The organism is Pseudomonas vlassakiae (assembly GCF_014269035.2).
In the GTDB taxonomy this organism is placed as follows: Bacteria; Pseudomonadota; Gammaproteobacteria; order Pseudomonadales; family Pseudomonadaceae; genus Aquipseudomonas; species Aquipseudomonas vlassakiae.
The window spans coordinates 1-113735 of record NZ_JABWRP020000015.1 but is presented as its reverse complement, the minus strand read 5'-3'; the positions used below and the strand labels follow the sequence as shown (position 1 = coordinate 113735).

The following is a 113735-nucleotide window of genomic DNA, read 5'->3' as shown; positions in this document are numbered from 1 at the left end:
ATCGCCGGGCCAGACCCAGACAAAGCCATAACGCTCGACCGTGGCATAGGCCTTGTTGCAGGGGAAGCCCCGTACCCGCTGGCCTGGCATCTCGACGGCCTTGCCATCGCCGCCCATGACCAGGCCATGGTAACCGCAGACGAGGTTGCCATGCTCGACATAGCCCAGGGACAACGGTGCCCCACGGTGCGGGCAGAAATCCTCGACGGCGCGGATCAGGTTCTGCTGACCGCGGTAGAACACCATCTTTTCCCCGCAGATCTGCCGGCCCAGGGGCTTTTCGGTGATTTCGTCAGGGGTGCAGGCGACGTACCAGGCGTTTTTCGGGAACATCCGATTCTCCGATTGATTGTTTTTGTGGATCCATTAACAACCAGAAACCGGAAATCAGTCAACAAAAAAGTGGCTTATGGATATTTATGGATCCACAAGCCACTTAAAACGCGTGGCTACTTGCTGGCGATCGACGGGTTGGCCAGCGGGCAGCTCTGGGCGTTGAGAAACCGCGACTTCTTCAGCCACTCCTGCTGCGGGTAGTAGGCAAACACGTAGCTGCCGCGTTGCAGCGTGTCGATCAGCTTGCCGGCGATTGCCGGCCGCACGGCGGGGCAGCCCTGGCTGCGCCCCAGCCGACCGAGGCCGGGTACGACCTTGGGGTCGGCATAGGCGGCTGCGTGCATGACAATCGCCCGCGACATGCTGTTGTCGTTGAACCCAGGCTCGAGCCCCTGAAGACGCAGCGAGCGGCCGTGCTTGCCGCTGTAGGTCTGACCGGTTTCATACAGGCCGAGGGAGGACTGGTAGCTGTTGGGGGCGTTGGAGAACGTCGTCGGCACATCGGCGCCGCTGTTCTTGCCGTGGGCCACCCACTCCTCGAACAACAGCTTGCGCGCGCGCAAGTCGAACACCCACAGGCGCTTGTCTCGCGATGCCTTGGAGTAATCGATCACGGTCAGCAACTTGTCCCCCTCGCTGTGGCTGGCACAGGCATAGGCGGTGAGTGCCAGGTCCAGGGTCGACAGGCTCGCATTGGGCGCCAGTTGCTGCAGTTCGGCGGCGCTGGGCAGGGGTTGCGCATGGGCAGCTTGCCAGGCGCTGAGGAAAAACAGGCCAAGACTGGCCAAAGAGAGCCGTACGGCTCCCCGCAAGGGATCGAACATCGACATGGTTACCCCGGTAAAGGCCGCTCAGCAAGCGGAGCTGGCTTGCGGCCAAAAGCCACCACTTTGCTTGAATTCTTTGGGCTTGCCGATCATTTCTTGACCAATGGCTTGAGTTTTTCACCGTCATCGGTGCTGATCACCGTGAATTTGCCGTCGCTGCGGGTATCCCGGGTCGACGCCCAATCCGTGATCACCAGCATCGTGCCGACATCCATCGCCGCGCGCAGGTGATGGCGGAACTCCGGGTTGATGTCCAGTTGCCCCAACTGCTCATAGGGGGTATCGCCGTACTCCGGGTTGCTCAAGCCCACCACTGACCAACGCAAGGGTAGCGCACCGTCGAGCGCCAGGGCGGACGGTTTTTGCAGCAGCGAATACACCGCCATGCCACTGCGGTGCTGGCTGTTGGCAAGCGAGAGTGCAGGCGCCGAGCCGATCAGCTGGCCACCGCGATAGACGTAGGCGCGCAGGTCGGCGCGGCTGATCAGGATCGACAGCGGCCCCGAGGTCGGGTCCGGGTCGTTCCAGAACTGTTGGTTACTCAACACCAGCGGGCCCTGGGCCTTGCCTGCGCTGACCGTGGGCGCCAGCACGCCAGGGTGGTTGACCTCCACCGGAGCACTGTGGGTATCGGAGACGATGACGGTGGTCGAGCTGAAGCCGGTGACCTCGTACAGCTTCTTGGCAAACTCCAGCGGCAGGCGCACGCAGCCATGGGAAGCCGGGTAGCCCGGCAGATGGCCGGCGTGCAAGGCGATACCGTCCCAGGTCAGCCGCTCCATGTACGGCATCGGTGCGCTGTTGTAGAGGCTGGATTTGTGCTCGACCTTCTTCTGCAGAATGCTGAACACCCCGGTAGGGGTTTCCCGCCCCGCCTTGCCGGTGCTCACAGTGCTGACGCCAATGGCAATGCCATTGCGATAGACGTAGGCGCGTTGCTCGGTGAGGCTGACCACTACGGTCACCGGCCCTGCCGGCGAGACCTGCGGGAACCAGAGAAACTGGCCGGGCTTGAGGCTTTCGAGCTGGCTCCTGAGTGCAGCCGGGGTCGGTACCTGGAGCGGCGCCGCCTCGACCACGGTGGCGGCAAGCAACAGACCCAGCGCGAGCGGTACATGCAACATCGAACTGATCCTCATGGCATCCTGCGGTAACAACGGTGCACGAAAACGTGCACAAATTTCCCACTTCAAAGCGTAATCCACAACGCAAATAACGGCGAGAACCCGCAGAGGGCTTGTAATCCAGCACGTTCATGGTTGGTACGAATCTTGTTTGTATACAAATACAAACAATAAAAGTACACAACCATCATGGAGTCCCGATGGCGTCGATTTCCCGTTCCGATGTTGGCCAGCTTGCCGATCTCCCCGCCGAAACGGCCGGCTCCAGTGCGTCGCAGCTGAGCCCGCGGCTGTACAGTAACGACCTTGCACCGACCCGGGCGGCCAATCGCACCTGGGGGCGCTACAGCCTGTTCGCGCTGTGGACCAATGACGTGCACAACATCGCCAACTACTCCTTCGCCATCGGCCTGTTCGCCTTGGGCATGAGCGGCGCGCAGATCCTCGCCGCCTTCGCGCTCGGTGCGCTGGTGATCTACGGCCTGATGAACCTGTCCGGTTACATGGGGCAGAAGACCGGCCTGCCCTACCCCGTCATGTGCCGGATCAGCTTCGGCATCCATGGCGCGCAGATCCCGGCCCTGATCCGTGCAGTGATCGCCATCGCCTGGTTCGGCATCCAGACCTACCTCGCCTCGGTCGTCCTGCGCGTGCTGCTCACCGCCATCGCGCCGGACCTCAGGCCCTACGACCAGAATTCGATCCTCGGCCTGTCGACCCTGGGCTGGGTCACCTTCGTGGCCATCTGGTGCGTGCAGGTCGCAATCTTCGCCTATGGCATGGAGATGGTGCGCCGGTTCGAATCGCTCGCCGGGCCGATCATCCTGGTCGCCTTCAGCGCCCTGGCGGCCTGGATGTACTGGCGCAGCGGCCTGTCGATCGCCTGGTCCAGTGGTAACGCGCCGACCGGCGCCGGCATGTGGCTGAAGGTGTTCGGTGCTGCCGCGCTATGGGTATCGCTGTACGGCACCATGATTCTCAACTTCTGCGATTTCACGCGTAACTGCCCAGACCGGCGAACCATCAGCGTTGGCAACTTCTGGGGCCTGCCAGTCAACATGCTGGGGTTCGCGCTGATCGCCGTGGTGCTTGCCGGTGCGCAATTCAGCATCGACGGCAAGCTGGTGCAAAGCCCCAGCGAAATCGTCGCCGCCATCCCCAACACCGCCGGCCTGGTGCTGGCCTGCCTGGCCTTCCTGCTGGTCACCGTGGCGGTGAACATCATGGCCAACTTCGTCGCCCCGGCCTTCGTCCTCACCAACCTGGCGCCAAAGGTATTGAACTTCCGCCGCGCAGGCTTGCTCAGCGCCACCATCGCGGTGGTGATCCTGCCATGGCACCTGTACAACAGCCCGGCGGTGATCGTGTACTTCCTAGGCGGCCTGGGCGCCCTGCTCGGCCCGCTGTACGGCATCATGGTCACTGACTACTACCTGGTGCGCCGTAGCCGGGTGAACCTGCCGCAGCTCTACAGTGAAAGCCCTGCGGGCGACTATCACTACCGCGGTGGGGTCAACCTGCGCGCCGTGGCAGCGTTCATCCCGGCCGCGCTGATCGCCATCCTGCTGGCGCTGGTGCCGGCGTTCGAGACGCTTTCGCAGTTCTCCTGGTTCTTCGGCGCCGGGCTGGGTGGGCTGATCCACTACGCCATCGCCAACCGCGGTGTCCGGTATCTGGAAGTGTCTGGCGAAGCCATCGCAGTGGACGCCGCACAGCACTGATCAGGGCTGGAAAAGCAGGCGCCTGCCTTGAGTTCAGAGGTGAGGCATAGCTCGAGCGCCGCCCGCGCGGCGCTCGATCGTATAGGCGCTACAAATTCAACGGCGAAAGAGACGCTCAGGAAGCCAGCGCTTGCTCACGCCGCCGCACCGGTGCCGCAAACCGCTGCGGTTGCTGCCAGGCCAGCTGGGCCTGCACCTGCTCAGCCGCATCCATCACCTTCTGCGCCCAATTGCCGTCTTGCGGGTCGACCACGACCACCCGGAAACCGTGGTCGAAGCCCTCGATCCCGACCCCTTCGGAATCGTCGACGTGCAAGTCGATATCGAACGCCGGCGGGTACTTCGAAGGGGCATTCTCAAGCCGGTGCTGCGCCAGCACATGCTGATGGCGATCACTGTTGACCACGCCGTCGACGTGAATACCGTACAGCATCAGCCAGCGGCGGATATAGGCCGGTGTGCGGCCCGACGAGGTGTAGATCCAGATGCTGCAGCCTTGGCGGCGCAGGTCGCGGATCAACGACCGTGTGCCGCGGCGCAGCGGCTCGCCCAACCAGCGGTGGACGAACGCCGGCAGCTTGCTGTGTTCTTCATCGGCGTGGTGTGGCAGGCAGGCGAGCGTGTCATCGATATCGAAGGATATGCGCATCTGCGGGCGCCTGAATGTGCGCCCGATGGCTTGCCACGCGCGTCGGCCACCGGCCTTGCCTTGCTCCAGCATCGAATACCTTTCCATCATCGGCTCCCCTGGCGGGCCGGCACACCGGTGCCGGGCAGGAAGAACTGTTCGGGTTCAGGCGCCTGCGCTTCGAGGAAGGCGGCGTACTTTTTCTTGATCTTGGGCAATTCGTACAACGCTTTCACACCATGCTTGGCGGAGTTGCGAATGACCGAGGACGGGTTGAAGTAACCCTCGGCGTTGTCCAGCGTCAGCACGAACGGCGGCAGCCCGGCCCGCATCAGCAGATAGCTGACGATGAGCGACCCGGTGCGATTGTTACCTTCGATGAACAATTGCGGCTTGCTGAGGATGCGCACATAGACACCGGCAGCGCGCTTCCAGATCGACTCGCTGCGGTACGCCCAATACCAGTTGTACAGGTCCTTGATGCCACCTTCCACGTTGTTGAAAAAGCGTGCCTCGGTGGCCGCGAGGTGCGGGGCGAACTCGCGGCGGCGCGCCGGGTCGCTGCCGCACAGCACGGTGGCGTTGATCTCCAGCATCAGGTTCAGCTGCTGCAGGTCGAACAGGTCAACGCCCCGTGCGACATAGTCGTCAATCAAGGCATAGCCTTCAAGCACATTCAGCAGCACCTCGTCGGTGAACGGATCACGCGGTTCGGTGAAGTGCTGGCTGAGTTCGCCAAAGCGGGCCTGCACTTCACGCAGTGCGCGCTCTACCGCTGGCAGGTGAAGACGACAGGTCGCATCCATTTCAGCTGAACTTGCCGCTGATGTAGTCACTGGTCAGTTGCTCACGCGGATTCTGGAAGATCTGCGTGGTCGGGCCCATCTCCACCAGGTAACCGGTGCGGGTGCCCTGGGAGATGTCGACCGAGAAGAACGCCGTGGTGTCGGCGACACGGATCGCCTGCTGCATGTTGTGCGTCACCAGGGCGATGGTGTAGTCCTTCTTCAGCTCGACCATCAGCTCTTCCACGCGGCGGGTGGCGATCGGGTCCAGTGCCGAGCAGGGCTCATCGAGCAGCAGTACTTCCGGCTCGGTGGCGATGGCACGGGCGATGCACAGGCGCTGCTGCTGGCCGCCGGACAACGACAGGCCGCTGACCTTGAGCTTGTCCTTGACCTCGTCCCACAGCGCGGCGCCTTGCAGGGCGTGCTTGACGCGGTCGCCGATGTCACCCTTGTAGCGGTTCAGGCGCAGGCCGAAGGCGACGTTGTCGAAGATGCTCATGGAGAACGGGTTCGGCTGCTGGAACACCATGCCGATGTAACGGCGCACCACCACCGGGTCCACGCCCTTGCCATAGACATCCTGGCCAAGGAAGTGTACATGGCCTTCGAAGCGGAAGCCTTTGACCAAGTCATTCATGCGGTTGAGGCTACGCAGCACGGTACTCTTGCCGCAGCCCGACGGGCCGATGAAGCCGGTGATCTGGTTCTTGCGGATCGGTACATGGCTGTCACGCACCGCCATGAAGTTGCCGTAGAAAATCTTGTCCAGCTTGCAGTCCATGACGATTGGCGCTTCGCTGACCATGGGAGCGGCTCTCTGTGCAGTTGATACGTTCACGGTCGAATGCTCCCTTTCAATACTTTGGCTTGCCGAAGATTCGGCTAAGAATGTTGACTACCAGCACGATCATCACCAACACCAGCGAGGCCGCCCAGGCGAGCTCCAGCTGGTTGTCGAACGGCATGCCGGAGAAGTTGTAGATCAGTACGGCAAGCGAGGCCGTGGGGTTCATGACGGCCAGGCTGCCGTCGTGGTAGATCCAGTAGTTGCTGAACAGCGCGGTGAACAGCAGCGGCGCGGTTTCGCCTGCGGCGCGGGCCACGGCCAGCATGACGCCGGTAAGGATGGCCGGCATGCCGGTCGGCAGGACGATCTTCCAGATCACCTGGGCGCGGGTGCAACCCATGCCGTAGGCGGCGTCCTTCATGATCTTGGGCACCATCTTCATGGCTTCTTCAGCGGTCAGCACGACGATCGGCAGCATCAGCACCGCCAGCGCCACACCACCGGCCGGGGCCGAATAGGTACCGGTGGTCATCACCACCAGGGCATAGGCGAATACACCGGCAAGGATCGACGGCAGGCCGGTGAGCATCTTCGCGGCGAAGCGCGAGGCGTTGGCCAGCTTGCTCTCAGGCCCAAGTTCGGCGAGGAAGACCGCCGCCAGGATACCGACCGGTACCGCAATGGCGGCGGCGATGCCGACCATGACGAAGGTACCGGCCAGGGCGTTACCGAACCCCCCGCCCATCTCGAAACCGGTGGGCGGCAGTTCGGTGAACACTTCCAGGCTCAGGCGCGCACCGCCCCGGGTGATCAGCATGTACAGCACGGAAATCAGCGGCACGCTGGCCAACAGGGCCACGCACCAGACCATGCTGGTCAGCACCAGGCTGCGCAGGGCGCGGCCTTCGAAGCGGCGCTGCAGGCTGGGCAAGGCGGTAGTTGCTGCAGAGAGGTCAGTCATTATTTGTTACCCCGCTGGGCGTAGAGCATGATCAGCGACCCGAACACGTTCACCAGCAAGGTGATGAACATCAGGACCAGTGCGGCGTACATCAGTACTTCGATCTCGTTCGGCCCGGCTTCCGGGAAGTTCAGCGCCAGCAAGGCTGCCAGCGTGTTGGCCGGGGCAAACAGGGACAGGGTGATGGTGTTGGCGTTACCCACCAGCATCGCCAGGGCCATGGTTTCGCCCAGTGCACGGCCAAGGCCCAGCACCAGGGAGCCGAAGATGCCGGTGGCGGCCGACGGTACCATGACCTTGAGGATGGCCTCCCAGTGGGTGGTGCCCATGCCGTAGGCAGCCTGCTTGGTCTTCATCGGTACGCTGGTCAGCGCATCCTGGGAAACCGCGGCGATGGTCGGCAGGATCATGATCGCCAGCACCAACGCCGCCGGCAGCAGGCCGGGGCCACTCAGGGAGGTGCCGAAGAACGGGATCCAGCCCAGCTCGCTGTTCAGCCAGGCGGTCAGCGGCCGGATGGCCGGAATCACCACGTAGATGCCCCACAGGCCGTAAACGACGCTGGGGATGGCGGCGAGCAGCTCGACGATGGTGCGAAACACCGCGGCGAGCCTCGCCGGCAAGAAATCCTGGGTAAGGAATATGGCCATGCTGACGCCGAAGAAGCCAGCGATCAACAAGGCGATCAGGGCGCTGTAAAGCGTGCCCCAGATGGCGGGCAGAATGCCGTATTTGCCCTGGTTGACGTCCCACACACTGCCGAACAGCACGTCGAAACCGTGCTTTTCCATGCCTGGAAGTGCTTTGCGTCCTACTTCGTATACCAATGCGAATACCAGCGCGAGAATCAGCACCACACCGATGCGCGCAAGGGCACGGAAGGTGCGATCGACCAGGAAGTCCTTGGTGGACGGCGGCTGGCACGCGGAGTCTGGGTTATCCGGTATGGCAAAAGGTGTGTTCATTTAGCGGGTTCCGGGACTAAGGGCAAACACCCCCGGCACGGCTGTCACACCGCGCCGGGAGCGCCTGAAGGTATTACTGGATGCTTTGCGAGGCTTTGCGCACTTCCTCGACCACCGACGGCGGCAGCGGGATGTAGCCCATCGAGTCGGCGATCTGCTGGCCCTTGGTCAGGCCGTACTCGACCATGTCACGCATGGCCTTGGCCTTTTCCGGGCTGCCGTTGTCCTTGCGGAAGATCATCCAGGTGTAGGACGTGATCGGGTAGGACTTGGCACCTTCCGGGTCTGGCAGGTGAGCGATCAGGTTTTCCGGCATCTTCACTGCAGCCAGCGCTTCGGCACCGCTTTCGGCGTTCGGCACGACGTATTGGCCAGCCTTGTTCTGCAGCGAGGCGAAATCGACCTTGGCCAGCTTGGCGAAGCCGTATTCGATGTAGCCGATGGCGCCCGGGGTCTGGCGAACGGTGGCGGTCACGCCGTCGTTCTTCGGCGACTTGATGAACTTGTCGGTGGCCGGCCAGTTGACGGTGTTGCCTTCGCCCAGGTCTTTCTTGAAGTCGGCATTGATGGCCGACAGGTGCTTGGTGAAGACCGCGTTGGTGCCGCTGGAATCGGCACGCACGACCACGGTGATCGGCATGTCAGGCAGCTTCAGCTCTGGGTTGGCCTTGACGATCTGCGGGTCGTTCCACTGGGTGATCTTGCCGAGGAAGATGTTGGAGTACACATCGCGTGGCAGCTTCAGGCCTTTCGGGTTGCCTGGCAGGTTGTAGGCCAGGACGATTTCACCGGCGGTCATCGGCAGCAGCTGCACGCCTTCGCCGACCTTGGCAATGTCTGCTTCGCTCATGGCCGAGTCGCTGGCGGCGAAGTCGACGGTCTTGTTCAGGAAGTCCTGGACACCTGCGCCGCTGCCCTTGGACTGGTAGTCGACGGTGACGCCAGCAGTGTTCTTGCTGAAGTCCTTGAACCAGGTCAGGTAGATCGGTGCAGGGAAACTGGCACCGGAACCGGTCAGGCGAACGTTGTCTGCGGCAAAGGCCGAAGTGGCGCTGAGCGAGACGGCAACGGCGAGTGCAGCAGACTTCATCAGGCGTATCATGGAAAAAGCGCTCCGTGTGATGGCCGACACACTTTGCAGCAGCTGTGTTACAGCTTTGTGACTGTTGAATGGCAGTGAACCCTTCAATCCCCTCTGGAACGGGGCACACAGTCAGCAGGCTGTCATTGCTTGGTAACCAAATGTGACTCGATACCTTGCCATCAGCTGCCTGCGCTGATCATGAAGCACTGCACCTGGCCGAGGTCAGAGCGCCATGACCATTTCATGCCAGGCCATGCCACCGTGGTCCGAGGGCGAAGGCCGCACATACTGGTAGCCCATCTTGCGGTACAGCTCGACGTGCTGTTCCTTGCACATCAGGTGGATGGTCTGCTTGCCCTGGGCCTGCATGCGGCTGATGAACTCGCGCATGAGCCGCTTGGCGTAGCCCTTGCCCTGGTGGGCCGTGTCCACCACCACCGACATGATCACCACGTTCGGCGCCTGCGGGTCGTGGCCGACCAGTTCCTTGAATGCCTCGTCGGACATCACCACCTCGTGGGCGCAGCCACTGTTGATGAAGCCGACGATGCCGTGGGGGTCCTGGAGCAGCAGGAAGCCTTCGGGGTATTGGCTGATGCGCGTGCGGATCTTCTCCAGCGTGGCCGCTTCGTCGCCCTCGTAGGCACCGATTTCGATCGCGTAGCAGCGCTCGGCGTCAGCGATGACGGGCTGGCGGAATGAGGTGTTGCTCATGGGTAGGCATCCATCAATGAAATGATCGTGCCACTAGGGTAATAGAGCTGAGCGGCAAACCGCGCATTCTTTTCGAGGGCTATGATGGAACGCCTGCTGCGCCCTGCCCTCCCATGATCATGCAGGACGAACGGCGCACTGCCCATTTACCCCTGGAGGACTGGCTCGCATGAAAAAGATCCTGATGGTACTGACCTCGCACGACCAGCTGGGCGACACCGGCAGGAAGACCGGCTTCTGGCTGGAAGAGTTCGCCGCGCCCTATTACGTGTTCGTCGACGCCAATGCCGACGTCACCCTCGCCTCGCCCAAAGGTGGCCAGCCACCGCTGGACCCGAAAAGCGACGAAGCCGATGCCCAGACCGACGCCACCCGGCGCTTCGCCAGCGACACCGAGGGGCAGATGGCCCTGGCCGACACCGTGCCGCTGGGCGAGGTCGACCCTTATCACTTCGATGCGGTGTTCTACCCCGGTGGCCACGGACCGCTGTGGGACCTGGCCGAGGATACCGATTCGAAGACCTTGCTCGAAGCGTTCTATGCCGCCAACAAGCCGATTGCGACGGTATGCCATGCCCCAGGTGTTCTGAAGAACGTGAACACGCCAGACGGCCACCCGGTGGTCAAAGGCAAGCGGGTCACGGGCTTCGCCAACAGTGAGGAAGAGGCCGTCGGGCTGACCCACGTGGTGCCCTTCCTCGTGGAAGACATGCTCAAGGCCAAAGGTGGCGAGTACTCCAAGGCAGCGGACTGGGCAAGCCATGTGGTCGAGGACGGCCATCTGATCACCGGGCAGAACCCTGCCTCATCCGAGGCGGTGGCCAAGGCATTGCTCAAGCGCTTGGCCAGCTGACAGTGCAACGCCCCAGGCGGCCAGGCATGCTGGCTGCTTGGGGCGCAGGCCAGAGTTGGCGAGGCGGTTGATCTGGCTTCAACCTCCAGAGCGCCTAGAACTCCACCTTCCCCCGCCCCGCCTTGACAGTACTGCGCCTGGCTTTTCCTTCCAGCCGTCGGGTCTTCGAGCCGAGGGTCGGCTTGGTAGGCCGGCGTTTCTTCTCGACCTTGCCGGCAGCGACGATCAACTCGGCAAGGCGCGCCAAAGCGTCAGCGCGGTTCTGTTCCTGGGTGCGGTATTGCTGGGCCTTGATGATCAACACGCCATCGCCAGTGATGCGGCTGTCACGCAGCGCCAGCAGTCGCTCCTTGTAGAACGCAGGCAGCGACGAGGCGCGAATGTCGAAGCGCAGGTGCACGGCGCTGGACACCTTGTTGACATTCTGCCCACCCGCGCCTTGCGCGCGGATGTAGGTCAGTTCGATGTCGGCATCTGGCAGATGCACGTTATTGGAAATGGTCAGCATGGCATGGCCCTTGAAATGGCCCTCCATTATCAACGCCTACACCGCTCGCCCAAAGCACAAACCACGCTGCACGTCAGGCTCAGTGCCGGGCTTTCTCATCGACCTCAGCCAAGCGCTTCCTGGTCTCGCGGGTCAGCGCTTCCTGCTCCTTGACCGATGTCGGCGTAATCACCTTGTCCACGGCCTCGGTATCGGGGTCCGGGTTTTCAAGCACCGGGTCCGGCGCCTTCTCGCCGCGCTGCGCCTCCTCAGAAGAAATCGGCCGGGGGACTTTGTCGCCGGTCTTGCCATCGGTGTGCTTCATGAGTTGCTCCTCGTGACAGTGGTGTCTTTTAAGAAGAGCCCTGCGGCACGCAAAAGTTTGATCCATTCGCGCCCGGGCAAACGCCCTGGCAGCCACTGGCGAATCGGATTGAACAGCAACGCCCCTGCGCGCCCTAACGGGAGGTAACCATGCTTTCAGGAGACAGGCCATGATCGACCCCAACCACCCTGACCCGTATGTCGACGAGGTGCCGCACAATCCAGGCGAGCCCGTACCCAAGCCGCGACCCGAACCGCAACAGGAGGCGCCAGACTGGCCTGAGGGGCAGGTGCCGCCAGAAGAGCAATCGGACGGCTGAGTGACGGCATTGCAGTGACGAGCCAAGCCTTGCAGGAGCGCGGTGCTGCCCCCGTGTACAGCACCGACATCCCCGCCCGCCTCGACCGCCTGCCGTGGACGCGCTTTCATACCTTGCTGGTGCTGGCGCTGGGCATCACCTGGCTGCTTGATGGCCTGGAAGTCACCCTGGCGGGCTCGGTGGCGGGCGCGCTCAAGGACAGCCCTGCGCTGCACCTGAGCAACACCGACATCGGCCTGGCAGGCGCCACGTACATCGCCGGCGCGGTCATCGGTGCGCTGTTCTTCGGCTGGCTGACCGACCGCCTGGGGCGGCGCAGGCTGTTCTTCATCACCTTGTTCCTGTACATCGGCGCCACGGCAGCCACGGCGTTGTCTTGGAGCCTGTGGAGCTTCCTGCTGTTCCGCTTTCTCACCGGTGCCGGTATCGGCGGCGAGTACACGGCCATCAACTCGACCATCCAGGAATTCACCCCGGCGCGCTACCGCGGCTGGGTCGACCTGACCATCAACGGCACTTTCTGGATCGGCGCAGCGCTCGGCGCGGCCGGTGCGGTGTTGCTGCTCGACCCGGCGATTGCCGGTGGTGACCTGGGTTGGCGCCTGTGTTTCGGCATCGGCGCAGTGCTGGGCATGCTGATCATGCTGATGCGCCTGTGGGTCCCGGAAAGCCCGCGCTGGCTGATGATCCACAACCAGCCGCAACACGCCGAGCGCATCGTCGCCGACATCGAACGGCATTACCACGATCGCGGGATCGCGATCCCACCGCTTCAAGACCCTCCGCTGAAACTGCGCGCGCGCGACCATACGCCTTTGCGCGAGGTGTTCCAGAGCTTGTTCGTCGAGCATCGGCGTCGTGCCCTGGTAGGCCTGACCTTGCTCAGCGCACAAGCATTCCTCTACAACGCGATCTTCTTCACCTATGCGCTGGTGCTGACCGACTTCTACCAGGTGCCGACGGCCAAGGTGGGCTGGTACATCCTGCCGTTCGCGCTGGGCAACTTCTGCGGCCCGCTGTTGCTGGGCAGGCTGTTCGACGTGGTCGGCAGGCGCATCATGATCAGTTCGACCTATCTGGTCTCGGGGGTGCTGCTGGCCATCAGCGGCTACCTGTTCCAGCGAGAGCTGCTCGACGTGACCCAGCAGACCCTGGCCTGGATGGTGATTTTCTTCTTCGCTTCGGCGGCGGCCAGTTCCGCCTACCTCACCGTGGCGGAAACCTTCCCGCTGGAAATCCGTGCCCTGGCCATTGCGGTGTTCTATGCCTTCGGCACCGGCCTGGGAGGCCTGGTCGGGCCGACCCTGTTCGGCGCGCTGATCGAAACCGGTGAACGCGCCTACGTGCTGTACGGCTACCTGATCGGCGCGGCGCTGATGATCATTGCCGCGCTGACCCAGGCGCTGTGGGGCGTGGCGGCCGAGCGGTGTTCGCTCGAACAGGTGGCCAGGCCGCTGTCGCAGATGAGCGAACCCTGAGCGCACCGTCCGTCCATTCAATGGCACTCCGGGCGCCCCAGGCCTTCAACCCTTCAGGTACACCACGCAGGAGTGAATGCCATGCCACGCGGCGACAAGGACAAATACACCGACAAGCAGAAGCGCAAGGCCGAGCATATCGAAGAGAGCTACGAGCACAAGGGCGTGTCGAAGGATGAAGCCGAGGCGCGCGCCTGGGCCACCGTCAACAAGCAGTCCGGGGGCGGCGAGAAGTCAGGCGGTTCAGGCAGCAAGACCTCCGCCGGCGAGAAGAAGACGGCCCGTTCGGACTCGGCCAGGCGTGCAGCGAAGTCACGCGAAGGGCACGCCCGCTCATCCGGCAGCTCGCTGGAAAGCCAGACCAAGGCAAGCCTGCTCAAGGAGGCGCGCAGCAAGGACATCAAAGGTCGCTCGACCATGACCAAGGCCGAACTGGTGGCAGCCCTGCGCAAAAGCGCCTGACACTGTTGCACAGGCAACAGCCGGCCAACAGTTGGCGGCGATCCACACACGGACGCTCGCCCCCGGCTGGCTGCAAGGCCCTGGTTTGCGGCACTTCCGGGGCTGGCACAACAGCTGCAATGTGAAGTCGTCCGACTACACATCGAGTTGTCCATGCCTAGCGAAATCCTCTCTGCAGCCTACGAAATCCGCCGCCCTGCAGCCCACATCATCAAAGACGACGGCGAGGCGATCGCCGTCGCCCACCAAGTCGCTGCACTGTTGCGCGAAGGCGCGGCCGAACGCGATCGACAGCGGCATGTACCGGCAGACATTGTCGACGCCTTCTCCAACAGCGGGCTGTGGGGCATCACCGTGCCACGGGCCCATGGCGGTGCCGAGGTCTCGTACGCCACGCTCGCGCGCGTCATCGCCATCGTCTCGGCCGCCGACCCCTCGTTGGGGCAGATTCCGCAGAATCACTACTGCCTGCTCGAAGACATCCGCCTGCAAGGCACCGCCGAACAACAGCGCCACTTCTTCGGCCTGGTGCTGCAGGGCCATCGCTTTGCCAATGCCTTGTCGGAAACCGGCGGCAAGACCGTCCAGGACATCCGTACACGCCTGGTGGCCGAAGGCGACGGCTTTCGCATCGATGGGCGCAAAGGCTACTGCACCGGCTCGTTGTATGCCCACTGGATCGGGGTACTGGCGCTGGATGAGCAGGACCGTGCGCAATTGGCATTCGTCGAACGCGGCACGCCTGGCCTGGTGATCGTCGACGACTGGAGCAGTATCGGCCAGCGCACCACCTCCAGCGGTACCGTGCTGCTCGATGGCCTGCGGGTACCGGCGTTCAACCTGTTCCCCAGCTACCGCTCCTACGAGAGCCCGACCCTGGCCGGCCCCTTCGCCCAGCTGACCACCGCCGCCATCGATGCCGGCATCGGCCGTGCGGCGCTGGACGACACCATCGCCTTCGTGCGCCAGCACGCCCGCCCGTGGATCGACGCCAAGGTCGAAAAGGCCAGCGAAGACCCGCTGACCATCATCCAGGTCGGCTCACTGGAAATCCGCCAGGAAGCGGCCGAGGCGCTGCTGGAGCGCGCCGGCCTGGCGCTGGACGCGGCCAGACCGGCACCGGATGAAGACAACGTGGCCCTGGCCTCGGTGGCCGTGGCCAAGGCCAAGGTGCTCACCACCGAGGTGGCCATCGAGGCCAGCAACCGCCTGTTCGAACTGGGCGGCACGCGCTCGTCGCTGACGCAGCACAACTTCGACCGCCACTGGCGCAACGCCCGGGTGCATACCCTGCACGACCCGGTGCGCTGGAAATATCACCTGGTCGGCAACTGGGCCTTGAACGGCGTCAAGCCTGCCCGCCATGACTGGAACTGAGGCCGCGCGACCATGACCAAGCAGATCCGCCTCAATGCCTTTGCCATGAACACCGTCGGCCATCTTTCGCCAGGGCTCTGGCGCCACCCGCGGGACCAGGCCACCCGCTATACCGACATCCACTATTGGGTTGAGCTTGCCAAGACCCTGGAGCGGGGCTGCATCGACGGGTTGTTCATCGCCGACGTGCTGGGCGTCTATGACGTGTATGGCGGCAATGCCGACGCGGCCTTGCGCAGCGCTGCCCAAGTACCGGTCAACGACCCGTTGCAGCTGGTACCGGCCATGGCCGCTGCCACCCGCCACCTGGGTTTCGGCGTGACCGCATCGGTGTCGTTCGAGCACCCCTACCCGTTCGCCCGGCGCATGAGCACCCTCGATCACCTGACCCAGGGGCGCGCCGGCTGGAACATCGTCACCTCTTACCTGGCCAGCGGCGCACGCAACCTGGGGCAACCGCCACTCAGCCACGATCAGCGTTATGCACTGGCCGAGGAATACCTGCAGGTCTGCTACAAGCTCTGGGAAACCAGCTGGGAAGACGATGCGGTCCAGGCCGACCGGGCGACCGGGGTGTATGCCGACCCGCGCAAGGTCCACGGCATCGACCACCAGGGCACCTGGTTCAAGGTGCCGGGTTTTCACTTGAGCGAGCCCTCGCCGCAACGCTCGCCGGTGATCTACCAGGCCGGCGCCTCGAGCCGCGGCCGAGCCTTCGCCGCCGCCCATGCCGAGTGCGTGTTCGTCGCCGCCCCCAGCAAGGCGGTGCTGCGCAAGCAGGTGGCCGAACTGCGGGCGGCAGTGGCTGCCGCCGGCCGCGCGGCCGATGAGGTACAGATCCTCGAACAACTGACGGTCATCGTCGCGCCGACCGACCAGCAGGCGCTGGCCCTGCTCGACGAGTATCGCCAGTACGCCAGCGCCAGCGGCGCCTTGACGCTGATGGCCGGCTGGACCGGTATCGACTTCGCCGAATACGCCCCCGACCAGGTGCTGCGCGACGTGCCCAGCGACGCCATCCAGTCCGCCGTGGAGGCCTTCACCCGCGCCGACCCGACACGCACCTGGACCACCGCCGAAATTGCCGAATATTGCGCCATCGGTGGCGACGGCCCGGTGCTGGTAGGCTCGGCACAGACCGTGGCCGATCAATTGCAGGAATGGGTGGAGGAAACCGGCGTCGATGGCTTCAACCTGGCCAGCGTGGTCGCGCCGGAAACCTTTGCAGCGGTGGTCGACCTGCTGGTGCCGGAGCTGCAGGCCCGCGGGTTGTTCAAGCGTGCCTACCCACCTGGCACGTTGCGCAACAAGCTGTTCGGCCGCGGTGACCGCCTGGGCGGATCGCACCCGGTCGCCGCGCTGCGCCGTGAGGCTCGCCGATGAACGAACTGCTGAGCAACCTCGATTGGGGTGAAATCGCCCAGGCCTGCCTCGACACCCTGAGCATGCTGGGCGCGGCACTGGGCTTCACGGTGCTGTTCGGCCTGCCCCTGGGGGTATTGCTGTACCTCACCGGGCAACGCCAACTGCTCGCCAACGGGCCGCTCTACCGCAGCCTCTCCGTGGTGGTCAACGTGCTGCGTTCGCTGCCGTTCATCATCCTGCTGATCGTGCTGATCCCGTTGACCACGCTGCTGACCGGCACCTCCCTCGGGGTCAAGGGCACCATCCCGCCGCTGGTGGTCGGTTGCACGCCGTTCTTCGCCCGCCTGGTGGAAACCGCCCTGCGCGAAGTCGACCGCGGCCTGGTAGAGGCCAGCCAGGCCATGGGCGGCAGCATCGCCCAGATCATCCGCTACACCCTGCTGCCCGAAGCGCGCACCGGGCTGATCGCGGCCGTCACGGTCACCGCCATCGTGCTGGTCGACTACACCGCCATGGCCGGCGTGATCGGCGGCGGCGGCCTCGGCGACCTGGCGATCCGCTTCGGCTACCAGCGCTTCCAGACCGATGTGATGGTGGTCACCGTGCTGCTGCTGATCCTGCTGGTGCAGGTGTTGCAGATGAGCGGTGACCGCCTGGTAAGACATTTCACCCGACGCTGAATCCCTTCAAGGTATCCCCATCATGAGAAAGACCCTCACTGCCCTCGCCGCCTTCATCGCCTTCAGCGCACAGGCCGCCGAACATCTGGTGGTCGGCGCCACGCCGGTGCCCCACGCCGAGATCCTCGAATTCGTCAAGCCAGCCCTGGCCAAGGAGGGCGTGGACCTTGACATCAAGGTGTTCAACGACTTCATCCAGCCCAACCTGCAACTGGCGCAAAAGCACCTGGATGCCAACTACTACCAGTACCGGCCGTTCCTCAACGACTTCAACCAGACCCGGCATACCGACCTGGTCCCGGTGGTCGGTGTGCACATCGAGCCGTTCGGCGCCTACTCGGCCAAGTACAAGACTTTGGCCGAGCTGCCCGATGGCGCTAGCGTGGCCATCCCCAACGACCCGGTGAACACCGGCCGCGCCCTGGTGCTGCTGGCCGAGGCCGGATTGCTCAAGCTCAAGGACCCGGCCAACCCGCAATCCACCCAGCGTGACATCACCGACAACCCGCGCCATCTGAAGATCCGCGAACTGGAAGGCGCCATGCTGGCCCGTTCGGTCAAGCAGGTGGACCTGGCCTTCGTTTTCGCCAACTACGCACTGGAGGCGGGTATCGACACCAACAGCGCGCTGATCGTCGAGAAAGGCAAGGACCTGTATGTCGAGTACCTGGTCGCCCGCCCCGACAACCTGCAGGACCCCGGTATCCAGAAACTGGCCAAGGCACTCAACTCGCCCGAAGTGCGCAATTTCATCCTGACCCGCTACAAGGGCCAGATCGCCCCGGGGTTCTGAGCCATGAGCCGCTTTCAGCAGCAGCTCCAGCCAGCCCTGGCCCACGTACAGCTGCAGGGCATCCACAAGCGCTACGGCGGGGTCAGCGCGCTGGATGCCATCGACCTGGAGATACGCCGCGGCGAGGTGTTCGGCATCATCGGCCGCAGTGGCGCAGGCAAGTCCTCGCTGCTGCGCCTGCTCAATCGCCTGGAGGCGCCCAGCGCTGGCCAGGTGCTGATCGACGGCCAGGACATTGCCGGCCTGCAGGGCAAGCCCCTGCAGAGCCTGCGGCGCAAGGTGGCGATGATCTTCCAGCACTTCAACCTGCTGGCCAACAGCAGCGTCTGGGAGAATGTCGAGCTGCCGCTGCGCATGGCCGGTGTGCCTCACGCGCAGCGCGCCGCCCGGGTGCGGGAATTGTTGCAGCTGGTGGGCCTGGCAGAACGCGCCGGGACCTACCCGGCGCAACTGTCAGGCGGCCAGAAGCAGCGCGTCGGCATTGCCCGGGCGCTGGTGTTGCAACCGCAGATCCTGCTGTGCGACGAGGCCACCTCGGCACTCGACCCGCAAAGTACCGAGTCGGTGCTTGAGCTGTTGCGCGACATCAACCAGCGGCTGGGCCTGACCATCGTCCTGATCACCCACGAAATGCAGGTGATACGTGACCTGTGCGACCGCGTGGCAGTGCTGGAACAAGGCCGTATCGTCGAGGCCGGCGAGGTGTGGCAAGTGTTTGGCAATCCCCAACACCCTGTCAGCCGCATCCTCCTGAGCGACGCCGCCCTGCCGCGCCAGGCCAGCCACCCCGGTCAGCGTTATATCGACCTGCACTACACCGGAAACCAGCACTTGCAGCCTGACCTGCCGGCTATCAGCGCAGCACTGGGCGAAGGTGTGAACCTGCATTCGGCTTCCATCGAGCCTATTCAAGGCCGCTACCTCGGGCGCTTGCGCCTGGCGATAAGCAACGCGACCCCGGCCGACGTGCTGATGCAACGGGCCAGCCGGCTGGCCGACCGGGTCGAGTGGGTTTGACAGCCCAGGGCCACAGCGTCCAGGCCGCGCAGGCTACAGGGCCATGCGCGCCCTCAGTCGTTCGAGGTTCGGTTATGCCAGTGGGTCATCTGCATGCCGGTGGCCGGATCCTGCGCGGGGACGGGGACGGCAGCGATGCGCGCCAACGCCTGTTGGTGCCTTGCCCGATCGGGACGCTGGATGTCGTACTGCTCCTGCCCGTGCGGATAGGCGCCGACCACCAGAAAGTCATCGCTGGCTTCTACGCAGCGATGACCGGTACCCGCCGGCAACACCAGCACATCCCCCACTTTGACACTCAGCGTCTGCCCCGCTTCGCCGCCAAGGGTGACCTGGGCATGCCCCCTGGCGACGCCCAGGGCCTCGTGGGCGTTGGGGTGAAAATGGTGGTAGTCGAAGATGCCGGCACGCCATAGCGGTGCCCACTGGTGGGCCGAGAACAGCGCCTCGAACGCACTGGCATTGTCCTCTGCAGGGGCAAGCTGAAACCGGTACAGCAGTACCGGAAGTCGGTTGTTGGGTGTGGCCCCGTCATCGTCGAAAAGCAGGGTCTGCAAGTTGCCGCTGGTGGTGTCGATAGCGCTCATCTGCATGGGTCCTGATCAGTGGGTCGATGTGCCTGGGAAGCCTGCGAGGACGACGAGGTTCCGGTCAGCCGACAGACGTGAACACGGGTGAAACTTTCCCGAAGCCGGCCAAGTCCAGACCCCTATCGAGCACATTCTGGGAGAAGACGATGACTGGCACGGTAGGCGACTTTCTGGTGGAGCGCTTGTATCAATGGGGCGTGCGGCGCATCTTTGGCTACCCTGGCGATGGCATCAATGGCGTGTTCGGCGCCCTGAACCGGGCCAAGGGCAAGATCGAGTTCATCCAGGCCCGCCACGAAGAAATGGCCGCGTTCATGGCCAGCGCCCACGCCAAGTTCACCGGCGAACTGGGCGTGTGCATCGCCACCTCCGGCCCCGGCGCCTCGCACCTGCTCACCGGCCTGTACGATGCACGCATGGACCACCAACCGGTGCTGGCCATCGTCGGTCAGCAGGCGCGCGCCGCGCTTGGCGGGCACTACCAGCAAGAGCTCGACCTGCTGTCGATGTTCAAGGACGTGGCCGGTGCCTTCGTCCAGCAAGCGTCCACGCCGGAACAGGTCCGCCACCTGCTCGACCGCGCGGTGCGCACCGCGGTCGGTGAGCGCCGGGTCACCGCCATCATCCTGCCCAACGATCTGCAGGACCTGCCCTACAACGAGCCGCCCAAAGCCCATGGCACGGTGCATTCCGGCATCGGCTACAGCAAGCCCAAGGTAGTCCCCTTCGACGAGGACCTGCAGCGCGCCGCCGACGTGCTCAACGCTGGGCGCAAGGTGGCGATACTGGTTGGGGCCGGCGCGCTGCAGGCCACCGAGCAGGTCATTGCGGCCGCGGAAAAGCTCGGCGCAGGCGTGGCCAAGGCGCTGCTGGGCAAGGCTGTGCTGCCCGACGACCTGCCGTGGGTCACCGGTTCCATCGGCCTGCTCGGCACCGAACCCAGCTACCGGCTGATGAGCGAGTGCGACACCCTGCTGATGATCGGCTCGGGCTTCCCGTATTCCGAATTCCTGCCCAATGAAGGCCAGGCCCGTGGCGTGCAGATCGACCTGCAACCCGACATGCTCAGCCTGCGCTACCCGATGGAGGTGAACCTGGTCGGCGACGCCGCGCAAACCCTGCACGCGCTGCTGCCACTGCTGGAGCACAAGGCGGACCGGCGCTGGCGTGAAAAGGTCGAAAGCTGGCGGGCGCACTGGGACAAGACCCTGGAAAAACGCGCGCTGGTCAAAGCCGAGCCGATCAACCCGCAACGCGTGGTGCACGAGCTTTCCCCACGCCTGCCCGACAACGCCATCATCACCAGCGATTCCGGCTCCTGCGCCAACTGGTTCGCCCGCGACCTGCAAATCCGCCAGGGCATGCAGTGCTCGTTGTCCGGCGGCCTGGCCAGCATGGGCGCGGCCGTGCCCTACGCGATCGCCGCCAAGTTCGCTCAGCCAGAGCGTGCCGTGGTCGCCCTGGTCGGTGATGGCGCCATGCAGATGAGCAACCTGGCCGAGCTGATCACCGTGGCCAAGTACTGGCAGCAGTGGGGCAACCCGCAATGGATCTGCGCCGTGTTCAACAACGAAGACCTCAACCAGGTCACCTGGGAGCAGCGGGTGATGGAAGGCGACCCGAAGTTCGAGGCGTCGCAATCGATACCCGATGTGCCCTACCACCTGTTCGCCATCTCCATCGGCCTGCAAGGCATCTACGTCGAGCGCGAAGAAGACATCGCCGGCGCCTGGGAGCGGGCCCTGGCCGCCGACCGGCCGGTATTGATCGAGTTCAAGACCGACCCCGACGTGCCGCCCCTGCCGCCGCATATCAAGCTGGAACAAGCGAAGAAGTTCGCCAGCACCCTGCTGCAAGGCGACCCGGACCAGGCCGGCGTCATCGTGCAGACGGCCAAACAAGTGCTCAGCTCGGTATTGCCGGGCAAGAAATGACCCACCGTGAGGACCTCCCATGCGTGCAATCACCCCCGAAGACGCCCAGGCGCACCCCATCAGCCTGACACTGAACGGGCAGGCCCGCTCGCTGCAGGTCCTGCCATGGACGACGCTGCTGGATCTGCTGCGTGAGCAGCTCGACCTGACCGGCACCAAGAAAGGCTGTGACCACGGCCAGTGCGGCGCCTGCACCGTGTTGCGTGACGGCCGGCGGGTGAATGCCTGCCTGACCCTGGCGGTCATGTGCGACGGCGCCGAACTGGTCACCATCGAAGGGCTGGCCGCTGGTGACCAGTTGCACCCCATGCAGCGCGCGTTCATCACCCATGACGCTTTCCAGTGCGGCTATTGCACCCCAGGGCAGATTTGCTCGGCTGTCGGCCTCGCCCGCGAAGGGCGGGCTGACAGCCGCGAAGCCATACGCGAGCAGATGAGCGGCAATCTGTGCCGTTGCGGCGCCTACAGCAACATTGTCGCGGCCGTTGAAGAAGCCCTGCCGCTGATGCAGGAGGCAGGCAAATGAACCCGTTCAGCTACCACAAACCCGCCTCCGTCAACGAAGCCATCCACCTCGCCAGCCTGTCGTCACGGTTCATTGCCGGCGGCACCAACCTGGTCGACCTGATGAAGGAAAACGTCATACGACCTGAGCGCCTGATCGACATCTCGGGCCTGCCGCTCAGGGACATCGAAGCCACTGCAAACGGTGGCTTGCGCATCGGCGCACTGGTCAGCAATGCCGAACTGGCCTGGGACCCACGGGTCGAGCAAGGCTATCCACTGCTGTCCCAGGCCATCCTGGCAGGCGCCTCGCCGCAGTTGCGAAACATGGCGACCACCGGTGGCAACCTGCTGCAACGCACACGCTGCGCTTACTTCTACGACACCGGCACGCCGTGCAACAAACGCGAGCCTGGCAGCGGCTGCCCGGCGCGCAGCGGGCTGAACCGGATGCATGCGATCCTCGGTGCCAGCGCCGCCTGTGTCGCCACCCATCCCTCTGACATGTGCGTCGCCCTGGCCGCCCTGGACGCGGTGGTACATGTGCAGGGTACGGGCGGTGAGCGCCAGATCGCCTTTGCGGAGTTCCACCGCCTGCCGGGGAACGCACCCGAGCGCGACCATCACCTGAGCGACGATGAACTGGTCGTCGCCATCGAGCTGCCCCCGCCACACTTCGCGGCGCATTGCAGCTACCTGAAGATCCGCGACCGGGCATCGTATGCCTTCGCCCTGGTATCGGTGGCAGCGGGCCTGACTATCAAGGGGGGGCTCATTGAGCAGGCCCGCCTGGCGCTCGGCGGTGTAGCGCACAAGCCTTGGCGCGAAGCCACCGCTGAACAGGCATTGCTGGGCCAGGCGCCTTCCGAGGCACTGTTCAAGCAAGCCGCCGACCTGTTGCTGCAAGGTGCCAGGCCGCTGAACCACAACGGCTTCAAGGTGCCCCTGGCACAGCGGGCCATCGTCCGTGCGCTGAGTGAAGCCGCCTTTGGCAAAACCTACCCAGGAGCCACCCCATGAATGGCATCACCCCCGTTGTCGGCCAGCCCATAGACCGTGTCGATGGCCTGGCAAAGGTCACCGGGCAGGCTCGCTATGCCGGCGAATACCCTGACACCGTCCTGCTGCATGGCAGCGTCGTCTGCAGCACCATCGCCCGTGGCCGGGTGCTTCGCATCGACAGCAGCGAGGCGCTCAAGGTACCCGGCGTCGTCGCCGTGCTGGACCATGCCCACCGTCCTCGGGTTTCCAGTTACGACGATGACTACAGCGACGCAGACTCGGCCGAAGGCGCGCCCTTTCGCCCATTGTTCAATGACCGCGTGCTGTACAGCGGGCAGCCGCTGGCACTGGTGGTGGCGGAAAACCTCGAGCTGGCCCGCTACGCAGGCTCGCTGATCACCATCGAGTACAGCCAGGAGGCGCACCAGACCGACTTGCTGGCCGCCCTCGATCACAGCCACCCGGCCCCGGCCGAGACACCCGCGCCGCGTGGCGACTTCGCCGGGCAGTTCGCCCAGGCGCCGGTCAAGGTCGATGCGACCTACCAGACCGCCAACGAGCATCACAACCCCATGGAACCGCATGCCTCGACGGTTTTCTACAAACCCGGCGATCAGCTCGAGATCCACGACAAGACCCAAGGCACGCAGAACTGCCAGGACTACCTGCACAAGGTGTTCGGGCTGCCCAAGGACAACGTCCGGGTGCTGGCCGCGTATGTCGGCGGGGCGTTCGGCTCAGGGTTGCGTCCGCAGTACCAGTTACCGCTTGCGGTCATGGCCGCACTGCAACTGAAACGCTCGGTCAGGGTCACCCTCACCCGCCAGCAGATGTTCACCTTTGGCTACCGGCCTCGCACGCTGCAGCGCCTGCGCCTGGGCGCCAATACCGACGGCCGGTTGCTGGCGGTTGCCCATGACGCGATCGGCCAGACGTCTCGCTTCGAAGACTTCACCGAGCACCTGGTGGAATGGAGCGGCATGCTGTACCGCTGCGATAACGTTGCCCTGAGCTATCGCCTGACCCCGCTCGACGTGTACACCCCACTGGACATGCGGGCGCCCGGTGCAGGCTCTGGTGTACTTGCCTTGGAATGTGCGATGGACGAACTCGCCTGTGCGCTCGACATCGACCCGGTGCAATTGCGGCGGGTCAATTTCGCCGACCATAACGGCAACGAAGGCAAGCCGTACTCCAGCAAGGCATTGCTGGCCTGCTACGACCAAGGCGCAAGGCGCTTCGGCTGGAGCGGCCGTACTGCCATACCACGTAGTATGCGAGAAGGTCGGCAACTGATCGGTTGGGGCATGGCGGGTGGCGTGTGGGAAGCCATGCAGATGAAGGCCAGCGCCAAGGCGCGGCTGGACGCACAAGGCCACTTGACGGTCAGCAGCGCGACCACCGATATCGGTACCGGTACCTACACGGTCATGACCCAGATTGCCGCCGACGCGGTGGGAATGCCGGTCGCGGACGTGACCTTCATGCTGGGTGACTCCTCACTGCCCACCGCGCCCTTGCAGGGCGGCTCGTTCACCGTCTCGTCCGTCGGTGCAGCAGTCCTGCAAGCCTGCCAGGTCCTGCGCAGCAAGGTGCTGGAGCACGCACGCGCGACCTACCCTGCCCTCGCCAGCCTGCCCGTGGAAGCGATCCGCTTTGCCGATGGCCACCTGCATTTCGGCCACCAGCGCATCGCGCTCGCGGACATTGCCGCCACTGCGGAAAAAGGCTGCTTCGAGGTACAGATCGATGCAGAGCCGGGTGCGAAGCGTGAGGCGTTTTCCACCGCAACGCACTCGGCGGTGTTCGTTGAAGTCCAGGTGGATGAGGCACTGGGCACGATCAAGGTCACCCGCGTGGTCAGCGCCATCGCGGCCGGGCGTGTGGTCAACCCGAAAACCGCTCGCAGCCAGATCCTGGGCGGTGTCGTGTGGGGGCTTGGCATGGCCCTGCAGGAACAGAGCCAGACTGACCACGCGCTGGGCCGGATACTCAACCACAACCTGGCCGAGTATCACATTCCGGTCAACGCCGACGTCGCCGATGTCGAGGTGATATTCGTCGACGAGCAGGACGATATCGTCAACGAGCTGGGTTCCAAAGGCGTGGGTGAAATCGGCGTGGTCGGGGTGGCGGCGGCAGTCGCCAATGCGGTCTACCACGCCACCGGCAAGCGCATCAGGGCGTTTCCGATCACCCTGGACACGCTGCTGTGAGCTACTGCTTGCGCCCACCCACCTCGATCCACACCGGCGCGTGGTCACTGGCCTTGGCTTCGTTACGCACCCAGGCGTCGACGCCGGCCCGTTTCAGGTAAGGCGCAAGCTCCGGGTTGAGCAGCAGATGGTCGATGCGCAGCCCGGCGTTGCGTGCCCAGTGATTACGGAAGTAATCCCAGAAGGTGTACACGCGCTCGTCGGGGTGCAGGTGGCGAATGGCATCGACCCAGCCCTGGTCCAGCAACTGCTGGTAGCACGCGCGCGACTCGGGCTGCAGCAGCGCATCCTTGAGCCATGAGCGGGGGTTGTAGATGTCCATGTCGGTCGGCACCACGTTGAAATCGCCGGCCAGCAGCGTCGGGTGGCCGCTTGCGTACAGCCCTTGGGCGTGCTTGATCAGGCATTCGAACCAGCGCAGCTTGTAGTCGAACTTCGGCCCCGGCTGCGGGTTGCCGTTGGGCAGGTACAGGCACGCGACCAGCACGCCATGCACCGCTGCCTCCAGATAGCGGCTCTGGCTGTCATCCTCCATGCCAGGCAAGCCGCGGCGGACCTCCAGCGGTTCGCTGCCACGGGCCAGGATCGCCACGCCGTTCCAGGACGGCTGCCCCTGGTAAAGGCAGCCGTACCCTGCTGCCTCCAGGTCCTGACGAGGGAACTGCGCATCCGGCGCCTTGAGTTCCTGCAGGCAGGCGATATCCGGCTGCTCCCGTTCCAGCCAGGCCAGCAGCGCCGGCAAGCGGCTGCGGATGCCGTTGATGTTGAAGGTGGCAATCTTCAGCGCTTTCATGCGTCCGGGTCGCTCACGTGGGCCTGCACGGCATCTTCCAGGGCATGGACATGGGCGTCATCGGCCAGCGCTTTGAGTGCCAGCCAGTCATCCCAGTCGATGGCACCATCGTCGCGCAAGGCCTCCGCCGTGCGAACCAGTTCATGATAGTAGGCATCCGGCGACTCGCGGCGGTAGCTGATGTCATCGTACTGGGCGTACCAGGCCTCAAGCTCGGGGATGCTGCGTTCGATGCTCATGGGTGACACTCCTCGCTGTGCCCTTTGCATGTATGAGCCCTGCACCCTGGCAACGTTCAACCGCGACGTGGTCGGCGGCCTCTTCATCGTCCTGCGCCATGCTCAGGCGTGAGGGCTCGTGCAGCATCAGCGGGAATCGTGCTCGATCCACCCATAGCTGCGGTTGAGCAGCGGGTGGTGCAGCAGCAAAGCGGCGAGGAAAGTGTGGCTACGGGCGCAGCAACGCCAGGATCGTTGATATCAATCAGCTTGCGCCGGGGTGGCGAAGCTGCCTTGGCGCCTCAGGTTTCGGCGGCACACCACCCCGAATGCCCCCCGCAGGCGTCTTCATCCGGCACGCTCAGCAGGCCGTTACGGCAGGCACACGCGTAATCCGCTTCAGCCCGATAAGGGAAATTCAGCGGCAGCCTGAGCTTGTCGCGCGTGTCGTAGAGGTCGTAGCCCCTGCCCAATGCCTTGGGGAAACCGGCCCCCCTCGGCAGGTATTCCTTTTCCAGCGGTAGCGCGGGTACCACAACGAAGCGCGTCTGCATGACCATCCCTCTTCTCGGCAGCTCTTTAGTATTAGTCGCATTATGTGAATGCATCAAGGCAGCTCATGCTTGAATTTCGCCCCACTTTGGCGCCCGCAACGCCCCAAAACCACACACCCCGCCTACCGCTGCACCGGCCCGGCACCCCGCCCTGACTGGCCGTAGCCCTGTCTGCAACGGCCGTCGAACGGGAATCTGACCACCTGGCCATGTTTTTGCTTTGCAAGCTGCTCACCTCCAGCACATCGAGCAGCCCATGTCCGAAACCCCTGCGCACCTGCGCCTCGAGCTACGCGCCATCAGCAAGCGCTACCCAGGCACGCTGGCCAACGACCGCGTCGACCTGCGCATCGCCGCCGGTGAGATCCATGCCCTGCTGGGCGAGAACGGCGCGGGCAAGAGCACCCTGATGAAGATCATCTACGGCGTCACCCGGCCGGACGCCGGCCAGCTGTGGTGGGAAGGTCGGCCGGTGCAAGTGGATGAGCCGGGCCAGGCCCGCAGGCTGGGAATCGGCATGGTGTTCCAGCATTTTTCGCTGTTCGAGACCCTGACCGTGGCGCAGAACATCGCCTTGGCCCTGGGCCGCGAGGCGGGCTCGCCGAAGCAGCTGGCGCCGCGCATCCGCGAGGTCTCGCAGCGCTATGGCTTGGCGCTGGAGCCGGAGCGCCTGGTGCACAGCCTGTCGATCGGCGAGCGCCAGCGGGTGGAGATCGTGCGCTGCCTGATGCAGGACATCAAATTGCTGATCCTCGATGAACCGACCTCGGTGCTGACGCCCCATGAGGTCGAGCAACTGTTCGTCACCCTGCGCACGCTGGCCAGCGAAGGCTGCAGCATCCTGTTCATCAGCCACAAGCTCAATGAAGTGCGCGCCCTTTGCCACAGCGCCACCGTGCTGCGTGCGGGCCGGGTTGCCGGCGCCTGCGTACCTGCCGACTGCAGCGACCTGCAGCTGGCGCGGCTGATGGTCGGCGATGCCGAAGGGCTCGAAGCCAGCTACCCGAAGCGCGCCGGCGGCCTGCCACGCCTGCGGATAGACGACCTCAGCTGGCGCAACCAGGACCCGTTCGGCACCTCGTTCGAGCACCTGCGCCTGGAAGTACGCTGCGGTGAAATCGTCGGTATCGCCGGAGTTGCCGGCAACGGCCAGGACGAATTGCTGGCCTTGCTCAGCGGCGAAACCCGCCTGCACGCCAGCGAGCGTGAACGCATCAGCCTCGACAACCAGCCCATGGCCAACCTGCATCCGGATGCCCGTCGCGCCCTGGGCCTGGCGTTCGTCCCGGCCGAGCGCCTGGGCCACGGCGCGGTGCCGGACATGAGCCTGGCCGACAATGCCCTGCTCACCGCCTTCCAGCAAGGCCTGGTCGAACGTGGCCTGGTCCGCTCGGGCAAGGTGCAGGCGCTGGCCGAGCAGATCATCCAGCGCTTCGCAGTCAAGGCGCCGGATGCCCAGGCCACGGCACGCAGCCTGTCTGGCGGCAACCTGCAGAAGTTCATCCTTGGCCGGGAAATCCTGCAGAACCCCAGGCTGCTGGTCGCCGCCCACCCGACCTGGGGCGTCGACGTCGGGGCCGCCGCAGCCATCCACCGCGCCCTGATCGCCCTGCGCGATGCCGGCGCGGCGATCCTGGTGATTTCCGAAGACCTCGATGAGCTGTTGCAGATCAGCGACCGCATCGGCGCCCTGTGCAGCGGGCGCCTGTCGCCGCTCAAGGCCACTGCCGACACCCACAGCGTGGAGGTCGGCAGCTGGATGGCCGGCCAGTTCGATACCGCGCACGCCGCCACCTGACGAGAACCCGCCATGTTGCCATCCCTCGAACCCCGTACCCAGCAGTCGCGTGCCATGCTGGCCCTGTCACCGCTGCTCGCCGGCCTGCTGACCCTGGTCAGCGGGGCGATCCTGTTCAGCGCCCTGGGGCATGACCCGCTGCTGACCTTGCACACCTTGCTGATCGCCCCGGTCAGCGACCTCTACGGCCTCAGCGAGCTGCTGCTCAAGGCCCTGCCGATTTTGCTCTGCGCCCTGGGCCTGGCGGTGGCCTACCAGGCGCGCATCTGGAACATCGGCGCCGAAGGCCAGCTGCTGATCGGTGCCCTGGCCGGCAGTGCCGTGGCGATCCACATCATCGACTGGGAAAGCCGCTGGGCCCTGCTCTGGGTGCTGCTGGCCGGCACCCTCGCCGGCGCACTGTGGGGCGCATTGGCGGCGTGGCTGCGCACGCACTTCAATGCCAACGAGATCCTCACCACCATCATGCTCAACTACATCGCCCTGGACCTGTTGCTGTATTGCGTGCACGGCCCGCTCAAGGACCCCGAAGGCTTCAGCTTCCCGCAGTCGGCGATGTTCGGCGATGCCAGCCGCCTGCCAGCGCTGTTCGAGGATGGCCGCCTGCATGTCGGCCTGTACTTCGTGCTGCTGGCGCTGGTGGCGGTGTGGGTGCTGCTGCACAAGAGCTTCCTGGGCTTCCAGATCAAAGTGCTCGGCCTCGACCAACGCGCCGCCGGTTTTGTCGGCTTTCGCGAAAAGCGCCTGGTGTGGCTGGCGTTGCTGATCAGCGGCGGCCTGGCGGGCTTGGCCGGGGTGACTGAAGTCAGCGGGCCAATCGGCCAGCTGGTACCACAAGTGTCGCCGGGCTACGGCTATGCGGCGATCACCGTGGCCTTTCTTGGCCGGCTCAACCCGCTCGGCATTCTGGTTGCCGGCCTGCTGATGGCCCTGCTCTACCTGGGTGGCGAGAGCGCGCAGATGACCCTCAACCTGCCGCAGGCGCTGACCGGGCTGTTCCAGGGACTGATGCTGTTCTACCTGCTTGCCTGCGACGTGCTGATCCTCTACCGGCCGCGGCTGACGCTGAATTGGCGGCGTACGCCGGTGGCCGAAACGGCCAGTGCCTGACCTCCCCGACCTGAGGCTTCGACTATGGATCTCGATCTGCTTGGCAACATTCTCTACGCCATGGTGCGTTGCGGTACCCCGCTGCTGCTGGTGGCCCTGGGCGAACTGGTGTGCGAGAAGAGCGGCGTGCTCAACCTCGGCCAGGAAGGCATGATGCTGTTCGGCGCGGTGGTGGGCTTCATCGCCGCCTTCACCACCGGCAGCCTGTGGCTTGGCGTGCTGATGGCGTGCCTGGCCGGCATGCTGCTGGCCTCGCTGTTCGCCTTGGTCGCCCTGGGCTGCCAGGCCAACCAGGTGGCGACCGGCCTGGCCCTGACCATCTTCGGCGTCGGCCTGTCGGCGTTCGTCGGCAGCGCCTGGGTCGGCAAGCCGTTGAGCGGCTTCGAACCGCTGGCGATTCCGCTGTTGGCCGACCTGCCGATCATCGGCCACATGCTGTTCAACCAGGACGTGCTGGTCTACCTGTCCTTCGCCCTGTTCGCCCTGGTCGCCTGGGTGCTGCTGAAAAGCCGGACCGGCCTGATCCTCCAGGCCGTCGGCGAAAGCCCCGACGCGGCCAGCGCCATGGGCCTGCCGGTGCTGCGCGTGCGCACCCTGGCGGTGCTGTTCGGCGGCGCAATGGCGGGCCTTGCCGGCGCCTACCTGTCACTGGCCTACACCCCGATGTGGGCAGAAAACATGACCGCCGGCCGCGGCTGGATCGCCCTGGCGCTGGTGGTGTTCGCCAGCTGGCGGGTGCAGCGGGTGCTGCTCGGCGCCTACCTGTTCGGCCTGGCCAGCATCCTGCACCTGGTAGCCCAGGGCATCGGTGTGAGCGTCCCGGCCAACCTGCTGGCGATGCTGCCCTATGTGGCGACGATCCTGGTGCTGGTGGTGCTGTCACGCGACGCGATCAAGACCCGGCTGTACGCACCGGTTTCGCTCGGCCAGCCCTGGAAAGCAGGTCACTGACGACACGGCGCAAACAAGAAAACAACACAAGACCCACAGGAGTGAACCCTCGATGCATCAGAAGAAAAGCAACAAGCTGCTGCGCACCCTGGCCGCCGCTATCGGCCTGAGCACGGTACTGTCGGCCTCCGCCGCCGACCCGCTTAAGGTGGGCTTCGTGTACATCGGCCCGATCGGCGACCACGGCTGGACCTACCAGCACGAACAGGGCCGCCAGGCGCTGATCAAGCAGTTTGGCGACAAGGTCGACACCAGTTTCGTCGAGAACGTGCCGGAGGGTGCAGACGCCGAGCGGGTCATCCGCAACATGGCCAAGGGCGGCTACGATCTGGTGTTCGCCACCTCGTTCGGCTACATGAACCCGACCGCCAAGGTCGCCAGGCAGTTCCCCAAGGTCACCTTCGAACACGCCACCGGCTACAAGCAGGACAAGAACCTCGGCACCTACCTGGCCACCTCCTATGAAGGCCGCTACGTCGGCGGTTACCTTGCCGCGAAGATGACCAAGAGCAAGAAGGTCGGCTACGTCGCCTCCTTCCCGATCCCGGAAGTGCTGCGTGACATCAACGCCATCCAGCTGGCGCTGGACAAGTACAACCCCGGCACCGAGATCAAGGTGGTGTGGGTCAACTCCTGGTTCGACCCGGGCAAGGAAGCTGATGCGGCCAACGCCCTGATCGACCAGGGCGTCGATGTGCTGTTCCAGCACACCGACAGCCCGGCGCCGATCCAGACCGCCGAGCGCCGTGGCATCTACGCGGTGGGCTACGCCTCGGACATGGCCCACTTCGGGCCCAAGGCGGTGCTGACCTCGATCGTCAACAACTGGGGCCCGCATTACATCAAGAGCACCCAGGCGGTCATGGACGGCAACTGGAAGCCGCAGGACTACTGGGGTGGCCTGGCCGACGGCACCGTCGAGCTGCCGATCAGCGACCTGGTGCCGGCCGACGTGAAAAGTGGCGCCGAGCAGATCATCGCCAGCATCAAGGATGGCTCGTTCCACCCGTTCACCGGGCCTATCTTCGACCAGAGCGGTGCACTGAAGATTGCCGAGGGCGCCGTGGCCAGCAATGCCGAACTGGCGGGGATGAACTACTACGTCAAGGGCATCACTGCACAGCTGCCCAAGTAAGGCCAGCGCTGTCTCTGTGGGAGCGGCCTTGCGTCGCGAAAGGGCCGCAACGCGGCCCCAGAGAATCAGCACAGATGCACAGATTGCCGGGGCTGCTTTGCAGCCCTTTCGCGACGCAAGGCCGCTCCCACAAGAGCCGGCTGCAACTCACTTTACCGGAGGCCGGATGAACACACTGCCCATCATCGACATCGCCCCGCTGTACCAGCACGACCCCGCCGCCCGCCAGGCGGTGGCCCGGCAGATCGACGCCGCTTGCCGGCAATGGGGCTTCTACTACATCAAGGGGCACCCGATCCCGGCTGCGCGCATTGCCGAACTGAAAGCCGCCGCCGAAGACTTCTTCGCCCGCCCGGCCGAGGAAAAGCTGCGCATCGACATCACCCGCAGCGCCCACCACCGCGGTTATGGCGCCATCGCCACCGAGCAGCTCGACCCGAGCCGGCCGAGTGACCTGAAGGAAACCTTCGACATGGGTTTCCACATGAGCGCCGAGCACCCCGACGTGCTCGCGGCAAAACCACTGCGCGGCCCCAATCGCCACCCCGCCATCCCCGGCTGGGAAGCGCTGCTGCAACAGCACTACCAGGACATGCATGCGCTTTCCCTGACGCTGCTCAGGGCCATGGCCACGGCACTGGGCATCGAAGAGGACTTCTTCGACCAGCGCTTCGCCGAGCCGATCAGCGTGTTCCGCATGATCCATTACCCGCCACGCCAGACCGCCAGCAGCGCCGACCAGCAAGGCGCCGGCGCACACACCGACTACGGCTGCGTGACTTTGCTGTATCAGGATGCCGCTGGCGGCTTGCAGGTGCAGAACGTGAATGGCGAATGGATCGACGCGCCACCCATCGAAGGCACCTATGTGGTGAACATCGGCGACATGATGGCGCGCTGGAGCAACGACCGTTACACGTCCACACCGCACCGGGTGATCAGCCCGCTGGGCGTGGACCGCTACTCGATGCCGTTCTTCGCCGAACCGCACCCGGACACCGAGATCAGCTGCCTGCCCAACTGCTCCAGCGCGGACAACCCGGCCAGATACCCGGCCGTGTCGTGCAGCGCCTACATGCTGTCGCGCTTTGCCGAGACCTATGCCTATCGTCGCGAAGCGGCCGAGGCCTGAGCGGCCTCAGTCGGGCACGTCCATCAGCGGCGTGCTCGACAGCTTCACCGCGCCGTCTGCGGTGATCAGCAACTGCTCCTCCAGCTTGACGCCCTCGGCGCCGCCTTGTTCGCCGATGTAGCTCTCGACCGAGATCACCATGTTCTCCTGGAACACCCCGTCGTAGCCCCACGCTTCGAAGTCGACGGCATAGGCCACGCTGGGGTATTCATCGGCCAGGCCACAGCCGTGGACCATCATCATGTAGCGGTTGTGCTCGTACTGCCTGGGTACCGGCCAGCAGCGCTCGGCGAACTCGCGGAAGGTCAGGCCCGGGCGGATCAGGTCGATGTTGTGGCACAGCTGGTCGGATGCCGTGCGCAGCAGGTCGCGCTGGTAGGCGGTCGGTGCCTTGCCCGGGCAGATGAAGCTGCGCGAGATGTCCGAGAGGTAACCGCCCGGCCCGATCATGTCGGTGTCGAAGCCGACCATCTCGCCCGGCTGGATCACCTTGTCGGTGGCGTCCTGGAACCAGGGGTTGGTCCGTTGTCCCGACGTCAGCAGGCGCGCCTCGGCCCACTCGCCGCCGTGGGCCACGTTGGTCGAGTGCATGATGCTCCACAACTGGTTTTCGCTGATGCCCGGCACCAGGTTCTGGCGCATGCGCGCCACGCCCAGGTCGCACACCGCCATGGACACGCGATGGCTGGCGATTTCCTCGGCGGACTTGATCAGCCGCGCCTGCTCCATCAACGGCTGGGCGTCGAACAGCGTGATGCCCTGGGCCTTGAGCCTATCGGCGCCCCACGGGTCGCAGCGGTCGACCGCCAGGCGGGTATTGGTGCCGCCATGGGTCTTGATCAGGTCGGCCATCTCCCGCGCCCACAGCTCGGCCTTTTCATCGACCCGGGGGCCGGCCAGGAAGTAGATCCACGGCGTGGTCGGGCGAATCTCGTCGATGGTCTCGACATGCTCGCTGTTGTGCTTGCTGCTGGTGAAGTCGAACAGCACCACCGGCCCGTCCGTGGCGATGTACACATAGCGGCTGGGGGCATGCATCACCCAGACGCCCAGGCTCAGGGTATCGGTGGCGTAGCGGATGTTCAGCGGGTCGGCCAGCAGGATGCCGGCGTAGTCATGCTGGCGCAGCTGCTCGCGGATGCGGGCCAGGCGATAAGCCCGCAGGGCCTTGCGGTCGATGGCCGCATAGGCCTGGATGATACTGTCGTCCACCGGTACCAGCGGGTGGGCGCGCACGGCCTCGTCGACCCTGTAGTTGAGATGGACCTCATCATCGAGCCGGAATTTCTGCATCGGTGCTTGCTGTGTGGCTACTTTCGCACTCGCCATGACGGTTCCTCGAATGGCTTGCTGTTATGAACGAAGCAGTGAACGAAGACAAACCTCGCAACACCCTCAACCCAGTACGGCCTTGACCTCCAGATACGCCTCGAAGCCGAACTCGCCGCACTCGCGGCCGTTGCCCGATTGCTTGTAACCGCCGAACGGCGCACTGGCGACCCAGGCCGGCTGGTTGATCTGCACCTGCCCCACGCGCAACTCGCCGGCCATGCGCAGCAGCGCCTGGCGGTCGCTGCCTTGCAGGTAGGCAGCCAGGCCATAGGGGGTGTCGTTGGCCATGGCCACGGCGTGCTCAGGCGTCTGGTATGGGATCAGGCATACCACCGGGGCGAAGATCTCTTCGCGGGCAATGCGCATGTGCTCGGTAACGTTGGCCAGCACCGTGGGTTTTATGAAGAAGCCGTGCCCCACGCCGTCGGGCAAGCCCAGGCCGCCACTGACCAGCAGGGCACCGTCGGCCAGCGCTTCGGCGATCAACGCCTGGGCGCGGTCATGCTGGGCCTTGTTCATCACCGGGCCGAGGGTGGTACGCGCATCGAATACATCGCCGACCACCACGCTTTGCGCCGCCTCGCGTGCAATCGCCACGGCCTGATCGTGCAGGTGCGCCGGCACCAGCATGCGCCCTGGCGCCGTGCAGGACTGCCCGGCGTTGCGGTAGGCGGCGTGCACGCCGTTGGCCACCGCGCTCGCCAGGTCTGCATCCGCCAGCAGGATATTGGCCGAGTTGCCGCCCAGCTCCTGGTGCACGCGCTTGACCGTCGGCGCTGCCAGTTGCGCGACGCTGACCCCGGCCCGGGTGGAGCCCGTGAAAGAGACCATGTCGATATCGGGATGGCTGGACAGCGCCTGCCCCACTCCGGCACCGTCGCCATTGACCAGGTTGAACACCCCGGCGGGCAGTTCGGCCTGGTGCAGCAGCTCGGCCAGCAGCATCGTGCTCAGGGGTGAGTATTCGCTGGGCTTGAGGACCACGGTGCAGCCGGTGGCCAGCGCCGGAATCAGCTTGGTGATGACTTGCAGCACCGGGAAGTTCCACGGCGTGATCAGCCCGCACACGCCGACCGGCTCGAAGCGTAGCTGCACGCCGTCGGACTCGCGCTCGAAGGCAAAGCCCTCGAGAATTTCGATGCCGTTGCGGATATGCGCCAGCGAGCCGGCCACCTGGGCCTGGCGCGAGAAGCTGATCGGCGTGCCCATTTCCAGGGTCATGCGCTGGGCGAGCGCTTCCTGGTGCTCGATGCACAAGGCCTCGAAGCGCTTGAGCACGGCCAGGCGCTGTTCGCGCGGGGTGCGCGACCATGGGCCGAAGGCACGCCGGGCGGCGGCGACCGCCGCGTCCACATCCTCAGCGTTGCCCAGGGCGATGCTGCCCACCGCCTTGAGGGTGGCGGGGTTGATGACCGGGCGCCGGGTCCGGCCGCCGGCTTCGACGAAACGGCCATCGATGTAGAAGTGATCGAGGTAGTTCAAAGTCTGGCTCCTGGTTACGCTTGGTGAATGTTGAGCCCTGCACGGCAGGCCGCTGCAGGTGGCTGTAGCGCAGGTTTGACGGCCTGGCCCGGGAGGATCGCCCGGATCACGTCGCGCAGGTGCAGGACCCCTGCCGGGTGGCCCTCGCGCATCACCGCAAAGGCCCGGTCCGGGTCGCCTTCGGCCTGGGCCAGGGCGTGCTCCAGGGTCTGTGTCGCGTCGATGCGCTCGAGGCGGCGCAATTCCTCGACAGATGCCGGCTGCGCCAGGCTTTCCACACGCAGCAGGCGGGCGCGGTTGATGTCGTTGACGAAGCGCTCGACGTACTCGTTGGCCGGGTGCAGTACGATGCTCTGCGGGTCACCCTGCTGCACCACCTCGCCATCCTTGAGCATCACGATGTGGTCGGCGATGCGCAGCGCCTCGTCGAGGTCGTGGGTGATGAACACGATGGTCTTGAACAGCTCGCGCTGGAGTTCCAGCAGCAGGTCCTGCATGTCCTTGCGGGTCAGCGGGTCGAGCGCCGAGAACGCCTCATCCATCAGCAGCACGTCGGCATCGGACGACAGCGCGCGGGCGATGCCCACCCGTTGTTGCATGCCGCCGGAGAGCTGGTGCGGGTAGCGGTCCTCGAAACCGGCCAGGCCCAGCCGCGCCAGCCAGCGCCGGGCATCGGCCTCCACCTGCGCAGCCGGCTCGCCACGCACGCGCTTGGCCAGGCCGACGTTCTGCAGCACGGTCTGGTGCGGCATCAGCGCGAAGTTCTGGAACACCATCGAGATGCTCGACCGGCGCACTTCGCGCAGTTCATTCGCCGACAGCGCCGTGAGGTCGACGCCATCGAGCAGAATTTCCCCTGCGGTCGGCGCGATCAGGCCATTGAGGTGACGGATCAGCGTGGACTTGCCAGACCCGGACAGGCCCATGATCACGGTGATCTGCCCGGCACGCATGTCGACGTTGATGTCGCGCAGCCCGCACACATGGGCGTGTTGCTGCAGCAGCTCGGTCTTGCTCATGCCGGCACGCACCCGTTCGACCATCTGCTCTGGTGCGCTGCCGAAGATCTTGTAGCAGCCGCGCACGGCCATCTTTATTGCCTGGTTCATGGGTTGTACCCCTTGCTCTGTGCGCTCAGCCGAGCCATGGAGGCCTTGGTCACGCGATCGAAGGCAATCGCCAGCAGGACGATGGCGAGGCCAGCCACCAGGCCGACGCCCAATTCGAGGTTGTTGATCCCGCGCAGCACCAGCACGCCCAGCCCCGGCGCCGACACCAGCGAGGCGATCACCACCATCGACAGCGCCATCATGATGGTCTGGTTGACCCCGGCCATGATGCTCGGCAACGCCAGCGGCAGCTCGACGCTGGTCAGGCGCTGCCAGCCGCTCATGCCGAACGACTCGGCGGCTTCGCCGACGCTGCCATCGACCTGGCGGATGCCCAGGTCGGTCAGGCGCACCACCGGGACGATGGCGTAGAGGATGATGGCGATCCCGTACAGCTTCGGCTCGGTGACGCTGAACAGGAAGATCAGCGGGATCAGGTAAACGAACGATGGCAAGGTCTGCAGCATGTCCAGCACCGGCAAGGCGGCGCTCTTGAAGCGCTCGCTCCTGGACATGAGGATGCCGATGGGCAGCCCGGCGAGTATGCAGATCAAGGTGCAGGTGAACACGATGGCCATGGTCTGCAGCGCGTAATGCAGGTGATCGACCAGGCCCAGGGCCAGCAGGATCGAGCCCGCCAGCGCGGTGATGCGCAACGACCGCGACAACCACCAGGTCAGCGCCAGCAGCGCCAGGATCATCAGCCACCAGGGCACCAGGTCGACGACTTTCAGCGACAACTCCAGCAGCCACGACAGCGGCTGGGTCAGGGGGTCGAGCACCACCTTCAGGCCGTCACGCACCGTCAGGAAGCCATGCTCGATGGCTGACGTCATGTCGCGTGTGCGGGGGATGGCCGGGCAGGCGCTGTTCAGCGCATCCAGCGACGGGAACGGCAGGCTGGCCTCCCCCGCGCCTGCCTGGTTGGCCTTGGCCTTGGCCAGCAGTTGCGCCAGCGTCACCGGCCCGCCCTGCGTGCCTGCACTGCACCAGCCCTGCAGGCCGAGGCTCTCGAATACGGCGTTGTATCCACTCATGGCAATGTCCTCGGCGAAGGCCCGCGCACAGGCGGGGCGCTTCGCCACACAGCGGGTTACTGAATGATGGCGTCCAGCTTGCGGCCGGCCTCGTCTGAGACCCAGGCTTGCCAGACGCTCTTGTGCTGGGTCAGGAAGTAGGCTGCGGTTTCATCCGCGGTGGCCTTGTTGCTCTCCTGCCAGGCCAGCAGCTCGCCCATCTGCGTGTTGGTGAAACTGACCTTGCTCATCAAGGCGACAATGTCCGGATGGCTATCGTGGAAGGCACGGGACATGGTGGTCAGCACGGTCGCTGTCGGCCAGCTGGTCTTGCCCGGGGCTGCACAGTCGATGCGCGCATTGCACTTGGCCTTGTCGGCATCCAGCGGCCCCATGTCGACGCTGACCATCGGGTACTTGCCCAGCAGCCCGGTGGGTGCCCAGTAGTAGCCGAACCAGGGCTTCTTGCTTTCGTAGGCCGAGGCCAACGACGCGGCAAGGGTCTCGCCCGAACCATGGTTGAACACCTTGATGCCATGCTGTTCAAGCTCGAAGGCCTTGATCAGGTTGTCGCTGGACACGCGCCCGCCCCAGCCGCTGGGGCCGTTGTTGAACTGTCCGCCCACCCATTCCGGATGGGCCATGATGCCCGCCAGGGTGGCGGCCTCGGGGTGCTGTTCGACCAGGTACTTCGGCACCCACCAGCCATCCTGGCCGCCGTCGGACAGCACATTGCCGACCCTGACCAGCTTGCCCTGCTTTTCCAGGGTGAAGTAGACGTCCGCCACCGCCGGCCAGATTTCCGTGAGGATGTCGGGTTTGCCGGTTTCGGCCAGAGAGGTCAAGGCCGGCACCGTGGAGGTCGGCACCTTCTGTACCTGGCAGCCGTAGCCCTGCTCGAGCAGGAAGCTGGACACCGCGGTGACCACTGCGCCAGAAGCCCAGTTCATCTCGGTAATGGTGACCTGGCCGCAGTCTGCCTGGGCCGAAGCGTTCAGCGATATCAATGCAGCGGTAACAGCGCCAGCAAGGGACACACGCAATCTCATGAGGTTATTCCTTCTTATGACAACGGGTCAGTGAGTCGAATCGGCAGCGAAAAGCGCGTAATGCCAGGATCACCTCCCGGTCCTTCAGCGGTCATTGCGGCGCCTTGCGGCAACCTCGACTCTAGTTGTAACGCACACGCAAGTGTGGGCAATCGCCCGGTACCGCTACTTTGCAGGTGCGACCTCGGCACGCTTGGCCGGCGCCTGGTGCACCGCCCGCGACACGCCCTGGGCGCGCTGGGCATGGCTGGTGAGGATCATTTCGGCGCCTTTCTCGCCGATGGCCAGGCTGATCGCGTTGAGGTTGCCGCTAGGGATCTGCGGAATGATCGACGAGTCCACCACCCGCAGGCGCTGCACGCCGATAACCTGCAGCTGCGGGGTCACCACGGCGGCGGCGTCGACGCCCATCTTGCAGGTGCCGCAGGGGTGGTAACTCTGGCTGGCGTTCTCCTTGAGGTAGGCATGCCACTCATCATCGCTCTGCACGTCCTTGCCGGGTTTGCACTCGCCCAGCACATAGGGCGCGAACGCCTTCGACTGCAAGGCCCGACGCGCCATGCGCCCGCCACGGATCAGGGTGGCGACGTCGTAAGGGTCGCTGAGCATGTTGAACTGGATGCGCGGCGGCGCCAGCGGGTCAGCCGAGCGCAATTGCAGGTAACCGCGGCTGCGCGACTGGTTGACGTTGGGTTGCAGGTTGATCGAAGCCTCGTCGAGCAGGCTGATGCCCTGCGGGGTGTAGGCCGACGAGAAGGCGCCGAAGTGGTACTGGATGTCCGGGTACTCAAGCTCGGGCAGCGTGCGCACCAGGCCGAGGCCGCAGTAGGTGAAGGTGGCCTGGCCGGTACGCGTGAGCAGGAACTGCAGGCCATGCTTGAGCATGCCCGGCAGGTTGAACTCCTGATTGGCAGTGCGCACATTGACGAACGCCTTGACCTGGCAACTGGGGTGCTCCTGCAAGTTACGCCCCACGCCAGGGCTGTCCTTGACCACCGGGATTCCCATGGCCTGCAGGTGTTCGGCCGGGCCGATGCCCGACAGCATCAACAGTTTTGGCGAGTTGATGGCGCTGGCACTGAGGATCACCTCACCGTGGCAGCGTTCGCTGCGGGTGACGCCGCGGTGGTCGAATTCCACGCCCACGGCTGTATCGCCTTCGAACAGCACGCGGCGCACCAGGGCCCCGGTGAGGATGGTCAGGTTGCGGCGCTTCTTTATCGGGTCCAGATAACCCTTGGCGGCGCTGAAGCGCAGCCCGCGGTGTTGGGTGGAGTGGAAGATCGCCGCCCCTTCGGTGTCCTCGGCGTTGTAGGAGGGGTTGCGCGGGACGCCGATCTCCTCCATCGCCTCGAGGTAGACGTGGGCCAGTTTCGGCACACCACGGATCTCGGTGATGATGATGGCGCCGTCCTTGCCGTAGGTGTCTGACACGCCATCACGGTTGCTTTCGACCTTGCGAAAGTACGGCAGCAGTTCGTCGTACGACCAGCCGACGTTGCCCAGTTCCGCCCAGTGGTCGTAGTCGCCGCGGTTACCGCGCACGTACCAGGTGGCATTGATCGAACTCGAACCACCGAGCAAGCGGCCACGAGGCACCACTTCGGCGCGGTTGTTGCGGGTCGGGTCGGGCTCGGCCTGGAACATCCAGTCGGTCTTCGGGTTGCTCATGGCCTTCATCGCCAAGGCCGGGATCTGGATCACCGGGTGCTTGTCGCTGCCGCCGGCCTCCAGCAGCAATACCGTGTGCCGCGGGTTGGCGCTTAGCCGGTTGGCCAGCACGCAGCCCGCCGATCCCGCGCCGATGATGATGAAATCCCAACTCATGCTCCGACCTCTCTTGTCATACGGCCATCTCGCGCAAGGCTTGCCTGTTGTCACGCCATTCGATCATGCATGGGCCACGCCAGCTACTGCCTGGCGGCCGAGCAAGCGGTCCAGGGTGGCCAGGGTGATCTTCAGCTCATGGGCCGAGGTGCCGGCCAGCTGGGCCTTCTGAAAGGCATGCCAGCGGTCGCGGATGGCGATGCGTGAACGCTCGCCCAACGCGGTCAGGCGCAAGCCGCCGTCGCTGTCGCGCAACAGCATGGCCCTGCGCTGCAACTCGGCCAGGGCATCCTCGACATCGCGCTGGCCCAGGTAGGTTTCCCTGGCCAGTGCCTCGACGCCGATCCCGGGGCGGGCATACAGCGAGGCCAGCACGCGCGCGACCGCGACGCTCACGCCTTCGGCCCGGCGATGCTCCTCGAAGGCTTCCGACAGCGCATGGTGGGCATCGAAGATCGACGACAGCAGGTTGTGTTCGGGGCGTGGCTGGCTTCCCGCCGACTCTGGCTCCCCGGACAGGTCCGGGTGCACGTCGGCGATGCTGTACTGGCCCTGGCTGAACAGCAGCGGCGTGCCGGCATAGCGGGCGATGCGGGTGACGCGCCCGACCAGTACCAGGTGGTCGCCACCCTCGAAGGTCTGTTCCAGGGTGCATTCCAGGTGCGCGATGCAGCCGGCCAGCAACGGCGAGCCGTGCATGCCGGGCTGCCATTGCGCGGCGCTGAAGCGGTCTTCCTGCTTGCTGGAAAACAGCTGCGACAGGTGTATCTGGTCGGCGCCCAGCACGTTGATCGCAAAGCTCTGGCACTGGCTGAAGAAGGCGAAGCTGCGCGAGGTGCGGGCAATCGACCAGAGCACCAGTGCCGGCTCCAGCGACAGCGAGGCGAACGAGTTGATGGTCATGCCATTGAGCTGTGCCCCGCTGCTCGCGGTGACCACCGCCACGCCCGTGGCGTACTGCCCCAGGCAACGGCGGAACAGCCGCGGGTCTGCGGCAGGATCACCGGTTTCCAGCGCTACCGGGGTCAGTTCGGTTTGAATCTGGGTCTGCGACATGATGATGTCTCTCCGGGCAGAAATCAGGCGAAGCGGCTTTTCGGCACGCTCAGGCCAAGGTTCTCGCGCAGCGTGCTGCCTTCGTATTCCTCGCGGAAACGCCCGCGACGGCGCAGCTCGGGCAGCACGTACTCGACGAAGTCATCGATACCATGGGGCAGGTGCGTGGGTGCGATATTGAAACCGTCGGCGGCTTCTTCATCGATCCAGGCCTCCATCTGGTCGGCCACGTCCTGGCCGGTGCCGACCACGGTCAGATGCTCCTGGGCCATGCCGATGCGCTTGTACAGCTGGCGAATGCTCAGGCCTTCGCGCTGGGCGGTCTCGTAGTACATCTGCGCGCTGCTGCGCAGCCCTACGTTCTCCAGGTTCGGCGCCGGCACCGGGCCGTCGAGGTCCATCGCCGACAAGTCGCCGAACGAGCGCTTGAGCATCGCCAGCCCCACCAGCGGGTTGATCAGTTCCTGCAACTGTTCGTACTTCTCCTGGGCGTGGGCCCGGCTGGAGCCGACGATGGGGGTCAGGCCGACCATCATCAACAAGTCCTCGCGACGCCGCCCAAAGCCGGCCAGGCGGTCCTTGACCGAGGCGTAGTACTGCTGGGCCGAGCCGATGTGCTGCTTGGCGGCGAACACGATGTCGCAATGCTGCGCGGCAATCTGCTGGCCGACCTCGGAAGTGCCGGCCTGGACCAGGATCGGCCGGCCCTGGGGCGAGCGCTTGACCGACAGCGGGCCACGCACCGAGAAGTGCTTGCCGACGTGGCCGAGCACATGCAGCTTGCCCTCGTCATAGAACACGCTGCTGTGCTTGTCGTGGACGAAGGCGTCCTGGTCCCAGCTGTCCCACAGGCCGGTGACCACCTCGACGAACTCCTCGGCGCGCTCGTAGCGGGTGTCGTAGTCCAGGTGCTTGGCACGGTTGAAGTTCCAGGCCTCCTGCTCCGACCACGAGGTCACCACGTTCCAGCCAGCGCGCCCGGCGCTGATCATGTCCAGCGAACCGTACTTGCGGGCGATATGGTAAGGCTCGTTGTAGGTGGTCGAGGCAGTGGCGACCAGGCCGATGCGCTGGGTGCAGGCGGCGATGGCCGAGAGCAGGGTCAGCGGTTCGAGCTCGGCATTGTGGCTGGAGCGGCACAGCGAACCGGCCGGCACGTCATCGGCGCGAATGCCGATGCCGTCGGCAAGAAACAGCAGGTCGAACTTGTTGCGCTCGGCGGTGCGGGCCACCTCCAGGAACGACTGGAAGTCCGACGCCGCGTCGACCTTGAGCTCCGGGTGGCGCCAGGCCCCCACGTGGTAACCCATGTAACGCATGGAAAGGCCGAGTTTGATCTGTTTCTTGCTCATCCGGTGTGCCCCTGCTGGTCTGTTGCAAAATCCAGGCTGAACGGGCCCGCGCAAGGCCACGGATGGCTCACGGGGAAGGTTCGGTTGACTGGACGTTGATTGGGTAACTTCACCCCGGCGCGAACGGCCGGGTGGCTGCGTTTTCAGGTCAAGGGCCGGCGTTGTTCTTTTCCTGATGCGGCATTTCCTGTGAAGGCAGGCTCATCCTGCCGCGATCGTTCAGGCCTGTAAACGTAGGATTTTCAGTGCTGTTTGCGTAAGAAAAACTTAACCAAAAAGGCGTAATGCACCCTTACGGTGCAGGCCCGGCAACACGGCTTCAATGGGGTTCGCCGAAGGTCTGCTTGATCCACTCGCCGACCTGCACGGCAGCCGTGCTTTCGCGGGCCCGAGCAGGTTTTACCAGGTGAAAGCCGTGACACAGCACCGGGTCGGTGTGCAGCGGCTGGACCAGCAGGCGGTTGGACAGGAAGCGCTCCATCAGCGGCGGGCCGATCAGGCCGAAACCCTGCCCGTCCAGCACGGCCTGGACCAGGTTGGTGTAGGTGTCCACGGTGATGCTGGCTTTCGGCTTGGCCATCGCCACCTGCTTGGAGGCGAACCAGGTCGACCAGCGCGTCAGGCGGTCGTAGGGCCCTTCCAGGTGAATCAGCGGGTGGTCGAACAGGTCCTCGATGCTGCGCGGCGGCTCGCGGTGTTCCAGGTACGCCGCCGAACAGGTCGGGGCGATGCTCTGGCGCACCAGCAGGGTCGACTGCCCACCGGCAAACGGCGGGTTGCCGTACGCCACCACCAGGTCGGCGTCGACCTCGTCGACCGAGGTGCGGTCGAGCACGATCAGGCGCAGTTCGACGTGCGGGTGCCGGGCCCTGAGCGTACCCATGTTGGGCATCAGCCAATAGGTGATGACCCCGGCCGTGGCGCTGACGGTCACCACATGGCTTTCGGGGCGACGGGTCAGCGCCACCGTGGCTTCCAGGGCCATTTCCAGCGAAGCGGCGATGGCGGCGTGGTAGCGGGCGCCCTCGGGGGTAAAGCGGATGGTGCGGTCGAGGCGCTGGAACAGCTTGACCCCGAGGAACCGCTCCAGCCCGTTGATCTGCTGGCTGACCGCGACCCGGGTGACATGCAGTTCGAGCGCTGCACGGGTGAAGCTCAGGTGCCGCCCCGCCGCTTCGAAGGCGATCAGCATGTTGGGCGGTGGCAACGTGGTCTTGAGCGTACTCATCGGGTCGGGTCCTGGGCAGCGACAGGCGCTATCGGACCCGCAGTGTCCCAACGGCAGGCGGTGGAATCAAGCGCGCCGCGCCGCCCGCGACGCCATCAACTGTGCCTGCGTCGCAACCTTCACATCTCGACCTGGGTACCCAGTTCGATCACCCGGTTCAGCGGCAGCTGGAAGTACTTGAGGTTGCTGTTGGCGTTGCGCAGCAAGAAGGCGAACAGGTGCTCGCGCCAGCGGGCCATGCCCTTCTGCTTGCCGGCGATGACCGTCTCGCGGCTGAGGAAGTAAGTGGTGCGCATCGGGCCGAATTCCAGGTCCGGGTACGGGCAACGGCTCAGGGCCAGCGGCACGTTTGGCTCTTCCATGAAACCGAAGTGCAGGCTCACCCGATAGAAGCCATCGCCGAAGGCCTCGACTGCAAAGCGCTTGCCGGCAGTGACCCGCGGCTCGTCCTCGAACACCACGGTCAGCAGCACCACCTGCTCATGCAGCACCTGGTTGTGCAGCAGGTTGTGCAGCAGCGCGTGGGGCACGGCTTCAGGCCGTGCAGACAGGAACACGGCCGTGCCATTGACCCGGAATGGCGGTTGCGCCTGCAGGCTGGCGATGAACAATTCAAGCGGTAACGCGCTTTCGTCCAGCCGCTCGACGATGATCGTGCGCCCGCGCTTCCAGGTGGTCATCAGCATGAACAGCGCGACCCCGGCAATCACCGGGAAAGCACCGCCCTGGAAGATCTTCGGGGCGTTGGCGGCAAAGTACAGGCTGTCCACCAGCAGAAACGCCAGCAACATCGGCACTGCCAGCCAGCGGGGCGCCTTCCACAACAACAGCACCACCGCCGAAGCCAGCAAGGTGGTGATCAGCATGGTGCCGGTCACCGCCACACCATAGGCCGCCGCCAGTGCCCCGGACGACTCGAAGCCGACCACCAGCAGCACCACGCCGACCATCAGCGCCCAGTTGACCATACCGATGTAGATCTGCCCCTGCTCCTCGCTGGAGGTGTGCTGGATGAACATGCGCGGCACATAGCCCAGCTGGATGGCCTGGCGGGTCAGGGAGAATGCACCGGAGATCACCGCCTGGGAGGCGATGATGGTCGCCAGCGTGGCCAGCCCGACCATGGGCAGCAGGGCCCAGTCCGGCGCCAGCAGGTAGAACGGGTTGCGCACCGCCTCCGGGTTGCCGAGGATCAACGCGCCCTGGCCGAAGTAGTTCAGCACCAGCCCCGGCAGCACCAGCAGGAACCAGGCGCGGGCGATCGGCTTGCGGCCGAAATGCCCCATGTCGGCGTACAGCGCTTCGGCGCCGGTCAGCGCCAGCACCACGGCACCGAGAATGGCCACGCCCATGCCGGGGTGGTAGATGAAGAACTTCACCGCCCAGGCCGGGTTGAGCGCCTGCAGCACCTCCGGGCGTTGCACGATGCCGTGTACGCCCAGCGCACCGATCACCACGAACCACAGCACCATGATCGGCCCGAACAGAATGCCGATGCGCGCGGTGCCGTGCTTCTGGATCAGGAACAGCGCCACCAGCAACAGGACTGCCAGGGGCACGACCCAATGCTCGATGCCGTCGAAGGCCAGTTGCAGCCCCTCGACGGCTGACAGCACCGAAACCGCCGGGGTGATCATGCTGTCGCCGTAGAACAGCGCAGCGCCGAACAGGCCGAGCAGTACCAGCATCCTGCTCAGCCGCTTGTAGGGCGCCGCCGCACGGTGTGCCAGCGCGGTCAGGGCCATGATGCCGCCCTCGCCCTGGTTATCGGCGCGCAGGATGAACAGCACGTACTTGAGCGATACCACCCATAGCAGCGACCAGAACACCAGTGACAGGACGCCGAGGACACCGGCGGTATTGGCCTGGACGCCGTAGTGCCCGGCGAAGACTTCCTTGAGGGTGTACAGGGGGCTGGTGCCGATGTCGCCATAGACCACGCCGACGGCAGCGACGAGCATGCCGATGGCAGCGGGCTTGCGGGAATGGGGAGGGTTTGCTGCGACGGCGGACTGGCTCACGAAAGGGCTTCTCTGGACTGGCGGGTAGAAGTGCATGCCATCCTTGAGCATCGCGCGATAAGTATCCCTTCGGGCAAGCAGGCCAGTCGTAAAAAGAGCGTAAAAAAATCAGGGGTTCGCCTTAGGAGATTCAGCGCCTGTGAGACCGAGCGCCGCCCGCGCGGCGCATCGCGGATAAATCCGCTCCTACAGTCTGTTTCGGGCCAGTCCCTCCTGTGAGGTCACCACTGTCCGCCTTGTTTGTCCCCTTCGATAACTGAGGTGGACGCAACTGCTTTCCATTGAATTTCAGTCATGCACCAAGGCGGGCAGCGGTAATTGCACAGGACAGATTGGCCTGAAACAGACTGTAGGAGCGGATTTATCCGCGATGCGCCGCGCGGGCGGCGCTCGATCTCACAGGCGCTGAAAATCTCCCGCCAGGCAAATGTGCTGTATGGTTGTCACAAACGAGTAACCCCCGGAGACCTTCATGTTCCGTGCCTTTGAACGCTGGCTCGACCCCTTCCCGCCCGACGAGGTGCCGCCGCCCCCGGTCGGCCTGCTGCGCTTCCTGTGGGCCTGCACCCGCGGCGCACGCGGCTATATCCTGGCGCTGGCACTGTTCAGTGCCGCGGTCTCGATCTACGAAGCCTGGCTGTTTTCCTTCCTCGGCCAGGTAGTGGACCTGCTCTCCGACTGGCAGGCCGGCGGTGATGTGAGCCCGGAAGAAAGCCGTGTGCTGTGGGGCGTCGGCCTGCTGCTGATCGCCAGTATCGTGCTGGTGGCCTTGCGCACACTGATGCAGCACCAGGTGCTGGCGATCAACCTGCCGCTGCGCCTGCGCTGGGACTTCCACCGGCTGATGCTGCGCCAGAGTCTGTCGTTCTTCTCCGACGAGTTTTCCGGGCGGGTCACCACCAAGGTGATGCAGACCGCGCTGGCAGTGCGTGAAGTGCTGTTCACCCTGATCGAGATCGTGCCGGGCATCGGTGTGTACTTCATCGCCATCATCGCCCTGGCCGGTGGTTTTGCCGCCAAGCTGATTCTGCCGTTCATTGCCTGGCTGTTGCTGTTCGGCCTGGCCATGCTGTACTTCGTGCCGCGCCTGGGCAAGGTCGGCCAGGAACAGGCCCATGCGCGTTCGTCGATGACCGGGCGAGTGTCCGACGCCTACACCAACATCACCACCGTGAAGCTGTTCTCCCACTCCAAGCGCGAGGCGCACTTCGCCCGGGCGGCGATGGAAGACTTCAAGCAGACCGGCTTTCGCCAGATGCGCCTGGTCAGCCAGTTCGAGATCGTCAACCAGGCGCTGGTGGTCGGGCTGATCTTCGGCGCGGGCGGCTACGCCCTGTGGCTGTGGCACCAGGGCCAGGTCGGTACCGGTGCGGTGGCCGCAATCACGGCCATGGCCCTGCGCGTCAACGGCATGTCGCACTGGATCATGTGGCAAATGACCTCACTGTTCGAGAACATCGGCACCGTGCAGGACGGCATGGCCACCCTCACCCGTGGGCCCAAGGTGCAGGACGTGCCGAATGCCGCCGTGCTGGAAACCCGTGGCGGCGCGGTGACCTTCGACAACGTGCGCTTCAACTACAACGGCGAACGCCAGGTGCTCGATGGCCTCAGCCTGAGCATCCGCGCTGGCGAAAAAGTCGGCCTGGTGGGCCGCTCCGGCGCGGGCAAGTCGACGCTGATCAACCTGCTGCTGCGCTTCTATGACGTGGACAGCGGCGAGATCCGCATCGACGGGCAGAACATCGCCCACGTCACCCAGGACAGCCTGCGCAGCGCCATCGGCATGGTCACCCAGGACACCTCGCTGCTGCACCGCTCGATCCGCGACAACATCGCCTACGGCCGCCCGGACGCCACCGAGGCGCAGATCCAGCGCGCCGCCGCCAACGCCCTGGCCGATGGCTTCATCCGCCAGCTCAGCGACCGCGACGGCCACAGCGGTTACGACACCCTGGTCGGTGAGCGCGGCATCAAGCTTTCCGGCGGCCAGCGGCAACGCATCGCCATTGCCCGGGTGATGCTCAAGAACGCCCCGATCCTGCTGCTGGACGAAGCCACCAGTGCGCTGGACTCGGAAGTCGAGGTCGCGATTCAGGAGAGCCTGGACGAGATGATGCAGGGCAAGACCGTGATCGCCATCGCCCACCGGCTGTCCACCATCGCCGCCATGGACCGGCTGATCGTCATGGATGAAGGGCGCATCATCGAGCAAGGTACGCACAGTGAGTTACTGGCGAAGAACGGTACTTATGCGCGGCTGTGGCAGCACCAGAGTGGTGGGTTCCTGGGTGAGGATCAGGGGGTGGCCGAGGCGCTGGAATAACCACTCACTGCCAGGGCAACTGGCTTGCGCAATTTCTGGATCCGGTCCACCCTGTGGGCGCCGGCAAGCGCGGCTCCCACAAGGGATTGCGCCAGCTTTAAGACCATTGCGCAGAGGCATCTGTGTCGGTTTTCAGGTGAGATCTGTACATTGAGTTCTCAATACGCGCCTCGATAATCAGGCCCTCTTAGACCACATGTCGAGGCCTGGTACCGATGAGCACGCATATCCGCAACAGACGACTGACGATCCCACAGCTGGTGGCCATGAAAGGCCGGCAGAAGATCGTTTCGCTGACGGCATACTCCAGCGCGATCGCCAAGGTGATCGACCCCTTGGTCGATTTCATCCTGGTCGGTGACTCCACCGCCATGGTCGGCTACGGCCGCCCCTCCACCCTGGGCATGCGCCTGGATGAAACCATCGCCCACACCCGCGCGGTGGTCGACAGCACACGGCTGGCCTGCGTGATTGCCGACATGCCCTTCGGCAGTTATCAGGAATCCCATGAGCAGGCGTTTCGCAATTGTGCGCAGGTGCTCTCAAGTACCGGCTGTGACGCCGTCAAGCTGGAAGCCAATCAGGCCCTGGCCAGTACTGTGGACTTTCTCGTCGCACGCGGCATACCGGTCATGGCCCACATCGGCCTGATGCCGCAGTTCGTCAATGTCATGGGCGGCTACAAGGCCCAGGGACTGTGCCCTGAAAGCAGCGAGGCATTGCGCGTGGATGCCCGGGCCAACCTGCAGGCCGGCGCTTTCGGCCTGTTGCTGGAGGGGGTCGCAGAGCCCGTGGCCAAGGCAATCACCGACGCCACCGACAAGCCCACCATCGGCATTGGGGCGTCGCCGGCTTGCGATGGCCAGGTTCTGGTCACCGAGGACCTGCTGGGGTTGGGTGGAGACCATGTGCCGCGCTTCGTCAAGCAATATGCCGACGTTGCCCAGGTGATCCGCGATGCGTGTACCCGCTTCGGTGACGAAGTGCGCGGCGGGACCTTCCCCGAGATGCGCCACTGCTATGGCGTCTGAGCTTTTTCCTGGATGGATTCGTCCTGGATCGCCTTGACCAGGCATAGCAGCGCCCGGGGAATGTCCTTGCTCCAGTCCAGCGTGTAGCACAGCCGCAGGTGACTGCGCCAAAGGCCACTCTGGCTGAAGATTTCCCCAGGCGCGATGACGATACGCTGCGTCAGCAAGCGCTCGAAGACCCGGCGCATTTCCACCGGCCGGGTCGACTCCAGCCAGAAGCTCGCACCACCTTGCGGCTCGATAATGCGCAGGCATCCCTGGCCGTGAGCTCCCAGAAGGTCTTTCATATGCTCCATGCGCTCGCGCAGCATGGCGCGCAGCGTTTGCACATGTTGCTCGACCCGACGTGAGGTGAACAGCTTGGCGATGGCCTTCTGGCGGATAGGCGACAGGCGAAAGGCACGCTCCAGGAACAAGTGTTGCAGCCGCTCGGTATGGCGCCGGCATAGCAGGTAACCATAGGGTGCTTCCGAACCGATCACCTTGTCGAAGGTGGAGAACACCAGCAGCCGGTCAGGTTCCGCGAAATCGCGATAGCGGGGTGCCCCGGCCTGGAAGCAGAACTCACCATAGCCATCGTTCTCGAATAGCCACACATCCTGCTCGGCCAACCAACGGCATATCTGCTGCTTGTCCGCCGCTGGCATCAGACCGCCCTGCGGCACGCTGGTCGCCGACGACAACACGGCCAGGCGCACCGGCTCGCTCCTCAGCACCTGCCGAAGTTGCGCCAGGTCGAAGCAGCCATCCTCGCCCAGCGGCACTTCGATGATGGTCATGCGTGCAGCCAGCAGCTGCCTGAGCACCGCCCAGCTACACGGAGACTCGACCAACGCGACCTTGCCTTCGAGGTCCAGCGCGCGTAACGAAAGTTCCAGGATGCTGCGCAGGTCAGAGCCGACGAACACATGTTCGGCCTGCCAGCAGCGATGCGCCGAACGGGTGTAGAGGTCTGCCAGCACGCTGCGCAACTCCATCTCGCCGAACGGTTGGTACAACGGCGCGTGTGACCGCGGGTACTGGCGCGCGAGTTCGCGCTCGATCATCAGCAACGGTTTTTCCAGCGACAGCAGCATGGCCGGGGCATCACTGCTCAGAGCCAGCATGCCGGGCTGACGGGCACAGGAGAACACGGTGTCGAGCAGGCTCGGTGAACGCTCGACAAGCAATGGCGTGCTGCTGGCCCGGGTGTAATAGCCGAGCTTGGGGCGTGCATAAACCCGCCCTTCATCTTCGAGCAGCGAATAGGCGTACTTGGTGCTGGAGACGGAAACATTCAAGCGCAGGGCCAGTTGGCGCAGCGACGGCAGACGCTGCTCGACATCAGACGGTGCTGCTTCGATCCAGTCGAGCAAATAGCGGTAGACCGCCTGGTAGGTGTAGCTGGATTTGTTGCTTTTCTTCGCATCCATACTCAAGCATCACTTGGCAAATGCTGCCTCAGGTTTACACGGGGATACCGCGCATCACCTGACAGGGGCGGAGCAGCCATCGCCATGCAAGCATTTGGCTGGGTATGGATGACCCAGAAAGTTGGATATGAGTGCCTGTCCCGTCTCGCTGATGCGCAGCGACACGCCGAGACTAGAGCCCTGCACTTTCGACCGCAACGGATAAAGGATGCAAGCGCCAATTTAGGAAAAGGACTACAGTTGAGCGGATTATTTCCACTTCCCTACTTTATGAAACGAAGTTTTGTACACCTCCTCATAGCGCCATAGCAGGTCGGAGGAGAGGCCGTTCTCGTAGCCAGCAATCCCTCCCCCATTCGCTTCTGACGTCTGGATATGCTTCAACTCGGCTTGCTTTCGCCACTGAGCACATCCACGGCCTTTACCACGATACATCTCGACCTTGAGCACAGCGTAAGCGCTCTACCCAGCGCGGCCCATCGATCACGTTGATGAATACTATCGAGCGGCTCGCCTGTCGACGTCCCGCTGCCGGCTTTTATAATCGCCTTCAATTTTCCCTCCCCCTTCGCCTGCAACAGGCGACCTCACCTTGGAATCAGGAACATGCCAAGCGTCAGTCAGGCCTCTCACGGCCGTCCCGAGCATGATCAACAGAGCGTCAGGCAACAGTGGCTGGCGATTCTCTCAGTCGCCGTCGGTGCCTTCGCCCTGGTCACCAGCGAGTTTCTGCCGGTGGGCGTGCTCAACGATGTAGCCAGCGACCTGGGCATCAGCGCCGGCCATGCCGGGCTGATGGTGACCCTGCCCGGCATCATGGCGGCCCTCGCCGCGCCGCTGCTGTCGGTGGGCATCGGCGCCCTCGACCGGCGCTACCTGCTGATCGGCCTGACGCTGATCATGATCATCGCCAACGCGGTGGTGGCCTACGCCAGCGACTTCAGCCTGCTGCTGTTCGGTCGCGTACTGCTGGGCATCAGCATCGGTGGCTTCTGGGCCACCGCCATTGCCCTCAGCGGCCGCCTCGCGCCCAAGGGAGTGAGCGTGGCCCGCGCCACCTCGATCATCATGGCCGGTGTAACCCTGGCCACCGTGCTGGGCGTGCCCGTGGGCACCTGGCTGAGTGGCCTGATGGGCTGGCGCATGACCTTCCTGGCCACCGCGCTGCTCGGCGTACCGGTACTGGTGGCGCAGCTGTTGCTGCTGCCGCGGCTCAACCCGGACAAGGCGATCCGTGTCAGTGACCTGCCGGCGCTGTTCATCAACCCGCAAGCCCGGGTCGGCTTGATCGCCGTGCTGCTGATCGGCCTGGCGCACTTTGCCGCGTACACCTATGTCGCGCCGTTCTTCAAGCAGAGTTCCGGCTTCGATGGCTCGACCATCGGTTCCCTGCTGCTGCTCTACGGCGCAGCCGGGGTGATCGGCAACCTGTTCGCCGGCTATGCCGCCAACCAGAGCGTGCGCCACACGCTGTTGCTGGTGGCGGTGATGATTGGCGTCAGCACCGCGCTGTTCCCCTACTTCGCCACCGGCCTCACCGGCGCGGCGATGCTGATCGCGCTCTGGGGCTTCGCCTTTGGTGCGTTCCCGGCCTGCGCCAGCATCTGGATGTTCGTCGTGGCCCCCAAGGACGTCGAGCGCGGCATGCCGCTGTTCGTGGCCATGTTCCAGGTGATCATCGCCCTGGGCTCGTTCTTCGGTGGGCGCATCGTCGACCAGCTGGGCAGCTCGGTGCTGCTGAGCCTGGCCACGGCACTGGTGGGCTGCGGGTTCGTCACGGTATGGGGGCTGGGGCGCAAGGTCAGCAACAGCCTGGCGGCGCAGGCTGGTTGAGGGGATGACCGTTCGCGATGGATCGCGGGACTCTAGCAGGCGTCGGGGACTTGATGCAGATTCATCTCCAGCCAATCGGCAAGCGCGGCGACATGGGTCGCCGCTTGCTCACCCAAAGGCGTCAGATCGTACTCGAGACCCTCAGGCATACCGGCTGGACGGTCACCCTCCCCGAGGCGTGGCCCGTGCGCTGAACCATTCCGAAGACTTCGTCATCTATCCCTTGCCGGTGGAGATGCCGGGGGTCGAATCCACGGTTCACTGGCATGCTGCCTACGATGCCGATGCCGGCAATCGGTGGTTCAGGACATTTCTATTCGAAACCTTGCGCAGGTAGGGTGAGGTTTACCTGCGCGGCGGGGTCCACTGGGTCAGGAGACGTTGATGACGACTTTGCCGAAGGCGCCCCTCGCCAGGTGTTCGAACGCGTGGTGCACCTCGTTGAACGAATAGACCCGATCGATCACCGGACGAATCGCGTGTTCGTTGAGGAATGCGTTCATGCGGTCGAACGATGAACGCGGCGCCACGGCGATGCCCCGTATCGTGGTCTGTCGAAAGATAAGCGGCATGAGGGCCAATGATGTGGATTGACCGGTCAGAAAACCAACCTGGGCGATTTTGCCGGCGGCCTTGGTTGCCAGAACAGACTGGTTCAGGCCCTCCCCACCTGCCACATCCAGAAGCAAGTCGACGCCTTTGCCAGCGGTGAGCTTCAGGACTTCCTCCTCCCAGCGCGGGTAGGTCCGATAGTTGATGCCAGCCACCGCGCCGAGCTTTTTCACCGCCTCCAGGTTCGCATCGCTGCTGGAGGTGACGATCACCTTGGCCCCCAGTGCAGTGGCCAACTGAACGGCAAAAATCGATACCCCGCCGGTGCCCTGCACCAGTACCGTCTGGCCGGGCTGGACCTGGCCATAGTCGACCAACGAATACCATGCGGTCAGTGCCGCAATCGGCAGCGTTGACGCTTCTTCGTCGGACAGGTTGTCTGGGGCACGCACAGCGCTTTGCTCATCAATGATCATGAATTCGGCCAGGCCACCTGGCAGCGGCATGCCGAAGCAGTAGGCCGGTTCGTCAGGCCCTGGCTCACCGTCGATCCAGCGCGAGTACAGATGCGAATTGACACGGTCGCCCACCTTGAACCTGCTGACGCCCTCCCCCACGGCAACCACTGTGCCCGACGCATCGCTGACCGGTATCAATGGCTTGGGTACCAGGTGAGGTTCGTAAAAGCCCTCGACGATGGCCTTGTCACGATAATTGAGCGAAACGGCGCCGATCTTGACCAGCAACTCGCCTGCCTTGGGGGTGGGTGTGTCGACTTCGCCGAGTGCCAGATTATCCAGCCCGAAATCGTTCAAAAGCCATGCTTTCATGTGCCTGTCTCCAGTTGGTGTGTGCCACTGGCGACATCTTCCCAACGAAGGGAGGCTCGATAAATGCCACGCCAGGCAAAGGATTGTTATTTTCAGAGGCAACAATCACACTTTGCACATCAGCCAAACCGGCAACAAACAATCGATTTGAGAAGACGCGATGGAACTGCTCCAGTCCATGCAAGTGTTCACCCGGCTAGCCGAACTCGGCAGTTTTACCCGCGCAGCGGACGCCATGCAGATTGGCCGTCCGCAAGTCACCCGGGCAATTCAGGAATTGGAAACCTCGCTGGGGGTGAGGCTGTTCCAACGCACCACCCGTACAGTCAGGCTCACCCCAGAAGGAGAAAAGTACTACGCGCGCGCTACGCAGATTCTTGCAGACGTGGCGGCTGCTTCGACGATGTTCTCGTCGCCAGGTTCGACCTTGCGCGGTCGATTGCGGGTTGATATCCCCACCGCGTTTTCGCAGCCTGCGCTGATAGAGCGATTGAAAGCTTTTTCCGATTTGCATCCTGCCATCGAGTTGGCGCTTGGGGTCACGGACAGGACCGTCGACCTGGTCGCAGAAGGCGTAGATTGCGTGCTGCGAATAGGGCCATTGCCCAGCTCCAGCCTGGTGGCCGCCCGTATCGGCATGGCTACCATGGTGACGTGCGCGGCGCCGCGCTACCTGCGCGAACATGGCGAGCCGAAAAGCCTGGAGGAGCTGAGCGCGCACCTCGGCGTGACCTTTATTTCCGGGCAGAACCAGCGCCCACTGGCGTGGCACTTCATGGATGCCGGTCAGGAGCATTCCTTCATCAGCCGTCAGGGCATCACGGTCAACGAATCCAATGCCTATGTTCAATGTGGCGTAGCGGGCTTCGGCTTGCTCCAAGCCCCTGGCATCGTGCTGGAGCGGTTTCTGGCGGACGGCACGCTGACGGAGGTGTTGCAAGCCTACCGTCCGCCGCCCAGACCCGTATCAGTGCTGTACCCCAGCCGATCGCACCTGGCGCCGCAGGTCGAGGCATTTGTTTGCTGGGTGCGTGAACAATTGCCCAGACTGTATGGGCAGTGGCTGGAGATTTAGCCAGCCCAACGAGATGCACCAACACGATGTATAACTGCTGCGGTTCGCTTCGACTCCACGGTATTCTTGCTGCATGCCAGGAATGGCTATGTGCCATGGCCTTCCGCCATTGAGCGCCAACGTCGAAATCCGGACTTCTCTCAGGTACTAACGTGAAGCGTGACATTCACCTCGTTGTCCTTTTGCTAACGGTCATTGGTTGCTCGCTCGCTTCGTTGACGCTATGGAAGGTCATGGCTTCTCGTGAACAGGCACTGGAAGACATCAACACCCATGGCCTGAACCTCACCCAGGCGCTTTCCACCTATTCCGAAGGCATCGTGCGGCAAAGTTCGATGATCCTGCTCGGCCTGGTGGAACGCCTGGAAACCGAAGGCAGCGGGCCGGCACAGATCGAACGGCTGAGCCAGCTGATCAACCGGCAACAATCGCTGATGCCACAGATGAGCGGTATCACCATCTACGGGCAGGACGGGCGCTGGCTGATGTCGTCCAATCGCCCGATCCCGGTCGGTGCCAACAGCAGTGACCGGGCCTACTTCATCCATCACCGCGACGACCCTTCGCGCGAGTCGTTCATCGGTCCGCCCATCCGCAGCCGCGCCAACCAGGAATGGGTCATTACCATCAGTCGTCGCTTCAATGATGCCAACGGCGATTTCGCCGGCGTGGTGGCAGTCACGCTGGGGATCGAGAACTTTCTGCACCTGTTCGGCCAGATCGACGTCGGCCGGGATGGCGCCATCGGGCTGACCTATACCGACGGCACATTGCTGGTGCGCTACCCGTTTCGCGAGCAGGACATGGGGCGCAACTTCTCCCAATCGCCGATCTACACCAAGTACCTGGTCGACAAAACGGTCGGTACCGCCTCGTTCACCTCCAGCCTGGACGGTGTCGAGCGCCTGTATGCGTTTCGCAGGAGCGATCAGCTGCCGCTGGTGACCACCGTCGCCCTGGGGCAGCATGAAGCCCTGGCAGCTTGGCGGATGGAGGCACAACTGTCGGTGCTGGTGGTGTGCGCGCTGCTGGGCCTGACCGGCACCATCGGCTGGCTGCTGATCCGCGCCATGCGCCGACGCAACCTGGCCGAGGATGACCTGCGGGTGGCCCAGCAGCAACTGCTCGACAGCAACCAGCAGCTTGAACGCCTGGCCATGCACGACCCCTTGACCGGACTGGCCAACCGCCGCAGTTTCGACCAGGCCCTGGCCCAGGAGGCAGGCAGGGCCCAGCGCAGCGCTGGCCCGCTGAGCCTGCTGATGATCGATATCGACCACTTCAAACGCTACAACGACACCTATGGCCACCCGGCGGGTGATGCCTGCCTGCAACAGGTGGCCAAACGGCTGGCGGCCTGCATGCGTCGCCCTCCCGATCTGCTGGCCCGTTATGGCGGCGAGGAACTCGCGGCGATCTTGCCCGGCACCGACAGCGCTGGCGCGGCCATTGTTGCCCAGGCAATGCTCGAATGCCTGAGCAATGAGCCTATCGCCCACCAGCAAAGCCCGTTTGCCCGGGTCACCGTAAGCATTGGCATCGCCTGCACCCAGGGTGGTGAACTGCACAGCTACCACGACCTGCTCGTGCGCGCCGACCAGGCGCTGTACCAGGCCAAAGGTGCAGGCCGCAATGGTGTGCACATCGGCTGAAACCAGCAGCCAGCCGCCGGCAATTGAAAATCCGGGCTAAGGTTGTTTAGCGCCTTCAGGAGACTGCACATTGGCCATCAGCGCTGACATCACAAGTCATCATGCCGACCCGCCGCAAGCTGCGGCGCAGAACGTGCTGCTGTTGGCCTGCGGCACGGGCAACCGTCTGGCATTCGAGGCGCTGTACCGCGCCACCTCGGCCAAGTTGTTCGGTATCTGCCTGTATTACCTGAACAACCGCGCCGAGGCAGAAGAGGCCCTTCAGGAAATCTACACCAGCGTCTGGCTAAAAGCCTCCAGCTTCGATCCGGCGCTAGCCAGTGCTGGCACCTGGCTGGCTTCGATTGCTCGACACAAAGCAATCGACAGACGCCGTTCCCGGCACATCCACGAACCCCTCGAAACCCTCGCGCAGTGGCCCATGCAGGATTCTGTGGTGGACAGCGTCGAGCGAGATCACCAAGGCAGTGCGCTGGAACGCTGCCTCGCAACACTGGAAGAGGACCAGCAGCGCTACATTCGCGTGGCATTTTTCGAAGGTTGTTCCTACGCTGAACTGGCTGAGCGGCACAGCGTTCCCCTCGGGACAGTGAAAAGCTGGATTCGCCGTGGGCTCCTCAGACTGCGTGCATGCCTTGGCCTATGAGCGAACACGAACTTCCCCCGGACGATGATCGCGATCTGTTGATCGCCGAGTACGTACTGGGCGTGCTTGACCGCGACGCCTGCAAAGAGGTGGAAGCGCTGGTCGCGCGTGACCCAGCCATGCAAGCCGCAGTGGCAGCGTGGCAGCGCCAGTTCGAGGGCTGGCTGGGTCAGGTGCCTGAGGCGAGCCCGCCTGACCGCACCTGGCAGCGGATCGAGGCGCAACTGTTCCGCAATGAGCCTTCACGGCAGCAGGCCCGTCGCAGCGGCTGGCACTCTGTCGGCTTTTGGCGCTGGACTACTGCGGCGCTGGCTGCCGGTTTGATCGTTGCCGTCTTCAACCTCGGCATGCCCGGGCACAGGGTAGCGACAACCCTGCTCGCCCGCCTTGAGCAAAGTGACGGCGATGTCCTGTTTACCGCAACGGTTCAACCTGGCGAACGCGCCGTGCTGTTTGTGCCGACGCGTGCCTCGTACTGGAAGGGCCGCAGCGCCCAAGCCTGGTTGATCGGCAAGGATGGCAAACCGCATTCGCTGGGCCTGCTTCCTTCGAATGCGGCCGCAGACCTGGCCATCCCAGCGGAATTTGCCGCATCACTGGGCGATGGCGCCGTGCTAGCCGTATCGCTAGAGCCTGAAAGCGGCTCACCTACCGGCCTGCCCACCGGCCCCGTAATCGCTCAAGGAAAAATATCTTCGCTGTAATGCATCCGTTTGCCCGGCTGCTCCGTATATTTTTCACCTTCATTCGAAGGGTCGAAGAATCGAGGAGACGCATCATGTTCAGCTCTGCTCAACGCCTCGCAACAACCTGCCTGGTCGCCCTGTGCCTTGTGGCATCCCATGGTTTTTCCGCAAACCTGCCACTGGTGGGCGGCGCACCGATGTACCCGGACAAGACCATCGTCGAAAACGCGGTCAATTCCAAGGATCACACGACATTGGTGGCAGCCGTCAAAGCCGCCGGCCTGGTGGACACCCTCAACGGCAAAGGCCCGTTCACCGTCTTCGCGCCCACCAACGAAGCATTTGCCAAGCTCCCGGCAGGTACGGTGGACACCTTGGTGAAACCTGAACACAAGGCCGACCTCACGAAGATCCTGACGTATCACGTCGTAGCCGGTACTCACACGGCCAAGCAACTGATGGACGAGGCCAAGATGCAGGGGGGCAAAACCACCCTGACTACCGTCCAGGGTGAACCGCTCACCGTGATGCTGCACGGCAGTAAACTCTGGTTGGGGGACGCCAAAGGCGGCAAGGCAGCGGTTACTATCGTCGATGTAAAGCAGTCCAACGGCGTAATCCACGTCATTGATACGGTGCTGATGCCCAAGTAGGTAGGCCGACTTGCGACGACCTGGGCTGGGCCGCCGCAAGTTTCCTCAGCCTTCATGAGCGCAACAGGTGCACCGCCAGGCCTGCCAGTGCGCAGGCGAACAGCACCTGGATCACACCGCGCCTGAACCTGAACAAAGCAATCGCAGCGCTGAGCGCAATCACTGCGGACGGCCAGTCGAACGCCCCATTGAAGCCCGTTGGCCAAAGCACGTGGTAGCCGAAGAACAGGGCGAGGTTGAGGATCACCCCCACTACAGCCGCCGTGATGCCTGTCAGCGGTGCGGTGAACTTCATCTCGTTGTGGGTCGATTCCACTACCGGGCCTCCGGCAAGGATGAAGATGAACGACGGCAGGAAGGTGAACCAGGTGACGAGGCTCGCCGCGACTGCACCGGCAAGGAACGGGTGCTGCGCACCGAACATCGGATGCACGTACCCACCGATGAATCCGACGAAGGCAACCACCATGATCAGTGGCCCTGGCGTCGTTTCGCCCAAAGCGAGGCCATCGATCATCTGGGTGGGGGTCAACCAGCCGTAATGCCCAACCGCTCCCTGATAAACATAGGGCAGCACCGCGTAGGCGCCGCCAAAGGTCAGCAGTGCGGCCTTGGTGAAGAACCAGCCCATCTGCGTCAGGGTGCCGTCCCAGCCAAACGACAGCGTCAGCAACCCCATGGGCAGCACCCACAGCCCTGCGCCGACCAGCAGCAGGCGTACCAGGTGAGCCCATCTGAAACGTGCATGCTTTGGCGTTGGGGTGTCGTCATCGATCAGCGCCGGACCATAACTGTCTTTTGCCGCACCATGACCGCCACCGATCACGAATTTGCCTGGGGCGAAGCGACCACCCACATAGCCGATGATGCCGGCCACCAGCACGATCAGCGGGAACGGCACGTTGAGCGCGAAGATCGCCACGAACGAGGCGCCGGCCATGGCCCACAGCCAGCCATTCTTCAGGGCTCGTGAACCAATCCGGTGGGCGGCATGGACGACAATCGCGGTGACCGCGGGCTTGATGCCATAGAAGATCCCTGCGACGACCGGCACCTCGCCAAAGGCAACGTAGACCCAGGACAGGCCGATCAGGATGAACAGCGAAGGCAGCACGAACAATGCGCCGGCAATCACCCCGCCCCAGCTACGGTGCATGAGCCAACCGATATAGGTGGCGAGCTGCTGGGCCTCGGGGCCGGGCAACAACATGCAGTAGTTCAGCGCGTGCAGAAAACGCTTCTCGCTGATCCAGCGCCTGCGTTCGACCAGCTCCTGGTGCATGATCGAGATCTGCCCGGCAGGCCCGCCAAAGCTGATGAAGCCTAACTTGAGCCAGAACAGGAAGGCTTCATACAGGCCGATCGGCTGCCGGGTCGCTTGCGATGGCGGCTGCTCGCTTACTGCTGAGGGGGTGTCAACCATGTTGCGATTCCTCACTTGCAAAAGCCGCCAGCAGGCCATCGAAGATGCCCCCGGCGACCACGGTCAGTTGATCGTCATCGTCAATGCTCGCTCTCAAGCCTGCGAGGACACGCTCGATACCGGCTGCCTCGGCAGGTTGATTGCCGCCTGCATCCAGGTAGTGAATGATGCCGGCCAGGCGTGCCAGGCCTGGCTGCTGCACGGCAAAGCTCTCGATGAGGGTTTCGAAGGAAACCCGCTGGCCCACGTGGCTGAACCTGGCCCCATCAAAATCGAAGCCCAGTGCATCGCTTGGGCAGTCGCCGGGATGGTTCAACCAGATGAATTGGGCGTCAGCGTCGATGAAGCGACGGATCAGCCAGGCACAGGCCAACCGATCCACCCAGGGGCGTTTTCGGGTTGCCCATCGTCGTCCCTGGTAGTCGGTGCGGCTGAGTCGAGTGATGGCTTCGTCGTGCGCACGCGGCTCATCGGCGGACAGCGCCCGGCTGATAGCGGTCTCAAGGTCTTGCAGGGCCGCGTCGGCATGAGCCTTGAGCAGGCCCGGGAAGAAATCGATTGCTGCCAACTGGCCAAAGGCCTTTCTGAGCTTGCGTGCCTGCCGTGCAACGTGAAGCGCATTATCCGGCGTGAGCTCAGCCCGGCTGCCGGCAACGTCTTCCATCAGCCTGGTGTACTCATCGCTCCTGTCGAACAGCCCGCTGAAGCGTTCCTCAGGTTCAGATAGCGAGAACAGAAACGCTGTGCCGTTGCTGGCCAGTACATCACGCTCCACGGCTTCGAAGGTATCTCGGCCCACGTGAGTTTCTGGCAGCAGGTATACGCCATCACGCAGCACTGCTGCGCCAGAGGCTTTAAGGGTTCTCCAGGCACGCATTCGCTCGGTGGCGTTGGCCGTCGGCAACCCAAGGATCAATAGCGACCACTGGAGCATGTAGAGTATTCAACAAAAAATGTACTTACTTCTACATTAATACAGGTTTACCCAAAAGCAACGTTTATTCTTGGAGCGTGCTGAAAACAGGGACGCTACTTCTGATTTGTCCGCAGACCGGGCGTGGGATGCCGGCTACCGGAGGCGTCAGATCGGTGAGAACATTGCCGCGGGCCAAGGGTCCCCGAGCAAGGCGATGGCCGGCTGGCTGGCCAGCCCAGGGCATTGTGCCAACCTGATGAACCCGATGTTCACCCAGGTTGGCGCGGCCTTTGTCGCGAATGCGAGCAGTGATGAGGGGGTGTACTGGACGATGCTGTTCGGCGCGCCTTGAACAGGGCGCCAACCTCGGCGCCGATCAGTCGTCGTCGCGCCAGTCGCGGTGATGTTTGCGCCAGCCATAGTGATGACCGCGGTCGTGATGGTGACGGCGCCAGCCACGGTCGTCGTCATCATCGTCATAGTCGCGACCACCGCCGCGATGACCACTTTCATCGTCGTATTCGCGGCCCATGTGGTTACCCAGGGCACCGCCCAGGCCGCCACCGGCTGCTGCACCGATCATGCTGCCTGTAGTGCCGCCCATCTGCCGACCCACCACGTTGCCGCCGGCGGCGCCCAGTGCGCCGCCAATGGCCGCTTCGCCACGGCTGTGCTTGTTGGCCCCCACCGCACCGCCGGCCGCGCCACCCAAGCCTGCGCCGATTGCCGAGCCGGTGTTGCCGCCGATCGACTGACCGACCACCGAGCCCAGTACCCCGCCCAGCGCGCCGCCTATGCCTGCTTCGGTATTGCCGCCTGCCGAAGCGACGCCGCTCAACAGGCCAAGTGACAACAAGAGAATCGAGGAGTACTTCATGGATGAGAGCCTCAAGGGAATGCCGAGGCGATCCTGAGGCTCTGCACGGAGGCTTTCAACGGAAATCCGACCAGTAACACGGGTTGCAAAAATTCTCTAAGTTACTGTTTTTCGGGTGAAACTTTGCGACTTTTTGACGGTCTTTGGCTACATGGCGCTCAGCAGTTCAAAGCCCGCCAGCGCCTGACGCAGCTGCTGCTCGTCGACAAAGCGCACGGCTTGCATCCCCTGCGCTTTCGCCGCATCCACGTTCTTCTGCACGTCGTCGACAAACAGCGTGCGCGACGGATCGAGTTCATACCGGCGAAGCAGCAACTGGAAAATCTCCGGTTCGGGCTTCATCAGGTTTTCCCTGCCCGACACCAGCACCCCTTCGAATTTCTCGAGAAACGCGAAACGCTGCTCGGCATGCGCAAAGGTCTCTGCCGACCAGTTGGTCAAGGCAAGCAGCCTTACACCGGCAGCGTGCAGTTCTTCCAGCACCTGGACCGTGCCGTCCATGGCACCGGCCAGCATTTCCTCCCAACGCTCGCGATACGCCCTGATGTGCGCCTCGTGCGCCGGGTGCTCGGCAATGGTCTCCTCGATCGCGGCCGCCCATGACCGGCCGCGGTCCTGGCGCTCGTTCCAGGCCGTGTTGCAGACGTTGGCCAGAAACGCCTCCATCGCCGCTTCGTCATCCACGAAGATCTTGCGAAACAGATACCGTGGGTTCCAGTCGACCAGCACGCCGCCCAGATCGAATACCACCGTATCGATGCCGTTGACAGTTTCATGCATCCATCGATTCCTCCCTGGCTGGGCCTGAAGGGGCTTCAGGCAAAATGCCGCAGTGCGCTGTCATCCCATTCGTGGCCTGCATGCGACCAGCCATTGTCCATCGGCAACGGGAACCCGGTACGGCAATGCCCCTGCTTGGCTTCGAAGTCGAAGACTGCGTGGGGGTAGTCGTTGATCAGCAGCAGCGCCTTGCGGTGGTCTTCTGACCAGGCAATCTTGACCTCCGAGGGCTTGTCACGATCCGAGACGCTTTCCACGTCGTAGATGTGCAGCGCATTCTGGATCGGGTTGCCGGCACCTGAGGTATCCAGGGCGTAGAAATAACCGGTGTCCTCATCGTCCTCGAACACTACGACATAGGGCCCTTCCGCGGCCGGCGCCTCGACTACCAGGCCGTCCCCTACGAGCAATTCGTTCTGCGCAGCAAGATAGGCAGGCATGTTGGCGATCCTTTCCTTTGAGAGAAGACTCGATCATGCCCAGCAACGGATGCCCGCTGCAAGCGAAACCGGGCTGCACTGGTTCGGGGTCATCCAGGCACCTTCCTTTCACCCTCCCAACCACCTCCCAAGGCCGCCATCAGCCCGATCCGCGCCTCCAGCTGGCGGGTCTGCAGATCCTGAAGCTTCTGCTTCTCCTGCAACGCATCGAGCTGAGCGGTCAGCACATCCAGCAGGCTGACCGCGCCCTGCCGATAACTGTCCATGGCAATCTGCTCGGCGCTGCCTGCCGCCTGCGCCGCTTGCCACACATCATCCGCTTCCCGGGCAAGGTCGTGCACCTGGGCCAGGTTGTCTTCGACCTCGCGCACGGCCAGCAGCACCTTGCCGTGATAAGCCGCTGCCGCCGCCTCGAACTCGGCCTGGGCCCGGCGCTCCTCGGCCGAACGACGGCCGCCGTCGAACAGCGGCAGCTGCAGCACCGGGCCGATGGCCCAGTAGCGATTGGCTGCCGCCAGCAGGTTGCCGCTACCCTGCGTCTGCCCACCCACCAGCCCCACCAGGCTGAAGTCCGGGTACCAAGCGGCACGGGCCACGCCGATCGTGGCGTTGGCGGCAAATACGCGACGCTCGGCGGCGGCCACATCCGGCCTGCGCAATAGCAACGAGCCGGGCAACTGCGCGGGTACTTGCGGTACGTTGAGCGGTGCAGCGTCCGCTGCCAGCGCGAACTCGCCCGGCAAGGCGCCGACCAACTCGGCAATGGCATGCTGCGCCAGGGTGCGCTGGGCGACCACGTCATCCACGGCAGCCTTGGCCTCGGACAGCCTGGCGGCCGCCCGATCGAGGTCAAGCTCCGAGGCGATATTGCCGTTGAAGCGCTGCTGAATCAGCGCCAGCAACCGGGCACGGTCGGCCACGGCGCGGTCGAGCAACTGGCGTTGCGCGTCCAGGCCTCGCGCACGAACGTAGAGCACCGCCAGTTGCCGCTGCAGGCTCAGGCGCGCATCGGCCAGGTCGTCCGCCGAGGCCTGCGCTGAAGCATCCCCCGCTGCGACCTGGTTGCGCAGCCGGCCCCACAGGTCTAAATCAAGATTCAGGCTCAGGCCGGCGGTGTCGCTGTCGTAAATCGAGGGCTGGGTAGCACCACGCAGCGGCCGGCGATCCGACTGGCGCTGGCGTAACGGTGTGGCACTTGCGCGGGCTTCGGGCCACAGCCCGCCATGCAGGCCCTGGGCGTAGGCTGCGGCAGCATCGTAGTGCGCCACCGCCGCGGCCAGGTTCGGGTTGGATGCCTCAAGCTGTGCCTGTAGCGCGTCGAGACGTTGGTCATCGAACAGCTTCCACCATTGCTCGGGCAACTGCCCTTGCTCAACCACCCTCTGCCAGGCACCTGAGCGCTCGCCGTAATGCGCCGGTAACTGCACCACAGGCGCCTGGTAATGGGGTGCCAGCGAGCAGCCTTGCAAGGCCAGGCACAGCAACAACCCGCCACGCTCAAACCGAAGGCGCATGCCCACCTCCCGGTGTTACGCTGCGCACCGCATCATTGTCACGCAGGGCGTCGGGCGGGTTGTCCACCACCAGGTCCTTCAGGCCCAGGCCGCCATCGACGATCAGCGTGCTGCCCAGGTCCTGGGCAATGTGAATGCTGCGCAGGTGCGCGCGGCTTTGCCCATCGAGCACCGCCACCTGCGGCCCCTGGGCCCTGAAGATCAGCGCACTGGCGGGAATGCTCACGGCCTTGGGATTGCTGTGCAGGGTGAGGCGGGCGTTGGCGTAGTCGCCCGGCAGCAACGCCGCGCTGCTGTTATCCACTGCGTACTGCGCGAGCAGCGTGCCCGACCCCTGGTCGACAGCGGTCGAGGTGCCCAGCAACGCGGCCATGAAGTGCTCGCCGGGCCGCTCGGGCACCGACAACTGCACCTGCATGCCGGGCAGAATCTGGCTGGCGTAGTTCTGCGGCACCGGCACGTACAGGCGCAGGCGGCGAGTGTCGGCGATGTCGAACAGCGAGGTGGCACTTTCGCTGTCGGCCTTGATCAACTGGCCGACCTGCGCGTGGCGGGCGGTAATGGTGCCGGAGAACGGTGCCCGGATGACCTTGTACGCCGCCAGGTCCTTCAGCCGCGCATAATCCGCTTCGGCGGCCTGCGCATCGGCGCTGGCGACCGCGGCAGCAGCTACCTTCTCGTCGACTTCCTGGCGCGATACCGAATGGCTGGCCAACAAGTGCTGCCAACGCGCGGCAGTGCTCTGCGCCAGCGCCGCACTGGCCTGATGCTGCGCCAGCCTGGCCTTGGCCTGGGCCAGTTGCTGGTCGAGTTCGGGACTGTCGATTTCAGCGAGCGGCTGGCCGGCCTTGACCGCCATGCCGATGTCCACCTGCCAGTTCTTCAGGTAGCCGCTGACCCGGGCGTTGACCCGCGCCATGTTCCAGGCCTGCAGGTGGGCCGGCAGGCTCAGGACCTGGCTGGCGGCATTCATCGAAGGCGTAAAGGTGACCACGGCAGGCGTTGCCCGGCTCTCGGTCCACGCCTGCACCGCAGCGGCCTGGTGCTGCCGGGCATACACCCCCAGTGCAACCACCAGGGCAGCGAGACCCAGGCCGGCGCCCCCCAGGCGTTTCAAGCGCCGGCGATCAGTGATGGAACGGCTAGGCATGCAGGTTTTCTCCAACGACAGCGTGAGGGGTTGAGCGGCGGTGGGCCAGGCTGAACACGACGGGGACAAACAACAGGGTCGCGCAGGTGGCGACCACCAGGCCGCCAATCACCGCCCGGCCCAGTGGTGCGTTCTGCTCTTGGGACAAGGCCAGCGGCAGCATGCCGATGATCATCGCCAGGGCGGTCATCAGCACTGGCCGGAAGCGGGTGAAACCGGCTTCCATGGCAGCCTTCACGGCATCGCCGTGCACCGCCAGGCGCTCGCGGCAGAAGCTCACCACCAGCACCGAGTTGGCCGTGGCGACACCCATGCACAGGATCGCGCCGGTGAGCGCCGGTACCGACAGCGTGGTGCCGGTGACGAACAGCATCCAGACGATCCCGGCCAGCGCGGCGGGTAAGGCGGTAATGATCACCAACGGGTCGATCCAGGACTGGAAGTTGACCACGATCAGCAGGTAGATCAGCACCACGGCCCCCAGCAGGCCCAGGCTCAGGCCGTGGAAGGCCTCATGCAACGCGCTGACCTGGCCGTGCAGGCTCACGGTCGCGCCTTTGGGCCGCAGCTGGGCGGTGTCGTCGATGACGTGCTGGATGTCTGCGGCGATGCCGCCCAGGTCACGGCCCTGGACGTTGGCATACAGGTCCAGGGTCGGGGTGATGTTGTAGTGGCTGACCACGTCGGCGGTGTGGGTCCGCGCCAGGCTGGCGATGCCGCCGAGCACGGCGGTATGCCCATTGCTGCCGGTGATCGGCAGGGCCTCCAGCTGGGCGATGCTGCTCATCTTGTATTGCGGGGTGGCGCCAACCACGGAGTACGACACACCGTTGGCCGGGTTGAGCCAGTAGGTCGGCGCCGTCTGCGAGGTGCCGGCCAGCGAGGCGCCCAGGCTGGCCGTGACATCGCGCTCGGTGATGCCCAGCTCGGCGGCGCGCTTGCGGTCGACGTTGACCTGCAGCGACGGGTAGCTTTCCGACTGCTGCAGACGCAGGTCGGCGATGCCCGCAACGTGCTGCAGGCGGCGCATCACTTCGGCGGCGTAGGCGCGGTTGGCGGCATCGTTGGGGCCTGAGATCTTCACGTCGAGCGGTGCTGGCGAGCCGAAGTTGAGGATCTGGCTACTGATGTCTGCCGGCAGGAAGGCAAAGGTGGTGCCGGGGAAGCTGTCCGGCAGTACCTCGCGCAGGCGCCTCACGTACTCGGCGGTCGGGCCTTGGCCGGCCTTGAGCGCAATCTGGATGTCACCGTCCTGCGGCCCGACCGTGCCGCTGGTGTTGTAGGCCATGTCGATGCCGCTGATGGGCAGGCCAATGTTGTCGATGATCGACGCCACCGCCTCTGCCGGCAGCACTTCGCGGATGCGGCTTTCGATGCGGTCGAAGGCCGCCGCGCTTTCTTCGATGCGCGTACCCAGCGGCAGGCGCACATGCAGTGCCATCGCCCCGGCATCGGTCTCGGGGAAGAAGTCTTCACCTAACGTCGGCAGCAGGGCAAAGCTGGCCAGCACGCAGCCGAGGAAGCCGAGCAGGAAGCGCTTGCGGTTTGCGAGTGCCAGTTCGAGCCACCCTTGGTAGCCGTCGCGCAGTCGCGAAAAGCCCACTTCGAAACCGGCCTGCAGGCGCACCAGCGGGTTGGCCGCCTGGTCGCCTTCATGGTGATTGAGATACGCGTCCTCGGGGTGCCGCCCTTCGCCCTGCTCCACCCGGTGCGGCTTCAGCAGGAACATGGCCAGGGTCGGCACCAACGTGCGCGACAGAATAAAAGAGCTCCCCATGGCGAACATCACTGCCAATGCCATGGGCCGGAACAGGTATCCGGCGATGCCCTGGAGCATGAACATCGGAACAAATACAACGCAGATGCACAACAAGGCCACGAAGGCAGGGCCGACGATCTGCCTGGCGCCATCAAGGATGGCCTGGCGCACCGACTTGCCCTGCTCCAGGTGCCAGTTGATGTTTTCGATGGTCACCGTCGCGTCGTCGACCAGGATGCCCACGGCCAGCGCCAGGCCGCCGAGGGTCATCACGTTGAGGGTCTGCCCGCTGAGCGCCAGCAAGGCGATGGCCGACAGCACCGCCAGCGGAATGGACGCGGCGATGATCAGGGTCGAGCGCCAGCTGCCGAGAAACAGCAGGATCATCGCGCTGGTCAGCAAGGCGGCGATGAGGCCTTCGCGGGCGACGCTGCCGACCGCTTGCTTGACCACCGTGGAGGCATCGCCGAGCAGCGAGGTCTTGAGCTCCGGCGGCAGGGTTTCATTGATGCGCGGCAGCATGCTGCGGATGCCGTCGACGATCGACAGGGTCGAGTTGTTGCCGTTCTTCAACGCCGGCATCAGCACCGCGCGGCGGCCATCGACACGCACGATATTGGTCTGTGGCGGCGCCCCGTCACGCACGTGGGCTACCTGGCCGATGGTGATCTGCGCGCCGTCGACCACCTTGACCGGCAACGCGTTGAGCTGGTCGATGGCCGTCGGGCTATTGTTCAGCAGGACGGTGAATTCGTTGCGGCCGATTTTCGCCGTGCCCACCGGGATGATCTGATTCTGCGCGGCCAGCGCATTGGCCACGTCCTCGGCGGACAAGCCCTTGGCTGCCAGAGCCTGGGGGTCGAGGTCGAGGGTGATCTGGCGCTGCTTGCCTCCCATCGGGGTCGGCATCGACAGGCCGGGTACCGAAGTCAACGGCAGGCGGATGCTGTTCTGCACCAGGTCGCGAATGCGCGCCTCGGACAGCGTCGGGCTGGAGAAGGCCATCTGCAGGATCGGCACGGTCGAGGCGCTGTAGTTGAGGATCAGCGGCGGCGTGATGCCCGCCGGCATCTGCTTGAGCACGGTCTGCGAAACCGCGGTGACCTGCGCGTTGGCGGTGCGGATGTCGACACTGGGCTGGAAGAAGATCTTGACGATGCCCATGCCCGGCAATGACTGCGATTCGATGTGTTCGATGTCGTTGACCGTGGTGCTCAGTGCCCGCTCATAGGTGTAGACCACACGGCCCGACATGGCGTCCGGGGCCAGCCCTGCGTATTGCCAGACCACGGCAATTACGGGTATGCCGATATCAGGGAAAACATCACTTGGCGTGCGCACTGCCGCCAACGGACCGACGATGCAGATCACAATTGCCAACACCAGAAACGTGTAGGGTTTGTGAAGTGCCGTTTTGACCAGACCGAGCATACCCTGCCCCCGAAAGTTGAACGGGGCGCAGTCTTCCACGGACTTTCAGGTGCGTCGGTTAAACCTGCATTAACGTTTTTTAAGCAAAATCCAGGGCCATATTCATTTGCAGCGAAGCGGCTTGGTGACCATCCTGTGCGAATCATTCGCAGCTGCAATCAGAGGTCGTAGATGGGTACAAGATGGCGGGTAGTGATACCTCTACTGGGAGCACTCGGGGTGCTGGGTGGCTGTGCCGGGCCAATGCCCAAGGCCGCTCCGGACGAGGCATGGGTGAGCCTGCGCGAAGAGCCGACCACCACCCTCATGGCCGAGACACTGGATGGCAAGCGGCTCGCTGACGGGCGCTTTTTCGAGGTCCCCAAGGGCCAGCATACGCTGGGCAGCACACTGTATGTCGAGGGTGATGGGGACAGTAACGGCAGTGCCTGCAACGCCAACATTACTTATAAGGACTTCAAAGCCGGCAAACATTACACCTTGGTGGAAAGTAGCCTTGGGCAACAATACATGCTGACACTTTACAGCAGCACCCATCGTCCATTGGCCCAAACTTCGGATATAGATTGCATGGCCGGTTAGTTGATCGATCTCAAACTTTCAGCGCACGGGAATGTTCAATCCAGCACCGGTTTGAGCAACCCCTGCGCCTCATACAGCGTCGCCAGGTAGCGCAGGCGCATCTCGTCAATGCTCAACCGCGACGCATGGGTGGTGATCGTCAAGGTCGCCTTCAATTGGCCGCTGCGGTCGAGCAGCGGCACGCCCAGCACACGCATGCCGATTTCATATTCCTGATCGACGATGCTGTAGCCCTGCGCCCTCACCCGCTGCAACTCCGCCTCCAGCAATGCCCTGTCGGTCTGCGTGTATGGCGTGAGCGCCTGCAGCGGGTTGCGCGCGAAATATTCCCCGCGCTGCTGCGCCTCCAGCCACGCCAGCCAGACCCTGCCACTTGCCGTGCAATACATCGGCACCCGCGACCCGGGGCGGATCGACAACGAAGCGATGTGGCTGTAGCGGCTGCGCACCAGGTGAATGATCTCGTCGCCATCACGGCTGCCCACCGACACATGTTCCTGGGTCTGCCGCGCCACCTGCTCGACGATCGGCCGCAACATGCGTGGCAACTGCGCCGAGTCGACATAGGCCTGGCCGAGGCGCAGGGCCTTGGGCGTCAGCCAGTAATGGCGGTTGTCGGTCTCGGCAAAGCCTTCGTGCACCAGCGTCAGCAGAAAGCGCCGGGCGGCACTGGGGGTCAAGCCGGACAGCCTGGCCGCCTGAGGCACGCTCAGGCGCGGTTGTTCGGCGCTGAACAGCTGCATGAGCGCCAAGCCTTTTTGCAGGCCGGCGATCAGGTCGCGGGGGTGGATCTCGCTCTGGGACATGAGTGCGGCTCGTGGAAAGTGGCTATTGATGCGATTACCGATAGGTGACTGCGATTATCGCATCCAATGCCCGATAAGCGCATTGTCGATGAAATCGCCTCGCCACAAGCTTGCCTCCACAACAACAGTCATGACGGAGGTCAGCATGATCCGAGGTTCAACCGAACTGGTCGCCATCGTCGGTTCGCCTATTGCTCAGGTGAAATCGCCGGAAAACTTCAATACCTGGTTCGCCAACAACGCCCGCGACCTGGCGATGCTTCCCATCGACCTGCAGCAGACCGCGCTGGATGCCTTTGTCGACACCCTGCGCGGTTGGCGCAACGTGCGCGGCTGCGTGGTCACCGTGCCGTACAAGCAAGCCCTGGCCGCGCGACTGGACAGGCTCAGCGCACGCGCCCAGGCACTGGGTTCGGTCAACGTGATCCGCCGCGAAGGTGACGGGCGCCTGGTTGGCGACAACGTCGATGGCGCGGGTTTCCTCGGTGCTGCCCGCCAACAAGGCTTTGTGGCCAACGGCAAGCGTGCGCTGGTGGTGGGCTGTGGCGGTGTCGGCAGTGCCATTGCCTATGCGCTGGGTGAAGCGGGCCTTGGCCAGATCACCCTCAGCGACCCGTGCGCCGAACGCGTCGGAGCGCTGGGGGAAGTGCTCGGCAATGCCTTCCCGGCACTGGCAATCGCCACTGAATACCACTCACTGGAGGACTTCAACCTGGTCGTCAACGCCTCGCCCGTCGGCATGGGCGACTGCGGCGAACTGCCGCTGCCGGTGACACTGCTGGAGACCCTGAAAGCCAGCACGCTGGTGGCCGACGTGGTCACTTCGCCAGAAATTACCCCGCTGCTGCACAAGGCGCGTGAACGCGGCTGCCCGATTCAGACCGGCGCGCAGATGGCCTTCGCCCAGCTGGGCCACCTTGGCGCCTTCATGGGCGTCACCCCGCTGGAGATCTGAAACCATGAACACTAGCGAACAAGCCGTGTTCGACCTGGTGGTGCTCGGCAGCGGTGCCGGAGGGTTCGCCACGGCCGCCACGGCTGCCCGCCATGGGCTGAAGGTGCTGGTGGTGGAAAAGGCCGAGCACTTCGGCGGCACCTCGGCAATCTCCGGCGGTGCGGTGTGGATATACGGCAGCGATCAGGCACGGGCCGCCGGGGCCAAGGATTCCCCCGAGGCCCTGCGCACCTACCTGAAGGCCATCATCGGCGCAGGTTACAACCCGGCGCTGGTGGACGCCTTCATCGACCGGGGCCACCAGGCCCTGCGCTGGCTGGAGCACCACACCGAACTGCGTTACAGCCTGCGCCCGCATTCGCCCGACTACTACCCCGACGCGCCTGGCGCCACCGAGTTCGGCCGCGCACTGGAAATGGTCGAGTACGACGGACGCCATCTCGGTCCGCGCTTCAAGGACCTGAAAATGCCGCCGCCGGGCATGCTGTTGTTCGGTGGCATGATGGTCAACCGCGTCGACATCCAGCACTTTCTCAACCTGCGCCGCTCGCCCGCCTCGCTGTGGCACTGCCTGAAGCTGATGGCACGCTACGCACGGGATCGCCTGAAGCACCCGCGGGGGACCCGCCTGACCACCGGCAACGCCCTGATCGCCCGCCTGGCCAGCAGTGCCTTCGCCGACGGCACGACACTTTGGCTGCGCAGCGAAGCACAAGCGCTGATCGTCGAACGCGGCGTGGTAACCGGCGTGATCGTGCAGCGCGAGGGCCGACGGATACGGGTGCAGGCCCGCGGTGGGGTGGTCTGTGCCATGGGCGGCTTTGCTGCCGGGCAGCTGGCGGCAGGTTACCGTCCGGAGACCTCAGCGCCACACCTGAGCATGTCGCCGCCCACCAACGACGGCGCCGCGCTGCGCCTTGGCGAGGCGGTGTCGGCAGCCCAGGGCGAAGGCCTGGCGGCCAATTTCTTCTGGGCGCCGGTGTCCGAGCTGCAGCATGCCAATGGCCAACACGAGCGCTTTCCGCACTTGGTCACCGACCGTGCCAAGCCTGGGGTGATCGCGGTCGACCCGGCCGGGCGGCGCTTCGTCAACGAAGCCAACTCCTATCACCACTTCGTGCAGACCCTGTTCGCCAACGGCATCGGCCATTGCTGGCTGATCTGCGACGCCGAGGCGATGAACCGTTACGGCCTTGGCCTGGCGCGGCCCAAGCCGGTGGACAATTCGGCACTGATTGCCGCCGGCTACCTGCTGCGCGCCGACAGCGTGCCCGCCCTGGCTGCGGCCATCAGCGTCGATGCGCAAGCGTTGCTGCAGACACTTGAGCACTTCAATGCCGACGCGCGCAACGGCATCGACCGCGCATTCGGCAAAGGCGGCAACAGCTACAACCGCTACATGGGCGACCCTCAGCACCAGCCCAACCCGTGCCTGGCTCCACTGACCAAGGCGCCGTACTACGCCATCCGCCTCCATACCGGCGACCTCGGCTCGGCGCGCGGCCTGGTGACCGACGCCAATGCCAACGTGCTGAACCGCAGCGGCGCACCGATTGCCGGGCTGTATGCAGTGGGCAACGACATGAATTCAATGATGAACGGCACCTACCCCGGCCCCGGAATCACCCTGGGCCCCGCCCTGACCTTCGGCTGGATCGCTGCCAGCCATATCGTCGAGCGCCTGCAGGCGCCAGCCAGCCACCAGGAGAAACCCGCATGTACTATGAACTGAGAACCTACACCCTCGACCCGCTGAAGATGGCCGACTGGCTGGCGCTGTACCAGAGCCATGCGCTGGCGGTGCAGCGCGAGCACCTGGGCAACCTGGTGGGCTTCTTCACCAACGAGTTCGGCGAGGTCAACCAGGTGGTGCACCTGTGGGCCTATGCCAGCCTCGACGAGCGCATGGCACGCCGTGCCGCAATGGCCGCCGACCCGCGCTGGGCGGAGTTCTCGCTGCGCAATCGGGAGCTGGGCGCGGTGCTGCAACTGCACTCGCAGCTGCTGCGCCCTACCGGCTTTTCTCCGCTGCAGTGAATGACCCCTTCCCTAACCTGAGCGGGCCCCCAGCATGCAACCCCTCGAATGTGACGTACTTGTCATCGGCTCCGGTGCCTCTGGCCTGGCGGCCGCCGTTACCGCCGCGCATCACGGCCTGCGGGTGATTGTCGCGGAAAAGGCCAGCCAGCTTGGCGGCACCAGCGCGTGGTCGGGGGGCTGGCTGTGGATTCCACGCAACCCGCTGGCGGTTGCCGAAGGCATCGTCGAAGGCGACGACGCCCCGGAACGCTACCTGCGTGCCCAGACCCACGTCACCGAACTGGACCCTCGCCAGCAAGCCTTCCTGCGCCACGGCCCGGAAATGGTGGCATTCTTCCAGCAGCACACTGCCGTGCAGTTCCAGTCCGGCAGCAAGATGCCCGACATGCATGGAGGCGATGGCAGCGCGAGCGGCGGGCGCTCGCTGTGCGCCCTGCCGTTCGACGGTCGGTTGCTTGGGCCATGGCTACACACGCTGCGCCCGCCGCTGGACATCGTCAGCCTGGCGGGCATGGGCATCGCCGGGGGTGCCGACATGGCCGCCTTCTTCAATGCCCGCCGCTCGCCGCGAGCGGCCTTGCACGTTGCCAAGCGCCTGCTGCGCCATGGCCGCGACCTGCTGCTGCATCGGCGCGGCCTGCAACTGGTCAACGGCAACGCCCTGGTTGCCCGCCTGTTGCGCAGTGCCCTGGACCTTGGCGTGACAGTGCTCACCGACAAAGCGGCTGTCCGCTTGCTTGGCGATGGGCGCATCGACGGCGCGCAGTTCGCCGATGGCCGGGTAGTCCGGGCACGCCGTGGCGTGGTCCTGGCCTGTGGCGGATTTGCCCATGATCGCCGACGCATCGCCCAGCTGATGCCCCACGCGCCCGATGGCACACAGCATCACTCGGCGGCGCCGCCAGAGAACAGCGGTGATGGCCTGAACCTCGGCGAACAGGCCGGTGCCCAGCTCGGCACGCTGGTGCAGGCAGGCGCCTGGGCACCGGTTTCCCGGGTGCCGCGCCGTGACGGCAGCGTTGGCCACTTCCCGCACCTGATCGACCGCGCCAAGCCTGGCTTCATCGCCGTGCGCCGCGATGGCCGACGTTTCGTCAACGAAGCGGACTGCTACCACGATTTCATGAATGCGCTGTTCGCCGCCACGCCAGCGGGCGAAGCGCACGAAGCCTGGCTGATCTGCGACCATGCCGCACAGCGACGCTACGGTATCGGCTGGGCCAAGCCGTTCCCTTTCCCGACCGGCTTCTATCGGCGCCGCGGCTACCTGTTCAGCGGCCAGTCCCTGGCAGAACTGGCGCAGCGTTGCGGCATCGATGCCACGCAACTGCAGCGCACCGTGGCCGACTTCAATCGGCACGCCGCGCTCGGCGAAGACCCGGCCTTCCAGCGCGGCGCCTCGGCCTACAACAAAGCCCAGGGCGAACCGCTGCATGGGCCAAACCCTTCGCTGCGCCCCTTGCTGTACGGTCCTTTTCATGCGGTGAAACTGCTGCCTGGCAGCCTCGGTACCTTTGTCGGCCTGTGCACCGATGCCTCGGCACGAGTGCTCGATCATACGCAACAGCCGATACCCGGCCTGTTCGCGGTCGGCAACGACATGCACAGCGTGATGGCCGGGCATTATCCCAGTGGCGGTATCACCTTGGGGCCGGGCATGACCTTCGGCTACTTGGCGGGCAAGGCGCTGAGCTGCCCGTGAGCACGCGCTATTGTTCGGTTATCGAACAATAGCCCCCTCCCCTGAATTGACGCTCGCCGATTCACTGCTCACCATGCACCGGCCTTGCGTGTACCCCCTGCCTGGGGCCAGGTCACGTTCGAGAAAAAGCCGTCCATTACAATTTCAAGAAACGACCCGGATATGAATCACTCCAAGCTCACAACCGCCAGCCCACGGCTGCCCAGCGCCGGCATCGGCGACAAGATCCGTGGCGCCTTCGCCGTCGGCAAGACCCGTTGGGGCATGCTCGCCCTGGTGTTCTTCGCTACCACCCTGAACTACATCGACCGCGCCGCGCTCGGCATCATGCAGCCGGAACTGGCCAAGGCCATGAGCTGGACGGCGATGGACTATGCCAACATCAACTTCTGGTTCCAGGTCGGCTATGCCGTCGGCTTCGTGCTGCAGGGCCGGCTGATCGACAAGGTCGGCGTCAAGCGTGCCTTCTTCGCCGCCGTGCTGCTGTGGAGCCTGGCCACCGGTGCCCACGGCCTGGCCACCTCGGCGGCCGGTTTCATGGTCTGCCGCTTCATCCTCGGCCTGACCGAAGCGGCCAACTACCCGGCCTGCGTGAAGACCGTGCGCCTGTGGTTCCCTGCCGGCGAACGCGCCATCGCCACCGGGCTGTTCAACGCCGGCACCAACGTCGGCGCCATGGTCACCCCGGCCCTGCTGCCACTGATCCTCAGCCTGTGGGGCTGGCAGGCCGCGTTCATCGCCATGGGCTGCCTGGGCTTGGTCTGGCTGGTGTTCTGGGGCCTGAAGTACTTCAACCCGGAAGAGCACCCGCATGTGCGCCAGAGCGAACTCGACTACATCCTGCAAGACGTTGAGCCGCAAGTCGCGCGTTTGCCCTTCAGCCGTATTCTCGGCATGCGTGGCACCTGGGCCTTCGCCGTGGCTTATGCGATCACCGCGCCGGTGTTCTGGTTCTACCTGTACTGGCTGCCACCGTTCCTCAACCAGCAATACAGCCTGGGCATCAGCGTCACCCAGATGGGCATCCCGCTGATGTTGATCTGGCTGACCGCGGACTTCGGCAGCATCGGCGGCGGCATCCTTTCCTCGTGGCTGATCGGCCGCGGCGTGCGCGCCACCACGGCACGCCTGGTGTCGATGCTGATCTTCGCCTGCACCATGGTCAGCGTGACCTTTGCCGCTCATGCCAGCGGCCTGTGGATCGCGGTGCTGGCCATCGCCCTGGCAGTCGGCGCGCACCAGGCCTGGACCGCCAACATCTGGAGCCTGGTGATGGACTACACACCCAAGCACCTGATCAGCACGGTGTTCGGCTTCGCCAGCATGTGCGCAGCGATAGGCGGGATGTTCATGACGCAGATCGTCGGCAGTGTGCTGATGGCGACGAACAATAACTATGCCGTGCTGTTCACCATGATCCCGGCCATGTACTTCCTGGCGCTGACCTGGATGTACTTCATGGCACCGCGCCAGGTCGAAGCCCGATAAGCGCGGGTTTCACTGACCTCGAAGGGGCCCTGGCGGGCCCCTTTTTCATGCCTGCCCGGTTAGCGCAGGTATCGAACCCGGGCGAACCGGTACCCAACCCTGAACCGGACAAGCGGCGTGAGACCGCCGTTCGTCGTGATTAAGTGATTTACATACAACCTTCATGCTCCGAACCTCCTTCTAACTCAGCACAACAAAACATTCGGCAACAATTACGGGACCGGGCGCATGGTAAAGGGAACTTCCACAGCCGCACGACTCATCGGGCTGCTGATGCTGGGCATCATCACGCTACAGCTTTCGGGCTGCGACATGGTGCTGTTCAACCCAAAGGGCCAGGTCGGGCTGGAACAACGCAATCTGATCATCCTGGCAACGCTGTTGATGCTGCTGGTGGTCGTCCCGGTCATGATCATGGCGTTGGTGTTTTCGGTGCATTACCGCGCCTCCAACGAAAAGGCGAGGTATACGCCCGAATGGAGCCACTCGCGCGCAATCGAGGCCGTGGTCTGGGGCGTGCCGCTGGTCATTATCATCGTGCTCGGGGTCGTCACCTGGCGCTCGACCCACGCGCTCGACCCGTACCGCCCACTCGATGCCGACAAGGCGCCGGTCAAGGTGCAGGTCATCGCCACGGACTGGAAGTGGCTGTTCGTCTACCCCGAACTGGGTATCGCCACGGTCAATGAAATGGCCATGCCGGTGGACACACCCGTGGATTTCCGAGTGACCTCCGATGGCGCCATTACCTCGTTCTTCATCCCTGCACTGGGTGGGCAGATCTACGCGATGGCCGGCATGCAGACCCAGCTGCACCTGATTGCCAACGCGCCGGGGCGCTACACCGGTATCGCCGCCAACTACAACGGCCCCGGCTTCTCCGACATGCACTTCAACGCCCTTGCACTCGACCAGGCCGGTTTCGATGCCTGGGTGGCCAAGGTGCGCAGCTCACAACGCCAGCTCGATCAGAGCCGCTATGCGCAGCTGGCCAAACCCAGCGTCGCCCACCCGGTAGAGCACTACGCTGCGGTCGATGCCGGGCTGTTCCAGTCGCTGATCGACAAGTACCAGGGTGTCAACCGGTCCCGCGAGGTCGAGGAGCGCCTGGGCGCCCCTCAGGGTCAATCGCCGCAAGGCAGCAAGGAGTGAGGCACATGTTCGGAAAACTGACCTGGGATGCTATCCCCCTCGGCGAGCCCATCATCATGTATACCCTTGCGGTGGTCGGGCTGATCGGCTTCGGCGGGGTCGCAGCCATCACCTGCAAGCGCAAATGGACGTACCTGTGGAAGGAGTGGTTTACCTCGGTCGACCACAAGCGCATCGGCGTGATGTACATCGTCGTCGCCCTGGTGATGCTGCTGCGCGGTTTCGCCGATGCGTTGATGATGCGTACCCAGCAGGCCATGGCTTCGGACGGTTCGCCCGGCTATCTGCCGCCAGAGCACTATGACCAGATCTTCACCGCCCACGGCGTGATCATGATTTTCTTCATGGCCATGCCGTTCGTGGTCGGCCTGATGAACATTGTGGTGCCGTTGCAGATCGGCGCCCGCGACGTGGCCTACCCGTTCCTCAACGCGGTGAGCTTCTGGCTGTTCGTTTCCGGCGCGGTGCTGGTCAACCTCTCACTGGGCATTGGTGAGTTCGCCCGCACCGGCTGGGTCGCCTATCCGCCTTTATCCGGCATCGCCTACAGCCCCGGAGTGGGCGTGGACTACTACATCTGGTCACTGCAGATATCGGGGATAGGCACCTTGCTGACGGGGCTCAATTTCCTGGTCACCATCCTCAAGATGCGTACCACGGGCATGACGCTGTTCCGCATGCCGGTGTTCACCTGGACGGTGCTGTGCACCTCGATCCTGATTCTGGCCGCATTCCCCATCCTGACCGCCACCTTGTTCATGCTCAGCCTCGATCGCTACCTGGGTATGCATTTTTTCACCAACGAGCTGGGTGGCAACCCGATGATGTACATCAACCTCATCTGGGCCTGGGGCCACCCCGAGGTGTACATCCTGATCCTGCCGGCGTTTGGCATCTTCTCGGAAGTCGCCTCGACCTTCTCGCGCAAGCGGCTGTTCGGCTATTACTCGCTGGTATGGGCGACCATCGTCATCACCGTGCTGTCGTTCATCGTCTGGGTGCACCACTTCTTCACCATGGGTGCCGGGCCGAACGTGAACGCATTCTTCGGCATCATGACGATGATCATCGCCGTACCCACGGGGGTGAAGATCTTCACCTGGCTGTTCACCATGTACCGCGGGCGGGTGCGCTTCGAGACACCGATGCTGTGGACCGTCGGCTTCATCGTCACCTTCAGCATCGGCGGCATGACCGGTGTGCTGCTGGCCGTGCCAGGCGCCGACTTCCTGTTACACAACAGCCTGTTCCTGATCGCGCACTTTCATAACGTGATCATCGGCGGCGCAGTATTCGGCTACATGTGCGGGCTGACCTACTGGTTCCCCAAGGCGTTCGGCTTCAAACTCTACGACCCGCTGGGGCGCGCTGCGTTCTGGTGCTGGCTGGTGGGGTTCTATTTCGCTTTCATGCCGTCGTACTTCCTCGGCTTCATGGGCATGACCCGGCGCCTGAACCATTTCAACGTGCCCGAGTGGCGGCCGTTCCTGCTACTGGAGATGGTCGGCGTGCTGATCATCCTCTGCGGCGTGGCCTGCCAGCTGACGCAGCTGGTCGTGAGCATCCGCAAGCGCCACGAAAACCGCGACCACACCGGCGACCCCTGGGACGGCCGCACGCTGGAATGGGCCACTGCGTCACCGCCGCCGTTCTACAACTTCGCCGAGCAACCGGTAGTACACGGCATCGACGCCTATTGGGGCATGAAGGAACGCGGGGTCAAGACCCTGATCGAGGCGGATTTCCGCAAGATTCACATGCCCTGCAACACCAGCCTGGGCGTGGTGATCGGCGCGTTGAGCACGGTGCTGGGTTTCGCCCTGGTCTGGCACATCTGGTGGCTGGTGATCGCCAGCCTGCTGGCCACGGTGGCGGCATTGATCGTGCGCAGCTACGACCAGCATACCGAGTACTACGTGACAGCCGAGGAAGTCGAACGCGTGGAAACCGAACGGCGCCAACTGATGGCGGAGGCCTGATCCATGTCGCATATCGTCCTGAACGAAACCGCCCATCAGCAAGAGCAAGGTTACGAGGATGCGGGTTCCCTGAGCCTGTTTGGCTTCTGGATCTACCTGCTGACCGACTGCATCCTGTTCGCCACGCTGTTCGCCACCTACGCCGTGCTGGGCCAGTCGGTGGCAGGCGGCCCGGGTGCGGCAGACATCTTCGAATTGCCCTACGTGCTCGGTGAAACCAGCCTGCTGCTGTTCAGCAGCGTCACCTACGGCTATGCCATGCTCGCCAATCACCGCAAGGACAAACGCCGCGTGTTGCAGTGGCTGGGTGTCACCTTCGCGCTGGGCCTGGGCTTCATCGCCATGGAGGTGAACGAGTTCCATCACCTGATCGCCGAGGGCTACGGGCCGCAGCGCAGCGCGTTCCTCACCGGCTTCTTCACCCTGGTCGGCACCCACGGCCTGCACGTGCTGACAGGTCTGGTGTGGATGGCCCTGCTGATGATCCAGGTGCAGCAGCGCGGCCTGTGCTGCGTCATTTCCACACGGCTGAGCTGCCTGAGCCTGTTCTGGCACTTCCTCGACATTGTGTGGGTGTGCGTGTTTACCGTCGTTTACTTGTTCGGGGTGATCCGATGAGCAGCGAAAGCCAGGTTCATAGCAGCGCAGGGGCCAGCCAGTCCAGCCACAAGTCCTACAACATCGGCTTTGTGCTGGCCGCATTGCTGACGCTCGTTCCCTTCGGGCTGGCCATGTATCCGAGCTTGTCGCGCAGCGCCACGTTCCTGCTGGTGCTGGCCTGCGCGGTGATGCAGATTCTGGTGCACATGGTGTTCTTTCTGCACCTGACCACCGCACGCGAGCAGCGCTGGAGCCTGGTGGCGCTTGTTTTCACCCTGGCGATCATCGTGCTGCTGGTGGGGTTGTCGCTGTGGATCATGTACTACGTGCACTACAACATGCTCGGTTTGTGACAACTGGCCGGCCTGTGGCCAGGTCGCCGAGCGGTAATGCTTGACACGCCATCAGGCCTTGAAGAAGCCGCGCCCGCCAGGCTGTGGCTCTTTGACTCCAAAAAAAAGGCCCGCACTGGGCGGGCCGAAGACCTGACGTGGAGAGTCGAACGAACTCTACAACTGTTTTGATGGACGCCTTCGTCGAGGGTTTTTTTCTGTTTGCAATGCCCCCGACGGACGGATGATTCGTGTTTGCAGCTTAACAGCCGATCTCAGGTGAACGACCTTGGCCGCTGTGCCGCTCGCACTCGGCAAGCGAGTCCGAACGCCTCGAAAATGGCGCGATATTGTGGATGGAACATCACCTTCCACTCAGGATGCCACTGCACGCCGAGGGCGAAGGAGCGGCTACCTTCCACCGACAATGCTTCAACGAGGCCATCCATGGCCACAGCCTCGATGCGCAGACCTTCCCCGACCCGTTCTATCCCCTGCCCATGTACCGAGTTGACTTCGATCACTTCGGGAAACCCCAGCCCATGCAACACGCCACCTGGTCGCACCGTAAGCCTGTGGGCGGGCGCGTACTGGTCTTCAAGCGGTTCGTTGCTTGGCGGCTCATGCTCTATGCCAGGTTGATGGAGCTGCTGGACGAGCGTGCCGCCAAAGGCCACATTCATTTCCTGGAAACCCCGGCACACGCCCAGCACCGGCAGCCCTGCTTCTACGGCCGCTCGCCACAGCGGTAGCGTGAGGTGATCACGAGCGGCATCTTTTTGCGTACCGGGTGGGGTCGGCGGGCCCTCGTAGTGGTGAGGCTCGATATTGGAAGGTGAACCGGTGAAAAGCAGACCATCCAGCCCATCGATGATGTCTGCTATGTTCAGCAACTCTGGAAACATCGGTAAGATCAACGGCAATCCATGGGCAGCAGTGGCTACTGCCCTGGCATTTTTGTCGTCATTCAATTGAACTGCATGGGGGCCGACCTTATAGCTGCAGGCCGTCACCCCGATTATTGGCAGCCGCAATGTCTTCTCCCCCTTGCCAAGCCGCTTGTCGTTGAAGCCCCAGTAACCAAAGCCAGCGATTGCCTCGAGGACAGTACAGGTATCCGACCCTATGAAATTCCCGAGGCAGATGAAGCGCGAATCTACTGGGTTGAACCTGACGCAGTCGCATCCGTTCACCCCGATTGACGGTTGGCATATCCACAACGGTTCAATACGCCAGGCAGGCCCCCATGAGCGACATTGAAATACTGTCCGTCTCTCCAGACGGTCGCTACCAGGTCCAGGCGACCCCGTGGGAAGCAGGCAACTCGCACTGGGTGTTTCCGCCGCAGATCATGGACCTGCGTAACGGACACGTGGTGTTCGGCTTTAAAGACCCTCTGTGGTCGGCAGACCTCAGCAACTGGACAAGCCCGACCCAAGTCGAACTCACGCTGCGCAAATACCCCGGCCATCGAGCACCTCGGGGGCTCAAGGTAATCATTGAATGTGCGCTGGGGACCGCAGAGTATGGCGACGGCATGCACATCGAACTGGCCCGCCTGGAAAGCACCCTTGAGCGCATGCTCGATCTGCTCGGCTGAACTGTACCTCTGCCAGCGACTTGGCCAAGGCTCAAGCGGTAAATCACGCTGCCCAGGTTTCATGGAGATGGCGCCACAAAATGCGGTCTCCCTGAAGGCTGAACAGCGCCGTCGAGCGCCGTGTCGTCGCGTCCTGGCCGGGCAACCGATGGGTCTCTTGATAGCGGACCATTGCACCCTCCGGCCATTGCGCCAAGGTTTCCAAGCCAGAGAGCTCGATGGTCAGCCCCGGCTGGCTACCAGCACGCGTGGCGAACAGGTTGGCGACATCCTGCAGGCTCACCTGCAAGCCAGTCGGCGTGATCATGGAGAACTCCGCCGTGAAGCGCGCGACCATGGCCTCGACCTGGCCCTCTCCTCTGGCGAAGAGCGCCTCGATCAACACGTGCAGGTCGATGACTTCTTGTAGATATGGATTCATGGCATTTCAGTCCTGGTTCGATAGCTGATTACAACCGATTACCTAAAAGCCCGACCCAGGTCGAACTCAAGCTGCGCAATATCCCGGCCATCGAGCATGATGGCTCATAAGTCGTGAAACAGGTGAACGGCTCCCTGGCGTACCGACGTGCAGGATGAGCCTGCAGGTTCTGGCCACCGTGCTGTTGCTGACCAACGGGGTGATGAACATCCTCACTTTGGCAGGGAGCGCCGTCGTCTGAGTGTCGTGCAACTCGATCATGACGAAGGCATGAGCCATTTCACCGCGTTCGAACTGACCGACTGGGGACTCCTCTTTAACGCGGTACTCATTATCACGCTGATCAGCATGATGATGCGCAGCCTCATGCCCCTACCGATCCTCTTCATGCTCGCCGTCGGCCCGGGCGTCTTGGTGAACTTCCCAAGTGTCAAAGACCAAAAGGAAGTTATCGTCGTCGTTCTTGGAGAAGTTGCGAGGGTTTAGGGACTGACATAGGCTGCACCTTCATGAGTGGATGCTACTGACGCTGGAGAAACAGTGATGGGATTACAAGGATGTGCAGCGTTTCACGGTCTGGCGTGCCGCCCTGTCGGGCCTTCTGACGCCGAAATGATCTGCACGCATCGCGAGCAGATGTTCCTCGAAGCGGGTGGTATTGCTGAAGATCTGCGCGTCATGACTGAGCACTTTCGCCCATGGCTGGAGGAGCGGCTGGGAGACGGTCGGTATTACGGATTCAAACTCCTGGATGGAGAACACGTGGTCGCCGCGATTGGCCTGATGAGCATCGATTGGCCACCCCATCCCTCGCACCCAACCCTCGACAAGCGTGGCTATGTGTTGAATGTGTACGTCCAGCCGGCCTACCGCCGCCGGGGCCTGGCTTCGTCATTGATGCAAGCGGCTGAAGCCGAGTTCGCTCGCCGAGGCATCACCTTCGCGGTGCTGCATGCCACTGAGACGGGCAAACCGGTGTATGAGCAAGGCGGTTGGGCTGGAACGGCGGAAATGGCCAAATCCATTGCTGTGCAGTGATCACTTTCGAGCCTTTGCAGACCCTCGGCCTTGAGGCCGACGGAGGTCCATTCGGCTAGGCCGGGGGTGTTGGCCTTGTCGCGGCAACAGGCGCGCAGGCAGGCGGAGGATTTGAGGCCCCCTGGGTAATGCTCCTGATAGGACAATTGGCTGGGCAGTCACAGGCCGCCGCTATGCAATACCCGCCAACGAGCGGACTGGATGCACCGAAAGGAATAAATTCGTTTCGCCTGCCACGGGCGGCTGCTAACGACCTATGCGCGTTCGTGACCGTCCGCTTACGACCCATAGCTGCCCGTCGCGAAGGACGGCTGTAGGCCAAAGGCATGCGTTCGATTTTTGCTAGGTCAAATCGAGTGGTACTTATCTGAAAGAGGGTGCACGCTATCGATTACTCTGGATCAAAGAGTGCCGGGGTGGGGATTTGCCAGGCGGGCTTCTTTTCACCTTGACTGTCGAAAGCGCGACGCGCCTCGCGGAATTCCTCTGCGTTTTCGACCACCCACATCCAAACGGGGGACATCCGAACCAACAGCTCCATACCCAGCGGCGTCAGCTCGTATTCGACGCGCGGCGGAATTTCCTCGAACTCCCGTCGAAGCAGTAATCCATCCCGCTCCATGGCGCGTAGCGTCTTGGTGAGCATTCGCTGGGTCACCCCAGTCATCTGTCTTTTTATCTCGGCGTGGCGCATCGTGCCGTACACGCCCAAGGCATGCAGGATGCCCAATGACCATCGGCTACCTGCGTGAGCGAGGACTTCCCGCCTGACGCCATCATCATCTTCTCGGAGCGTTTGGCAGATAGCTTCCGCCTGGCTCAGAGCGTCCTGATTGGTCATTTTTTCCTCCTAGGTATCACACGTGTGCCTTCTTACGAGTACTGCCTGATCATGCCAGCATTCGCTCATGTTATAGGCATTACGCCTCAGGAGAAATCATGACCGAAGCAACCCCGCTTGCCCCTCAATCCATCCTTGTTCTCGGCGCTGGGGAACTTGGTCTCCCGGTTTTGCGCAATCTCGCGCGGGTGGCCAAACGCGCACCTGGTTCCCAAATCAGCGTTCTTCTCCGGGAGTCGACCATCAACACCCAGACCCCGGAGAAAAAGGCCGAAATCGACGAGCTTCGTGGGCTGGGCATTCAGATGGTCGCTGCGGATCTGGTGAACGATTCAATTGAACAGCTAGCTGAAGTGTTCGCCCGGTTCGATACTGTCATAGGCTGTGCCGGCATGGTCGCGGGTCGAGAAACTCCCATGAAACTGGCGACAGCAGCGCTAAGGTCGGGCGTGAAGCGCTACTTCCCGTGGCAGTTTGGCGTGGATTTCGAAGTGATCGGTCGGGGCAGCCCCCAAGATCTTTTCGATTCTCAACTCGATGTACGCGAGGCGCTTCGTGCGCAAGACAAAACTGAATGGGTCATTATCTCGACGGGCATGTTCACCAGCTTCCTTTTCGAGCCCGTATTTGAGGTCGTGGACTTCGACAATGACATCGTTAACGCTCTCGGCAGTCTTGAGAACAGCGTGACGCTCACTACACCAGACGACATCGGCGCTCTCACGGCGGAAATCGTCTTCTTCGAACCTCGCTTCCGCAATGAGATTGTCTATCTCTCAGGCGACACGGTGTCGTATGGACAAGTCGCGAACATCCTCGAACATGCGCTGGGTCGTCCGTTCAAAACTAACGTGTGGTCTGTTCCGTTCCTGATGGATGAGCTGAGAAAAGATCCTACCCATCACATCAAAAAGTACCGTGCTGTGTTCGCACAGGGCAGAGGTGTGGCATGGCCTAAATCGGGAACCTTCAACGAACAGCAGTCGATTCCAGTAACCACCGCTGAGCAATGGGCTCGGGCGAACCTTGGGGGCAAGTGAGCGCGACGACAGGTAGCTGACTTGCCGAGAAACTCCTAGGCTCGACAGTGGACGCTGATAACTAGCTTGAGCCTTTAGAGGGCGACAAGCTGTCTAGACTTCAGCGTAGGGCCTCAGTGTCCGCAATGGGTCGGAAGCAGCCGCTCACCAACGGCCGATTTCGACCCTGAGCGGTCATACAAATCCGTTTTTCGCATGCGTGGACAAAGTCATCATGTCCTGAAAACCAACCCTAAACGACGTACCGCCTTGGACAACGAACCTTCAGGATTGGACCACACCAAACCAAGGAGCAGGCCCGATGTCCACCTCGATCAAAAGCGCTGAAGCAGAAACTCGTTTCATTGATGTCAGTAATCGCCGACTCGCTTACCGCACGATAGGCGATGGCAAGCCCTTGCTCTTGCTGGTTCGCTATAGAGGCACGATGGATGACTGGGATCCCCTGTTTCTCGATAGTCTGGTCACGCAAGGCTTTCAAGTAACAGTCTTCGACTACACCGGTCTGGGCCATTCAACAGGTGAGGCGAGCTATAACCCAGGCTCTCTGGCAAAGGATGCCATCGAGCTGATTCACGCCCTTGGCCTGGGCCGCGTCGTGATTGGAGGGTGGTCGCTTGGCGGCATTGCTGCACAAGTTGTTCTGGCGCAAGCACCACAGCTGGTGAGCCACTCGGTACTGCTGGGCACAACGCCTCCTGGCCAGTTGGTGAAAACGGGCGAGCCGCTGTTTTATGAGCTTGCACGCCGTGAAAACGACTTCGAAGATTTTGTGAAACTGTTCTTCGAGCCAACCTCGGATCAGAGTCGAACAGCGGCTGAACTCGCCTGGTCGCGACTGGCGTCCAGAACCCAGAATCGTAGTCCGCAGGTGCCAGTTGCCTGGGCTGCACAGCAACTCGGCGACGCTCCCAAGAACCCGGTATTCCCCGTAGAAGCAGTACTGCAGGCCCTCAAGACCACCAACATCCCGGTTCTGCACATAGGCGGTGATCACGACATCGTATTCCCTGTCGAGAACTGGCAGGCGCTGACCCAGCAACTTCCATCGCTGACCCAACTCAGCTTGCCGAATACCGGGCATGGCCCTCACATGCAATACCCCATCGCCACTGCCCGGCACATCGGGGCATTCGTCGCGCAGTAGCGACCAGTAGCCGCACATTGAAAAGGCCACTTTACGTGGCCTTTTCTACTTTTCTACCAGCGTCATACCTTAGCGCCACCACTCATCATCCTGTAGACCGCTACGAATGAAAGGCTCATTACCAGCATGGCGAACATTATTGCGGTTTCGAAGATGCCGTATCCGCTAGCTACCGCATACCCAGTGACCATCGCCGGAACACCCATACCGAGGTAGCAACAGAGGAAGACAACGGACAACACTCCTTCGTCAGTTTCGACCACGTCCTAAAACATGACCATATGCGTCGTTTAAGACAAATCTGTTTTTTTGCATCATGGCTCCACACCCAAACAACGGAGCTGGACCATGACTCAGGAATACAAAGGCACCGCCCTGATCACAGGCGCATCCACCGGCATCGGAGCAATTTTCGCAGACCGCCTGGCTCAACGTGGCTATGACCTGATACTGGTCGCCCGCAATCGTGATCGCCTGAACGCGCTTGCCAGCCATATCACCAACGAGACTCAGCAGAGCGTTGAAGTGCTCCAGGCGACCTGATGGATGGCGCCCTTCAAGACTTCGACAACGGTGTCCTGATCCCCATCCCTTCCATGCAGGACATACAGCATTTCGAGCTGTACGAAAGCAGCCGCAAGGCGCTGTTCGGACATCTCTCCAGCAACAAACTCGCTCCGCGTTACGACGTTCAATCAATCCATTGAAAGGATACAAATCATGAAAACGAGCGCAAACACCATCTTCATCACTGGCGGCACCTCGGGCATCGGCCGCGCCTTGGCCGAAGCGTTCCACCAGCGTGGAAACAAAGTCATCATCGCGGGCCGACGCCAATCGCTGCTGGATGAAATCGCCAGCTCCAATCCCGGCATCGACACCGTTCAGCTTGATATCAATGATCACCAGCAGATCAAGGATGTCGCACAAGAGGTTATCCGTCGCCATCCCTCGCTGAACGTCATCATCAACAATGCCGGCATCATGCCTTTCGACAACCCAGGCTCAGGCGATTATGACGACGAGCAGGCTGTAGGGCTGCTGCAAACCAACCTGCTGGGCCCGGTGCGTGTCAGCGCAGCGTTTGTAGAGCATCTCAAGCGCCAACCCGATGCCTACATCATCAACAACAGCTCGGTACTGGCCTATCTGCCACTGGCCGCGACAGCCCTCTATTCGGCGACCAAAGCTGCGATTCACTCCTACTCGCTGTCGCAACGTTTTGCCCTGCGCGATACCAGCGTCAAGGTTCTGGAAATCGCACCGCCATGGGTAGACACCGATCTGATCCACAAAAGTGGTGATGAACGCGCCATGCCGCTGGACGAATTCATCCAGGAAACCCTGGAAAAACTGGAAACAGCGACAACCGAAGTCCTGGTTGACCGCGTCGTCCCAGTGCGCGCCAACCAAGGGCCAAACGAGCATGAACTGATCAACCAGTTCAACCAGGCTCTGGCCGAAAACCCTATCCCTGTCGCCTGAACAGAAACGCATTGGAAAACCTGGAAGGAAGCAAAATCATGACCCGTATTGCTGCTTTGACCCTTGACCAAGCTCCAGCCGCTGCGCGCACTGCCCTTCAGGGCATTGAAAAAGGCTTGGGTTTCATCCCTAACGCCTTCGCTACCCTGGCTCACTCGCCAGCAGCCTTGGGAGGATATCTCGCTCTGGCACAGGCGCTGAGCAAGAACAGCCTGACACCTGCCGAACGTGAAGTAGCGGCACTGGCGGCCTCGGAAGTTAACGGATGCGATTATTGCGTCGCGGCCCACAGCTTCTTCGGTGGCAAGACCGGACTGAGCGCTGATGATCTGCTGGCAGCGCGCGCTGGCACGCTGAATGGCGTCGCTGCACTGGCTCGGGCTGTCACGCTCAGCCGCGGCCAAGTGAGTGACGAGCATCTCTCAAGCGCACGGGAAGCTGGGTTGGACGATGCAAAAATCGTCGACGTCATCGCGCAGGTCTCGCTGCTGACCTTGACGAACTACCTGAACAACGTGGCGAAAACAGACATCGACTTCCCACCGAAAGCGATCTGAACCGACGCCTGACTTTGAGCGACGTGTGCGCTCCTTCCAAGAGGATCAGCCATTCCCGAATGGCTGATCGCCTCAACCTTCAGCGAAACGGCGAAAGTCTTCCTCGGGTTAGCTGGTTTTTGAGGCTCACGAAGGGAGTTAGCCTGGCATCACTCTCTGACCTGTAAAGGACAACCTCATATGAAAGCCGTAGTTTTCCAAGAAGCTGGTTTGCCAATCCAGAACGCTCGTTCCCTGTTCGAAACGGACCTGCCGAAGCCCACCCCAGGTGCTCGAGATCTGCTTGTCGAAGTGAAGGCGATTGCGGTAAACCCGGTGGATACCAAGGTGCGAGCCCGCAGCACCAGCCAAGAGGTCCAAGTGCTGGGTTGGGATACCGTTGGTATCGTCCGTGAAGTGGGCAGCGACGTTTCATTGTTCAAAGTTGGCGACGAAGTATTTTACGCCGGCGCGATCGATCGCCCTGGTAGCTACAGCGAATTTCACTTGGTGGATGAGCGCATCGTCGGCCAGAAACCACGTAGCCTGGACAATGCCAGTGCCGCAGCCTTGCCGCTGACCTCCATTACTGCCTGGGAGCTGTTGTTCGATCGACTGGGCGTGCAGGAGAACGGTGGTAAAGGACAACGCCTGCTGGTCATCGGCGCCGGTGGTGGGGTTGGCTCGATCCTGGTCCAGCTGGCGCGCAAACTTACTCAACTCACCGTCATCGGTACAGCGTCGCGGCCAGAGACGCAGTCTTGGGTACAGGAACTGGGCGCCCACCATGTGATCGATCACTCCGCCTCGATCCCGCTGCAGCTTGAAAACCTGAAACTCAACCCGGTCGACTACGTTATCAGCCTGACCCATACCGAAACCTACCTGCCCCAGATCGTTGAAGTGCTTCGCCCACAAGGCAAACTGGCGCTGATTGATGACCCAGCACAACTGGACGTCATGCCACTCAAGCGCAAATCGCTTTCGCTGCATTGGGAACTCATGTTCACGCGTTCTCTGTATCAAACCGCAGACATGATCAAACAGCATGAGTTGCTGAACAGAATTTCCGAGCTGGTCGATAACGGCGTCATCCAGACCACCATTGGGGAACACTTCGGCAAAATCGGCGCAGATAACCTGAAGCGCGCCCATGCTCTGATCGAGAGCGGCAAAGCCAAAGGCAAGATCGTTCTCGAAGGCTTCTAACCCGCTGATACGCTCAAGGACAAGCATATGAAAGCTTTCTTCCAAGCCACTGGCCTGGCTGTCGCGGTCTCGCTCAGCGCAATGGCCATGGCCGATACCGCCTCGGGCACAGGCGCCAACCCCGAACGTGTGTTCGCTTTCAATGGCGCCATGCCTACAGGCGTGACCGTCACCGAAACGGGTCGTATCTTCATCAACTTCCCACGTTGGGGAGATGACGTACCCTACACCGTGGCGGAGATCAGACAGGGCCATTTGGTTCCTTACCCGGACCTGAAAACGAATGTGGAAAACGCCAAGGATCCGGCCGCCGGGTTCATCAGCGTGCAGAGCGTCGTGGCTGACGGTCAAGGGCGTGTCTGGGTATTGGATACAGCCGCTCCCGCCTTCTCCGAGCCCAAGGCAGGTGGAGCCAAGCTGATCGCGATCGACTTGAACACCAACAAGATCGTGAAGACTGTTGTGTTCCCGCGTGAAGTGATTCTGCCAACTACCTATGTCAATGACGTACGTTTTGATTTTCGCGCAGGTAAAGAAGGTACCGCTTACGTCACCGATTCGTCGGTAAAAGGGCCAGGCGGAATCATCGTCCTTGACCTGGCCAGCGGTACCGCAACCCGCCGCCTCAGCGGGGCCAAGTCAACTTCCGTAGACCCTGAGTTCCGACCTGTCATCGAAGGGAAACCCGCGCTCATCACCCGCGACGCGCAGGGTAAATCAGGGCTGCTGACCGTTGCCTCGGACGGCATCGCCCTGTCGAGCGATGGTAAGACGCTGTACTTCTGCCCGCTTTCGAGTCGACACCTGTATGCGGTGCCAACGGCTTTGTTGCGAGACCCCAATGTAAGTGAAGCCGAACTTGAACGAGCCGTTGTGGACCTGGGTGAAAAAGGCGCCTCCGACGGTCTTGAGGCTGATGCTGACGGTGCAGTCTATGCGGGCGATTATGAGCACAACTCCATCCGCAAACGCCTTGCCGATGGCACTTGGCAAACCGTGGTCGAGGATTCGCGAGTCCTTTGGCCGGATACCTTGTCGATCGGCCCAGACGGGTATCTGTACTTCACTGCCAACCAGCTGCATCGCTCACCTGGCTTCAACGATGGCCAGGACAAACGGGTCAAGCCTTACAGCCTGATGCGCGTCAAGATCGACGCCAAGCCTGCGCCAACGCATTGATAAGGAAATGACATGCAAAAGCACATTCGCTTGGGCTACATCGACCTCAGCTTCCATGCCGCTAGCGCAGCGCTTGTGCAGCGCACGCTAGAGCGACATGGTTATCTGGTGGAAGTCATCACAGCGCCTCATGAGGAAATGTTCCGGTTGTACAGCGAAGGACAGGTAGAGATGCTCGTATCTGCCTGGCTGCCAGCCAGCCACGGTGCCTACCTGGCAGCTTGCAAGAAACCGAGCACTTCTCTTGGAGTCCTTTACAACCCGTTCTGCATTTGGGGTGTGCCTGATTATGTACCGGAGGATCAGGTCGCTACGATTGCAGACCTGCTGAGGCCGGATGTTGCCCAGCGGATGAGCCGCCGCATCCAAGGCATAAACCCTGGTGCTGGTATCAGTCGCTTTTCCAAAGCCATGGTGACGCAATACGAGTTGGATGCTGAAGGCTACTTTTTTGCGCAAGGCACCGAGGCCGATTGCTTCAATCGTTATGAGCAATCCTATGCCGAGCGGGAATGGTTTGTCGTGCCGCTGTGGCATCCTCAATATTTGCACCATGCCTACAAAATCCGAGCCCTGGATGAACCGCTCGGGCTGTTGGGTGGTGAAGATCAAGCAACGCTCATTGCCGCCAGTGACGTTGTGCAAAAGATGCCGAAAGAACTGATTGAGGACCTAATCTCGCTACAACCTGGCAATGCCGCGGTCAGTGAGCTTGATTTTCTTATCCGTCACAAAAAGCTTTCAGCCTTGGAAGCTGCAGACATTTGGCTCTCACGTCAGTCGGCACCGGCGGAAGCTTGAATCAGTAGCGGGGCCCCGTGCCCCGCCACTGAGCCCCGACTAGCTTTCGAAACGTTTTGCCAGAAAGGCTCTAAGCGATTGGATGGCCGGCGTGAGCGATGTGCGATGGGCACATACCAGCTGAAGCGGTGCCGGCTGCCCATAGCTTTCCGGGAATAGCTCAACCAGGCGGCCGCTACGAAGATCCTCGGCAACATCGAGCCTGGACTTGTAAACGATCCCCAATCCGGCGACAGCCCAGCGTCGAACAATATCGGCATCATCGCTGATTCGATCACCTGTCACCTGAACCGTCCGCACTCCCTGTGGGAAATTGAAGCTCCAACGCTCGTAGGTTTGCTCGCCCATTACATATCTCAGGCAATTATGCTTGCTCAACGCCTCAGGAGATTCCGGCGTACCATGACGCGCGAGATACGCCGGCGAGGCGCAGACTGTTCTGCGGTTCATCGGTGCAAGTGCCAGGGACACCAGGCCCGAGTCACTCAACTGTCCATACCTGATACTAGCGTCCAGATGTTCCCCCACCAGATCGGCCACCTGATCACTGACCCGCAATTGCAGACGTACCATGGGGTGCGTTTGCTGAAACTCATCAAGCCATGGGAGCAACACATTCCTGCCGATATCAGATGGCATCGACAAGCGAATAGTGCCAGCGATTTCGTCACGGCCCTGGGTCAACGCTACCTCGCCATTATCAAGTGCTTCCAAGGCTTGCCGCGCGTGCGGCAAGTAGCGCTCGCCATCATCGGATAATCTCAATCGACGCGTGGAGCGAACAAACAATCTCGCGCCCAGGTTGCTTTCCAGACGCTGAATGGCACCGCTCGCCAAGGCGGGCGAGATGTCAAGCAACCGCGCCGCGGCGGAGAAACTACCCGCAGCAGCCGTCGATACGAAGACCTGCAGATCATCGATTCGTATGATTTTCTTCACTTTGACGAAATGCTTTACGTGATGGCGAGGTTTTTCAGCGTAATGGGAAAAATGATCATTGCCCAGCCCTTCAAACAGGAACTTGCAATGACCTTCCCTAAACGATTTGTACTAACAGCTCTGATGGCAGGCTTTATCGGTGTAGCCCACGCCGAGCTGCCGCCAACCCTTCACGTGGTAGCCCAATCGGCAAATGCTGTATGGAATGCGGTGGCCGTGGACAGCGCCGGAAGCCTATACGTATCGGGCCCAAAATGGACTGGCTCAGCGGGGCCATCCGTATCGAAGCTAGACCAAGCTGGCCAGCCCCATCCCTTTCCAAATGAGCGATGGAATAGCAATGACGCGACCATTCCAGCCGAACAGCGCTTCGTCAATGTCAATGCCATGCGCGTTGATGACAATAGCCGGCTGTGGATTGTCGATGCAGGCGTAACTGACTTCGGCGGCAAAGTCATTCCAGGTGGTGCAAAGGTCGTGGTCGTTGACCTAAAAAGCGGCGAAGTGATCAAGGTCATCCCATTCGACAGCAGCATCGCTCAAGAACATAGCTACATCGACGATATCCGCCTCAATGGCAAGCATGCCTACCTGACGGACGCTGGCGTTCCTGGCATCGTTGTTTTGGACTTCGAAACCAACAAAGCCCGGCGCGTCTTAACGACCACTCCTGCTGTACGCGCGCCCAAGAACCGCGACATTGTCCTGAGCGGCAAAGTAGTCAGAGCGCCAGATGGGACAGCATTGAGGGTGCATTCCGATCCCCTTGAGGTATCCCCGGACGGGAAATGGCTCTACTTTGCACCGTTGGAAGGCCCTTGGCACAAGATTGAAACGCGCTGGCTGGATGATGCCAACTTGCCTGAAGTTGAGCTCATCAAACATGTCGAGTTCTGGCGAGATCTGCCGCCGGTCGGTGGGACAGTCATGGACAGCAAGGGCAATTTCTACTTCAGTGACCTAGCTGAAGATAGCGTCAAGCGAATCGCCACTGACGGCACCATTCAGACCATTGCAAAGGACACTCGCCTGCACTGGGTCGATGCACCTGCGTTCGACAACCAGGGCAGATTGTACTTGCCGGCAGCGCAAGTCGATCGAGTAGGCTTGTTCAACGATGGCGCATCGAAGGTCGTGCGACCACTGAGCGTCTATCGCATAGACCCTAAGTAACCTCACTGCACCCGTTTCAGAGCTAATGCCTTACGCATTGCGAGCTCTGAAACGGGTTTATCGAAAAGCCTCCGCCAAACTTTATGGTTTAGGTCCGGCGGGAACGCGAAGCTAATGCAGAGACCACGACCCCCAAAACCACCAGGCCGAGCCCGGCAAGGAACATGGTGGAAACGGTCGCACCAAAAGCCAAGCAAGAGAACACTGTTCCAATCAGAGGTACCCCAAGGGTGAAATTTGACATGCCAAACGTCGAAATTCGCCGTCCGTACTCCGCAGAAATCACAAAGCACGCCGATGTCGCAATCGGCCCGATGAAGAACAATTCCTCAGCCAGTTTCCTATCCAAGACAAGGGATGTTGGTGAGCCTTCGCTGACATATGCTGCAATCGCCAACGGTATGGTAGCCAAGAGCATCTGCCACGGGGCAAGCGCCAGAGGCGGGGTCACCCACCGATGACGTTTCACATGAAGGATGACAATTGCCCAGCTGACCGCTGCAAGAAGCAGGAATATTGCCCCCAACACTGTTTCCTGATTTGTCCATTCGAGCTCTCCTGGGGAGCACACAGCCGCGACTCCTGACATCCCTATGACAAGCCCTGCAACCTGCAACCTAGAGGGCATTTCACGGAACATGACCCAGGCGACAACCACACACCACAGTGGCGTTGTGTATGCCAAGAGCACAGCGCGGCTAGTGTCGACATGAACCATCGCCACCATACCCAGACCTGTGAAAGCCATCATCTGCAACAAACCCACGCTTGCGATGATTGGCACATCCTCTATAACGGGAAGCTTGAGCTGTCCTCTCACGACCAGATAGGCAAAAAGACAAACCGCGGCACTGGCGAAACGAATGGTAGCCAGCCAGAGCGGAGGCACGTCATGCAATGCAAGCTTGGTAACCGGCCAGCTACTTCCCCACAGAAGCACCATGACACCAAGCCAGACGTAAATCGAAGATATCCCAAAATTTTTGGTGCGAGTCTTTAACACTTGCTGAGTTGAAGCGCGCATGGTGCCACCTCGTTGCAATCTAGTTACGTAGCACCATGATATTTTTGGGCATGCGAAAAAACGTACCTATCTCTTCCTCAGAAGTAGAAATACCGGTACATTTCATTGGAAAGCTCTCATGCAGAGGAAAAATTTACCATGAGCCGCTCGAAGCTCGATGACGCTAGCCTGCGCATCCTTGATGCACTCCAAGAAAATGCGGAGTTAAGCAATGCCGAACTCGCTGAAATTGTAGGGCTTTCAACTTCGCCGTGCTGGCGACGTGTCTCAGAGATGAAGGAAAGTGGGATCTTACGAAGCGCCGTAACGCTAGTTGATCCTGCAGCGCTCGGTCTTGCAATAAATGTATTCGTACACGTGTCGCTCAAACTCCAGGACAAGCAGTCTCTAGAAGTATTTACGAACGCAATCAGGGAGCGCCCAGAGGTGATGGAGTGCTATTTGATGAGCGGCGAGGCGGACTTTATGCTGAGGGTGGTAAGCGAAGACCTGACAAAGTATCAGGCGCTACTGCTTGACTGCTTGACCACCATACCCGTTGTGGCAAGCATCAAGTCGAGTTTCGCACTTAGCCAAGTTAAATATACGACTGCACTGCCCACGAATCATTTGAGAGGGCGCGCTTCAACGGGTAACAACTAACGTTCATCCTTTCTTTCACTCCTCAACCGAGGAGTGAAAGGTAGTTTCTGATTGGTAGAGCTTGATCGTGCCGCCTGCTCACCAAGCCTAGCCAAGACACTTCCTCCAAACCATTAACGGGGCGGAAGGTAACTCCAGGTAGACTCACTGCGACGGCTGCCGATTTCGGCACGATAGAAACCCCTTGTCCCAGTGCCACCAGAGCCAATACCGCGACTAAGCTCCCGGGCTGGGGCCCAAGCTTTGGGACGAACGCGCCCAAACTGCCGACGGTGATCGTCCCGGAGACCTGCTCTGGCAATATGAACAACTCATCACCCAGATCACCAGGATCGATGCAATGACGAGAGGTGAGCGGATGCGAGCAAGGTAACGCAAGCACATAACCTTCTTCATCTAGATGCGCGACCTTCAACTCAGCCGGAAGTACCATGGGCGCTCGCACGTAGGCGAGATCAATGCGCCCCTCCGCCACTAGCCGAGGAAGCTCTAACATAGGATATTCGCGCAAGGACAATTGCACGCCGGGGAAAGCCTTCTTAAACGTCGTCGTATGCCTCTGCAATGCTCCGTTGAACACTGCCGAGGCAACATATCCTATTTCGATGTGCCCATTTTCACCCCGCCCGGCGCGTTGCGCTTGCTCTTGAGCGATATCGAATCGATAGACAACATCACGAGCCTCTGTAAGCAACGCCTTACCCGCTTCGGTCAAAGTCGCTTTGCGCTGTGCTCGGACGAAAAGTTGAACTCCTAACTCTTCCTCCATTTCCTTGATCTGTCGACTCAGCGTTGGAACGGCGATATTTAGGCGAAATGCGGCCCTAGTAAAATGACTGGCTTCAGCCACCGCCAAAAAATACTTAAAATGTCTGATTTCCACTACTTTATGTTTCACCTGAGAACCGAACACGTCCGAAACCAAACTTAGCCGTTACGTTAGCTTAAAGCTCATGGCAAACCGTTTCCAAGCCAGAAGTTTGGGTTTACAACAGACTCCACCTGTACAGCAGAAGCAGCTGGAGCCAAGCGGTAAACCTGTACACTCGCTTTGCCGTCAATAGCCGCACTTAAATTTTTAAACGCCTCACCGAGTGTATGTTGAGTCAGCGCATCATCATTTTGCCAAAGCTCAAGCATGGTCCAGTGGCCTTGAGTGTCCATGTTTTCAAAAAGACGATAATGAAGACACCCGTGCTCTGACTGCGTTGCTTCGACAGCTATTAGCAGGGCGCTGTGAACCTCTGCTACTGATGATGGATCTGCGGTGATATGCGCTACAACGGTAATCGTACTAGTCATGGCGAGCACTCAGTGTGTTGATGCCTTAGCTTGATCACTTCCACTAGCACGTGAAACCCAAAGGGTAGTGAAACAGTTTCAACAAATTGACGAAAGTCCCGGAAACCCTTCTAGCGCGGGCCAGCGCACAGCCGCCATACCTGCGTTAGTTTTTAGCTAACGAAATCGTTCATCGATGAGAGATCTTGATCGATTGCTGCCAGATAAAATCGAGGACTGACCATTCAGGAATGCGAAAATTGGCTAGCGAACCGACCTACAAAAATCCAGGATTGATCCTCGCAACGGCATCCGCGGTATGTGCGCTTATCATCCTCGACACGAACATTGTCGCGGTGAGCTTACCGACCATTGCTCGCGAGCTGAATGCCACCCTTACCGACATTGAATGGGTTGTAAGCGCGTACCTACTGAGCTTCGCAGCTCTTTTGTTACCTGCAGGAAGCCTGGCCGACAGGTTCGGTAGAAAACGAACGCTTCAGATTGGTCTGACAATTTTCGCCGCGGCATCGGCTGCCTGTGCAGCTGCTCCGACTTTGTTGCTCCTGGATGTAGCCCGCGCTTTCAAGGGTGTAGGAGCAGCCTTACTCCTAACGTCTGCACTGGCAAGCATCGGCCATTGCTTCCCCAACGAACCAGCTCGTGCCAAAGCATGGGCATTTTGGGGAACCACAATGGGGATCGTCATTACTAGCGCTCCGCTCCTTGGTGGGCTCATCACCACTACGATCGGATGGCGATGGATTTTCTGGCTGAACGTTCCGGTGAGCTTGTTGCTCATGTGGGCAGTGCATCGCCTGATTCCAGAGTCTGGCAACAAAAAGGCGTCACGGCTTGATCCAGTTGGAGCGTTGCTGTTCAGCGCTTCCTTGGCTTGCATCATGTGGGGCCTCATTGAAGCCAACCGCGCGGGGTGGCAATCAACAGCAACTACCCTGCGCTTGACTGCAGGGCTACTGCTGATGGTGCTGTTCGTAATTTTCGAGAAGCGTCATCCACGCCCGATGGTCGACTTCGACCTGATGAAGCATGCCCGCTTTAACGCTGCGCTGCTGGGCATGTTTTCGTATGCCGCGTGTGCGCAGGTCATGATGACCCTCCTGCCATTCTACCTGCAGGCTGGCCTAGGCTTTTCGGCCATAACCTCGGGACTCGGGATGCTGCCATTTGCTCTGGCCATGTTCCTGATGCCGCGAGTAGGTGCCTATTTGCCGAAGAACATTCACCCCGCCACAATCATGAGCATAGGCCTGCTGCTGGTGGGCCTGGGTAACGTTGTTTGCGCCATGGTAGCCACCTCCGGTAGCTATCTGCTCTTCGCGATGGCAAGCACGGTGCTTGGTGCCGGTGCTGGATTGTTGAACGGCGACACTCAGAAAAACATCATGGCTTGTATCCCTCCAGATCGCCTAGGCATGGGTTCAGGCATGAGCACAACAATGCGATTCTCGGCCATCAGTCTTGCCATTGGGGTCTATGGAGCACTGCTCGTGGTATTCACGAGGGATGCACTCAAGGACTCGCTCAGGACGATAGCCCCTCAACTGTCCTTAGAAGCAGAAAGGCTTGCGTTGAGCACCGCAGCAGGTGATTTGCACAGTGCCTTAGAAACCATTCCGGAAGCATCCAAGGCAGTTGTCCGCGTCGCTGCCGAACTCGCTTTCATGCAAGGCTTTTCCCAGATGCTATTCGTGGCCGGAATTCTGGGAATGCTTGCTGCGTTGATCGTTGGCATCTACCTACGCCGGCCGCTGCCAAACTCTGGCGTCATGCCAACTCTGAACATGAAACCAAACCAATGATTCCAATCATCTCCTCCGACAGCTGATTTCTCGACCGAGAGCAAAAGGACTATCAAAAATGATCCGGAGACTGACTGTGGTTGCTGCAGCTCTTGCAGCTTCCGGCGTGCTTGCAGAACCGACAACAGCCCCCACTACAAAGCCGACCCTTAGCTTAACGGAAGCCAAGCAGCTATCTGCCGCAGCCCAGGCCTATGCCGCCCAGCATGGATGGCCGTGTTCCATCGCGATCGTTGACGACGGTGGATGGCCGGTCCTCACCGCAAGAATGGACGGTGCTCCAGTAGTAGCCGGGATAGAACTGGCCCAAGGAAAGGCAAAGACTGCGGCAATCTTCAAGCGCTCTTCAGGTGACTTGGAAACCAGCGTGAATAGCGGTCGGGCGGCAGCGATCACCTCAGGTTTCGTCATGATGAAGGGAGGTCTACCAGTTAAATCTAATGGAGTCGTCGTAGGTGCTATAGGCGTTAGCGGCGACACACCTGAGCATGACATCAGAATCGCCATGGCCGCTCTAGAGCAGTGAAAGCGAACACTTCCAAGGGCGAAAGCGGCTCAGTGCCGCTTTAATCACAGGCTCCTAAGCACGGAGGTACCAAAGCCGGATCACATTTCAATCAAAGTGACTTGCATAATGAAAGTCATAGTGGAATAGTGATTTCATACATCCGGTCCACGCTCGGGGCGAACCATGAAAAAAGCCAGCTTCCAGTCGATGCCATGCCCAGTGGCACGCGCACTTGAACTCATCGGCGACGGTTGGAGCCTGTTGCTGCTCAGGGACGCGTTTTATGGTCTGCGTCGCTTCGATGAGTTCCAGCACAGCCTGGGCATCGCCAGCAACACGCTAACCCGACGGTTGAGCGATCTGGTCGCCGCGGGCTTGCTTGAGCGCCGGCCTTATCAAAACAATCCCCCCCGCTTCGAGTACCTTCTGACAGAGGCGGGGCGTGATCTTCGCCCGGTGATCCTGACCTTGATGACGTGGGGTGCCAAACATGCAGAAGGCTCGAAAAAGGTCTATCTGGCCGATGTAGCAACTGGCGAGCCAGTCGCCCTGACGTTGACGGACAGCAACACGGGCAAGTCGATTACCGTTGAAGACCACCGCCTGCATATTTCGCCCGATGCAGACCCCCTTACGCATTGGCGCGTGGAAGCCGGTGAAGGGTATCGGCACGAAAAACTTTGGGTCAGCCCCTTCCCGCAACCAGACTCGACCAGGAGCGGACAGTAATGAACGCTTCCGTCGACGCCCCGATCGACAGCGCGCAGGCCGCTCCCCCCACTGGCGAGCGCGCAAAAGCCCGCAACAAGCGGCTCAAGCTGGCAGCCTTGGTGTTTGCCATTGCGTTGGCGGTAGCGTTCTTTGGCCACTGGTGGGCGATCGGCCGCTTCCTGCAAAGTACGGACGATGCCTATGTCGGCGCGGACGTGACAGTGATCAGTACAAAGGTTCCGGGCTATATCAAGGACGTCGCGGTGGCGGACAACCAGTTCGTCAAAGCCGGGGACCTGCTGGTTCGTATCGAGGCCAGCGATTACCGGGCTGCTCTGGCAAAAGCCGACGGGGCTGTCGCAGCACAACGTGCCAGCCTGGCCAACCTGGACGCAACGGAACAGCTCCAGCACTCCTTGATCAGCCAGGCCAAGGCGCAGCTTCAGGCGCGTCAGGCGCAAACCGAACGCGCGCTGCAGGATAAAGCCCGGGCCCAAGTGCTGCTGAACAGCCACGCGGTTTCACTTGAGAATGCCCAGCACGCCGATGCCGTCTGGAAGACAGCCCAGGCCGAGCAGAACCATGCCGCAGCCGGGGTATTGGCGGCACAGCAGCAACTGGTGGTCATCGAGACGCAGCGCGAGCAGGCCAGAGCCGCTCTGGCACAGGCCGAGGCGGCCCGCGAGCAGGCCGGGCTGGATGTTGGCTACACCGAACTGCGCTCGCCTGTCGATGGTTACATCGGCAATCGCAGGGCCAAGGTGGGGGCCTATGCCGCAGCCGGCAGCCAGGTGGTGTCGGTGGTACCTGCCCGCGGTTTGTGGGTGGATGCAAATTTCAAGGAAGATCAGCTGGCACGTTTGCGCGTGGGCCAGCCGGCACGCATCGAGGCCGATATTCTGCCCGGGCGAGTGTTCCATGGGCGCGTCGAGAGCATCGCCCCCGCCACGGGTGCGCAGTTCAGCATCCTTCCACCCGAGAACGCGACTGGCAACTTCACCAAGATCGTTCAACGTGTACCGGTAAGAATTCTGCTTCAGGATAGCGATGCCGAGTTCGGTGTACTGCGTCCCGGCTTGTCGGTGATCACCGAGGTCGACTCCCACGCCGACAGCCTCGCACCTGCGGCACCTGATGCCGCACGCGAACACGTAGGCGCCCTGTGAGCAGCGCGCTGCCAGCATCAAGCACGCCACAGAAGGTCGTCGCCTTTGCGTGCATGTGCGTGGGTATGTTCATTGCCTTGATTGACATCCAGATAGTCTCGGCTTCGCTGAAGGACATTGGCGGAGGCTTGTCGGCAGGTGCGGATGACACGGCCTGGTTACAGACGGCTTACCTGATCGCCGAGATCATCGTCATCCCGCTCTCAGGGTGGTTGTCCCAAGTGATGAGCACTCGCTGGCTGTTCGCCGCCTCGGCCGCCGGTTTCACCCTTACCAGCCTTCTGTGCGCTTTGGCTTGGGACATCCAGAGCATGATCGTCTTCAGAGCCCTGCAAGGTTTCATGGGCGGCTCGATGATCCCGCTGGTGTTCACCACGGCATTCATCTACTTCACAGGCAAGCAGCGCGTGATCGCCGCCTCGGTGATCGGCGCGGTGGCATCGTTGGCGCCCACCCTCGGGCCCGCGGTGGGAGGCTGGATCACCGACGCCCTCTCGTGGCATTGGCTGTTCTACCTCAATTTGCTCCCGGGCATCTTCGTCACCATTGCCGTGCCCTTGCTGGTCAAGGTGGACCGCCCCAATCCAGGCTTGTTGAAAGGCGCCGATTACCTGGGGATCGTGTTGATGGCACTGTTCCTCGGGTGCCTCGAGTACACGCTTGAAGAAGGCGCGCGATGGAATTGGTTCAGTGACCGCACCATAGTGTTCACGTCCTGGGTCGCGGGCATCAGCGGTGCCTTGTTTGTGTGGCGTTGCTTGACCATCGAGGCTCCGATCGTTGACCTGCGCGCGCTACGGGATCGCAACTTCGCGTTGGGGTGCCTGTTCTCCTTCATCACAGGGATAGGGATATTCGCCACGGTCTATCTGACTCCTTTGTTCCTGGGACGGGTCCGCGGTTATGGCGCGCTGGACATCGGACTGGCGATTTTTTCCACGGGGGTGTTTCAGCTGCTGGCTATCCCGGTGTACGCCTTCCTGGCTAACCGAATCGACCTGCGCTGGGTAATGATGCTGGGGCTCGCGCTGTTCGCCATCTCCATGTGGGACTTCTCGCCCATCACCCATGATTGGGGGGCCAAGGAGCTGCTGCTGCCACAAGCCATTCGCGGCTTCGCTCAGCAACTGACCGTGCCGCCCACGGTAACGTTGACGCTTGGCGCGTTGCCGCCCGCACGGCTCAAGCTCGCTGCGGGGCTATTCAACCTGATGAGAAATCTGGGAGGCGCAATCGGCATAGCGGCCTGCGCTACCCTGCTCAACGATCGGACCAATCTTCACTTCCTGCGTCTTGCGGAGCACCTGAACGTACGCAATGAAAACTTGACCCTCTGGCTGGAGCAGCTTCAGGAAAATGCCCAGGCCCATGGCCAGAACAGCGTTGATGCGAACCCGTACGTACTGCACCAGCTGTGGGCACTGACCTGGCGTGAAGCGCAAACGCTGTCCTACGCCGACGCGTTCCTGGCGATCATGCTTTGCTTCGTTGTCGCGGTCACTCTGGTACCCCTCATGCGCAAAATCGTCCCACCGGCGCAACCATCAGCAGATCATTGAAGCGCAGGTCGGCAAGGGCTGCATAACAGCCCTAGCAGCTTAATGCCTGGTTGGCAGCCAGTTGAGGAGAAAATCGGTGACTACCTGTGGATTCTCCAGGTTGGAGATGTGGCCAGCGCCAGGTATCAGTGCTGCCAGGCAACTGATGGTACGCGCCATGAGATTTGCTTCTTCTGGCGGCCGAGGGATGTCCTGATCACCACACAGGACGATCGTTCGATCGCTCTGCAGGTCGGCAATTGCCGATAGAAGATCTGGCCGTCCAAAAATGATCCGTCCCATTGGATCAAGGCTATCGCGAATACGCTCGGCGCTGCTGGCCTTGAGGGCTGCACGAAAATCCTCGCGAACATCCGGCACCGTCTCTCCACCTGCGTGGAAGAAGATCGGTACAACCACATCTAGCAAGGCGTCGGGAAAGCCCCCTGCCGCACTGGCAGCATCCAGCAAGCCGAAGTATTTCAGTCGAGTTTCTTCGGGCTCAGCACCCAGAAAGGTATCCATCAGTACCAGGCGGTCGACGCGCTCGGGATGCTCAAGGGCCAACTGCGCACCCCACATGCCGCCGACCGACAAGCCGACCAGGTGACATTGTTCAATGTCCAGGGCATCAAGCAGGGCGACGTGCTGACGGACCAGAGCGCTCATGTCTACCGTTCGCGGAGGAGGCGCGTCCGAGTGGCCGTGTCCCCAGAGCTCCGGGACGACCACCCGAAAATGTCGGGAAAGAGCCTCAATCTGGGGCTGCCACATGTCAGCAGACCAGAGAAAACTATGGCCAAGTACAACCGGAAAACCTTGGCCTACGTCAACGTAGCTCATCCTGGCACCGTCTACTTCAATGAAACGTCTATGCATGGCTAGCGGGTCTCCATTTTCGCTGCGTCAATAATGAGCCGACATCGTGCCGCTCATCAACTGATCCAAAAATGACAAAAAAGGACAGGTTTCCAGACACTCCGGAAGATCGGACTTATCGACAAAGCGGTGTGCCGGCCTACCTGAGATGGGATAGAGCACGACGTTTACTACAAACGCGTCGCTGAAACTCATCAAGACAGCTGACATACGAATTGGTGACTGGCCCGTCGCAATGCGCCGGGCCCACCGCGAAGTCAATCCGCATCGTCAGCCAGCCTAGCCTCCACTTCACCCAGCTTTCGCTCTCGCCGATATTGTCCAGGGGTCTGCCCCAGAACATCCTTGAAGACTTTGCTGAATGACGCCTGCGTTTGGTACCCCACCCTCGCGCTGTTCGTCATGCCGCCAGCGGCAAACTACTCCAGCGAACACAACGCGTGAACGCGGGCCAGCACAGCCTTGGCCTTGTCCAGCGCCATGCGCGCCCGCTGCTCACCACTGATGCCCTGCTCCAGCAACTGCCGGGTAGGGATTTCCAGGCTCAATGGCACCGTAGCCGGCAAGCCACGCAACAGCCCGACCAGGTCGGCGTCGCCCTCCCCCGGGAAGCGCCGTTCATTGCGCGCCTGGCGCAGGATCTCGTCCATCTCGGCCGGCACCGGGCCGGCGACGTCGCACAACTGGGCATAACGCATGCGCTGCGCCGGTAGCGTCGCCAGGTCGTCCAGCGAGGAACGCGAGCGGTTGAAGTGGAAGGCATCGACCAGCACGCAGCCATTGGCCCGCTCGGCATTGGCCACGACGCGCATGGCCTGGCGCAGGTCGCGCACGTCGGTCCAGGGCATGAACTCCAGGTGCGGGTGGATGCCATAGCCGGCGGCCAGATCGCAGAGTTCGGCAAAGCGCGCGGTGAGGCGCGCTTCATCCGGATCGTTGCCGGCTACCAGCAGCTCGGTGCCGCCCAGTTCGGCGCCGACCGCCAGGATCGGTTCGAAATCGGCTACGCACGTGTCAGCCTTGAGCCGGAGGATTTCCAGGTCGAGCACCTTGATGCCGGTGTCGCGCAGGCGCGCCTGGGTCTGCCGGCGCAGGGTGGGGTCAGCCACCAGCGGGAAGTGCTGTTCCTGCTCGGTGGCCGGCACCAGGCGCAGGCCGACATGGCTGTAACCGGCGCGAGCGGCGGCTTCCACCATGTCTGGCGGCGACAGTTCGAGCACCGTCAGGGCGGCGAGGGAAAAGATTCGGTCGGTCATGTCATTCACCAAAGTTCGAGAAATCAGGCGATCCGTTCGGGCGCGCAGGCCCGGCCCGATTCGGCGGCCTGGCGGATCGCTTCGATCAGGGCCAGGGTACGGCCAGCGTCGGCTGCATCGATCAATGGCGCTTCAGTGCCCTGGACGACGCGGATGAAGTGTTGCAGTTGCAGGGTCAAGGCCTCGCCTGCGGGGATGGCCTCCTCGCTCTGCAGCAACGGTGTATGCCAGCCGGAACCGGCCTCGGCGTAATGCCAGCGCTTGAGCTGCGGAATGCTCAGCGCACCCTGGGTGCCCGCCAGCAGATAGCAGGGCTGACCGTCCTGGCGCGGGTAGATCGGGCTCTCACCGGAATCCAGCTCCCAGCTCCACGGCGCGGCGACCGCGTCGGAGCCGGTCAGGCTACCCAGTGCGCCGTTGGCGAACTGCAACAGCACCGCCGCGCTGTCTTCGTTGGCAAAGCCGCGCACGTCGTTGCGGGTGAATGCCTGCACCTGCACCACCTCGCCGCACAGGTGGCGCAGCAGGTCGAGGTCGTGAATCAGGTTGGTGAGCAGAAAGCCCGCCCCCGGCTCGCGGCGCCAAGGCGTCTCGAAGTAGCTGTCGGGCTTCTGCAGCTGCCACAACGCGGTGACGTTGATCAGCCGGCCCAGTTTGCCATCGGCGATGACCTGGTGGGCCTTGGCGATCAGCGGGTTATGGCGCCGATGATGGCCGACCAGCACCGGCACGCCACGACGGCGCGACGCCTCGACCAACGCACGCACTTCATCCAGGTGCACGCCCACTGGTTTTTCCAGCAGCACCGGTACGCCAGCCTCGACGCAATCCAGGGCGGTGGCGACGTGCAAGTTGTTGGGGTTGGCGACGATCACCGCATCGGGGCGGGCCTGGTCGAGCATCTGCCGATGATCGGCGAAGCAGGCTACCCCGCATTCTGCGGCAAACGCCTCGGTCTGCGGGCCCGGGTCTGCCACGGCACATAGCTGGGCTTGCGGCAGCCTGCGCAGATGCTGGTAATGCTGGCGGCCCATGATGCCGGCACCGATCAGGGCGATGCGTAGGGGTGCGTTCAACGTGCTGTCCTCTTGTCGTTATTGTGCTAGCGATTGTGAAACCAGGTTCCAGAATCGACATATGCACAATGTAGAACCAAGTTCAGCTTTACAGAACGACCTGCCACACAGACTGTGCGATTACCGACCAGAAACGCATCTCAGGCGAATAATTCGCTCGCTCGGCTGGCCGCTGACAGCTCTTCTGCCGCCGCCAGCAGCAACGGCGCCAGTTCTTCCAGGCGGGTGTGCGCCAGGCGGGCGCTGGGGCCGGCAATACTGAGCACACCAATGACCTCGTCGCTTTGCGGGCGTCGCACTACGGCGGCGAGGGCCGATGTGCCGATGGCCGACGTCTGCTCGACCCAGGCATAGCCGCGCTCGCGGGCACGGTGCAGGTAGGCCAGCAGTTCATCAGTGGAGCGCGGCGCATTGGGGCCGAACTGGGCGGGATCGGCAATGCCTTGGCGCAACACCATTTGCAGCGCTTCTTCATCGTTCAGGCTGGCCAGCCAGGCATGCCCGGAGGCGGTGTAGAACAGGGGCGCGTCACGCCCCATGTCCGGGTCGTAGCGCAAACCGGAACGAGCCCCTTGAGACTTGGCGATCCAGGTCTGGCGATGGCCCTCGATCACCCCCAGGCGTACCAGCTCGCCGCTGTCCTGGGCCAGGCGATCGAGAATGGGCTGAATGATGTCCGCACCGCTGCTGGACAAGTAGCGAAAGCCCATCGCCACCAGCTTGGCGGACAATTGATAGCGGTTGTTGTCGCGGTTCTGGCGCACGTAGCCCAGGCGCACCAGTTCGGTAAGCATGCGGTGGGCCGCGCTCTTGGGAATGTCCAGGCGCTCGGCCAGGGTTTGCAGCGGCAAGCCGTGCGGCTCGCCGGTAAGGCTTTCTACAAGATTGAAGGCGCGTTCGATCTGACTACCAGCCATGACACGTATTCCTGAAAATTTGCCCGATTCTAGAAGATGATTCCATGCGGTCGACAACCAGCGCAGCCTGCGCGTATTGGAGTGTCCGGTTATCGACCAGTTATTGGCACCCGGCCTTGCAGTGCTGCGGCCTGCAAAGGAATATTATGGAACCGTGTTCCAATAATAATACAGGAGATACCGCAATGCCCGCCGAACCCTTCCCAAGCGACTGCGACGTACTGGTCATAGGCTCCGGCGCGGCCGGCCTGGCAGCGGCAGTCACGGCCGCCTGGCACGGGCAGAAGGTCATCCTGGTGGAAAAAGACCCGGTGCTCGGCGGTGCCACCGCCTGGTCCGGTGGCTGGGCCTGGGTGCCGCGCAACCCGCTGGCCCGGCGCGCCGGGATCATCGAGGACATCGAGCAGCCGCGCACCTACCTGCGCCACGAACTGGGCAGCCACTACGACGCCGAGCGCGTCGACGCCTTCCTCGAAGCCTGCCCACACATGGTCGCCTTCTTCGAACAGCACACAGCCCTGCAGTTCGCCGACGGCAATGGCATCCCCGACATGCATGGCGACACGCCCGGCGCCGCGCTCGGTGGCCACCAGGTGATTGCCGCGCCTTACGATGCCCGCCAGCTGGGCGCGCTGCTACCGCGCCTGCGCAAGACCCTGCGCGAAACCTCGTTCATGGGCATGCCGATCATGGCCGGTGCCGACCTTGCCGCCTTCCTCAACATGACCCGCTCGCCACGCGCCTTGCTGCATGTGGGCAAACGCTTCGCCTGCCACCTCTACCACCTGGCCCGCCATGGCCGGGCGATGCACCTGGTCAACGGGGTGGCGCTGGTGGCACGACTGGCAAAGTCGGCGGACGACTTGGGCGTGCGGATGATCGAGTCGACCGCAGCCCAGGGCCTGCTGATGGAGGACGGCAAGGTGCTGGGGGCTTTGGTTGCCACCGCGCAAGGCGAGCGGGCGATCCGTGCCAAGGCCGTGGTGCTGGCGGCAGGCGGCTTCCCCAACGATACGGCCAGGCGCCGGCAGCTGTTCCCGCGCGATGCCAGCGGCCACGACAACCTCGCCCTGCCCCCGCAGTCCTGCTCCGGCGATGGCCTGCGCCTGGGTGAGTCGGCCGGTGGCGTGGTGGCCACCGACCTCAAGTCGCCGGTGGCCTGGGCGCCGGTGTCGAAAGTGCCGCACCGCGACGGCAGCGTCGGCCACTTCCCGCACATCATCGAACGCGGCAAGCCGGGCATCATCGGTGTGCTCGCCAACGGCAAGCGCTTCGTCAACGAGGCACACGGCTATTACGACTATGTATCGGCCATGGTTGCCGCCGTGCCGCAGGGCCAGGAGGTCTGCTCATGGCTGGTCTGCGACCACCGCTTCCTGCGCCGCTACGGCCTCGGCCATGCGCGCCCGGCGCCCCTGCCGGTAAGGCCGCACCTGCGCAGCGGCTACCTGAAACGCGGCACCACCCTGGCGCAACTGGCCCAGGTTTGTGGCATCGACCCCGCAGGGCTGGCCGCCACCGTCGCGGAATTCAACCAGCATGCGCGCCAAGGCCAGGACCCAGCCTTTGGCCGTGGCTCGACGCCGTTCAACCGCAAACAGGGCGACCCGTTGCACAAGGGGCCGAACCCCTGCGTGGCGCCTATCGAGCATGGGCCGTTCTACGCGGTGAAGGTGCAACCTGGCTGCTTCGGCACCTTCGCCGGCCTGCGCACCGACGGCCACGCCCGCGTGCTGAACGACGCCGGCCAGCCAATCAGCGGCCTGTACGCGGCCGGTACCGACATGGCCAGCGTGTTCGGCGGCTGGTACCCGTCTGGCGGCATCAACCTCGGGCCGGCGCTGACCTTCGGCTATGTCGCCGCGCGGCATATCAGCGGCGTCACGGCATACGAATAACGGCAGCGGTTGGCAAACCATGGACATTGGCGGGGTTTGCCACTCAAACTGAGCCGGTGCCAAAAAGAGTGCCCACCGACCTTACCCGAGGAGGACGACTGCCTTTGAACAAGAACACCGAGCACTCACGCGGCTGGCTGGCCAGCAAACTGCTTGCCGATGGCCAGGAACCGGACCCGCGCTTCACCCTGGCCAACGAGCGCACCTTCCTGGCCTGGATCAGGACCGCGCTGGCACTGCTGGCCAGCGGCATCGCCGTGGACATGTTCACGGCCGAAATCTTCAGCGCCGGTACCCGCCGCCTGCTGGCTGTGGCGTTGATCAGCCTGGCCTTGCTCCTGAGCTTGCCGGCCTTCGTCCGCTGGCTCAATGTGGAGCGGGCGATGCGCCAGAAGCGCCCGCTGCCGTTCCCGCTGATCGCCCCAGCGCTGTCGATTGGTGTATCACTGGTGATGGCGTTCTTTGCCTACGCGGTGTTCTTCCATGCCTGACCCACGACTCGCCAACGTCGATGAGGGGTTGCAGCCAGAGCGCACGCTGTTGGCGTGGCGCCGGACCATCCTGGCAATGGTCGTGTGCAGTTGTTTCTTCCTGCGCTGGGTGCCGCACCATCGCTGGCTGGCGGTGGCACCGGCGGTGCTTTGCCTGCTGGCAGCCGGCGCCGCCTGGCTGCGCTTGCGGCGCAGCTACCTGCGCAATGTGACTGGCCTGCAGGCCGAGACTATTGCCTCTGGCATCACCGTGAACCTGTTGCTGGCGGTATGCGTTACCGCCCTGTGCGCCGTCGAACTGGCCGCGATCCTGGCCTGGTGAGTCAGCGCACCCTATAACTGCGCCAGCCAATACGTCACATCCACCTCGTCGATCTGGTCCTCACGCAGGAAGCGCGCGGCATATTCGTTATGCACACCGCTGCTCAAGAACAGCCGCAGCAGCTGCCCATCGATGTGGTTGTCGCGGGCCATGGCGACCAGGATTTTCACCGACTCCGACAAGCTCTTCGCCGCCTTGTACGGCCTGTCCGCCGCCGTCAGCGCCTCGAAGATATCGGCAATGGCCATCACCCGCTCGGCAATGCTCAGGTCATCCTTGCCCAACCGCCGCGGGTAGCCGCCGCCATCCATCTTCTCGTGGTGGTTGCCGGCGATATCCGGCACCCGCCGCAGCTGGCGGGGGAACGGCAGCGCGGTCAGCATGATGATGGTCTGCACGATATGTTCGTTGATCTTGAAGCGTTCTTCATCGTTGAGCGTGCCACGGCGGATCGACAGGTTGTACAGCTCGCCGTGGTTGCTGGCATTGGCCGGCAGGCGCATGTCAAAGCCCCAGACATTGCGCGGGTCGTCCTTGGCCACTGGCGGCTTGCGCGAGCCCCAAGGCACCTGGTGGTCAGGCCGATCGGCCAGCAACGATTCAGCCACCGGCAACGGCGCGGGCGAGGCACCTGCATGGCGCTGCGCCTCCTCGTGGGAAATGCCCAGACGGTTGTCGAAATGCCGCAGCCAGCGGCGCTGGCCGATACGCTGCAGGCGCTCGACGTCCTCATCCTGCATGAATTCGCCACCGATATTGGCCTTGGCGACGAAGGCGAAGTCGTCCTGCAGTTCGCCACGGCAGTGCGCCAGGGTTCTTTGCAGCACCGTTTTATCCTCGCCCGCCGCCAGGCCTTGCCAATAGGCCAGTTCGGCGTCGCGCCAGAGCACCTCGAAGCGCGTGCGGACTTCATGGATGCGGTTGTACAGGGTTTCCAGCTTGGTTGCCTTGTCCACCACGTATTCCGGGCTGGTGACCTTGCCGCAATCGTGCAGCCAGGCGGCAATGCGGAATTCGTAGCGCTCGGCCTCGCTCATGCTGAAGTCGGCGTAGGGGCCACTGTCGGCCTGCATGGCCTTGTCCAGCAGCATCTGCGCCAATTGCGGCACGCGCTCGCAGTGACCGCCGGTGTAAGGGCTCTTGGCATCGATGGCGTCAGCCAGCAGCTTGATCATCGCGTCCAGCAGGCGCTTCTGGGCTTCGACCAGCTGACGCGTCTCGATGGCCACGGCAGCGGCACCGGACAGCTCCTCGACGAAGCGACGGAACGGCGCGCCGACTTCGGCGGGCGTTTGCTGCAATTCAAGTACAAGAATACCTAGCAGCTCATGACCACGGTCCTTGAGCACCAGCGCCAGGCTGCGCCCGCCCAGCCCCAGGGCCTGGGTTACCGTAGCGGCCAGCTGAAGGTGCTCGGCTTCGCCAACGGCCAGCGCCTCAGGGTAGCCACCGCCCCGGCAAGCGGCCGCCAGGCGCAGCTGGGCGCGCTGTTCATCGAACAGGTACACCGCGCCCGCACTGACCCCGGCAGCGTCCACCAGATGGCTCAGCACCCCATCGAGCATGCGTTCCAGCTGGCTCTCCCGGCTCAGCGTCAGGGTAATTGCCTGGAAGCTGCGGATGGTGCCGGCCATGCGGCTGAGCACCCGGCTCAGCTCCTTTACCTCGGACACCCGCGATGCCACCCCTACTGCGCGGCTGAAATCGAAATCGGCCAGGCCGCGCACCTGTTCGGCCAGCTGATGCAGCGGGCGCCCGATGCGCTGGCCGAGCCAGCCACCCAACAGCATTAACACGGCCATCAGCATGGCCGTCCACAGCATCTGCCGGAACAGCACCTGGCGTGCGCTTGCCAGCAACTCCTGCGCCGGCACGGCAATCAGCACCTGCAGGTCCTGCCCGGCCAGGTTGGTCAACTGCACGCGCATGCCGTACCAAGGGGTGCCGTCCACCTCGTACACCTCGGGTCGAGTGCCTTGGGGCAAACGGTTGTAGACCTGCTGCAAGCTGGGAATGCCCAGTTCGGCCACCCGCGACAGGCGCACCGCTTCGCCGTCATGCACGATGACCCGCTGCAGGTCCGGGTAGGCGACGACGCTGCCTTGGTCATCGATCACGGCGATCTCGGTACCGGGGGTCATGCGCAGGTCGCGGGTCTCGTTGGCCAGGTCATCGACCGAGACATCCATGCCGATGACCGACGCGCCATCGACGCTGCGCTGGGCCATGGTCATGCCGATTTCACGGGTGGTGAAGAACGCGTAGGGCCGAGTCAGCACCGTGTTGGCCTGCGCCGAGGCGTCAGCGAACCAGGGCCGCGTGCGCGGATCGTAGTGATAGTCCGGCATGGCCTGGCGTTTGAGCAGGGTCAGCGCCGGGTCATAAAAGCGCCACTCGCCTACCCTCGCCCCACCCTCGCCCAGGCTGACACTCTGCACCAGGAAGCGGGTACCGGGCGGCGCAGCAAAGCGCTCCAGCATCTGTGGGTCGCGCAAGCGGCGCACCAGCAGGAACTCGCCGTTGGGGTAGCCGACATAAGCGGCGCTGAGCATCTTGTTGGCTTTCAGGCTCTCGACCAGTTGCGGCAGCCGCTCCAGGCGCTGCTCCAGGCTGACGGCAACCGGGTTGAAGGCCAGCAGGCGGATGCTGCTCTGCGCCGGGTCGACCAGGCGCCGGGCACGTTCGTCGATGGTCTTGCCAACTTGCTGCGCGGCATCGCCGGCGGCGGCCACCAAAGCCTGGCTGATACCGTGATAGCCCTGCCAGGCCAGGCCGGCGCCGAGCAGCAGCATGCCCAGCATGATGGCCATCGCCACCAGCAGTTGCAGGGGAACACCGCGACCGGCGTTGCTCATGGCTGGTTGCTCCACAAACGCCCGATGCACACCCTGTTCGCCCACAGGCGACCTGCCGAACCGGCAGCACAACCCAGCAACACGCAGACCATCCGCAGCATTCCTTGTGTGGCGACTTAAAGAGTGTAATCAGTCAAAACGAACATGCCGGGCGGAGGCAGCTAGGCATGCGTGATAGTGGCACGGCGATATCGCCGAATTCAATGTTCATGCATGCCCGGCTTTGCCTTTTTTGGAGCGGCCTTACCCGGGTACAGGACCGCTCGGAAAGGGCTGCGCAGCGAACCCTGCAATCTTAAATAGAGCAGGAATTACTGAAGCCAACTCATGCAAGCGATTGTTTGCTACTCATCTATTGCTCGAAATATGTAGCTTTGAAACATGCCGTCTCAAAGAATAGAAAACTTACTCTTTAGGTAACCTTTCCTACAACATTTTAAGACGTAGAAAGTTTCACAACGAAGTGATTCCTCGTTAGTGTTCCGGCTTCAGCTTAGTTTCAACGACTGACTAGGAATACTAATCAGAATTGCAGCTCGAACGTCACCAGCTGTTAGACGAGGACTTTCCATGAGCATCACTCAAGACATTGCCGACGCTGTCGCCGAAGTCGAATTCCTCCTAACCCCCTGCAAAGCCTGCCAGCGCCCGGGCCTGCCTATCCTCCCCCTGCGCCGCGCCGTGGTCCCCGATACCCGTCCCGGCAGTGACCCCGCCACGCAAACCCGCATCGGCCTGCGCACCTTGCGCAGCGGCTATCTCTACGTGCTGCTCGACCAACGCATCTGGCACGCCTATGAAGTCACCGCGCAAGGCC

108 protein-coding genes and 2 pseudogenes (1 of these 110 running past the window's edge) are annotated in these 113735 nt (G+C 62.8%); 61 read left to right on the top strand and 49 right to left on the bottom strand.

Annotated elements, in window-relative coordinates; all coding sequences use genetic code 11:
* The 3 genes from HU738_RS19180 to HU738_RS19170 all read right to left on the bottom strand — a co-directional run.
* Positions 1–333 carry the 5' end (the start) of an aromatic ring-hydroxylating dioxygenase subunit alpha gene (locus HU738_RS19180; RefSeq protein WP_186603117.1) on the bottom strand. Its footprint begins 729 nt before the window's first position, so only the first 333 of its 1062 coding nucleotides appear in the window; it begins with the start codon at positions 331–333; its stop codon lies beyond the left edge, outside the window.
* A 116-nt stretch (positions 334–449) separates the two neighbouring features.
* Entirely contained in the window at positions 450–1160 is a 711-nt protein-coding gene (locus HU738_RS19175) for a murein L,D-transpeptidase catalytic domain family protein (RefSeq protein WP_437182034.1), read from the bottom strand.
* 92 nt (positions 1161–1252) lie between these two features.
* Complete coding sequence (locus tag HU738_RS19170; protein ID WP_186603115.1) at positions 1253–2287, bottom strand: L,D-transpeptidase; 1035 nt, start codon at positions 2285–2287, stop codon at positions 1253–1255.
* A 200-nt stretch (positions 2288–2487) separates the two neighbouring features.
* On the opposite strand from HU738_RS19170, the gene HU738_RS19165 reads away from it, so the two are divergent.
* Positions 2488–4008: an NCS1 family nucleobase:cation symporter-1 gene (locus tag HU738_RS19165; protein ID WP_186603114.1), complete on the top strand. Its 1521-nt coding sequence runs from the start codon at positions 2488–2490 to the stop codon at positions 4006–4008.
* A 115-nt stretch (positions 4009–4123) separates the two neighbouring features.
* Here HU738_RS19165 and HU738_RS19160 read toward each other — a convergent pair whose 3' ends face one another.
* The 7 genes from HU738_RS19160 to HU738_RS19130 form a co-directional block, all read right to left on the bottom strand.
* A complete protein-coding gene (locus tag HU738_RS19160) occupies positions 4124–4744 on the bottom strand; it encodes a hypothetical protein (RefSeq protein ID WP_186603113.1) in 621 nt (206 codons plus the stop codon).
* The gene (locus HU738_RS19155; protein ID WP_186603112.1) at positions 4744–5442 is read right to left on the bottom strand and encodes a hypothetical protein; all 699 of its coding nucleotides are present in this window, start codon (positions 5440–5442) and stop codon (positions 4744–4746) included. The genes HU738_RS19160 and HU738_RS19155 overlap by 1 nt, the downstream gene beginning before the upstream one ends.
* A gap of 1 nt (position 5443) precedes the next feature.
* The gene (gene pstB, locus HU738_RS19150; RefSeq protein WP_189660624.1) at positions 5444–6229 is read right to left on the bottom strand and encodes a phosphate ABC transporter ATP-binding protein PstB; all 786 of its coding nucleotides are present in this window, start codon (positions 6227–6229) and stop codon (positions 5444–5446) included.
* A 49-nt stretch (positions 6230–6278) separates the two neighbouring features.
* Entirely contained in the window at positions 6279–7172 is an 894-nt protein-coding gene (gene pstA, locus HU738_RS19145; RefSeq protein WP_054883789.1) for a phosphate ABC transporter permease PstA, read from the bottom strand.
* Positions 7172–8137, bottom strand: coding sequence for a phosphate ABC transporter permease subunit PstC (pstC, locus tag HU738_RS19140; RefSeq protein WP_054883790.1), 966 nt, complete (start codon positions 8135–8137; stop codon positions 7172–7174). Before pstC ends, pstA begins: the two co-directional genes overlap by 1 nt.
* A gap of 73 nt (positions 8138–8210) precedes the next feature.
* Positions 8211–9239 carry a phosphate ABC transporter substrate-binding protein PstS gene (gene pstS, locus HU738_RS19135; protein ID WP_176509336.1) on the bottom strand — a complete coding sequence of 343 codons (1029 nt, stop codon included), beginning with the start codon at positions 9237–9239 and terminating at the stop codon, positions 8211–8213.
* Between the two features lie 204 nt (positions 9240–9443).
* Positions 9444–9935 carry a GNAT family N-acetyltransferase gene (locus HU738_RS19130; protein WP_186603111.1) on the bottom strand — a complete coding sequence of 164 codons (492 nt, stop codon included), beginning with the start codon at positions 9933–9935 and terminating at the stop codon, positions 9444–9446.
* Positions 9936–10104: 169 nt separating this feature from the next.
* Between HU738_RS19130 and HU738_RS19125 the strand changes: the two genes are divergently transcribed.
* Positions 10105–10788 (top strand): type 1 glutamine amidotransferase domain-containing protein, encoded by a 684-nt coding sequence (locus HU738_RS19125; RefSeq protein ID WP_176509334.1) that lies wholly within the window; start codon positions 10105–10107, stop codon positions 10786–10788.
* 94 nt (positions 10789–10882) lie between these two features.
* Here HU738_RS19125 and arfB read toward each other — a convergent pair whose 3' ends face one another.
* Both arfB and HU738_RS19115 read right to left on the bottom strand, forming a co-directional pair.
* A complete protein-coding gene (gene arfB, locus HU738_RS19120; RefSeq protein ID WP_186603110.1) occupies positions 10883–11296 on the bottom strand; it encodes an alternative ribosome rescue aminoacyl-tRNA hydrolase ArfB in 414 nt (137 codons plus the stop codon).
* A 79-nt stretch (positions 11297–11375) separates the two neighbouring features.
* The gene (locus tag HU738_RS19115; RefSeq protein ID WP_186603109.1) at positions 11376–11600 is read right to left on the bottom strand and encodes a hypothetical protein; all 225 of its coding nucleotides are present in this window, start codon (positions 11598–11600) and stop codon (positions 11376–11378) included.
* A gap of 169 nt (positions 11601–11769) precedes the next feature.
* Here HU738_RS19115 and HU738_RS19110 point away from each other — a divergent pair, with 169 nt between their 5' ends.
* The 8 genes from HU738_RS19110 (at position 11770) to HU738_RS19075 (ending at position 19091) form a co-directional block, all read left to right on the top strand.
* Positions 11770–11919, top strand: coding sequence for a hypothetical protein (locus HU738_RS19110; protein ID WP_156351877.1), 150 nt, complete (start codon positions 11770–11772; stop codon positions 11917–11919).
* A 14-nt stretch (positions 11920–11933) separates the two neighbouring features.
* Complete coding sequence (locus tag HU738_RS19105) at positions 11934–13397, top strand: MFS transporter (RefSeq protein WP_186603108.1); 1464 nt, start codon at positions 11934–11936, stop codon at positions 13395–13397.
* An 81-nt stretch (positions 13398–13478) separates the two neighbouring features.
* Positions 13479–13859 (top strand): termination factor Rho, encoded by a 381-nt coding sequence (locus HU738_RS19100; RefSeq protein ID WP_176509330.1) that lies wholly within the window; start codon positions 13479–13481, stop codon positions 13857–13859.
* 153 nt (positions 13860–14012) lie between these two features.
* Positions 14013–15236 carry an SfnB family sulfur acquisition oxidoreductase gene (locus HU738_RS19095; protein WP_186603107.1) on the top strand — a complete coding sequence of 408 codons (1224 nt, stop codon included), beginning with the start codon at positions 14013–14015 and terminating at the stop codon, positions 15234–15236.
* Between the two features lie 12 nt (positions 15237–15248).
* Positions 15249–16619 carry an LLM class flavin-dependent oxidoreductase gene (locus HU738_RS19090; RefSeq protein ID WP_186603106.1) on the top strand — a complete coding sequence of 457 codons (1371 nt, stop codon included), beginning with the start codon at positions 15249–15251 and terminating at the stop codon, positions 16617–16619.
* Entirely contained in the window at positions 16616–17281 is a 666-nt protein-coding gene (locus HU738_RS19085) for a methionine ABC transporter permease (RefSeq protein ID WP_186603105.1), read from the top strand. Before HU738_RS19090 ends, HU738_RS19085 begins: the two co-directional genes overlap by 4 nt.
* Before the next feature lie 22 nt (positions 17282–17303).
* A complete protein-coding gene (locus tag HU738_RS19080) occupies positions 17304–18074 on the top strand; it encodes a MetQ/NlpA family ABC transporter substrate-binding protein (protein WP_176509326.1) in 771 nt (256 codons plus the stop codon).
* Positions 18075–18077: 3 nt separating this feature from the next.
* Positions 18078–19091 (top strand): methionine ABC transporter ATP-binding protein, encoded by a 1014-nt coding sequence (locus tag HU738_RS19075; protein WP_186603104.1) that lies wholly within the window; start codon positions 18078–18080, stop codon positions 19089–19091.
* A gap of 53 nt (positions 19092–19144) precedes the next feature.
* Here the strand turns inward: HU738_RS19075 and HU738_RS19070 are convergent, their stop codons facing one another.
* Positions 19145–19678, bottom strand: coding sequence for a cupin domain-containing protein (locus tag HU738_RS19070; protein ID WP_186603103.1), 534 nt, complete (start codon positions 19676–19678; stop codon positions 19145–19147).
* Positions 19679–19827: 149 nt separating this feature from the next.
* Here HU738_RS19070 and HU738_RS19065 point away from each other — a divergent pair, with 149 nt between their 5' ends.
* The 4 genes from HU738_RS19065 to HU738_RS19050 are packed head-to-tail and all read left to right on the top strand — an operon-like array spanning position 19828 to position 25337.
* Entirely contained in the window at positions 19828–21615 is a 1788-nt protein-coding gene (locus HU738_RS19065) for a thiamine pyrophosphate-requiring protein (protein WP_186603102.1), read from the top strand.
* 19 nt (positions 21616–21634) lie between these two features.
* Entirely contained in the window at positions 21635–22141 is a 507-nt protein-coding gene (locus tag HU738_RS19060; RefSeq protein WP_186603101.1) for a (2Fe-2S)-binding protein, read from the top strand.
* The gene (locus HU738_RS19055) at positions 22138–23139 is read left to right on the top strand and encodes an FAD binding domain-containing protein (RefSeq protein WP_186603100.1); all 1002 of its coding nucleotides are present in this window, start codon (positions 22138–22140) and stop codon (positions 23137–23139) included. Before HU738_RS19060 ends, HU738_RS19055 begins: the two co-directional genes overlap by 4 nt.
* A complete protein-coding gene (locus HU738_RS19050; RefSeq protein WP_186603099.1) occupies positions 23136–25337 on the top strand; it encodes a xanthine dehydrogenase family protein molybdopterin-binding subunit in 2202 nt (733 codons plus the stop codon). Before HU738_RS19055 ends, HU738_RS19050 begins: the two co-directional genes overlap by 4 nt.
* Position 25338: 1 nt before the next feature.
* On the opposite strand, the gene xth is transcribed toward HU738_RS19050, so the two are convergent.
* The 3 genes from xth to HU738_RS19035 all read right to left on the bottom strand — a co-directional run bounded on the left by xth (position 25339) and on the right by HU738_RS19035 (position 26908).
* The gene (xth, locus tag HU738_RS19045) at positions 25339–26130 is read right to left on the bottom strand and encodes an exodeoxyribonuclease III (RefSeq protein WP_186603098.1); all 792 of its coding nucleotides are present in this window, start codon (positions 26128–26130) and stop codon (positions 25339–25341) included.
* Positions 26127–26369, bottom strand: coding sequence for a hypothetical protein (locus HU738_RS19040; RefSeq protein ID WP_176509314.1), 243 nt, complete (start codon positions 26367–26369; stop codon positions 26127–26129). The genes xth and HU738_RS19040 overlap by 4 nt, the downstream gene beginning before the upstream one ends.
* A 281-nt stretch (positions 26370–26650) precedes the next feature.
* A complete protein-coding gene (locus tag HU738_RS19035) occupies positions 26651–26908 on the bottom strand; it encodes a hypothetical protein (RefSeq protein WP_225923503.1) in 258 nt (85 codons plus the stop codon).
* Positions 26909–27158: 250 nt separating this feature from the next.
* On the opposite strand from HU738_RS19035, the gene HU738_RS19030 reads away from it, so the two are divergent.
* The 5 genes from HU738_RS19030 (at position 27159) to HU738_RS19010 (ending at position 33028) form a co-directional block, all read left to right on the top strand.
* Positions 27159–28700, top strand: coding sequence for an ABC transporter ATP-binding protein (locus HU738_RS19030; RefSeq protein WP_186603097.1), 1542 nt, complete (start codon positions 27159–27161; stop codon positions 28698–28700).
* A gap of 12 nt (positions 28701–28712) precedes the next feature.
* Positions 28713–29810, top strand: coding sequence for an ABC transporter permease (locus HU738_RS19025; protein WP_186603096.1), 1098 nt, complete (start codon positions 28713–28715; stop codon positions 29808–29810).
* A 24-nt stretch (positions 29811–29834) separates the two neighbouring features.
* Positions 29835–30761: an ABC transporter permease gene (locus HU738_RS19020; protein WP_186603095.1), complete on the top strand. Its 927-nt coding sequence runs from the start codon at positions 29835–29837 to the stop codon at positions 30759–30761.
* A gap of 52 nt (positions 30762–30813) precedes the next feature.
* Positions 30814–31896, top strand: a complete 1083-nt coding sequence (locus HU738_RS19015; RefSeq protein ID WP_186603094.1) for a BMP family ABC transporter substrate-binding protein — start codon at positions 30814–30816, stop codon at positions 31894–31896.
* 166 nt (positions 31897–32062) lie between these two features.
* Positions 32063–33028 carry a 2-oxoglutarate and iron-dependent oxygenase domain-containing protein gene (locus tag HU738_RS19010; protein WP_186603093.1) on the top strand — a complete coding sequence of 322 codons (966 nt, stop codon included), beginning with the start codon at positions 32063–32065 and terminating at the stop codon, positions 33026–33028.
* 6 nt (positions 33029–33034) lie between these two features.
* Here the strand turns inward: HU738_RS19010 and HU738_RS19005 are convergent, their stop codons facing one another.
* The 10 genes from HU738_RS19005 to HU738_RS18960 all read right to left on the bottom strand — a co-directional run bounded on the left by HU738_RS19005 (position 33035) and on the right by HU738_RS18960 (position 46440).
* Entirely contained in the window at positions 33035–34321 is a 1287-nt protein-coding gene (locus HU738_RS19005) for a M24 family metallopeptidase (protein ID WP_186603164.1), read from the bottom strand.
* A 102-nt stretch (positions 34322–34423) separates the two neighbouring features.
* Positions 34424–35842 (bottom strand): aldehyde dehydrogenase family protein, encoded by a 1419-nt coding sequence (locus HU738_RS19000; protein WP_186603092.1) that lies wholly within the window; start codon positions 35840–35842, stop codon positions 34424–34426.
* A 14-nt stretch (positions 35843–35856) separates the two neighbouring features.
* Positions 35857–36951 (bottom strand): quaternary amine ABC transporter ATP-binding protein, encoded by a 1095-nt coding sequence (locus HU738_RS18995; RefSeq protein WP_186603091.1) that lies wholly within the window; start codon positions 36949–36951, stop codon positions 35857–35859.
* A complete protein-coding gene (locus HU738_RS18990) occupies positions 36948–37988 on the bottom strand; it encodes an ABC transporter permease (protein ID WP_186603090.1) in 1041 nt (346 codons plus the stop codon). The genes HU738_RS18995 and HU738_RS18990 overlap by 4 nt, the downstream gene beginning before the upstream one ends.
* Positions 37989–38044: 56 nt before the next feature.
* Entirely contained in the window at positions 38045–39016 is a 972-nt protein-coding gene (locus tag HU738_RS18985) for an ABC transporter substrate-binding protein (protein WP_176509292.1), read from the bottom strand.
* Between the two features lie 165 nt (positions 39017–39181).
* Positions 39182–40843 (bottom strand): GMC family oxidoreductase, encoded by a 1662-nt coding sequence (locus HU738_RS18980; protein WP_186603089.1) that lies wholly within the window; start codon positions 40841–40843, stop codon positions 39182–39184.
* Positions 40844–40906: 63 nt separating this feature from the next.
* Positions 40907–41899, bottom strand: coding sequence for a flavin reductase (locus HU738_RS18975; RefSeq protein WP_197895116.1), 993 nt, complete (start codon positions 41897–41899; stop codon positions 40907–40909).
* 23 nt (positions 41900–41922) lie between these two features.
* Positions 41923–43251: an LLM class flavin-dependent oxidoreductase gene (locus HU738_RS18970; protein ID WP_176509288.1), complete on the bottom strand. Its 1329-nt coding sequence runs from the start codon at positions 43249–43251 to the stop codon at positions 41923–41925.
* 319 nt (positions 43252–43570) lie between these two features.
* Positions 43571–44479 (bottom strand): LysR substrate-binding domain-containing protein, encoded by a 909-nt coding sequence (locus tag HU738_RS18965; protein ID WP_186603088.1) that lies wholly within the window; start codon positions 44477–44479, stop codon positions 43571–43573.
* 119 nt (positions 44480–44598) lie between these two features.
* On the bottom strand, positions 44599–46440 hold the full coding sequence (locus tag HU738_RS18960; RefSeq protein ID WP_189660628.1) for a potassium transporter Kup: 1842 nt from the start codon (positions 46438–46440) through the stop codon (positions 44599–44601).
* A gap of 532 nt (positions 46441–46972) precedes the next feature.
* On the opposite strand from HU738_RS18960, the gene HU738_RS18955 reads away from it, so the two are divergent.
* Positions 46973–48826 carry an ABC transporter ATP-binding protein gene (locus tag HU738_RS18955; RefSeq protein ID WP_186603086.1) on the top strand — a complete coding sequence of 618 codons (1854 nt, stop codon included), beginning with the start codon at positions 46973–46975 and terminating at the stop codon, positions 48824–48826.
* A 215-nt stretch (positions 48827–49041) separates the two neighbouring features.
* On the top strand, positions 49042–49857 hold the full coding sequence (gene panB / locus HU738_RS18950) for a 3-methyl-2-oxobutanoate hydroxymethyltransferase (protein ID WP_186603085.1): 816 nt from the start codon (positions 49042–49044) through the stop codon (positions 49855–49857).
* Here the strand turns inward: panB and HU738_RS18945 are convergent.
* The gene (locus HU738_RS18945; RefSeq protein WP_186603084.1) at positions 49845–51269 is read right to left on the bottom strand and encodes an aminotransferase-like domain-containing protein; all 1425 of its coding nucleotides are present in this window, start codon (positions 51267–51269) and stop codon (positions 49845–49847) included. The genes panB and HU738_RS18945 overlap by 13 nt on opposite strands.
* A gap of 606 nt (positions 51270–51875) precedes the next feature.
* Between HU738_RS18945 and HU738_RS18940 the strand changes: the two genes are divergently transcribed.
* Positions 51876–53102, top strand: coding sequence for an MFS transporter (locus HU738_RS18940; protein WP_186603083.1), 1227 nt, complete (start codon positions 51876–51878; stop codon positions 53100–53102).
* Positions 53103–53473: 371 nt separating this feature from the next.
* Here the strand turns inward: HU738_RS18940 and HU738_RS18935 are convergent, their stop codons facing one another.
* Positions 53474–54484 carry a zinc-dependent alcohol dehydrogenase family protein gene (locus HU738_RS18935; protein ID WP_186603082.1) on the bottom strand — a complete coding sequence of 337 codons (1011 nt, stop codon included), beginning with the start codon at positions 54482–54484 and terminating at the stop codon, positions 53474–53476.
* A gap of 160 nt (positions 54485–54644) precedes the next feature.
* On the opposite strand from HU738_RS18935, the gene HU738_RS18930 reads away from it, so the two are divergent.
* From HU738_RS18930 to HU738_RS18910, 5 genes are all read left to right on the top strand, one after another.
* Entirely contained in the window at positions 54645–55559 is a 915-nt protein-coding gene (locus HU738_RS18930) for a LysR family transcriptional regulator (protein WP_225923502.1), read from the top strand.
* 152 nt (positions 55560–55711) lie between these two features.
* Complete coding sequence (locus tag HU738_RS18925) at positions 55712–57211, top strand: sensor domain-containing diguanylate cyclase (protein ID WP_186603081.1); 1500 nt, start codon at positions 55712–55714, stop codon at positions 57209–57211.
* Between the two features lie 70 nt (positions 57212–57281).
* Positions 57282–57857: a sigma-70 family RNA polymerase sigma factor gene (locus HU738_RS18920; protein ID WP_189660623.1), complete on the top strand. Its 576-nt coding sequence runs from the start codon at positions 57282–57284 to the stop codon at positions 57855–57857.
* The gene (locus HU738_RS18915) at positions 57854–58561 is read left to right on the top strand and encodes an anti-sigma factor (RefSeq protein ID WP_186603080.1); all 708 of its coding nucleotides are present in this window, start codon (positions 57854–57856) and stop codon (positions 58559–58561) included. The genes HU738_RS18920 and HU738_RS18915 overlap by 4 nt, the downstream gene beginning before the upstream one ends.
* 74 nt (positions 58562–58635) lie before the next feature.
* Entirely contained in the window at positions 58636–59196 is a 561-nt protein-coding gene (locus HU738_RS18910; RefSeq protein WP_186603079.1) for a fasciclin domain-containing protein, read from the top strand.
* Between the two features lie 52 nt (positions 59197–59248).
* Here HU738_RS18910 and chrA read toward each other — a convergent pair whose 3' ends face one another.
* Together chrA and HU738_RS18900 are read right to left on the bottom strand one after the other, a co-directional pair.
* A complete protein-coding gene (gene chrA / locus HU738_RS18905) occupies positions 59249–60619 on the bottom strand; it encodes a chromate efflux transporter (RefSeq protein ID WP_186603078.1) in 1371 nt (456 codons plus the stop codon).
* Positions 60612–61553 carry a chromate resistance protein ChrB domain-containing protein gene (locus HU738_RS18900; RefSeq protein WP_186603077.1) on the bottom strand — a complete coding sequence of 314 codons (942 nt, stop codon included), beginning with the start codon at positions 61551–61553 and terminating at the stop codon, positions 60612–60614. The genes chrA and HU738_RS18900 overlap by 8 nt, the downstream gene beginning before the upstream one ends.
* A gap of 103 nt (positions 61554–61656) precedes the next feature.
* On the opposite strand from HU738_RS18900, the pseudogene HU738_RS18895 reads away from it, so the two are divergent.
* Positions 61657–61887: pseudogene (locus HU738_RS18895) on the top strand (CAP domain-containing protein); the annotation flags it as partial.
* 24 nt (positions 61888–61911) lie between these two features.
* On the opposite strand, the gene HU738_RS18890 reads toward HU738_RS18895, so the two are convergent.
* The 6 genes from HU738_RS18890 to HU738_RS18865 all read right to left on the bottom strand — a co-directional run bounded on the left by HU738_RS18890 (position 61912) and on the right by HU738_RS18865 (position 69486).
* Positions 61912–62412, bottom strand: coding sequence for a glycine zipper domain-containing protein (locus HU738_RS18890; RefSeq protein WP_186603076.1), 501 nt, complete (start codon positions 62410–62412; stop codon positions 61912–61914).
* Positions 62413–62559: 147 nt separating this feature from the next.
* A complete protein-coding gene (locus HU738_RS18885; RefSeq protein ID WP_186603075.1) occupies positions 62560–63192 on the bottom strand; it encodes an HAD family hydrolase in 633 nt (210 codons plus the stop codon).
* A 35-nt stretch (positions 63193–63227) separates the two neighbouring features.
* Positions 63228–63632 (bottom strand): DUF2251 domain-containing protein, encoded by a 405-nt coding sequence (locus tag HU738_RS18880; RefSeq protein ID WP_186603074.1) that lies wholly within the window; start codon positions 63630–63632, stop codon positions 63228–63230.
* Positions 63633–63721: 89 nt separating this feature from the next.
* Positions 63722–65146: an efflux transporter outer membrane subunit gene (locus HU738_RS18875; RefSeq protein ID WP_186603073.1), complete on the bottom strand. Its 1425-nt coding sequence runs from the start codon at positions 65144–65146 to the stop codon at positions 63722–63724.
* The gene (locus tag HU738_RS18870) at positions 65130–66296 is read right to left on the bottom strand and encodes an efflux RND transporter periplasmic adaptor subunit (RefSeq protein ID WP_186603072.1); all 1167 of its coding nucleotides are present in this window, start codon (positions 66294–66296) and stop codon (positions 65130–65132) included. Before HU738_RS18870 ends, HU738_RS18875 begins: the two co-directional genes overlap by 17 nt.
* Positions 66289–69486 (bottom strand): efflux RND transporter permease subunit, encoded by a 3198-nt coding sequence (locus HU738_RS18865; protein WP_186603071.1) that lies wholly within the window; start codon positions 69484–69486, stop codon positions 66289–66291. Before HU738_RS18865 ends, HU738_RS18870 begins: the two co-directional genes overlap by 8 nt.
* A 171-nt stretch (positions 69487–69657) precedes the next feature.
* Here HU738_RS18865 and HU738_RS18860 point away from each other — a divergent pair, with 171 nt between their 5' ends.
* Positions 69658–70068: a PA0061/PA0062 family lipoprotein gene (locus HU738_RS18860; RefSeq protein ID WP_176509245.1), complete on the top strand. Its 411-nt coding sequence runs from the start codon at positions 69658–69660 to the stop codon at positions 70066–70068.
* 35 nt (positions 70069–70103) lie between these two features.
* On the opposite strand, the gene HU738_RS18855 is transcribed toward HU738_RS18860, so the two are convergent.
* Complete coding sequence (locus HU738_RS18855) at positions 70104–70874, bottom strand: IclR family transcriptional regulator domain-containing protein (protein WP_186603070.1); 771 nt, start codon at positions 70872–70874, stop codon at positions 70104–70106.
* A 145-nt stretch (positions 70875–71019) separates the two neighbouring features.
* On the opposite strand from HU738_RS18855, the gene HU738_RS18850 reads away from it, so the two are divergent.
* From HU738_RS18850 to cyoD, 9 genes are all read left to right on the top strand, one after another.
* A complete protein-coding gene (locus HU738_RS18850; RefSeq protein ID WP_186603069.1) occupies positions 71020–71829 on the top strand; it encodes a shikimate dehydrogenase family protein in 810 nt (269 codons plus the stop codon).
* 4 nt (positions 71830–71833) lie between these two features.
* The gene (locus HU738_RS18845; protein WP_186603068.1) at positions 71834–73561 is read left to right on the top strand and encodes an FAD-dependent oxidoreductase; all 1728 of its coding nucleotides are present in this window, start codon (positions 71834–71836) and stop codon (positions 73559–73561) included.
* Positions 73546–73866, top strand: coding sequence for an NIPSNAP family protein (locus HU738_RS18840; protein ID WP_186603067.1), 321 nt, complete (start codon positions 73546–73548; stop codon positions 73864–73866). Before HU738_RS18845 ends, HU738_RS18840 begins: the two co-directional genes overlap by 16 nt.
* Positions 73867–73900: 34 nt before the next feature.
* A complete protein-coding gene (locus tag HU738_RS18835; protein ID WP_186603066.1) occupies positions 73901–75571 on the top strand; it encodes an FAD-dependent oxidoreductase in 1671 nt (556 codons plus the stop codon).
* Between the two features lie 162 nt (positions 75572–75733).
* Positions 75734–77059, top strand: a complete 1326-nt coding sequence (locus tag HU738_RS18830; protein ID WP_186603065.1) for an MFS transporter — start codon at positions 75734–75736, stop codon at positions 77057–77059.
* Positions 77060–77287: 228 nt separating this feature from the next.
* Positions 77288–78211, top strand: coding sequence for a ubiquinol oxidase subunit II (gene cyoA, locus HU738_RS18825; RefSeq protein ID WP_186603064.1), 924 nt, complete (start codon positions 77288–77290; stop codon positions 78209–78211).
* 5 nt (positions 78212–78216) lie between these two features.
* Positions 78217–80190, top strand: coding sequence for a cytochrome o ubiquinol oxidase subunit I (cyoB, locus tag HU738_RS18820; protein WP_186603063.1), 1974 nt, complete (start codon positions 78217–78219; stop codon positions 80188–80190).
* 3 nt (positions 80191–80193) lie between these two features.
* Complete coding sequence (gene cyoC / locus HU738_RS18815) at positions 80194–80808, top strand: cytochrome o ubiquinol oxidase subunit III (protein WP_186603062.1); 615 nt, start codon at positions 80194–80196, stop codon at positions 80806–80808.
* Positions 80805–81143 (top strand): cytochrome o ubiquinol oxidase subunit IV, encoded by a 339-nt coding sequence (cyoD, locus tag HU738_RS18810; protein WP_186603061.1) that lies wholly within the window; start codon positions 80805–80807, stop codon positions 81141–81143. Before cyoC ends, cyoD begins: the two co-directional genes overlap by 4 nt.
* A 254-nt stretch (positions 81144–81397) precedes the next feature.
* Here the strand turns inward: cyoD and HU738_RS18805 are convergent, their stop codons facing one another.
* Positions 81398–82156, bottom strand: coding sequence for a gamma-glutamyl-gamma-aminobutyrate hydrolase family protein (locus HU738_RS18805; protein WP_189660626.1), 759 nt, complete (start codon positions 82154–82156; stop codon positions 81398–81400).
* Between the two features lie 212 nt (positions 82157–82368).
* Here HU738_RS18805 and HU738_RS18800 point away from each other — a divergent pair, with 212 nt between their 5' ends.
* Complete coding sequence (locus tag HU738_RS18800) at positions 82369–82722, top strand: hypothetical protein (RefSeq protein ID WP_186603060.1); 354 nt, start codon at positions 82369–82371, stop codon at positions 82720–82722.
* A gap of 43 nt (positions 82723–82765) precedes the next feature.
* On the opposite strand, the gene HU738_RS18795 is transcribed toward HU738_RS18800, so the two are convergent.
* A complete protein-coding gene (locus HU738_RS18795; RefSeq protein ID WP_186603059.1) occupies positions 82766–83143 on the bottom strand; it encodes a DUF4440 domain-containing protein in 378 nt (125 codons plus the stop codon).
* 270 nt (positions 83144–83413) lie between these two features.
* Between HU738_RS18795 and HU738_RS18790 the strand changes: the two genes are divergently transcribed.
* Both HU738_RS18790 and HU738_RS18785 read left to right on the top strand, forming a co-directional pair.
* On the top strand, positions 83414–83629 hold the full coding sequence (locus HU738_RS18790; protein WP_186603058.1) for a hypothetical protein: 216 nt from the start codon (positions 83414–83416) through the stop codon (positions 83627–83629).
* A 57-nt stretch (positions 83630–83686) separates the two neighbouring features.
* Positions 83687–84181, top strand: a complete 495-nt coding sequence (locus HU738_RS18785; protein ID WP_186603057.1) for a GNAT family N-acetyltransferase — start codon at positions 83687–83689, stop codon at positions 84179–84181.
* Between the two features lie 391 nt (positions 84182–84572).
* Here the strand turns inward: HU738_RS18785 and HU738_RS18780 are convergent, their stop codons facing one another.
* Positions 84573–85022: a winged helix-turn-helix transcriptional regulator gene (locus HU738_RS18780; protein ID WP_182328745.1), complete on the bottom strand. Its 450-nt coding sequence runs from the start codon at positions 85020–85022 to the stop codon at positions 84573–84575.
* Positions 85023–85120: 98 nt separating this feature from the next.
* On the opposite strand from HU738_RS18780, the gene HU738_RS18775 reads away from it, so the two are divergent.
* The 9 genes and pseudogenes from HU738_RS18775 (at position 85121) to HU738_RS18740 (ending at position 92419) form a co-directional block, all read left to right on the top strand.
* Positions 85121–86062, top strand: coding sequence for an aromatic alcohol reductase (locus HU738_RS18775; RefSeq protein ID WP_186603056.1), 942 nt, complete (start codon positions 85121–85123; stop codon positions 86060–86062).
* A 301-nt stretch (positions 86063–86363) separates the two neighbouring features.
* Positions 86364–87209: an alpha/beta fold hydrolase gene (locus HU738_RS18770; protein ID WP_186603055.1), complete on the top strand. Its 846-nt coding sequence runs from the start codon at positions 86364–86366 to the stop codon at positions 87207–87209.
* A 348-nt stretch (positions 87210–87557) separates the two neighbouring features.
* Positions 87558–87746: pseudogene (locus HU738_RS26405) on the top strand (SDR family NAD(P)-dependent oxidoreductase); the annotation flags it as partial.
* Between the two features lie 5 nt (positions 87747–87751).
* Positions 87752–87916, top strand: coding sequence for a hypothetical protein (locus HU738_RS26400; protein WP_437182033.1), 165 nt, complete (start codon positions 87752–87754; stop codon positions 87914–87916).
* 13 nt (positions 87917–87929) lie between these two features.
* Positions 87930–88694 (top strand): SDR family oxidoreductase, encoded by a 765-nt coding sequence (locus tag HU738_RS18760; RefSeq protein ID WP_054883837.1) that lies wholly within the window; start codon positions 87930–87932, stop codon positions 88692–88694.
* 38 nt (positions 88695–88732) lie between these two features.
* Positions 88733–89251, top strand: coding sequence for a carboxymuconolactone decarboxylase family protein (locus HU738_RS18755; RefSeq protein WP_176509225.1), 519 nt, complete (start codon positions 88733–88735; stop codon positions 89249–89251).
* Between the two features lie 180 nt (positions 89252–89431).
* Positions 89432–90439, top strand: coding sequence for a zinc-binding alcohol dehydrogenase family protein (locus HU738_RS18750; protein WP_186603054.1), 1008 nt, complete (start codon positions 89432–89434; stop codon positions 90437–90439).
* Positions 90440–90520: 81 nt separating this feature from the next.
* Entirely contained in the window at positions 90521–91618 is a 1098-nt protein-coding gene (locus HU738_RS18745; RefSeq protein WP_225923506.1) for an L-dopachrome tautomerase-related protein, read from the top strand.
* Between the two features lie 12 nt (positions 91619–91630).
* Complete coding sequence (locus HU738_RS18740) at positions 91631–92419, top strand: glycine betaine ABC transporter substrate-binding protein (RefSeq protein ID WP_186603052.1); 789 nt, start codon at positions 91631–91633, stop codon at positions 92417–92419.
* Between the two features lie 39 nt (positions 92420–92458).
* Here HU738_RS18740 and HU738_RS18735 read toward each other — a convergent pair whose 3' ends face one another.
* Positions 92459–93349, bottom strand: a complete 891-nt coding sequence (locus HU738_RS18735) for a substrate binding domain-containing protein (protein WP_186603159.1) — start codon at positions 93347–93349, stop codon at positions 92459–92461.
* 96 nt (positions 93350–93445) lie between these two features.
* Between HU738_RS18735 and HU738_RS18730 the strand changes: the two genes are divergently transcribed.
* Positions 93446–94531, top strand: a complete 1086-nt coding sequence (locus tag HU738_RS18730; RefSeq protein WP_186603051.1) for an L-dopachrome tautomerase-related protein — start codon at positions 93446–93448, stop codon at positions 94529–94531.
* 88 nt (positions 94532–94619) lie between these two features.
* Here HU738_RS18730 and HU738_RS18725 read toward each other — a convergent pair whose 3' ends face one another.
* Positions 94620–95555: a DMT family transporter gene (locus HU738_RS18725; protein ID WP_186603050.1), complete on the bottom strand. Its 936-nt coding sequence runs from the start codon at positions 95553–95555 to the stop codon at positions 94620–94622.
* Positions 95556–95693: 138 nt separating this feature from the next.
* Here HU738_RS18725 and HU738_RS18720 point away from each other — a divergent pair, with 138 nt between their 5' ends.
* On the top strand, positions 95694–96197 hold the full coding sequence (locus HU738_RS18720; protein WP_186603049.1) for an Lrp/AsnC family transcriptional regulator: 504 nt from the start codon (positions 95694–95696) through the stop codon (positions 96195–96197).
* A 22-nt stretch (positions 96198–96219) separates the two neighbouring features.
* Here HU738_RS18720 and HU738_RS18715 read toward each other — a convergent pair whose 3' ends face one another.
* Together HU738_RS18715 and HU738_RS18710 are read right to left on the bottom strand one after the other, a co-directional pair.
* On the bottom strand, positions 96220–97080 hold the full coding sequence (locus HU738_RS18715; protein ID WP_186603158.1) for a LysR family transcriptional regulator: 861 nt from the start codon (positions 97078–97080) through the stop codon (positions 96220–96222).
* Positions 97081–97148: 68 nt separating this feature from the next.
* Positions 97149–97499 carry a putative quinol monooxygenase gene (locus HU738_RS18710; RefSeq protein WP_186603048.1) on the bottom strand — a complete coding sequence of 117 codons (351 nt, stop codon included), beginning with the start codon at positions 97497–97499 and terminating at the stop codon, positions 97149–97151.
* Between the two features lie 239 nt (positions 97500–97738).
* Between HU738_RS18710 and HU738_RS18705 the strand changes: the two genes are divergently transcribed.
* From HU738_RS18705 to HU738_RS18685, 5 genes are all read left to right on the top strand, one after another.
* Entirely contained in the window at positions 97739–99301 is a 1563-nt protein-coding gene (locus HU738_RS18705; RefSeq protein ID WP_225923499.1) for an MFS transporter, read from the top strand.
* A gap of 58 nt (positions 99302–99359) precedes the next feature.
* Positions 99360–99827, top strand: a complete 468-nt coding sequence (locus HU738_RS18700) for a GlcG/HbpS family heme-binding protein (protein WP_186603046.1) — start codon at positions 99360–99362, stop codon at positions 99825–99827.
* 165 nt (positions 99828–99992) lie between these two features.
* On the top strand, positions 99993–100538 hold the full coding sequence (locus HU738_RS18695) for a winged helix-turn-helix transcriptional regulator (protein ID WP_186603045.1): 546 nt from the start codon (positions 99993–99995) through the stop codon (positions 100536–100538).
* Complete coding sequence (locus HU738_RS18690) at positions 100538–101686, top strand: HlyD family secretion protein (RefSeq protein ID WP_186603044.1); 1149 nt, start codon at positions 100538–100540, stop codon at positions 101684–101686. Before HU738_RS18695 ends, HU738_RS18690 begins: the two co-directional genes overlap by 1 nt.
* 53 nt (positions 101687–101739) lie before the next feature.
* A complete protein-coding gene (locus HU738_RS18685) occupies positions 101740–103245 on the top strand; it encodes a DHA2 family efflux MFS transporter permease subunit (protein ID WP_186603157.1) in 1506 nt (501 codons plus the stop codon).
* Between the two features lie 39 nt (positions 103246–103284).
* Here the strand turns inward: HU738_RS18685 and HU738_RS18680 are convergent, their stop codons facing one another.
* The 4 genes from HU738_RS18680 to HU738_RS18660 all read right to left on the bottom strand — a co-directional run bounded on the left by HU738_RS18680 (position 103285) and on the right by HU738_RS18660 (position 107352).
* Positions 103285–104103 carry an alpha/beta fold hydrolase gene (locus HU738_RS18680; protein ID WP_186603043.1) on the bottom strand — a complete coding sequence of 273 codons (819 nt, stop codon included), beginning with the start codon at positions 104101–104103 and terminating at the stop codon, positions 103285–103287.
* 419 nt (positions 104104–104522) lie between these two features.
* Entirely contained in the window at positions 104523–105359 is an 837-nt protein-coding gene (locus HU738_RS18670) for a sugar phosphate isomerase/epimerase family protein (RefSeq protein WP_186603041.1), read from the bottom strand.
* Between the two features lie 23 nt (positions 105360–105382).
* On the bottom strand, positions 105383–106435 hold the full coding sequence (locus HU738_RS18665) for a Gfo/Idh/MocA family protein (RefSeq protein ID WP_186603040.1): 1053 nt from the start codon (positions 106433–106435) through the stop codon (positions 105383–105385).
* A 140-nt stretch (positions 106436–106575) separates the two neighbouring features.
* A complete protein-coding gene (locus HU738_RS18660; protein ID WP_186603039.1) occupies positions 106576–107352 on the bottom strand; it encodes an IclR family transcriptional regulator in 777 nt (258 codons plus the stop codon).
* A gap of 185 nt (positions 107353–107537) precedes the next feature.
* Here HU738_RS18660 and HU738_RS18655 point away from each other — a divergent pair, with 185 nt between their 5' ends.
* The 3 genes from HU738_RS18655 to HU738_RS18645 all read left to right on the top strand — a co-directional run bounded on the left by HU738_RS18655 (position 107538) and on the right by HU738_RS18645 (position 110063).
* Positions 107538–109250, top strand: a complete 1713-nt coding sequence (locus HU738_RS18655) for an FAD-dependent oxidoreductase (protein ID WP_186603038.1) — start codon at positions 107538–107540, stop codon at positions 109248–109250.
* Positions 109251–109354: 104 nt separating this feature from the next.
* Positions 109355–109741 carry a YidH family protein gene (locus tag HU738_RS18650; RefSeq protein WP_225923498.1) on the top strand — a complete coding sequence of 129 codons (387 nt, stop codon included), beginning with the start codon at positions 109355–109357 and terminating at the stop codon, positions 109739–109741.
* Entirely contained in the window at positions 109734–110063 is a 330-nt protein-coding gene (locus tag HU738_RS18645) for a DUF202 domain-containing protein (protein ID WP_186603037.1), read from the top strand. Before HU738_RS18650 ends, HU738_RS18645 begins: the two co-directional genes overlap by 8 nt.
* Before the next feature lie 11 nt (positions 110064–110074).
* Here the strand turns inward: HU738_RS18645 and HU738_RS18640 are convergent, their stop codons facing one another.
* On the bottom strand, positions 110075–112918 hold the full coding sequence (locus HU738_RS18640; protein WP_186603036.1) for an HD domain-containing phosphohydrolase: 2844 nt from the start codon (positions 112916–112918) through the stop codon (positions 110075–110077).
* 570 nt (positions 112919–113488) lie between these two features.
* Between HU738_RS18640 and HU738_RS18635 the strand changes: the two genes are divergently transcribed.
* Positions 113489–113735 (top strand): toxin VasX (locus tag HU738_RS18635; protein WP_217871492.1); only part of this gene is annotated, 247 nt, incomplete at its 3' end.

Bases quoted from the DNA above. Each gene is read 5' to 3' on its own strand.
- HU738_RS18875 (WP_186603073.1), bottom strand. From the start codon at position 65,146: ATGCGCCTTCGGTTTGAGCGTGGCGGGTTGTTGCTGTGCCTGGCCTTG.
- HU738_RS18780 (WP_182328745.1), bottom strand. From the start codon at position 85,022: ATGACCAATCAGGACGCTCTGAGCCAGGCGGAAGCTATCTGCCAAACG.
- HU738_RS18940 (WP_186603083.1), top strand. From the start codon at position 51,876: ATGCCAAGCGTCAGTCAGGCCTCTCACGGCCGTCCCGAGCATGATCAA.
- HU738_RS18910 (WP_186603079.1), top strand. From the start codon at position 58,636: ATGTTCAGCTCTGCTCAACGCCTCGCAACAACCTGCCTGGTCGCCCTG.
- HU738_RS19060 (WP_186603101.1), top strand. From the start codon at position 21,635: ATGCGTGCAATCACCCCCGAAGACGCCCAGGCGCACCCCATCAGCCTG.
- HU738_RS19175 (WP_437182034.1), bottom strand. From the start codon at position 1,160: ATGTTCGATCCCTTGCGGGGAGCCGTACGGCTCTCTTTGGCCAGTCTT.
- HU738_RS18695 (WP_186603045.1), top strand. From the start codon at position 99,993: ATGAAAAAAGCCAGCTTCCAGTCGATGCCATGCCCAGTGGCACGCGCA.
- HU738_RS19035 (WP_225923503.1), bottom strand. From the start codon at position 26,908: ATGGTCATGCAGACGCGCTTCGTTGTGGTACCCGCGCTACCGCTGGAA.
- HU738_RS19125 (WP_176509334.1), top strand. From the start codon at position 10,105: ATGAAAAAGATCCTGATGGTACTGACCTCGCACGACCAGCTGGGCGAC.
- pstB (WP_189660624.1), bottom strand. From the start codon at position 6,229: ATGGTCAGCGAAGCGCCAATCGTCATGGACTGCAAGCTGGACAAGATT.
- HU738_RS18945 (WP_186603084.1), bottom strand. From the start codon at position 51,269: ATGGATGCGAAGAAAAGCAACAAATCCAGCTACACCTACCAGGCGGTC.
- HU738_RS18680 (WP_186603043.1), bottom strand. From the start codon at position 104,103: ATGCATAGACGTTTCATTGAAGTAGACGGTGCCAGGATGAGCTACGTT.
- HU738_RS18845 (WP_186603068.1), top strand. From the start codon at position 71,834: ATGAACACTAGCGAACAAGCCGTGTTCGACCTGGTGGTGCTCGGCAGC.
- HU738_RS19100 (WP_176509330.1), top strand. From the start codon at position 13,479: ATGCCACGCGGCGACAAGGACAAATACACCGACAAGCAGAAGCGCAAG.
- HU738_RS18660 (WP_186603039.1), bottom strand. From the start codon at position 107,352: ATGGCTGGTAGTCAGATCGAACGCGCCTTCAATCTTGTAGAAAGCCTT.
- HU738_RS18725 (WP_186603050.1), bottom strand. From the start codon at position 95,555: ATGCGCGCTTCAACTCAGCAAGTGTTAAAGACTCGCACCAAAAATTTT.
- HU738_RS18700 (WP_186603046.1), top strand. From the start codon at position 99,360: ATGATCCGGAGACTGACTGTGGTTGCTGCAGCTCTTGCAGCTTCCGGC.
- HU738_RS18790 (WP_186603058.1), top strand. From the start codon at position 83,414: ATGAGCCATTTCACCGCGTTCGAACTGACCGACTGGGGACTCCTCTTT.
- HU738_RS19075 (WP_186603104.1), top strand. From the start codon at position 18,078: ATGAGCCGCTTTCAGCAGCAGCTCCAGCCAGCCCTGGCCCACGTACAG.
- HU738_RS19015 (WP_186603094.1), top strand. From the start codon at position 30,814: ATGCATCAGAAGAAAAGCAACAAGCTGCTGCGCACCCTGGCCGCCGCT.
- HU738_RS19020 (WP_186603095.1), top strand. From the start codon at position 29,835: ATGGATCTCGATCTGCTTGGCAACATTCTCTACGCCATGGTGCGTTGC.
- HU738_RS18770 (WP_186603055.1), top strand. From the start codon at position 86,364: ATGTCCACCTCGATCAAAAGCGCTGAAGCAGAAACTCGTTTCATTGAT.
- HU738_RS18865 (WP_186603071.1), bottom strand. From the start codon at position 69,486: ATGCTCGGTCTGGTCAAAACGGCACTTCACAAACCCTACACGTTTCTG.
- HU738_RS19010 (WP_186603093.1), top strand. From the start codon at position 32,063: ATGAACACACTGCCCATCATCGACATCGCCCCGCTGTACCAGCACGAC.
- HU738_RS18870 (WP_186603072.1), bottom strand. From the start codon at position 66,296: ATGCCTAGCCGTTCCATCACTGATCGCCGGCGCTTGAAACGCCTGGGG.
- HU738_RS19130 (WP_186603111.1), bottom strand. From the start codon at position 9,935: ATGAGCAACACCTCATTCCGCCAGCCCGTCATCGCTGACGCCGAGCGC.
- HU738_RS18835 (WP_186603066.1), top strand. From the start codon at position 73,901: ATGCAACCCCTCGAATGTGACGTACTTGTCATCGGCTCCGGTGCCTCT.
- HU738_RS18785 (WP_186603057.1), top strand. From the start codon at position 83,687: ATGGGATTACAAGGATGTGCAGCGTTTCACGGTCTGGCGTGCCGCCCT.
- HU738_RS18985 (WP_176509292.1), bottom strand. From the start codon at position 39,016: ATGAGATTGCGTGTGTCCCTTGCTGGCGCTGTTACCGCTGCATTGATA.
- HU738_RS18670 (WP_186603041.1), bottom strand. From the start codon at position 105,359: ATGACCGACCGAATCTTTTCCCTCGCCGCCCTGACGGTGCTCGAACTG.
- HU738_RS18860 (WP_176509245.1), top strand. From the start codon at position 69,658: ATGGGTACAAGATGGCGGGTAGTGATACCTCTACTGGGAGCACTCGGG.
- pstC (WP_054883790.1), bottom strand. From the start codon at position 8,137: ATGAACACACCTTTTGCCATACCGGATAACCCAGACTCCGCGTGCCAG.
- cyoA (WP_186603064.1), top strand. From the start codon at position 77,288: ATGGTAAAGGGAACTTCCACAGCCGCACGACTCATCGGGCTGCTGATG.
- HU738_RS18655 (WP_186603038.1), top strand. From the start codon at position 107,538: ATGCCCGCCGAACCCTTCCCAAGCGACTGCGACGTACTGGTCATAGGC.
- HU738_RS19085 (WP_186603105.1), top strand. From the start codon at position 16,616: ATGAACGAACTGCTGAGCAACCTCGATTGGGGTGAAATCGCCCAGGCC.
- HU738_RS18990 (WP_186603090.1), bottom strand. From the start codon at position 37,988: ATGAGTGGATACAACGCCGTATTCGAGAGCCTCGGCCTGCAGGGCTGG.
- pstS (WP_176509336.1), bottom strand. From the start codon at position 9,239: ATGATACGCCTGATGAAGTCTGCTGCACTCGCCGTTGCCGTCTCGCTC.
- HU738_RS18745 (WP_225923506.1), top strand. From the start codon at position 90,521: ATGGCCATGGCCGATACCGCCTCGGGCACAGGCGCCAACCCCGAACGT.
- HU738_RS18975 (WP_197895116.1), bottom strand. From the start codon at position 41,899: ATGTCGCAGACCCAGATTCAAACCGAACTGACCCCGGTAGCGCTGGAA.
- HU738_RS18760 (WP_054883837.1), top strand. From the start codon at position 87,930: ATGAAAACGAGCGCAAACACCATCTTCATCACTGGCGGCACCTCGGGC.
- HU738_RS18965 (WP_186603088.1), bottom strand. From the start codon at position 44,479: ATGAGTACGCTCAAGACCACGTTGCCACCGCCCAACATGCTGATCGCC.
- HU738_RS19115 (WP_186603109.1), bottom strand. From the start codon at position 11,600: ATGAAGCACACCGATGGCAAGACCGGCGACAAAGTCCCCCGGCCGATT.
- HU738_RS18900 (WP_186603077.1), bottom strand. From the start codon at position 61,553: ATGCTCCAGTGGTCGCTATTGATCCTTGGGTTGCCGACGGCCAACGCC.
- HU738_RS19040 (WP_176509314.1), bottom strand. From the start codon at position 26,369: ATGAGCATCGAACGCAGCATCCCCGAGCTTGAGGCCTGGTACGCCCAG.
- HU738_RS18915 (WP_186603080.1), top strand. From the start codon at position 57,854: ATGAGCGAACACGAACTTCCCCCGGACGATGATCGCGATCTGTTGATC.
- HU738_RS19025 (WP_186603096.1), top strand. From the start codon at position 28,713: ATGTTGCCATCCCTCGAACCCCGTACCCAGCAGTCGCGTGCCATGCTG.
- HU738_RS18640 (WP_186603036.1), bottom strand. From the start codon at position 112,918: ATGAGCAACGCCGGTCGCGGTGTTCCCCTGCAACTGCTGGTGGCGATG.
- cyoC (WP_186603062.1), top strand. From the start codon at position 80,194: ATGTCGCATATCGTCCTGAACGAAACCGCCCATCAGCAAGAGCAAGGT.
- HU738_RS18775 (WP_186603056.1), top strand. From the start codon at position 85,121: ATGACCGAAGCAACCCCGCTTGCCCCTCAATCCATCCTTGTTCTCGGC.
- HU738_RS18890 (WP_186603076.1), bottom strand. From the start codon at position 62,412: ATGAAGTACTCCTCGATTCTCTTGTTGTCACTTGGCCTGTTGAGCGGC.
- HU738_RS18720 (WP_186603049.1), top strand. From the start codon at position 95,694: ATGAGCCGCTCGAAGCTCGATGACGCTAGCCTGCGCATCCTTGATGCA.
- HU738_RS18855 (WP_186603070.1), bottom strand. From the start codon at position 70,874: ATGTCCCAGAGCGAGATCCACCCCCGCGACCTGATCGCCGGCCTGCAA.
- HU738_RS19165 (WP_186603114.1), top strand. From the start codon at position 2,488: ATGGCGTCGATTTCCCGTTCCGATGTTGGCCAGCTTGCCGATCTCCCC.
- HU738_RS19050 (WP_186603099.1), top strand. From the start codon at position 23,136: ATGAATGGCATCACCCCCGTTGTCGGCCAGCCCATAGACCGTGTCGAT.
- HU738_RS19005 (WP_186603164.1), bottom strand. From the start codon at position 34,321: ATGCAGAAATTCCGGCTCGATGATGAGGTCCATCTCAACTACAGGGTC.
- HU738_RS19055 (WP_186603100.1), top strand. From the start codon at position 22,138: ATGAACCCGTTCAGCTACCACAAACCCGCCTCCGTCAACGAAGCCATC.
- HU738_RS18795 (WP_186603059.1), bottom strand. From the start codon at position 83,143: ATGAATCCATATCTACAAGAAGTCATCGACCTGCACGTGTTGATCGAG.
- HU738_RS18685 (WP_186603157.1), top strand. From the start codon at position 101,740: ATGTGCGTGGGTATGTTCATTGCCTTGATTGACATCCAGATAGTCTCG.
- HU738_RS18885 (WP_186603075.1), bottom strand. From the start codon at position 63,192: ATGCATGAAACTGTCAACGGCATCGATACGGTGGTATTCGATCTGGGC.
- HU738_RS18830 (WP_186603065.1), top strand. From the start codon at position 75,734: ATGAATCACTCCAAGCTCACAACCGCCAGCCCACGGCTGCCCAGCGCC.
- HU738_RS18880 (WP_186603074.1), bottom strand. From the start codon at position 63,632: ATGCCTGCCTATCTTGCTGCGCAGAACGAATTGCTCGTAGGGGACGGC.
- HU738_RS18995 (WP_186603091.1), bottom strand. From the start codon at position 36,951: ATGAACCAGGCAATAAAGATGGCCGTGCGCGGCTGCTACAAGATCTTC.
- HU738_RS18710 (WP_186603048.1), bottom strand. From the start codon at position 97,499: ATGACTAGTACGATTACCGTTGTAGCGCATATCACCGCAGATCCATCA.
- HU738_RS18980 (WP_186603089.1), bottom strand. From the start codon at position 40,843: ATGAGTTGGGATTTCATCATCATCGGCGCGGGATCGGCGGGCTGCGTG.
- HU738_RS18740 (WP_186603052.1), top strand. From the start codon at position 91,631: ATGCAAAAGCACATTCGCTTGGGCTACATCGACCTCAGCTTCCATGCC.
- HU738_RS19170 (WP_186603115.1), bottom strand. From the start codon at position 2,287: ATGTTGCATGTACCGCTCGCGCTGGGTCTGTTGCTTGCCGCCACCGTG.
- HU738_RS18935 (WP_186603082.1), bottom strand. From the start codon at position 54,484: ATGAAAGCATGGCTTTTGAACGATTTCGGGCTGGATAATCTGGCACTC.
- HU738_RS19110 (WP_156351877.1), top strand. From the start codon at position 11,770: ATGATCGACCCCAACCACCCTGACCCGTATGTCGACGAGGTGCCGCAC.
- HU738_RS19065 (WP_186603102.1), top strand. From the start codon at position 19,828: ATGACTGGCACGGTAGGCGACTTTCTGGTGGAGCGCTTGTATCAATGG.
- HU738_RS19090 (WP_186603106.1), top strand. From the start codon at position 15,249: ATGACCAAGCAGATCCGCCTCAATGCCTTTGCCATGAACACCGTCGGC.
- HU738_RS18930 (WP_225923502.1), top strand. From the start codon at position 54,645: ATGGAACTGCTCCAGTCCATGCAAGTGTTCACCCGGCTAGCCGAACTC.
- xth (WP_186603098.1), bottom strand. From the start codon at position 26,130: ATGAAAGCGCTGAAGATTGCCACCTTCAACATCAACGGCATCCGCAGC.
- cyoB (WP_186603063.1), top strand. From the start codon at position 78,217: ATGTTCGGAAAACTGACCTGGGATGCTATCCCCCTCGGCGAGCCCATC.
- HU738_RS18800 (WP_186603060.1), top strand. From the start codon at position 82,369: ATGAGCGACATTGAAATACTGTCCGTCTCTCCAGACGGTCGCTACCAG.
- HU738_RS18840 (WP_186603067.1), top strand. From the start codon at position 73,546: ATGTACTATGAACTGAGAACCTACACCCTCGACCCGCTGAAGATGGCC.
- HU738_RS19030 (WP_186603097.1), top strand. From the start codon at position 27,159: ATGTCCGAAACCCCTGCGCACCTGCGCCTCGAGCTACGCGCCATCAGC.
- HU738_RS26400 (WP_437182033.1), top strand. From the start codon at position 87,752: ATGGATGGCGCCCTTCAAGACTTCGACAACGGTGTCCTGATCCCCATC.
- chrA (WP_186603078.1), bottom strand. From the start codon at position 60,619: ATGGTTGACACCCCCTCAGCAGTAAGCGAGCAGCCGCCATCGCAAGCG.
- HU738_RS19095 (WP_186603107.1), top strand. From the start codon at position 14,013: ATGCCTAGCGAAATCCTCTCTGCAGCCTACGAAATCCGCCGCCCTGCA.
- HU738_RS19155 (WP_186603112.1), bottom strand. From the start codon at position 5,442: ATGGATGCGACCTGTCGTCTTCACCTGCCAGCGGTAGAGCGCGCACTG.
- arfB (WP_186603110.1), bottom strand. From the start codon at position 11,296: ATGCTGACCATTTCCAATAACGTGCATCTGCCAGATGCCGACATCGAA.
- HU738_RS18750 (WP_186603054.1), top strand. From the start codon at position 89,432: ATGAAAGCCGTAGTTTTCCAAGAAGCTGGTTTGCCAATCCAGAACGCT.
- HU738_RS18960 (WP_189660628.1), bottom strand. From the start codon at position 46,440: ATGCTCGTCGCTGCCGTCGGCGTGGTCTATGGCGACATCGGCACCAGC.
- pstA (WP_054883789.1), bottom strand. From the start codon at position 7,172: ATGACTGACCTCTCTGCAGCAACTACCGCCTTGCCCAGCCTGCAGCGC.
- HU738_RS18755 (WP_176509225.1), top strand. From the start codon at position 88,733: ATGACCCGTATTGCTGCTTTGACCCTTGACCAAGCTCCAGCCGCTGCG.
- HU738_RS18970 (WP_176509288.1), bottom strand. From the start codon at position 43,251: ATGAGCAAGAAACAGATCAAACTCGGCCTTTCCATGCGTTACATGGGT.
- HU738_RS19070 (WP_186603103.1), bottom strand. From the start codon at position 19,678: ATGAGCGCTATCGACACCACCAGCGGCAACTTGCAGACCCTGCTTTTC.
- HU738_RS18730 (WP_186603051.1), top strand. From the start codon at position 93,446: ATGACCTTCCCTAAACGATTTGTACTAACAGCTCTGATGGCAGGCTTT.
- panB (WP_186603085.1), top strand. From the start codon at position 49,042: ATGAGCACGCATATCCGCAACAGACGACTGACGATCCCACAGCTGGTG.
- HU738_RS19080 (WP_176509326.1), top strand. From the start codon at position 17,304: ATGAGAAAGACCCTCACTGCCCTCGCCGCCTTCATCGCCTTCAGCGCA.
- HU738_RS18690 (WP_186603044.1), top strand. From the start codon at position 100,538: ATGAACGCTTCCGTCGACGCCCCGATCGACAGCGCGCAGGCCGCTCCC.
- HU738_RS18955 (WP_186603086.1), top strand. From the start codon at position 46,973: ATGTTCCGTGCCTTTGAACGCTGGCTCGACCCCTTCCCGCCCGACGAG.
- HU738_RS18850 (WP_186603069.1), top strand. From the start codon at position 71,020: ATGATCCGAGGTTCAACCGAACTGGTCGCCATCGTCGGTTCGCCTATT.
- HU738_RS18645 (WP_186603037.1), top strand. From the start codon at position 109,734: ATGCCTGACCCACGACTCGCCAACGTCGATGAGGGGTTGCAGCCAGAG.
- HU738_RS19160 (WP_186603113.1), bottom strand. From the start codon at position 4,744: ATGGAAAGGTATTCGATGCTGGAGCAAGGCAAGGCCGGTGGCCGACGC.
- cyoD (WP_186603061.1), top strand. From the start codon at position 80,805: ATGAGCAGCGAAAGCCAGGTTCATAGCAGCGCAGGGGCCAGCCAGTCC.